At 38.4% G+C, this 115,343-nt stretch carries 102 protein-coding genes, 3 tRNA genes, 1 pseudogene and 1 riboswitch (2 of these 107 cut by a window edge); of the genes and pseudogenes, 21 read left to right on the plus strand and 85 right to left on the minus strand.

All coding sequences use genetic code 11. The features are described from left to right. The 11 genes from BQ7352_RS00840 to coaBC all read right to left on the minus strand — a co-directional run. On the minus strand, window positions 1-1,005 hold the start of the coding sequence (locus tag BQ7352_RS00840; RefSeq protein ID WP_072446097.1) for a DHH family phosphoesterase. It extends 1,041 nt beyond the left edge of the window; the window shows 1,005 of its 2,046 coding nt (coding positions 1-1,005); it begins with the start codon at window positions 1,003-1,005; the stop codon falls past the left edge of the window. 137 nt (window positions 1,006-1,142) lie between these two features. Next, window positions 1,143-1,406 (minus strand): 30S ribosomal protein S18, encoded by a 264-nt coding sequence (rpsR, locus tag BQ7352_RS00845; RefSeq protein ID WP_004220846.1) that lies wholly within the window; start codon window positions 1,404-1,406, stop codon window positions 1,143-1,145. Window positions 1,407-1,441: 35 nt separating this feature from the next. Then, window positions 1,442-1,894 (minus strand): single-stranded DNA-binding protein, encoded by a 453-nt coding sequence (locus BQ7352_RS00850; protein WP_072446099.1) that lies wholly within the window; start codon window positions 1,892-1,894, stop codon window positions 1,442-1,444. 122 nt (window positions 1,895-2,016) lie between these two features. Continuing rightward, window positions 2,017-2,304, minus strand: a complete 288-nt coding sequence (rpsF, locus tag BQ7352_RS00855; RefSeq protein WP_072446102.1) for a 30S ribosomal protein S6 — start codon at window positions 2,302-2,304, stop codon at window positions 2,017-2,019. A gap of 101 nt (window positions 2,305-2,405) precedes the next feature. Continuing rightward, on the minus strand, window positions 2,406-2,594 hold the full coding sequence (locus tag BQ7352_RS00860; RefSeq protein ID WP_072446104.1) for a DUF951 domain-containing protein: 189 nt from the start codon (window positions 2,592-2,594) through the stop codon (window positions 2,406-2,408). A 16-nt stretch (window positions 2,595-2,610) separates the two neighbouring features. Beyond that, window positions 2,611-3,330 carry an NAD-dependent protein deacylase gene (locus BQ7352_RS00865; RefSeq protein WP_072446108.1) on the minus strand — a complete coding sequence of 240 codons (720 nt, stop codon included), beginning with the start codon at window positions 3,328-3,330 and terminating at the stop codon, window positions 2,611-2,613. Window positions 3,331-3,341: 11 nt separating this feature from the next. Then, on the minus strand, window positions 3,342-4,136 hold the full coding sequence (srtB, locus tag BQ7352_RS00870; RefSeq protein ID WP_072446111.1) for a class B sortase: 795 nt from the start codon (window positions 4,134-4,136) through the stop codon (window positions 3,342-3,344). 14 nt (window positions 4,137-4,150) lie between these two features. Beyond that, window positions 4,151-5,176, minus strand: a complete 1,026-nt coding sequence (locus BQ7352_RS00875; RefSeq protein ID WP_072446114.1) for a hypothetical protein — start codon at window positions 5,174-5,176, stop codon at window positions 4,151-4,153. A 100-nt stretch (window positions 5,177-5,276) separates the two neighbouring features. Further along, window positions 5,277-6,047: a type III pantothenate kinase gene (locus BQ7352_RS00880; protein WP_004220864.1), complete on the minus strand. Its 771-nt coding sequence runs from the start codon at window positions 6,045-6,047 to the stop codon at window positions 5,277-5,279. Next, a complete protein-coding gene (locus tag BQ7352_RS00885) occupies window positions 6,031-6,705 on the minus strand; it encodes an ECF transporter S component (RefSeq protein WP_072446117.1) in 675 nt (224 codons plus the stop codon). Before BQ7352_RS00885 ends, BQ7352_RS00880 begins: the two co-directional genes overlap by 17 nt. A gap of 41 nt (window positions 6,706-6,746) precedes the next feature. Beyond that, entirely contained in the window at window positions 6,747-7,940 is a 1,194-nt protein-coding gene (gene coaBC / locus BQ7352_RS00890; protein WP_072446120.1) for a bifunctional phosphopantothenoylcysteine decarboxylase/phosphopantothenate--cysteine ligase CoaBC, read from the minus strand. A gap of 175 nt (window positions 7,941-8,115) precedes the next feature. Here coaBC and BQ7352_RS00895 point away from each other — a divergent pair, with 175 nt between their 5' ends. The 5 genes from BQ7352_RS00895 to feoB all read left to right on the plus strand — a co-directional run bounded on the left by BQ7352_RS00895 (window position 8,116) and on the right by feoB (window position 13,547). Then, a complete protein-coding gene (locus BQ7352_RS00895) occupies window positions 8,116-8,787 on the plus strand; it encodes a YoaK family protein (protein WP_072446127.1) in 672 nt (223 codons plus the stop codon). Further along, the gene (locus BQ7352_RS00900; protein ID WP_072446130.1) at window positions 8,784-9,611 is read left to right on the plus strand and encodes a helix-turn-helix domain-containing protein; all 828 of its coding nucleotides are present in this window, start codon (window positions 8,784-8,786) and stop codon (window positions 9,609-9,611) included. The genes BQ7352_RS00895 and BQ7352_RS00900 overlap by 4 nt, the downstream gene beginning before the upstream one ends. 93 nt (window positions 9,612-9,704) lie before the next feature. Continuing rightward, window positions 9,705-11,375: an alpha-glucosidase gene (locus BQ7352_RS00905; protein WP_072446132.1), complete on the plus strand. Its 1,671-nt coding sequence runs from the start codon at window positions 9,705-9,707 to the stop codon at window positions 11,373-11,375. 55 nt (window positions 11,376-11,430) lie between these two features. Further along, window positions 11,431-11,706 (plus strand): FeoA family protein, encoded by a 276-nt coding sequence (locus BQ7352_RS00910; protein ID WP_072446135.1) that lies wholly within the window; start codon window positions 11,431-11,433, stop codon window positions 11,704-11,706. Beyond that, entirely contained in the window at window positions 11,703-13,547 is a 1,845-nt protein-coding gene (gene feoB / locus BQ7352_RS00915; protein WP_072446138.1) for a ferrous iron transporter B, read from the plus strand. Before BQ7352_RS00910 ends, feoB begins: the two co-directional genes overlap by 4 nt. Window positions 13,548-13,627: 80 nt before the next feature. Here the strand turns inward: feoB and BQ7352_RS00920 are convergent, their stop codons facing one another. Genes BQ7352_RS00920 through BQ7352_RS00930 form a run of 3 tightly spaced genes read right to left on the minus strand, consistent with a single transcriptional unit; the run spans window position 13,628 to window position 15,410 of the window. Further along, window positions 13,628-14,347 carry a FadR/GntR family transcriptional regulator gene (locus tag BQ7352_RS00920; protein ID WP_072446140.1) on the minus strand — a complete coding sequence of 240 codons (720 nt, stop codon included), beginning with the start codon at window positions 14,345-14,347 and terminating at the stop codon, window positions 13,628-13,630. An 18-nt stretch (window positions 14,348-14,365) separates the two neighbouring features. Then, window positions 14,366-15,058, minus strand: a complete 693-nt coding sequence (locus tag BQ7352_RS00925; RefSeq protein WP_072446143.1) for an LrgB family protein — start codon at window positions 15,056-15,058, stop codon at window positions 14,366-14,368. After that, the gene (locus BQ7352_RS00930) at window positions 15,039-15,410 is read right to left on the minus strand and encodes a CidA/LrgA family protein (protein WP_072446146.1); all 372 of its coding nucleotides are present in this window, start codon (window positions 15,408-15,410) and stop codon (window positions 15,039-15,041) included. Before BQ7352_RS00930 ends, BQ7352_RS00925 begins: the two co-directional genes overlap by 20 nt. Window positions 15,411-15,528: 118 nt before the next feature. Here BQ7352_RS00930 and pepT point away from each other — a divergent pair, with 118 nt between their 5' ends. From pepT to BQ7352_RS00945, 3 genes are all read left to right on the plus strand, one after another. Then, window positions 15,529-16,749 (plus strand): peptidase T, encoded by a 1,221-nt coding sequence (pepT, locus tag BQ7352_RS00935; RefSeq protein WP_072446149.1) that lies wholly within the window; start codon window positions 15,529-15,531, stop codon window positions 16,747-16,749. 123 nt (window positions 16,750-16,872) lie between these two features. Next, window positions 16,873-17,268, plus strand: coding sequence for an iron chaperone (locus BQ7352_RS00940; RefSeq protein WP_072446152.1), 396 nt, complete (start codon window positions 16,873-16,875; stop codon window positions 17,266-17,268). Window positions 17,269-17,302: 34 nt separating this feature from the next. Beyond that, a complete protein-coding gene (locus BQ7352_RS00945; RefSeq protein ID WP_072446154.1) occupies window positions 17,303-17,620 on the plus strand; it encodes a hypothetical protein in 318 nt (105 codons plus the stop codon). Between the two features lie 101 nt (window positions 17,621-17,721). Here BQ7352_RS00945 and BQ7352_RS14315 read toward each other — a convergent pair whose 3' ends face one another. The 24 genes and pseudogenes from BQ7352_RS14315 to BQ7352_RS01065 all read right to left on the minus strand — a co-directional run bounded on the left by BQ7352_RS14315 (window position 17,722) and on the right by BQ7352_RS01065 (window position 52,042). After that, a complete protein-coding gene (locus tag BQ7352_RS14315) occupies window positions 17,722-19,215 on the minus strand; it encodes an ATP-binding protein (protein ID WP_072446156.1) in 1,494 nt (497 codons plus the stop codon). Window positions 19,216-19,356: 141 nt separating this feature from the next. Further along, window positions 19,357-20,052 carry a response regulator gene (locus BQ7352_RS00955; RefSeq protein ID WP_072446158.1) on the minus strand — a complete coding sequence of 232 codons (696 nt, stop codon included), beginning with the start codon at window positions 20,050-20,052 and terminating at the stop codon, window positions 19,357-19,359. Next, window positions 20,045-21,592, minus strand: a complete 1,548-nt coding sequence (locus tag BQ7352_RS00960) for a DUF4118 domain-containing protein (RefSeq protein ID WP_072446160.1) — start codon at window positions 21,590-21,592, stop codon at window positions 20,045-20,047. The genes BQ7352_RS00955 and BQ7352_RS00960 overlap by 8 nt, the downstream gene beginning before the upstream one ends. Before the next feature lie 13 nt (window positions 21,593-21,605). Further along, window positions 21,606-22,955 carry a TrkH family potassium uptake protein gene (locus BQ7352_RS00965; RefSeq protein WP_200791351.1) on the minus strand — a complete coding sequence of 450 codons (1,350 nt, stop codon included), beginning with the start codon at window positions 22,953-22,955 and terminating at the stop codon, window positions 21,606-21,608. A gap of 98 nt (window positions 22,956-23,053) precedes the next feature. After that, window positions 23,054-24,928: an ABC transporter ATP-binding protein gene (locus tag BQ7352_RS00970; RefSeq protein WP_072446162.1), complete on the minus strand. Its 1,875-nt coding sequence runs from the start codon at window positions 24,926-24,928 to the stop codon at window positions 23,054-23,056. Then, window positions 24,925-26,688, minus strand: a pseudogene (locus BQ7352_RS15115) (ABC transporter ATP-binding protein). The gene BQ7352_RS00970 and the pseudogene BQ7352_RS15115 overlap by 4 nt, the downstream one beginning before the upstream one ends. 211 nt (window positions 26,689-26,899) lie before the next feature. Then, entirely contained in the window at window positions 26,900-27,748 is an 849-nt protein-coding gene (locus tag BQ7352_RS00980; RefSeq protein ID WP_072446165.1) for a M15 family metallopeptidase, read from the minus strand. A 237-nt stretch (window positions 27,749-27,985) separates the two neighbouring features. Continuing rightward, window positions 27,986-29,635, minus strand: coding sequence for a response regulator transcription factor (locus BQ7352_RS00985; protein ID WP_072446169.1), 1,650 nt, complete (start codon window positions 29,633-29,635; stop codon window positions 27,986-27,988). Window positions 29,636-29,661: 26 nt separating this feature from the next. Beyond that, window positions 29,662-31,443 carry a sensor histidine kinase gene (locus BQ7352_RS00990; protein WP_072446173.1) on the minus strand — a complete coding sequence of 594 codons (1,782 nt, stop codon included), beginning with the start codon at window positions 31,441-31,443 and terminating at the stop codon, window positions 29,662-29,664. A gap of 41 nt (window positions 31,444-31,484) precedes the next feature. Continuing rightward, on the minus strand, window positions 31,485-33,119 hold the full coding sequence (locus BQ7352_RS00995) for an ABC transporter ATP-binding protein (RefSeq protein WP_072446177.1): 1,635 nt from the start codon (window positions 33,117-33,119) through the stop codon (window positions 31,485-31,487). Between the two features lie 2 nt (window positions 33,120-33,121). Then, window positions 33,122-34,837: an ABC transporter ATP-binding protein gene (locus BQ7352_RS01000; protein WP_072446180.1), complete on the minus strand. Its 1,716-nt coding sequence runs from the start codon at window positions 34,835-34,837 to the stop codon at window positions 33,122-33,124. Between the two features lie 205 nt (window positions 34,838-35,042). Next, window positions 35,043-36,560 carry a sulfatase-like hydrolase/transferase gene (locus tag BQ7352_RS01005; protein ID WP_072446183.1) on the minus strand — a complete coding sequence of 506 codons (1,518 nt, stop codon included), beginning with the start codon at window positions 36,558-36,560 and terminating at the stop codon, window positions 35,043-35,045. Between the two features lie 57 nt (window positions 36,561-36,617). Continuing rightward, window positions 36,618-37,997: a sulfatase family protein gene (locus BQ7352_RS01010; protein ID WP_072446186.1), complete on the minus strand. Its 1,380-nt coding sequence runs from the start codon at window positions 37,995-37,997 to the stop codon at window positions 36,618-36,620. Window positions 37,998-38,008: 11 nt separating this feature from the next. Next, window positions 38,009-39,187 (minus strand): glycoside hydrolase family 88 protein, encoded by a 1,179-nt coding sequence (locus tag BQ7352_RS01015; protein WP_072446189.1) that lies wholly within the window; start codon window positions 39,185-39,187, stop codon window positions 38,009-38,011. 13 nt (window positions 39,188-39,200) lie between these two features. Continuing rightward, complete coding sequence (locus tag BQ7352_RS01020; RefSeq protein WP_004220932.1) at window positions 39,201-40,025, minus strand: carbohydrate ABC transporter permease; 825 nt, start codon at window positions 40,023-40,025, stop codon at window positions 39,201-39,203. 12 nt (window positions 40,026-40,037) lie between these two features. Continuing rightward, complete coding sequence (locus tag BQ7352_RS01025; RefSeq protein ID WP_200791355.1) at window positions 40,038-40,934, minus strand: carbohydrate ABC transporter permease; 897 nt, start codon at window positions 40,932-40,934, stop codon at window positions 40,038-40,040. Window positions 40,935-41,027: 93 nt separating this feature from the next. After that, a complete protein-coding gene (locus tag BQ7352_RS01030; protein WP_072446194.1) occupies window positions 41,028-42,320 on the minus strand; it encodes an ABC transporter substrate-binding protein in 1,293 nt (430 codons plus the stop codon). 189 nt (window positions 42,321-42,509) lie between these two features. Continuing rightward, complete coding sequence (locus tag BQ7352_RS01035) at window positions 42,510-43,964, minus strand: sulfatase-like hydrolase/transferase (RefSeq protein WP_072446197.1); 1,455 nt, start codon at window positions 43,962-43,964, stop codon at window positions 42,510-42,512. Further along, window positions 43,936-44,907, minus strand: a complete 972-nt coding sequence (locus BQ7352_RS01040; RefSeq protein ID WP_072446201.1) for a family 43 glycosylhydrolase — start codon at window positions 44,905-44,907, stop codon at window positions 43,936-43,938. Before BQ7352_RS01040 ends, BQ7352_RS01035 begins: the two co-directional genes overlap by 29 nt. Continuing rightward, complete coding sequence (locus BQ7352_RS01045; RefSeq protein WP_072446207.1) at window positions 44,864-46,273, minus strand: sulfatase-like hydrolase/transferase; 1,410 nt, start codon at window positions 46,271-46,273, stop codon at window positions 44,864-44,866. The genes BQ7352_RS01040 and BQ7352_RS01045 overlap by 44 nt, the downstream gene beginning before the upstream one ends. Before the next feature lie 9 nt (window positions 46,274-46,282). Continuing rightward, entirely contained in the window at window positions 46,283-47,176 is an 894-nt protein-coding gene (locus tag BQ7352_RS01050) for a carbohydrate ABC transporter permease (RefSeq protein WP_072446209.1), read from the minus strand. 13 nt (window positions 47,177-47,189) lie between these two features. Continuing rightward, window positions 47,190-48,119 (minus strand): ABC transporter permease, encoded by a 930-nt coding sequence (locus tag BQ7352_RS01055; protein WP_242948494.1) that lies wholly within the window; start codon window positions 48,117-48,119, stop codon window positions 47,190-47,192. Between the two features lie 69 nt (window positions 48,120-48,188). Continuing rightward, complete coding sequence (locus tag BQ7352_RS01060; RefSeq protein ID WP_072446214.1) at window positions 48,189-49,826, minus strand: extracellular solute-binding protein; 1,638 nt, start codon at window positions 49,824-49,826, stop codon at window positions 48,189-48,191. Window positions 49,827-50,059: 233 nt separating this feature from the next. After that, a complete protein-coding gene (locus BQ7352_RS01065) occupies window positions 50,060-52,042 on the minus strand; it encodes a helix-turn-helix domain-containing protein (RefSeq protein ID WP_072446216.1) in 1,983 nt (660 codons plus the stop codon). Between the two features lie 254 nt (window positions 52,043-52,296). Here BQ7352_RS01065 and BQ7352_RS01070 point away from each other — a divergent pair, with 254 nt between their 5' ends. Further along, a complete protein-coding gene (locus BQ7352_RS01070; RefSeq protein WP_072446219.1) occupies window positions 52,297-54,318 on the plus strand; it encodes a DUF2264 domain-containing protein in 2,022 nt (673 codons plus the stop codon). A 95-nt stretch (window positions 54,319-54,413) separates the two neighbouring features. On the opposite strand, the gene BQ7352_RS01075 is transcribed toward BQ7352_RS01070, so the two are convergent. The 6 genes from BQ7352_RS01075 to BQ7352_RS01100 all read right to left on the minus strand — a co-directional run bounded on the left by BQ7352_RS01075 (window position 54,414) and on the right by BQ7352_RS01100 (window position 60,289). Next, window positions 54,414-56,996 carry an FAD-dependent oxidoreductase gene (locus BQ7352_RS01075; RefSeq protein ID WP_072446222.1) on the minus strand — a complete coding sequence of 861 codons (2,583 nt, stop codon included), beginning with the start codon at window positions 56,994-56,996 and terminating at the stop codon, window positions 54,414-54,416. A 65-nt stretch (window positions 56,997-57,061) separates the two neighbouring features. Then, window positions 57,062-57,397 (minus strand): DUF134 domain-containing protein, encoded by a 336-nt coding sequence (locus BQ7352_RS01080; RefSeq protein ID WP_072446224.1) that lies wholly within the window; start codon window positions 57,395-57,397, stop codon window positions 57,062-57,064. Window positions 57,398-57,694: 297 nt separating this feature from the next. Next, complete coding sequence (locus BQ7352_RS01085) at window positions 57,695-58,198, minus strand: flavodoxin family protein (RefSeq protein WP_072446225.1); 504 nt, start codon at window positions 58,196-58,198, stop codon at window positions 57,695-57,697. 150 nt (window positions 58,199-58,348) lie between these two features. Beyond that, a complete protein-coding gene (gene rpsI / locus BQ7352_RS01090) occupies window positions 58,349-58,741 on the minus strand; it encodes a 30S ribosomal protein S9 (RefSeq protein ID WP_003023000.1) in 393 nt (130 codons plus the stop codon). 16 nt (window positions 58,742-58,757) lie between these two features. Then, window positions 58,758-59,186, minus strand: a complete 429-nt coding sequence (gene rplM, locus BQ7352_RS01095) for a 50S ribosomal protein L13 (RefSeq protein ID WP_072446227.1) — start codon at window positions 59,184-59,186, stop codon at window positions 58,758-58,760. A gap of 128 nt (window positions 59,187-59,314) precedes the next feature. Beyond that, on the minus strand, window positions 59,315-60,289 hold the full coding sequence (locus BQ7352_RS01100; protein WP_072446229.1) for a GTP pyrophosphokinase: 975 nt from the start codon (window positions 60,287-60,289) through the stop codon (window positions 59,315-59,317). 207 nt (window positions 60,290-60,496) lie between these two features. Here BQ7352_RS01100 and trxA point away from each other — a divergent pair, with 207 nt between their 5' ends. Together trxA and trxB are read left to right on the plus strand one after the other, a co-directional pair. Next, window positions 60,497-60,811 (plus strand): thioredoxin, encoded by a 315-nt coding sequence (trxA, locus tag BQ7352_RS01105; protein ID WP_072446231.1) that lies wholly within the window; start codon window positions 60,497-60,499, stop codon window positions 60,809-60,811. A gap of 22 nt (window positions 60,812-60,833) precedes the next feature. Continuing rightward, the gene (gene trxB / locus BQ7352_RS01110) at window positions 60,834-61,754 is read left to right on the plus strand and encodes a thioredoxin-disulfide reductase (RefSeq protein WP_072446399.1); all 921 of its coding nucleotides are present in this window, start codon (window positions 60,834-60,836) and stop codon (window positions 61,752-61,754) included. Between the two features lie 76 nt (window positions 61,755-61,830). Here the strand turns inward: trxB and BQ7352_RS01115 are convergent, their stop codons facing one another. Together BQ7352_RS01115 and BQ7352_RS01120 are read right to left on the minus strand one after the other, a co-directional pair. After that, window positions 61,831-67,872 carry an InlB B-repeat-containing protein gene (locus BQ7352_RS01115; protein WP_242948495.1) on the minus strand — a complete coding sequence of 2,014 codons (6,042 nt, stop codon included), beginning with the start codon at window positions 67,870-67,872 and terminating at the stop codon, window positions 61,831-61,833. Between the two features lie 279 nt (window positions 67,873-68,151). Continuing rightward, window positions 68,152-68,224 (minus strand) — tRNA-Phe (locus BQ7352_RS01120). Window positions 68,225-68,395: 171 nt separating this feature from the next. On the opposite strand from BQ7352_RS01120, the gene BQ7352_RS01125 reads away from it, so the two are divergent. Continuing rightward, complete coding sequence (locus BQ7352_RS01125; protein ID WP_072446233.1) at window positions 68,396-69,733, plus strand: MurT ligase domain-containing protein; 1,338 nt, start codon at window positions 68,396-68,398, stop codon at window positions 69,731-69,733. Continuing rightward, window positions 69,733-70,455 carry a type 1 glutamine amidotransferase gene (locus BQ7352_RS01130; RefSeq protein WP_200791356.1) on the plus strand — a complete coding sequence of 241 codons (723 nt, stop codon included), beginning with the start codon at window positions 69,733-69,735 and terminating at the stop codon, window positions 70,453-70,455. Before BQ7352_RS01125 ends, BQ7352_RS01130 begins: the two co-directional genes overlap by 1 nt. Window positions 70,456-70,616: 161 nt before the next feature. Here BQ7352_RS01130 and BQ7352_RS01135 read toward each other — a convergent pair whose 3' ends face one another. Beyond that, window positions 70,617-71,741 (minus strand): glycerate kinase family protein, encoded by a 1,125-nt coding sequence (locus tag BQ7352_RS01135; RefSeq protein ID WP_072446238.1) that lies wholly within the window; start codon window positions 71,739-71,741, stop codon window positions 70,617-70,619. A gap of 250 nt (window positions 71,742-71,991) precedes the next feature. On the opposite strand from BQ7352_RS01135, the gene BQ7352_RS01140 reads away from it, so the two are divergent. Both BQ7352_RS01140 and BQ7352_RS01145 read left to right on the plus strand, forming a co-directional pair. Further along, a tRNA-Gly gene (locus BQ7352_RS01140) sits at window positions 71,992-72,062 on the plus strand. Window positions 72,063-72,065: 3 nt separating this feature from the next. Beyond that, window positions 72,066-72,138: transfer RNA gene (locus BQ7352_RS01145), tRNA-Gly, on the plus strand. Window positions 72,139-72,183: 45 nt separating this feature from the next. On the opposite strand, the gene BQ7352_RS01150 is transcribed toward BQ7352_RS01145, so the two are convergent. The 10 genes from BQ7352_RS01150 to BQ7352_RS01195 form a co-directional block, all read right to left on the minus strand. After that, window positions 72,184-73,479, minus strand: coding sequence for a redoxin domain-containing protein (locus BQ7352_RS01150; RefSeq protein ID WP_072446240.1), 1,296 nt, complete (start codon window positions 73,477-73,479; stop codon window positions 72,184-72,186). A gap of 67 nt (window positions 73,480-73,546) precedes the next feature. After that, the gene (locus BQ7352_RS01155) at window positions 73,547-74,134 is read right to left on the minus strand and encodes a thiamine phosphate synthase (RefSeq protein ID WP_072446242.1); all 588 of its coding nucleotides are present in this window, start codon (window positions 74,132-74,134) and stop codon (window positions 73,547-73,549) included. After that, complete coding sequence (gene thiH / locus BQ7352_RS01160; protein WP_072446244.1) at window positions 74,127-75,344, minus strand: 2-iminoacetate synthase ThiH; 1,218 nt, start codon at window positions 75,342-75,344, stop codon at window positions 74,127-74,129. The genes BQ7352_RS01155 and thiH overlap by 8 nt, the downstream gene beginning before the upstream one ends. A gap of 10 nt (window positions 75,345-75,354) precedes the next feature. Continuing rightward, a complete protein-coding gene (locus tag BQ7352_RS01165) occupies window positions 75,355-76,131 on the minus strand; it encodes a thiazole synthase (RefSeq protein ID WP_072446246.1) in 777 nt (258 codons plus the stop codon). A 1-nt stretch (window position 76,132) separates the two neighbouring features. Continuing rightward, window positions 76,133-76,762: a sulfur carrier protein ThiS adenylyltransferase ThiF gene (gene thiF / locus BQ7352_RS01170; RefSeq protein WP_072446248.1), complete on the minus strand. Its 630-nt coding sequence runs from the start codon at window positions 76,760-76,762 to the stop codon at window positions 76,133-76,135. A 4-nt stretch (window positions 76,763-76,766) separates the two neighbouring features. Continuing rightward, complete coding sequence (gene thiS, locus BQ7352_RS01175) at window positions 76,767-76,964, minus strand: sulfur carrier protein ThiS (RefSeq protein WP_072446250.1); 198 nt, start codon at window positions 76,962-76,964, stop codon at window positions 76,767-76,769. 226 nt (window positions 76,965-77,190) lie between these two features. After that, window positions 77,191-77,292: riboswitch (TPP riboswitch) on the minus strand. Window positions 77,293-77,488: 196 nt separating this feature from the next. Next, on the minus strand, window positions 77,489-78,343 hold the full coding sequence (locus BQ7352_RS01180) for an Rpn family recombination-promoting nuclease/putative transposase (RefSeq protein WP_072446252.1): 855 nt from the start codon (window positions 78,341-78,343) through the stop codon (window positions 77,489-77,491). Window positions 78,344-78,510: 167 nt separating this feature from the next. Further along, window positions 78,511-79,377 (minus strand): Rpn family recombination-promoting nuclease/putative transposase, encoded by an 867-nt coding sequence (locus BQ7352_RS01185; RefSeq protein WP_072446254.1) that lies wholly within the window; start codon window positions 79,375-79,377, stop codon window positions 78,511-78,513. A gap of 174 nt (window positions 79,378-79,551) precedes the next feature. Further along, window positions 79,552-79,953: a GNAT family N-acetyltransferase gene (locus BQ7352_RS01190; protein WP_072446256.1), complete on the minus strand. Its 402-nt coding sequence runs from the start codon at window positions 79,951-79,953 to the stop codon at window positions 79,552-79,554. A gap of 36 nt (window positions 79,954-79,989) precedes the next feature. Next, window positions 79,990-80,814, minus strand: coding sequence for a MerR family transcriptional regulator (locus tag BQ7352_RS01195; RefSeq protein WP_072446258.1), 825 nt, complete (start codon window positions 80,812-80,814; stop codon window positions 79,990-79,992). Window positions 80,815-80,893: 79 nt separating this feature from the next. On the opposite strand from BQ7352_RS01195, the gene BQ7352_RS01200 reads away from it, so the two are divergent. Further along, the gene (locus BQ7352_RS01200; protein ID WP_072446260.1) at window positions 80,894-82,222 is read left to right on the plus strand and encodes an MATE family efflux transporter; all 1,329 of its coding nucleotides are present in this window, start codon (window positions 80,894-80,896) and stop codon (window positions 82,220-82,222) included. A 63-nt stretch (window positions 82,223-82,285) separates the two neighbouring features. On the opposite strand, the gene BQ7352_RS01205 is transcribed toward BQ7352_RS01200, so the two are convergent. The 16 genes from BQ7352_RS01205 to BQ7352_RS01275 all read right to left on the minus strand — a co-directional run bounded on the left by BQ7352_RS01205 (window position 82,286) and on the right by BQ7352_RS01275 (window position 98,086). Beyond that, complete coding sequence (locus BQ7352_RS01205; protein ID WP_072446262.1) at window positions 82,286-83,155, minus strand: ABC transporter ATP-binding protein; 870 nt, start codon at window positions 83,153-83,155, stop codon at window positions 82,286-82,288. A 4-nt stretch (window positions 83,156-83,159) separates the two neighbouring features. Continuing rightward, window positions 83,160-83,819: a hypothetical protein gene (locus BQ7352_RS01210; protein WP_083429815.1), complete on the minus strand. Its 660-nt coding sequence runs from the start codon at window positions 83,817-83,819 to the stop codon at window positions 83,160-83,162. Continuing rightward, entirely contained in the window at window positions 83,816-84,871 is a 1,056-nt protein-coding gene (locus tag BQ7352_RS01215) for an ABC transporter permease subunit (RefSeq protein WP_072446264.1), read from the minus strand. The genes BQ7352_RS01210 and BQ7352_RS01215 overlap by 4 nt, the downstream gene beginning before the upstream one ends. Window positions 84,872-84,937: 66 nt before the next feature. Next, window positions 84,938-86,110, minus strand: coding sequence for a HAMP domain-containing sensor histidine kinase (locus BQ7352_RS01220; RefSeq protein WP_072446266.1), 1,173 nt, complete (start codon window positions 86,108-86,110; stop codon window positions 84,938-84,940). Further along, on the minus strand, window positions 86,098-86,772 hold the full coding sequence (locus BQ7352_RS01225) for a response regulator transcription factor (protein ID WP_072446268.1): 675 nt from the start codon (window positions 86,770-86,772) through the stop codon (window positions 86,098-86,100). Before BQ7352_RS01225 ends, BQ7352_RS01220 begins: the two co-directional genes overlap by 13 nt. A gap of 100 nt (window positions 86,773-86,872) precedes the next feature. After that, complete coding sequence (locus tag BQ7352_RS01230; RefSeq protein ID WP_072446270.1) at window positions 86,873-87,214, minus strand: hypothetical protein; 342 nt, start codon at window positions 87,212-87,214, stop codon at window positions 86,873-86,875. 131 nt (window positions 87,215-87,345) lie between these two features. After that, the gene (locus BQ7352_RS01235) at window positions 87,346-88,065 is read right to left on the minus strand and encodes a response regulator (protein ID WP_003023060.1); all 720 of its coding nucleotides are present in this window, start codon (window positions 88,063-88,065) and stop codon (window positions 87,346-87,348) included. Further along, window positions 88,062-89,531 carry a DUF4118 domain-containing protein gene (locus tag BQ7352_RS01240; protein ID WP_072446272.1) on the minus strand — a complete coding sequence of 490 codons (1,470 nt, stop codon included), beginning with the start codon at window positions 89,529-89,531 and terminating at the stop codon, window positions 88,062-88,064. Before BQ7352_RS01240 ends, BQ7352_RS01235 begins: the two co-directional genes overlap by 4 nt. Next, a complete protein-coding gene (locus BQ7352_RS01245) occupies window positions 89,528-91,555 on the minus strand; it encodes a sensor histidine kinase (protein ID WP_072446275.1) in 2,028 nt (675 codons plus the stop codon). Before BQ7352_RS01245 ends, BQ7352_RS01240 begins: the two co-directional genes overlap by 4 nt. A gap of 67 nt (window positions 91,556-91,622) precedes the next feature. After that, window positions 91,623-92,258 (minus strand): potassium-transporting ATPase subunit KdpC, encoded by a 636-nt coding sequence (gene kdpC / locus BQ7352_RS01250; protein ID WP_072446277.1) that lies wholly within the window; start codon window positions 92,256-92,258, stop codon window positions 91,623-91,625. Window positions 92,259-92,273: 15 nt separating this feature from the next. Beyond that, the gene (gene kdpB / locus BQ7352_RS01255; protein WP_072446279.1) at window positions 92,274-94,331 is read right to left on the minus strand and encodes a potassium-transporting ATPase subunit KdpB; all 2,058 of its coding nucleotides are present in this window, start codon (window positions 94,329-94,331) and stop codon (window positions 92,274-92,276) included. A 22-nt stretch (window positions 94,332-94,353) separates the two neighbouring features. Next, window positions 94,354-96,063 carry a potassium-transporting ATPase subunit KdpA gene (gene kdpA, locus BQ7352_RS01260; RefSeq protein WP_072446281.1) on the minus strand — a complete coding sequence of 570 codons (1,710 nt, stop codon included), beginning with the start codon at window positions 96,061-96,063 and terminating at the stop codon, window positions 94,354-94,356. A gap of 30 nt (window positions 96,064-96,093) precedes the next feature. Next, complete coding sequence (gene kdpF, locus BQ7352_RS15205) at window positions 96,094-96,171, minus strand: K(+)-transporting ATPase subunit F (RefSeq protein WP_072446403.1); 78 nt, start codon at window positions 96,169-96,171, stop codon at window positions 96,094-96,096. Further along, window positions 96,168-96,290 (minus strand): hypothetical protein, encoded by a 123-nt coding sequence (locus tag BQ7352_RS14945; RefSeq protein ID WP_003023068.1) that lies wholly within the window; start codon window positions 96,288-96,290, stop codon window positions 96,168-96,170. The genes kdpF and BQ7352_RS14945 overlap by 4 nt, the downstream gene beginning before the upstream one ends. 128 nt (window positions 96,291-96,418) lie before the next feature. After that, the gene (locus BQ7352_RS01270; protein WP_072446283.1) at window positions 96,419-97,705 is read right to left on the minus strand and encodes a glycoside hydrolase family 125 protein; all 1,287 of its coding nucleotides are present in this window, start codon (window positions 97,703-97,705) and stop codon (window positions 96,419-96,421) included. Window positions 97,706-97,726: 21 nt separating this feature from the next. Next, complete coding sequence (locus BQ7352_RS01275) at window positions 97,727-98,086, minus strand: YccF domain-containing protein (RefSeq protein WP_072446286.1); 360 nt, start codon at window positions 98,084-98,086, stop codon at window positions 97,727-97,729. Between the two features lie 146 nt (window positions 98,087-98,232). On the opposite strand from BQ7352_RS01275, the gene BQ7352_RS01280 reads away from it, so the two are divergent. Next, the gene (locus tag BQ7352_RS01280) at window positions 98,233-98,979 is read left to right on the plus strand and encodes an SDR family NAD(P)-dependent oxidoreductase (protein WP_072446288.1); all 747 of its coding nucleotides are present in this window, start codon (window positions 98,233-98,235) and stop codon (window positions 98,977-98,979) included. 24 nt (window positions 98,980-99,003) lie between these two features. Here the strand turns inward: BQ7352_RS01280 and BQ7352_RS01285 are convergent, their stop codons facing one another. Next, window positions 99,004-99,888, minus strand: coding sequence for a LysR family transcriptional regulator (locus tag BQ7352_RS01285; protein WP_072446291.1), 885 nt, complete (start codon window positions 99,886-99,888; stop codon window positions 99,004-99,006). A gap of 130 nt (window positions 99,889-100,018) precedes the next feature. Here BQ7352_RS01285 and BQ7352_RS01290 point away from each other — a divergent pair, with 130 nt between their 5' ends. The 4 genes from BQ7352_RS01290 (at window position 100,019) to BQ7352_RS14585 (ending at window position 102,417) form a co-directional block, all read left to right on the plus strand. Then, window positions 100,019-101,449, plus strand: a complete 1,431-nt coding sequence (locus BQ7352_RS01290) for a pyridoxal phosphate-dependent decarboxylase family protein (protein ID WP_072446293.1) — start codon at window positions 100,019-100,021, stop codon at window positions 101,447-101,449. A 175-nt stretch (window positions 101,450-101,624) separates the two neighbouring features. Then, a complete protein-coding gene (locus BQ7352_RS01295) occupies window positions 101,625-101,837 on the plus strand; it encodes a hypothetical protein (protein ID WP_044930516.1) in 213 nt (70 codons plus the stop codon). A gap of 118 nt (window positions 101,838-101,955) precedes the next feature. After that, window positions 101,956-102,147: an IS66 family insertion sequence element accessory protein TnpA gene (gene tnpA / locus BQ7352_RS01300; protein ID WP_072446295.1), complete on the plus strand. Its 192-nt coding sequence runs from the start codon at window positions 101,956-101,958 to the stop codon at window positions 102,145-102,147. Between the two features lie 93 nt (window positions 102,148-102,240). Further along, the gene (locus BQ7352_RS14585; protein WP_200791354.1) at window positions 102,241-102,417 is read left to right on the plus strand and encodes a hypothetical protein; all 177 of its coding nucleotides are present in this window, start codon (window positions 102,241-102,243) and stop codon (window positions 102,415-102,417) included. 222 nt (window positions 102,418-102,639) lie between these two features. On the opposite strand, the gene BQ7352_RS01305 is transcribed toward BQ7352_RS14585, so the two are convergent. From BQ7352_RS01305 to BQ7352_RS01360, 11 genes are all read right to left on the minus strand, one after another. Then, window positions 102,640-103,140, minus strand: a complete 501-nt coding sequence (locus tag BQ7352_RS01305) for a tRNA (cytidine(34)-2'-O)-methyltransferase (protein ID WP_004221221.1) — start codon at window positions 103,138-103,140, stop codon at window positions 102,640-102,642. 28 nt (window positions 103,141-103,168) lie between these two features. After that, window positions 103,169-104,155, minus strand: coding sequence for an AIR synthase family protein (locus BQ7352_RS01310; RefSeq protein ID WP_072446297.1), 987 nt, complete (start codon window positions 104,153-104,155; stop codon window positions 103,169-103,171). Window positions 104,156-104,290: 135 nt separating this feature from the next. Further along, the gene (locus BQ7352_RS01315) at window positions 104,291-105,001 is read right to left on the minus strand and encodes a 3'-5' exonuclease (protein ID WP_072446299.1); all 711 of its coding nucleotides are present in this window, start codon (window positions 104,999-105,001) and stop codon (window positions 104,291-104,293) included. Continuing rightward, entirely contained in the window at window positions 104,998-105,651 is a 654-nt protein-coding gene (gene nth / locus BQ7352_RS01320) for an endonuclease III (RefSeq protein ID WP_072446300.1), read from the minus strand. Before nth ends, BQ7352_RS01315 begins: the two co-directional genes overlap by 4 nt. A gap of 13 nt (window positions 105,652-105,664) precedes the next feature. Beyond that, entirely contained in the window at window positions 105,665-107,398 is a 1,734-nt protein-coding gene (locus tag BQ7352_RS01325; protein WP_072446301.1) for a B12-binding domain-containing radical SAM protein, read from the minus strand. Window positions 107,399-107,444: 46 nt separating this feature from the next. Next, window positions 107,445-108,743, minus strand: a complete 1,299-nt coding sequence (locus BQ7352_RS01330) for a cation:proton antiporter (RefSeq protein ID WP_072446302.1) — start codon at window positions 108,741-108,743, stop codon at window positions 107,445-107,447. A 204-nt stretch (window positions 108,744-108,947) separates the two neighbouring features. Further along, window positions 108,948-111,083, minus strand: coding sequence for an anaerobic ribonucleoside-triphosphate reductase (gene nrdD / locus BQ7352_RS01335; RefSeq protein ID WP_072446304.1), 2,136 nt, complete (start codon window positions 111,081-111,083; stop codon window positions 108,948-108,950). 322 nt (window positions 111,084-111,405) lie between these two features. Continuing rightward, a complete protein-coding gene (locus BQ7352_RS01340) occupies window positions 111,406-112,770 on the minus strand; it encodes an MATE family efflux transporter (RefSeq protein WP_072446307.1) in 1,365 nt (454 codons plus the stop codon). Window positions 112,771-112,789: 19 nt separating this feature from the next. Continuing rightward, window positions 112,790-113,623 carry a diaminopimelate epimerase gene (gene dapF, locus BQ7352_RS01345; RefSeq protein WP_072446309.1) on the minus strand — a complete coding sequence of 278 codons (834 nt, stop codon included), beginning with the start codon at window positions 113,621-113,623 and terminating at the stop codon, window positions 112,790-112,792. 136 nt (window positions 113,624-113,759) lie between these two features. Next, a complete protein-coding gene (gene rd, locus BQ7352_RS01350) occupies window positions 113,760-113,924 on the minus strand; it encodes a rubredoxin (protein WP_072446311.1) in 165 nt (54 codons plus the stop codon). A 312-nt stretch (window positions 113,925-114,236) separates the two neighbouring features. After that, window positions 114,237-115,343 carry the 3' portion of a Na+/H+ antiporter family protein gene (locus BQ7352_RS01360; RefSeq protein ID WP_072446315.1) on the minus strand. The gene runs 213 nt beyond the window's last position, so the window shows 1,107 of its 1,320 coding nt (coding positions 214-1,320); its start codon lies beyond the right edge, outside the window — the gene reads right to left on this strand; it ends in the stop codon at window positions 114,237-114,239.

Raw genomic sequence — 115,343 nt, forward strand, 5'->3', positions numbered from 1 at the left:
TTTACCGCCAAAATAAATCATCTGGTCTTTATCTTTAATTACTACCTGATCGCCGCCACGTCCCAATGCCAAGTCAATGGCAATACGGGAATATTCATAATTCTGAGCATAAGTCGGTGCGTTGATACCAATACCAATGCTGATCGTAACTGCCATATCGTTTCCGATGTTTACCGTCTTTACATCCTCTAAAATATTAAAGCGTTTCTTTTTCAATTCTTCTAAAGAGCTCTGGCGCATAACAAGGATAAATTTATCCTTTTCCAGCTTTTTAATCAGTCCGTCTACATCATTAAAATATTTATTCAGCTTTCTCTCAATTAAGGCTACCAAAAGAGAACGGCGAACTTCTTCTACACTGTTTAACGCTTCTTCGTAATTATCCAGATATAAAAGACCTGTAACCAGCTTTTCATCTTCCTTCTGTCTGATATACTGATTTAATTCTGTTTCGTCAAACAAATACAGGGCAATTAAATCATTTTCCTGTGCCAGCTCCACAAGACCGGACTCCTCTAAAAGCTTATCCATAGAAATCACACGCATCACTGCCTTGTAATCTCTTTCGCCATATTGAACAGCGACCTTGGCATCTGCCTCTTTTGGAAGCTTATCCTTTGTAATCTCCGGAAAAAGAGTGCTAATGGATTTGCGATATTTTTTGTTCTTTCCTGTAAGCTTTACAAATTCCTCATTCAGCCACAAAATCTTTCCATTAGAGTCCAACAAGGTGTAGGGTACAATAAATTCATTTAATAAATTTTTCTGCACCTGTCCGTATTGGGTTGCAAAGGAAATCAACTCATTCATAATGCCGGCACGACTGTGAAAATATAAAAATACTACAATCAAAATATACGCAGCCACAAAAACACTAACCAGCGCTCCTGCCTTTACGCTTACCGCAAATACAGATATATTCATGATTATAAGCAAAATTCCCAAAATAATCGGGAACTGCATATATACTTTCAACTGTCCCTTCATCTTAATTTTTCCATTCATCTCTCCACCTGCCAATACAAAAATTACAGCAAGCCAATTTCATTGGCTTGGTTTGCACGTTGTGCAAACATTATACCATTGTTTTTCCTTTTGTACAAGCAAAAAGCACACTGCCGAAGCAGTGTGCCAAATATCAATTAGTCCTGAACGTAAGGCATGATTGCCAAATGTCTAGCTTTTTTGATTTCTACTGTTAACGCTCTCTGATGTTTTGCACAGTTTCCTGTAATTCTTCTAGGAAGAATTTTACCTCTTTCAGATACGTATCTTTTCAGTTTGTTAGCGTCTTTGTAGCTGATTTCGTTATTTTCCTGTCCACAGAATACACAAACTTTTTTTCTTCTGCGTCCGCCTCTTCTCTTCATTGGAGAATCCGGTCTATTACCTTTTTCGTAAGCCATGATTGTTTACCTCCTATCAATATTGCCGCCGCTGTTTAGCTAAATGGCAGCTCTTCGTCAATTCCATCCGGGATATTCATAAATCCATCTGCGGATGCCATACTTGGAGTAGGCGCCGGTGCAGGTGCTTCCATAGAAGCTGCCTGTCCTACATGACTGTCACTTACAGATTTGCTCTCTGCAAATTCCTGTTCTTCTACTACAACGTCAGTTGTATAAACCTTAACGCCGTCTCTGTTTGTATAGCTTCCTGTCTGAATTCTGCCGCTTACTACAATGCGGATACCCTGACGGAAGTATCTCTCTGCAAATTCTGCTGCTCTGCCGAAAGCAACACAACTGATAAAATCAGCAGTTGCCTCTCCGTCTCTTTTAAAACGTCGGTCTACAGCCAGTGTATATCTGGCAATTGCCATTGAATTCTCTCCTGCGGAATATCTCACCTCAGGATCTCTTGTTAAACGTCCCATTAAAATTACTTTATTCATCTAATCACCTCATTATACTTAATAAATAACTGCCTGTTCTCTCGAAGCCCAAAGCCCGTAAAACGGCTTTCGGTGCACTTGATAAATCTGAATTTTAATGTTTGTTTGTGCTGTCGAAAGAATTAAGCTTCTTTTTTAACAACTAAATATCTTAATACATTGTCCATAATGCGAATACGTCCTTCAACTTCTGCTGGGCATGCAGCATCAGATTCGAACTGGATGAAGTAGTAATAACCTTCGCGCATTTTCTGGATTTCGTAAGCTAATCTTTTTTTGCCCCATTCTTCAACTTCTGTAACTGTTCCGTTGTAACGAGCAATGTAATTTTTTGCTTTTTCCACTACTGCTGCACGAGCTTCATCATCAATTTTTGCATTTACAACTAATGCTAATTCGTATTTGTTCATGCTTGTTGTACCTCCTTTTGGTCTTTTGGTCCCCTGATGAGCAGGGAACAAGGATAATAATATATCACGATTTTCAATTCTACCATAAGGATTTCCATTTTTCAAGCTTTTTTTCGTAATTCTCTGGTATTTTTTTCTACCAACTTTCTGGAAAGCATTACCTGATGTCCGCATCCCATGCATTTTAAGCGAAAATCAGCTCCTACTCTTAAAATTTCCCATTCATTACTTCCGCAGGGATGCTGTTTTTTTAATTTTACAAAATCTCCCACTTCATAATTCAAACCCATTTTCCTGTCACCTCATCTACTTTATTTGCTCAAACACCTCGCCAATTGGCTGGTTAATGACAAGCTCTGCCATGCCATCCTGAGGTGTCTTATCACGATTAATTACGACCAGATGCTTTCCGCTAAAATAATCTACCAAAGAAGCTGCCGGATAAACAGAAAGAGACGTTCCTCCTATAATTAAAGTATCTGCATGCGCGATTGCATGGATAGCCTCTTTTAAAATATCCTGATCTAAAGCTTCCTCATATAACACTACATCCGGTTTAATAATACCACCGCATTTGCTGCATCTGGGTATTCCCTTATTTTCTTTCATATAGGCAAAATCATAAAAGCTGTGACATTTGACACAGTGATTGCGATAAACGCTCCCGTGAAGCTCTAAAACTTTCTTACTTCCTGCCATCTGATGGAGATTATCAATATTCTGCGTTACAATCGCTTTTAATTTCCCCTGCGCTTCCAATTTTGCCAGCTTTTTGTGAGCTGCATTTGGCTTTGCTGTATCGCACAACATTTTTGCCTGATAAAACCGATAAAATTCTGCCGGTTTTCTCTGAAAGAATGTATGACTTAAAATTGTTTCCGGCGGAAAGTCCCACTCCTGATGATACAACCCGTCTACACTTCGAAAATCAGGAATTCCACTTTCTGTAGAAACTCCTGCCCCTCCAAAAAATACCAGATTATTACTTTCATCAATAATCTGCTGCAGTTTTGCTATTTCTCCCATAAAAACTCCTCCTAATATTCTCCTTCTCTCTTTGCCTGTACAACAAAGCGAGTAGCATCATTTCCTGTACAAGTGGACAGTGTAATTACTTTATCATCTTTCGTAACCTCTGTCCCGAAATCTACCAATGACTGTTGTTTCATACTGTCAACATAACTTGCAAACTGCTCATCCGCCTCCGGAAACAGTGTGTAAGTTTCTCCCGTGGCATCTACCACATGACTGGAAAAAATTTCATAACGATAATTCTTTTCCGGTGTGCAGATCCAGATATATCTTCCCGGAACAGAGTCTTTATCTTTAAAATATTTTCTTAACAGTCCAAACATAGAGCCATTTTTCATATTATGTCCGTAAATAAGTGTATTACAATCCTGAAAATCACTGCTGTTGGTATAATCAATAAAAATCGCCCCTGCTGCGTTGGAATTTTTCTCAAAAGTATGCTTTAAATAGTAGGAATTGTCTGTCCCTTTCACAATGGGATAACTGATTTCCGTTCCTTCTATCTGTATCCAGCCAATAATGTCTTCATTAATTCCCTTCAAACTGGTCCAGTCCACCTGTGGCGGTACCGGTTTGGGTGCTTCCTCCGCCTCCACTTCTGGTTCCTGTGTTTCTTCCTCCGGCTCCGTTGTGGTGACATACTCTCTTACTCTGTCATACTCATCTGTTCCCTTTTTGTATTCTATAAATATTTTAGCCAGCTGTATCGCAGAAAAGAGAAATACTGCCAGTGCTGCAAGCATAATAATCGTGCGGATAACATCTCCTGCTGTTTTTTTCTTCTTGTTTTTTTTACTCATAAACCCTCCTGCTGCTAAATTGTATTTCCATAAAAGGAATTATAATCTTCACTCACAATCCCTTTACTTGGAGTAAGCGTTACTGTCATTTCTCCTGTATCTATCTGCGTTCCTTCGGGCAAAACCACATTTTTATAATATGCAGAAGTATAAATATTCCCTTCCATATGTGTGGGTTTTAGCCAAACGTAAAGATGAAATTTATCCTCATAACTATAAGTAAAGGTTCCTTCTTTTTCACCAACTGCTTCTATATCATAAGTCCCTTCCGCAAAATCTGTCCCTGCAACTGCTTTTCCTGTTATCTGCACTGGTTTAGTAATAGGATTTTCTGTTCTTTCTGCAAGATTTTCTACTTGTGCATTCCAACTAAAAAATCGCACGTCTGAACCATTTATCCTCACTAACATCTCTTCGCAAAGTGAAACATTTTTCACCTCTTCTATTCCTGAGGGTGCTTTTCCAAAGCTCACGTATTCATCTTTATTCCGGGGACTATAATAAGTTTGAAATACACTGCCCGGTGGTGCGGTAATAGTATATTCTCCCGCCGGAATGTCCACCCCTACTACATACAAACCTGACTCCAGATTATTTTCCCATTCTTCTACAGCTGGAAACATTTCATCTGTTTCAGGCTCTGTATTTTCTATAAGCATATCAGGTGTGTCAAGTATTTCGGGTATATCGAGCATTTCTTCCTGAACCTCCGTATGTAATTCCCAATCTGTTTCAGAATTAAATTCAGGAGCAATCAATGCAACAAATATCACAAGCGCTGCTGCCCCATAAAAGATTACTTTTATATTCTTAGTTTCAGAATTCTGCGTCTGCTTCTTAAATACAAATTGTTTTTGGACAGAATTTCTTTTTGTTTTCTTTTCAGCCGTTATATTCTCTACTGGCTGAACGTTCTCTGGCGAAACATTTTTATCTGCATGATACAGATATCTTTCATCTGATTTTCTGTTGTCCATACCACATTCCGTACATATACCCTTTCGCAGTTTTCCACCACATAAGCTACATCGTTTTCCCATTTTATCTGCCCCCTTTCCCCTTTTTTCTATTGTATCAGAACACCTTCTTGAAGTCTATAAAAAAAGAATTGCTACACTCGTAACAACTCTTTTTTTCTCTCTACTTTTTATTGTTTTTTTCGTATAAAATATAAAGTCCTTTTAACAATAAATCATCATCTAAGACAATCTCTCTTTTACAATATGGAATAACTTTCTTTGCCAGACCTCCAGTTGCAATCACTGTGGTTTTTTCGCCCAGACGCTCCTCCAGTCTGTCAATAATACCGTCAATCGCTGCCGCACTGCTGTAAATCATGCCGCTCTTCATACACTCTATGGTATTTTTGCCAATCATATCATTGGGAGCTTCCAGCCCAATTCCACGAAGCTGGGCAGCTCTTTCTGTTAAAGAGTCCAAGGACACGCCGATACCCGGATAAATCATTCCTCCGATATAGTTTTTCTTGCTGTCAATGACACTGACCGTATTGGCTGTTCCCAAATCAAAAATCAGCATTGGCGCTTTGTATTCTGCAATTCCTGCCACAGCATCTACCACTAAGTCGCTTCCAAGCTGCTCCGGACTTTCAATTCTGATATTTAAACCTGTTTTAATTCCCGCTCCTACTACCAGCACTTCTTTATCTAGTATTTTTTCTACGGCAAGCTTTGCTGTTTTGGTAATTTTCGGCACAACAGAGGAAATAATTCCTCCGTCCAGCTGCTCTCTGTGAATATGATAAATATCTAAAACATTTTTAATGTCAATGGCATATTCCAGCTCTGTTTTTGTGTGTACCGTTGATAATCTTTCAATAAAAATTCTTTTCCCTTTATCGATACAGCCAATTACAATATTGGTGTTTCCTATGTCAATCGCTAAAATCATTGATAAACCCTAATCTTTCTCTGATGTTTCTTTTCATTAAAATCCTTCCGATAAAGAAAACCAGAACGCCTGCCACAATGGCTTCCGGCACGCCGTTTATTCCGATAATGGATAAAATAAATCCGTAAACCGCTTTTACCGTAACTCCATTGGCTGCTGCATAAGCTTTCCTGAAAAACAGAAAAATCAAGTTCATAACCAAAAGTGTATTTACCAATGAGCCTGTAACTCCGGCAATAATCAGTCCCCATGGGGATACCGATTTTTTGTCTATTTTCTTTATCAGCTTGTAAATATAATATGGAAGAACGCCTACTAAAATTCTGGGAAGAAAGCATATTACAATACTTCCGAAACCGCCTTCAAATTCGCCCAGATTATAAAACGGGGTAAATACAAAGGATGTAATGGTAGGGTTCGTGGTATTATTTATAAAACTTGTAAGTCCGAATAAAAAGCCTAACGCCGCTCCCTTTTTCGGGCCTAAAAGCAGAGATGCCAGAATAACCGGTATGTGGATAATCGTTGCTCTGGTAAAGCCCAGCGGAATATATCCCAAAAAGGGCGTAAATGCCATAATGATAATAATTGCGCCAAAAATTGCTGTCTGAACCATACTTCTTGTATTCTGTCTGTTATCTGCTGTTAAATTTTTCATAATTTCTCCTTGTTATCGTTCTTTTAAGATACAATACATTGTTATTTTGTCATTTTTAAAATCTGGTTTAAAATTTCAAAGGCTGTTTCCTCTTTTGACATTTTTCCGAGTGAAATCTCCTCATTTTCTGTAATCATCGTGACAACATTGGTATTTCCCGCAAAGCCTGCGCCTTCTACCTTTAAATTATTTGCCACAATCATATCCAGATTTTTCTTTTCCAATTTTTTTCTGGAATTTTCCAGCATATTTTCCGTCTCCATGGAAAAACCGCATAGGAATTGTCCCTGCTTTTTATGTTCTCCCAGATAGGCCAAAATATCCTGACTGCGCTTCATTTCCAAAGACAGCTCCCCATCTTTTTTCTTTACCTTTTCTGCGCTTACATACTTTGGACAATAATCTGCCACGGCTGCTGCTTTGATAATAATATCCTGCTTTGGTGCACGTTTTGTTACTTCCCGAAACATGTCTTCTGCCGAAATCACCGGTACTACGGTCACAAAGGGCGGTGCAGGAATATTTACAGGTCCGCTTACAAGAGTCACCTCTGCGCCTCGCTGCATACATACTTTTGCAATGGCATATCCCATTTTTCCTGTGGAATGATTGGTGATATAACGTACAGGATCAATAGACTCCTGCGTAGGTCCTGCTGTTACCAGAATTTTCTTTCCTTTTAAGTCTTTTTCGTAAGCACATTCCCGTAAAATATGCTGCAAAAGGAGTTCCGGTTCAGGCATCTTTCCCTGTCCTATATCTCCGCATGCCAGATATCCGTAAGCGCTCTCTACAATTTCATAGCCATAGTGCTCCAGAACCTTTAAATTGTCCTGCACAATGGGATTTTCGAACATATTGGTGTTCATTGCCGGCGCAAGGATTTTCTTACATTTGCACGCCATAATGGTAGTGGTAAGCATATCGTCTGCGATGCCGTGAGCCAGCTTTCCAATACAGTTTGCACTGGCAGGGGCAATCAGTACCACATCTGCTTTCTTTGCCAGAGCCACATGCTCTACATTATACTGAAAATTCCTGTCAAAGGTGTCCACCAGACATTTGTTTCCTGTTAAGGTTTCAAAGGTAATGGGATTGATAAAATTCTCCGCATTCTTTGTCATTAACACCTGAACGTCTGCGTGAAGCTTTTTCAGCATACTGGCAAGGGAAGCAATTTTGTATGCTGCAATACTTCCTGTAACTGCAAGCACTACACACTTTCCTTTTAACATTGTGTATACCTCTCTTCTTTTTGTGAACATCTGATTTCAGATTGCTCCATTTCAGCTTCTTATTATATGCAATAACCTGTAAAAAATCAATATGCCATTTTCACTTCCTCTTGTCCCTTCTCCTGTTCTGTGCTATGCTTTTTTCAGAATTTACATTTTTAAAGGAGTATTTTTCATGTCACGTAACAAACAAGTATCAGAGACTCACCTTCTGGGGCTCCTTCTGGCTGTTGTGGGAGGATTTCTGGATGCCTATACCTATCTTTGCAGAGGTCGTGTCTTTGCTAATGCACAGACCGGAAATATTGTGCTTCTGGGTGTAAACCTTACAGAACAAAATTGGAACAGAACTTTTTATTATCTGATGCCTATTTTCGCCTTTGTGCTGGGTATTCTAGTATGTGAAATCATACAAACATATTTTAAATGGAAAAAGAAACTTCATTGGAGACAGCTTATTGTCCTTATGGAAATTTTCTGTCTGATTATCGCAGGCTTTCTGCCTACTCCTGCCTTGGACACTCCGGTAAATATTATGATTTCCTTTGTGTGTGCCCTTCAAGTAGAGGCTTTCCGAAAAATGAACGGAAATACTTATGCCACTACCATGTGTACGGGAAATTTAAGAAGCGCTTCTCAGCAGTTATACTTATATGCAACCACAAAACAGAAGGTTTATCTGCACAATTGCCTTCAATACTATAATGTTATTCTGTTCTTTATTATCGGAGCAGGGGCAGGCAGCTTTTTTACCGGTATTTTTCATACAAAAGCCGTATGGCTTTGTGCACTGGGGCTTTTAGCCGCATTTATTGCCATGTTTTTAAACAGGGAGGAGAGTCTATGAGCCACGCAGATACACAATTAAAAGAGCAAAAAGACCACGGAACCTCTCTTTTTCCCTGTGCCTTATACGAGGTCTGTGAGGAAAAAAACTGGTCCGGCGTGCCCCATCACTGGCATGATGAAATGGAAATCCTCTACTTTTCTAAGGGCAGCTATACTCTTTTTGTCAATATGGAACAGTTTCAGATTGAGGAAAAATGCTTTTATTTCATTTATCCAGGCGAGCTCCATGCCATTGTTCCCCATTCGGACAGTACGGAGTCTGCCCTTGTGTTTCATCCAAGCCTTTTGGGCTTTGAATATAAGCTGTTTCCTCAATGTCTGAAGCCCTCCAATCCTGCTTTTTCCCCTTTTGAAAAAGAATATCGGAAGGTTTTCCACATTTTCCATCAGTTTCCTGAGGAAAATCTATCTGCCCGCCTTTTTATACAAGGGGGGATTTTCAAAATGGCCGGTATTCTATCCACTTTTCCCTCTTTACTTCAAGCAGAACGTAAAACGGACATGCGGATAGAAACCATTAAAACGGCACTGGATTTTCTCCATAGTCATTATCAGGAAAAGCTCTATATTCGGGATTTAGCTCTGCAAGTCAACATGAATGAACAATATTTCTGCCGTTTTTTCAAAAAGGTGCTGGGAAAATCCCCCATTACCTATCTAAACGAATACCGCATTAAACAGGCTTGCATCCTGCTGCAAACCACGGACCTTCCCATTATGGAGGTTGGCATGGACTGCGGTTTCTTTCATCTTGGAAATTTCATGAAAGAATTTAAAAAATATACAGAGACTACGCCTTTACAGTACCGCAAAAAGTCATAATAACGCAGTTTTTAATCAAATATTCGCAAGATATTTTTAAATTTGTTCATTATAATAGAATCTACATTTAAAATACACTTAGGAGGTTTGATTATGGAAAGAAAATGGTGGCATGACAAGGTTGCCTATCAAATTTACCCAAAAAGCTTTTATGACTCAAACGGAGACGGTATCGGCGACTTACAGGGAATTATTCAAAAGTTAGATTATTTAAAAGCTTTAGGCATTGATATTCTGTGGATTTCTCCTGTCTATCCCTCTCCTTTTGCAGACCAAGGGTACGACATTTCAGATTATTATAATATCGACCCTGCTTTTGGCACATTAGAAGATATGGAACAACTGATTAGCGAAGCAAAAAAACGGGAAATGTATATTCTCATGGATTTGGTGGTAAATCACTGCTCGGATGAGCATGAATGGTTTGAAAAAGCCTGTGAAGACCCAGACGGAGAGTACGGAAATTTCTTTTATATCGAAGATAGAAAAGAGGGAGAAACACCCTGCAACTGGCGAAGTTATTTCGGCGGTTCTGTATGGGAACCTCTGCCGAAAAATCCTGATAAGCAATATATGCACGTATTTCACAAAAAGCAGCCGGACTTGAATTGGGAAAATCCCAAAGTAAGAGAAGAAATTTTTAAGAATATAAACTGGTGGCTGGACAAGGGGCTGGGCGGTTTCCGTATTGACGCCATTATCAACATTAAGAAAAAACTGCCTTATAAAAATTATCCCTCTGACCGTGAGGACGGCTTATGTGACCTTGCCCTTATGCTGGCTGACGCAGAGGGCGTGGGGGACTTCTTAAAAGAAATGCACGAAAAGACCTTTAAGCTTCATGACTCCTTTGCAGTGGGAGAGGTATTTAATGCAAAAGAAGACGAACTGCCTGCTTTTATCGGAGATGACGGCTATTTTTCTTCTATTTTTGATTTCTCCACTACTTCCTGTGGAAAAAGTGACAAGGGCTGGTACGACTGCCGCCGTATCACTCCCGATGAATATAAGGAATGTTATTTTCAATCACAGGAAAAAATCGGCGATATGGGATTTTATTCCAATATTATTGAAAATCATGACGAGCCCAGAGGGGTGAGCTATTATCTGCCTGAAGACGGTCTTTGCTTAGAGGGAAAGAAAATGCTGGCTGTGCTTTATTTCTTTATGCGTGGTCTGCCCTTTATCTATCAGGGACAGGAAATCGGTATGGAAAATCTGGGTGTTCTTCCTCTGGAACAGATTGACGATATCAGCGCCCTTGACCAGTATCAGGTGTGTGTGGATGCAGGCTGCACCTCAGAGGAAGCTTTGAAAATCGTTTCTATTTATAACCGTGACAACGCCAGAACTCCGGTTCAATGGGACAGCTCTCCCAATGCCGGATTTACAACAGGCACTCCATGGCTTATGGTAAATCCTAATTACAGAGAAATCAACGTAGCAACTCAGGAGCAGGATGAAAACTCTCTCCTTTCCTTTTATAAGCAAATGATTAACCTTCGTAAAAATCAGGACTACAAAGAAACGCTTGTGTATGGGGACGTTATTCCTTTTGAAAGGGAGCGTCACAACCTTATGTCATACCACAGAAAAGGAGAAAAGGATTTGCTGATTATCGGCAATTTCCAAAAAGAGCCACAGACAGTTACTCTCTCTTCTTCTGTAAAAAGGGTTCTGTTAAATAACTATCCTTCCCTTTCAAAGAAAGGGGATACCTTGCAGTTGTCTTCTTATCAGGCAGTTGTGCTGGAGCTTGACTAAACCTTCACCCTTCTGTCTTCGGCGCATATACTGATTACAAAAAGGAGTTTTCAGCATGACTTACATTCCTCTGTGGCAGCTAAAAGAGGGACAGTATGGCATTATTCGAGGCATCACCTGTCCCAAAGAGCAGACGCCTGAAAAGCAGGCGATTTTACAGAGGTTTCTGGATTTGGGGTTTTGTGAAGAAACGCCGGTACAATGTATCAACACCGGCATTTTTCACAATCCCCATGCCTATAAAATCAGGGGCAGCGTTATGGCTATTCGAAATGAAGACGCTGCTTTCATCCTTGTAGAACCTCTTGCTGAAAGTTGTAAGATTTCATGACATCTACCTTTACCATTGCACTTGCGGGAAATCCAAATGTAGGAAAAAGTACCATTTTTAATGCACTGACAGGTATGCACCAGCATACGGGAAACTGGGCGGGAAAAACAGTGGATTTGGCAAAAGGAAACTGCGCTTTGGGAAATCAAGTCTGTACCTTTGTGGATTTGCCCGGCTGCTATTCTCTTGCCGCCTGTTCCAAGGAAGAAGAAATTGCCAGAGATTTCATTGAAAACGCTCACCCTGATTTAGTTGTTCTGGTATGTGACGCAGTGTGTCTGGAGCGTCACCTTCAGCTCCTTGTGCAAATTCTTTCGATTACGCCAAAAGTTCTGCTCTGTGTCAATCTAATGGACCAAGCCAAGAAAAAGGGAATTGATATCTCCTGTTCTGCCTTAGAAAAGGAATTACATATTCCTGTCATTGGCATTACCGCACACAGACGCTCCGATATAAAGCAATTTAAAGCTTGCATTTTCGCCTCCTTAAATAACCACCTTCTTTCTCCTGAAAATACAAATTCCAAAAAGATATCTGCCTGCTCTTTGCCTAACCCACGAGCCTGTGCACAGGAAGCCACACGACTTTACCACATTGCCCTGCAAGCTGCTCCTAAATCCCGTGTCAATAAAGACCAGTTTCTTGATAAGCTTTTCACGGGAAAATTTACGGGAATTGCTTGTATGCTTTGCTTTCTTTTGCTGATTTTCTGGATTACGCTTACAGGAGCAAACTATGTTTCTCAGATACTCCATGATATACTTTTTTCCTTTGAGCCTGTTTTTTTCCGCTTTTTACAGGGTTTTCTTCCTGCAAAGCTCTGTCATCTGCTGACCTTTGGCTTTTATCGGGTAACTGCGTGGGTGGTAAGCGTAATGCTGCCTCCTATGGCAATCTTTTTCCCGCTTTTTACTCTATTGGAGGATTTCGGTTATCTGCCCCGTGTCGCCTTTAATCTGGACTGCTGTTTTGCCAAATGCAAAGCATGCGGAAAGCAGGCGCTTACTATGATTATGGGCTTTGGCTGCAACGCTGCCGGAGTAACAGGATGTCGTATTATCGACTCTCCCAGAGAACGCTTGATTGCCATTTTAACCAATTCCTTTGTTCCCTGTAACGGACGCTTTCCCGCTATTCTGGCTATCCTCACTATTTTCTTTGCAGGAAGCGCAAAAAACCTTGAACTGGCAGTTTTGCTCACACTTGTTATTCTGTTTGGTGTGTTTATGACCTTTGTTTCCTCATGGCTGTTATCCAAAACAGTCCTAAAGGGCGTTCCTTCCTCCTTTACGCTGGAACTGCCTCCTTATCGGAAACCGCAGATTGCCTCCGTTCTGGTACATTCTGTGATAAACCGCACCTGTCGTGTTTTACTGCGTGCCGTTATGGCGGCAGCTCCTGCGGGTATCCTGATTTGGCTTATGGCAAATGTCAGCATTGGTACGGACAGCATTTTAAATCTGGTATCAGATTTTTTAAATCCCTTTGCCCAGCTTTTAGGCTTAGACGGAAGTATCCTTCTTGCCTTTCTTCTAGGGCTTCCTGCTAATGAAATTGTTATTCCTGTGCTGATTATGGCTTATACTGCTCAGTCCTCCCTTACAGATTTTGAAAGTCTGTCAAGCCTTCATGCACTGCTTGTGAGGCAGGACTGGACAATTTCCACTGCCGTTTCCATGCTGATTTTGTGTGTTCTTCACTGGCCTTGTGCCACTACCCTTTTAACCATAAAAAAAGAAACCCACAGTTTAAAATGGACAGCGCTTGCCTTTCTCTTGCCTACCTGTATAGGGTTTCTCTTATGTTTTCTTGTAACCTGCGTTTTTCGCATATTTTTGTAACTTGTTGAGGCTGTCGCTTTAAGCATTATCCCCGGATATATCTTAATTCAACAGCCCCATACCTTTTATAAACAGCTTTTCTATTGAACTTTCACACCTTTATATTTCTCTGCCAACATCTGCAAATTTCTGTCAATGATATTATAATGCTCTCGAATGCGTTCAATGCCTTCCGATACGTCCTTTTTCCTCAAGTTTTCATAAACATTTCTGTGAAGACATACCAGACGTTCTTTATCTTCATCCGTCACATACTTTGACATTTCGCTGATAAAGATTTCAAATACTCCTGACAGAGCTTCATTTAAAAGCTCCAACAGATGATTATCGGACATCAGCACAATCTGGTCATGGAATTTTTTATCCAGCTTGGCTCTTTCTTCTCCTCTTACCAGCTCCATTTCGTCTAAAATTTCGGAAAGACAATCTAAGTCTTCTTCTTTTGCGCTTTTTACAGCCAGAAGGTATGCTCCGATTTCAATAAATCTGCGTAATTGGCTGATTTCAATATAATTGGTCTGTTCCATAGACAACAGCATAGAAAACACGCCGCTTAAGCTTTCTCCTATATGATTAACCAAAAAATTGCCCTGTCCCTGACGACTTTCGATAATCCCCATGTTTTCCATAGTTCTTAGCGCCTCACGTATGGAATTTCTACTAAATCCCAGCGTTGCCATCAATTCTCTTTCTGACGGAATTTTACTTCCGAAAGAGATTTCTTTTGTTGTTGCAAGATTGGTAATGTGCTCGATTACCTGATGATAAACCTTTTCATTTTCACTTGTTTTTCTTTCCATTTCCTTCCTCACTCCGGCTTACATAAATCCGGCAAACACAGATGCTCCGATTACGGTTAAAAGCCCTGCAACCGCAATGGCAAGGCTGCTCATAGCTCCTTCTATCTGTCCCATTTCCATTGCTTTTGCTGTTCCGATGGCATGAGACGCAGTTCCCAAAGCCAGTCCCTTTGCAATAGGCTCATGAATTTTAAACACTTTACAGATAAATTCTGCAATCACGTTTCCTAAAATACCGGTAATAACAATCACTGCCACCGTAATGGTAACAAGACCTCCCAGTTCCTCTGAAACCCCCATTCCAATGGCTGTTGTAATGGATTTTGGAAGCAAGGTCACATACTGCTGATGGTTTAAATCGAACAGCTTTGCCAACGCCAAAACGCTGACCAGACTTGCCAGAACACCGGACAGAATACCCACTGCCACTGCCATAAAGTTCTTCTTTAAAAGAGATAACTGCTCATAAAGAGGAACTGCCAGACAGACCGTTGCCGGTGTAAGCAGATAACTGATGTATTTTGCACCCTCGTTGTATTCCTTATAATCAATGCGGAAAATCAGCAAAAATCCAATGACACAGATTGTTCCGATAAGAAGCGGATTTAAAATTGCCAGCTTAAATTTCTTTTTCATCAGCAAGCCGATTTCGTAGGCTGCAAGGCTTAATACCGCCCCAAAAATAATAGACTCACTCAGAAACTCTTTCATCTTTTCTTCTCCCTTTTTTAATCATAATCTGTGTAACCAGCCCTGTAACAACCATCACGACTACTGTGGTTATGGCAGTAATCATCAGCACCGGCACAACAACAGGACGCAGAGCATCCCATGACTCCAATAATCCCACTGCCGCCGGAATAAACATCACCGGCATAATCTCAATGAGAAAAACTGCCGCATCTTTTACCTGATGTATTTTTAAAATTCCTGTACAAAGTGCCAGCAACATTAAAATTAATCCATATACACTTGCAGGTATGGGAAGCGGCAAAAGCATTTTTAAACCTTCTCCTAAAAAAGAGATAAATAAAATAATACTGAATTGTCGCAAAATCTTCATTTTTATATCCTCTTTCTATTGGTACTACCAGTAGTATAGGCATTTTACGCAGTAAAGTCAATATAGACAACCTGTTTTTCCTGTGATAGCATGAATATAATATGAAATGTAAAGGAGAATGAATATGACTGTATTAGAACGTTTTTTGAATTATGTTGTAGTAGAAACTACTTCTGACCCTTATGCGGAAAGCTTTCCAAGCACCAAAAGTCAGCTGGATTTCGGCCATACCTTAATGGAAGAAATGAAAAAATTGGGACTTACGGATGTCACTCAGGATGAATACGGATATGTTTTCGGTACTATTCCTTCTACTGTTCCCGATTACAAGGGAAAAATTTTAGGTCTGATTGCTCACATGGACACAGCGCCTGCTGCTTCCGGAAAGAATATCAAACCAAGAGTTATTAAAAATTATGACGGAGCAGAAATTGTATTAAACGCTGAGAAAAAAATCGTAATGAAACCGGAGGATTTCCCTTCCCTGAAACAATATGTGGGACAGGATTTAGTTGTAACAGACGGTCTTACCTTGCTGGGCGGAGATGACAAAGCCGGCGTGGCAGAAATTATGACTGCCGCAGAATATCTCATCAACCATCCGGAAATCCCTCACGGACCTATTCGTGTGGGCTTTACTCCTGATGAAGAAGTGGGAAAAGGCGCTGATTTCTTTGATGTTAAAAAATTCGGCGCAGATTTTGCCTATACCGTAGACGGCGGCGAATGCGGAGAACTGGAATATGAAAACTTCAATGCTGCCAGCGCTTTTGTAGATTTCACAGGTCTTAGTATTCATCCCGGTTCTGCTAAAAACAAAATGGTAAATGCCCTGCTTTTGGCAATGGAATTTCAAGGTATGATGCCGGAAGCACAGAAACCGGAGCACACAGAAGGCAGAGAAGGCTTTATTCATTTAGATGTTATGGAAGGCTCTGTGGAACACGCAAGCTGTGAGTACATTGTTCGAGACCATGATTTTGATTTATTCAAAGAGAAAAAAGAATATATGCAGAGAGTTGCCGATTACATGAATGGAAAATATGGAGAAGGTACGGTAAGCCTGAGAATGGAAGACTCCTATTATAATATGAAACAGCAAATTGAACCCCATTACTTCTTAATCGAAAATGTGTTAAAAGTATATGAAAAACTGGATATTGAGCCAAAAATCCAGCCAATCCGAGGAGGTACAGACGGCTCACGCTTATCCTTTATGGGACTGCCATGCCCGAACCTTGGAACAGGAGGACATAATTTCCATGGACACTTTGAATACGTGTGCGTACAGTCTATGGAAAAATGCGCGGAAGTGTTGATTGAGCTTGTGAAAATGTAACCCTATGGTACTTTTTACAGGGAATATAAAACTGACAATATTGAATGGGCAATAGAATGACTATGGCAGATTAAGTGAATTTTAAAAATTATATCTATCGGAAAGCAAAGGAGAATTTAAAATATGTGGATATGCCCCAAATGCGGCAGAGAATTTAAAAGAACAAATCAGGGACATTATTGTGGAAAAGCGCCTGAAACAGTATTGGAATACATAGCTTCTCAGCCATTAGAAACACATTCTCATTTAACAGAAATGATGACTGCATTGCAAAATAACGTTCCATATATAAATGAACGTATATTATGGAGCATGCCGTATTACGAAAAAGAAGGAAAATCTATCTCCTTTTCTGCTTGTAAAAAACATATTAGTTTTTATGTAGGCGTTGAAGCTATTGAAAATTTTTCATCTGAGTTAAATGAATTTTCCGCAAAAAAGAATGCCATCTATTTTCCATATAATAAAGCATTGCCGTCTAAACTGATTACAAAAATTGCCAAATGGTGTTTAGATTGACTTGAATTTACAAAATCTGTGGAGGTAACTGCCTATGAAAAAATTAACAGGAATGATGATTTTCCTTATCCTTGCTCTCTCATTGACTGCTTGCAAAAATCCTAAAAAGGGCGATTATCCCGCAACCATAATGATAAACGGAACTAATTATTACTCAACTGACAATCCCGTTTCCATTGAGGTGGATAAAGATTTGATGAAATATACTACTTCCTATGCAAAAGACGGCGTTCCGCAAAAAGACGGGGAAGAGAATTTCACTCAAAATGCCGGAACTCCTTATGCCGTTCTTGAGGATGGCATGGTAGTTGTTTTCATTGACAATCAATGGATAGAATTCAAAGCAAAATAAGCTAATAGCTTTTGGGTAAGGAAATTAGAGGAAAATAGAAACCTCCTCTAATTTCCTTGCTTCCTGATAGATTAAAAAATATTTTGCCTCTCCGCTTTTATCTAATCGGCTTTTTTATATCGTTTTCCTTTTGTAGCTCCGTCATCTATAAGTTTTCCATCCCTAATCAATGCTCGCAACAATTCTTTTGTTCGTGTCTCTTTCACACCTAACACATTCATTAAATCACTTGCTTTGTACCATACATTTGGCTTCATAAAAGTAAGAATTTTTTCATACTGCCCTTGTCTTTTTTTCGTCACTTTTTTTCTGTCGCTTTTTTTCGTCGCTTTTTTTTCGTCGCTTTTTTTCGTCGCTTTTTTTATAAAAGAAAGCGTAAGAACTGTCCTGTCCGGATCAAATCTTTCTTCAATCTCCGGTTCAACAAACCCCTCATCATTCCATACATTAAAAATATTCGGGACACCACTCCCAGCCCGTTCACCTATATTAATTAAATTAAACATCTTCATAAGCGATTTATTTCGTGGATCAGACTCTCCACCTAAGCGCATCTGCTTTTTTCCTGTTCGGACATAACCGGGATTTGCAAAAATAATTTTTTCCTCTTCTTTCCTAATTACTACACCTCTCACACCATGATAATCTGCATTAATCAAACAATTTGCCAAAGCCTCGCGGATTGCTTTATGAACCGGTGTGTCATCCACACGTTCTCCTCCAATCATTTTAAACGGCACTTTGATATCCTTTATTATCTTATTATAGACTCTGAAATAAAAGTCACAAACATTACCTGACCACTCACCTGAACTGGATTGTAACCTGTCAGTCCAACGAACTGCCGAACCCATTTCTTCTCTATAATCCAGAAAATACTCGGGGAAATGCCGTACAATATCATATTCATTTCCAAACATAAGCATACCTGCTGCTGTTGGATGCAGTTTTCCATCTTCTTCTGAAATAGCTGCTGCCCCAATATTTCTTAAATACTCATGGTCGCTCAATCGCTCAAAAGGATGCCCTTCCTTCAAGGTTCTATGGCTGTTACGATATCCATGAATGGTATCATAATTCAAATCTTCCATAGAAACCCTGTCTAAAATCTCCATGTCCATTGTTCTCTCTGTCTGATCACGAAGCATTGTTTTTACTTGTAATCTGGTACAATGGTAATCCCCTTCATAGTTTCTACGGAATGTCCCGTTAAAAATATCATTATTAATGTAAATCGGCTTTTGCTCCCTTTTTGCCATAGGAACATATATTACCATAATGACATCTTTTCTTTCACCTATTTCATAAGTCTTTATATCATCATCTGTTAATAAATTAAAGTTTACTTTCTTGGGATTATTGATTGTATCCCAAAAATCTTTACGCAATTTTGCTTCATTTTGCAATCCTGTTGTTCGCCAGCTTCCATCCTTTTCCTCTTTTATACCTAAAATAATCACACCGCCATAACAGTTTGCAAAAGAAGAATATGTGTCCCATAGCGAAACCGGTAATCCCCCACTAGCTTTTTTTACTTCTCTTCTGTTATCTTCTCTATATTTATCGAACTGTGAAATATCAAATTCTTCTCTCATAATAAATCACCATCCTCTTAAAATATAACTTCCCACACAATTATATGTTTTTAATTTTACCTTGTTTTCTTCAACAACACAAGTGCTTGCACTACAAAAAAGCCCGGTCATTACCGAGCTTTTCCCACATACTTTATTCTCCTACACCCTCAGCATCCGATACCCCACACCCACATGCGTCTGGATATATTTCGGCTCTGACGGATTTTCCTCTATCTTTTTTCTCAGCGTTGCCATGAACACCCGAAGGGACGCCACGTCATTATCCCATGCGCTTCCCCATATTTCTTTTGTAATATAAGTATGTGTCAGTACCTTTCCTACATTTTTAGAAAGCAGGCACAAAAGTTTATATTCAATAGGTGTAAGGTGTAATTCTGTGTCTTTCATAAAAGCGCATCCTGCCGCATAATCAATTTTCAAATCTCCATTTTGAAAGACAGAACTTTGTACCATATCTCCCTTCATGTCATTGAGCCTGCGAAAAGTCACACGAAGCCTTGCTAAAAGTTCTTCCACAGAAAACGGCTTTGTCAGATAATCATCTGCCCCCGCATCTAAAGCTTCTATTTTATCTGTATCTTCGCTTCTTGCACTAATTACAATAATAGGTGTCTTGGACCATGTACGAACTTTCCGTATAACTTCAATTCCGTCCATATCCGGCAACCCCAAGTCCAACAAAATTACATCAGGATTATGTGTTACTACCTCTAAAATAGCAGTTTCTCCCGTGGCTGCTTCCTGAAAACGATATTCATGAGTTTCCAATGTAGTTGTAATTAAATTGCGTACCGCTGCATCATCTTCTACTACCATAATTAACGGTTTATTCATGTAATTGAACCTCCTTTGCAGGCAATGTAAATGTAAAACGGGTGCCATGAGGCTGGCAGTCCTCTACAAAGATGTCGCCGCCGTGAGCGTGTAAAATAGATTTACATAGCGCCAAGCCAAGTCCCAAACTTCTTCTACTGTCCGCCGCATGACTGTTGCCCGTATAAAACATCTCAAAAATATGCTCTTTTACCTCGTCTGAAATTCCGTTCCCGTTATCCGATACACTGACTACGGCATTTGTTCCCTCCTGCCTTGTCTCAATGAGAATTTCAGAACCCTTTGGTGTATATTTTACCGCATTATCCACCAAATTAACAAGTACCTGCACAATCAATCGTGCATCTGCCTTTACTAAAATCAAATTTTCAGATAGTTGTACACGAAGCTTATGTTTTTTGCATCGCTTTTCTACATGGTGAACGGCCTCCTGCACAATTTCCTCCAAAAGCTCTGCATTTAGCTGAAGCTTCATCGTGCCGTCTTCAATTCTTGTAACAGACAGAAGATTTTCCACTAAGTTAATCAGCCATAAAGAGTCCTCGTAAATGTCCTCATATAACTGCTGCTGTTTTTCTTTTCCCATACTGTCTGCGTTGGAAATCAAAATTCCTGCGTTTCCCGAAATGGAAGTAAGGGGAGTCCGCAAATCATGAGAAATCGAACGAAGCAAATTTGCCCTTAGCTGTTCGTTTTTCGCCATTAAAGCAGCGGCAGCTCTTTCTCTTGTCACTTTTTCATTCTGCATGGCAAGGGCACATTCGCCTAAAATCGACAGCACAATACTCTTTTCAAAGCTGTCTAAAGGCCATTCTCCCATAACAATTCCCAAAACGCCGAACACGCTTTGTCCCACACGCACAGATAAATACTGACATTTGGCATCCGGATATGTCTTTGTGCCTGCCCCCGCATGTTTATTGTTATCAAACGCCCACTTGGCAACGCTTCTTTCTTCCTCTGTCCTATATTCCGCCTCTGCTTTTCCTTCCTGAAAAGGGAAAAACACCGGCTCGCCCAGCGTATTTTCTGTTGCTTTATAAAAGATGATATCTCTTTTTAATAATTTCTTCAACTGTCCGCAGGTGACGGAAATAATTCCTTCTATGTCCTGTTCATTGGAAAGCTGCTGATTTGTATCAAAAAGTATCTGTGTACGATACGCTGTCTTAGCGGACTGCGCCGCCTGCTTCTTAATCCGTTCTGCCAAAGAGCTTGTAATAAACGCAGCAGCCAACATAATCGGAAATGTGGTTAAGTAACTCGGGTCATAAGCCTTAAAGGTAAAGCGTGGCTCTGTAAACCAGAAATTAAATAACAAAACACTGATGAAAGAGCTTACAAGACTGAATATTCTCTGGGAGGTGGATACTGCCGTAATCAACACTCCCAAAATATAAACCGTAATAATATTTGCCTCGTTGAGCCCTCTCCATCGAAAAAATACTCCGATTGCTGTGGCTGCTGATAAAATACCAAGCGTTTTTAAAATATCTTTGACGGATTTTTGAAGCTTTGACTTTTCTTTTAATTTTCTCAAGTCATCACTCCTTTTATCCTACTGTAATTTTTTCCTCCGGAAATCTTCCTACTTCTATATGTTTCCCAGAAACAGCTGCAAAGACCAGTGTCAAACCACCCACACGGCCCCAAAACATTAAAAGCATTAAGATTAAATGAGATACAACACCTACTTCTGTAGTAATTCCCAATGTCAGCCCTACCGTTCCAATTGCGGAAGCTGTTTCAAAAAGACAGGTCAAAATGGGAATATCCTCTATACAGCTTATCACAATTCCCCCTGAAAGGAAAAGTACCACATACATAAGTAAAATTGTTGCAGCATCATTAACAGTACTTTCCGAAATACGCCGATGGAAAACCTGTGCATTTTCTCTTCTTCGGAATACAGAAGCAGCAGATGCAAAAAGTACTGCAACAGTAGTTGTCTTCATCCCCCCTGCCGTTGAACCCGGAGACCCTCCTGTAAGCATCAAAACAATCATAATCATAATGCCTGCTTCCGTAAACAATGTTAAATCTACAGAATTAAAGCCTGCCGTTCTCGGTGTCACAGACTGAAAAAAAGATGCCAGAATTTTTTCATACAGGCTTAAATCGCTCCACTGTTCCTGTGTAAACTCTGCAAAGAAGAAATAAACTGCAGGAATTACGATTAAAAGACTGGTAACTGTAAGAATAACCTTGCTCTGCATCCGATATTTTTTAATATGCAGTTTATTCGTCTTAATATCTTCCCATGTGAGAAAACCAATTCCACCTGTGATAATCAATGCCATAATCGTAATATTGATAATGGGCTGAGAAGCATAAGTGGTAATAGAAGAAAATTCTTCCCGCACACCTAACAAATCAAATCCCGCATTACAAAATGCTGATACAGAATGAAAGACTGCATACCACAGTCCTTTGAAAAATCCAAAATCTTTACAAAAAACAGGCGCCATCCATGCTGCTCCCACAAGCTCTATTCCTAAAGTTGTTTTTAGAATAAAGCCTGTCATTCTCACCATTCCACCTACGTGATGGGCTGAAATTGCCTCCCGCATAGTATTTCTCTGCATCAGTCCAATCTTACGCCCTGCAAACATGGCAATGGAAACAGCCACAGTTACTACGCCCATACCTCCTATTTGTATCAGCAGCATAATTACAAACTGTCCGAAATATGACCAGTAAGTTGCTGTATCATGCAATATCAGTCCTGTAACACAAACTGCTGATGTAGAAGTAAACATTGCGTCCAAAAAAGGTGCTCCTCCCGGACCCTTGGTGGAAATCGGCAGCATTAAAAGAAATCCGCCTGTTAAAATAACAGTAAAAAAACCTATACTGATAATTTGAAAGGAAGAAAAATTTTTCTTCTTATGTATAAACTTCATTTCGCCCTCCATGCTCTTTACAGTATCTTCTACTATATCTCCTGTGATATAAAGAATGTGTAAATAAATTGCATGAAGTATTAAGACCGTATAAAGATTTATACTCCGTTTCCTGTATAAAGCTGATAATACTTGCCTTTTTGTTTTATCAGTTCATCGTGTGAACCACGCTCTATAATTCTTCCCTTTTCCAAAACCATAATACAATCACTGTTTTTCACAGTAGAAAGTCTGTGTGCAATAACAAAAGTCGTTCTTCCCTCCATCAGCCTGTCCATACCTTCTTGAACCAGTTTTTCTGTTCTGGTATCAATAGAACTTGTAGCTTCATCTAAAATAAGTACCGGAGGATCTGCAACTGCTGCTCTTGCAATAGCCAGAAGCTGTCTTTGTCCCTGACTTAAATTTGCTCCATTGCCGGTCAGCATGGTCTGATATCCTTCCGGCAGTCTGCGGATAAATCCATCTGCATTTGCCAGCTTCGCTGCCTGAATAATTTCTTCCTCTGTGGCATCCAGCTTTCCATAACGGATATTGTCCATAACCGTAGCAGTAAAGAGATTTGTATCCTGCAGTACAATTCCCAGAGAACGTCTTAAATCGCCTTTCTTAATTTTATTAATATTAATTCCGTCATAACGGATTTTACCATCCTGAATATCATAAAAACGATTTAAAAGATTTGTAATGGTTGTTTTTCCTGCACCGGTAGAACCTACAAAAGCAATCTTTTCACCTGGTTTTGCATACAGCTTAATATTGTGAAGCACAATTTTTTCATCTGTATAACCAAAATCCACATCATCCAGCACCACATCTCCCTGCTGTTCCACATAAGTGGTAGTTCCGTCAGCTTGATGATAGTGTTTCCAGGCCCAATGTCCGGTACGCTCGCTACTTTCCGTAATCTGTCCGTTTTCCTTTTTGGCATAAACCAGCTCTACATATCCTTCATCTTCTTCCGGCTTTTCATCCATGAGTTCAAAAATCCTCTTAGCTCCTGCCAGAGCCATAACAATACTGTTCAACTGCTGGCTAATCTGATTTACCGGTCCTGCAATACTTCTGTTAAAGGTAAGGAAGCTGGCAAGTCCTCCCAATGTAAATCCGCCGATACCATTAATCGCCAGAATTCCTCCTACAACCGCACACACGACATAATTAATATTTCCCAGCTGTGCATTTACCGGTCCTAAATAATTAGCAAATTTATTGGCATTATCTGCGCTTTTAAAAAGCTCATTATTAATTTTGTCAAAAGCTTCTATGGCTTCTTCTTCGTGACAAAAAACTTTTACTACTTGCTGTCCCTCCATCATTTCTTCAATGTAGCCATTTACTTTACCAATATTCACCTGCTGCGCCATAAAATGTTTTCCGGAAAGTCCTGCAATCTTCTTTGTCACCAGCATCATTAGTCCCAGCATAATTACCGTTACCACTGTAAGGGGAATATTTAAAATCAACATACTGATGAACACACTGACAATCGTAAGAAAGCTGGAAATCATCTGTGGAATACTCTGACTTATCATCTGCCTTAACGTATCAATATCGTTGGTGTATACAGACATAATGTCCCCGTGGGGATGGGTATCAAAGTATTTTACAGGAAGGCTTTCCATCTTTGCAAACATATCGTTTCGCAGATTTTTCAATGTTCCCTGCGTTACATAAATCATGATTTTATTGTACATATAAGCACATAAAACACCAATGAGATAAAAGCCTGCCACTCTGGCAATCGCCCATGCAAAAGGAGCGAAGTCGGGCACTTTTGCCTGTGTCAGAGGAATAATATAATCGTCAATCATGGTCTTCATGAACATGGTTCCCTGTACATTGGCAAGAACGCTGACAAAAATCCCAATAAGAACAAAAATCAAATGGTATTTGTAATTCTTTCCTACATACTGAAAAACTCGTTTTAACAGCTTTCCTGAGTCGCCTTTCTTTTTTCCGTCCTTTTTCACTCCTTTTCACCTCCCTGTTTTACATTTTCATCAAAGTCGCCGCCGCCCTGATTTTGTGACTGGTAAACGTCACGATAAATAGCATTGGTTTCCATCAGTTCTTCATGAGTTCCCATACCGTTGATTTTGCCTTCTTCCATAACAATAATCCGGTCTGCATTTTTAATGCTGGAAATTCTCTGGGCAATAATCAGCTTTGTAGTATCCGGAATTTCCTGTGCAAAAGCTTGTCTGATTTTCGCATCTGTTGCTGTGTCTACTGCACTGGTAGAGTCATCTAAAATCAAAATTCTCGGTTTTTTCAACAGCGCTCTCGCAATACAAAGTCTCTGTTTCTGTCCACCGGAAACGTTGCTTCCTCCCTGTTCTATGTAAGTATGATATTTTTCAGGCATTGTTTCAATAAACTCATCTGCACATGCAAGCTCACACATTCTTTTGCATTCCTCTTCTGTGGCATCCTTATTTCCCCATCTGAGGTTTTCTAAAATCGTACCACTGAAAAGCACATTTTTTTGCAATACAACAGCCACCTGATTTCGAAGTTCTTCCAAATCGTAGTTTCTTACATCTATACCGCCTACCAAAACTTCACCATCTGTTACATCATACAAACGACTGATTAAATTTACCAGACTGGATTTCGCACTTCCTGTACCACCAATAATTCCTATCGTTTCACCGGAAGCGATTTCAAGATTAATATGAGAAAGCACAGACTCTTTACTTTCCTTCTTGTAGGAAAAACTTACGTCTTTAAATACAATACTTCCGTCTTTTACTTCTTTTACCGGGTTCTCTGGATTGCAGATATCAGCTTTCTCATTCAGGACCTCTGTAATACGCTCTGCAGAAGCAAAACTCATAGTAACCATAACAAAAATCATGGAAAGCATCATAAGGCTCATCATAATATTCATGCAGTAAGTCAAAAGGCTCATCAGCTCTCCTGTTGTAAGATTTCCCACTACAATCATGTTCGCTCCCAGCCAGCTTAATCCCAAAATACAGGCATAAACAGCAAACATCATAAGCGGCATATTGGCAACAATAATATTTTCTGCCTTGATAAACATCTTATATACATTTTCTGCCGCTTTAAAAAACTTATTATTCTCATAGTCTTCGCGCACATAAGCTTTTACCACGCGAATACCCGTAATATTTTCCTGTACACTGGCATTTAATTCATCATACTTCTTGAAAACCTGCTGAAAATATTTTGTGGCCCTGCTCATAATCAAGACAAGGCAAATTCCCAATCCGATTACTGCCACCAAATAAATACTTGCAAGTTCTGCATTAATCGTAAATGCCATAGCCATGGCACAAATTAAACTTGCCGGAGCTCTTGTAAACATACGCAAAAGCATCTGATATGCCATTTATAAATTCGTAACATCTGTTGTCAGACGTGTAATCAGACCTGCTGTGCTGAATTTATCAATATTGGAAAATGAAAAGGTCTGAATGTTATCATACATTGCTTTTCTTAAATTTCTGGCAAAACCGGCAGATGCTCTTGACGCATATTTTCCTCCCATCACACCTGCCCAAAGTCCGCAAAGTGCCAGCACTGCCATCACAGCTCCCACTTTACAGATATGCCAAATATCTCCCGTTTCCACGCCTTTGTCAATGATAGACGCCATTAAAAACGGTATCATGGTTTCAAATAAAACCTCTAAAATCATAAAAATCGGTGTCAACACAGAGTCTTTTTTAAACTCTTTTACCTGTGCTGCCAAGGTTTTAATCATATATTTCTCTCCCTTCTTTTTTAATTGTTAGCTCCCTAACTATTTCGGTAGAACTATTATAAGAAAATGAAATTTTAATGTCAAGATACCAAGTAAAAATATGTTCCTAGTGTACTGTCTCGTTCACTTTCAGCAGAATGATGCAGTACATGCGCATCATGTCAAAAAGGTTGTGAAAGAAACCTCTTTTCCTTCACAACCCTTTCTGTTCTTAAAATACAGGCGTCTGTACCGGTCCTGCACCTACATATTCTTCTAAAGTGATATTTTGCTCTGTAATTTCCTTTGCTGCCTTTTTCCCTACATAACGATAATGCCATGGTTCAAAAATTATACCGGTAATATCACTTTTATCCATAGGATAACGCAAAATAAAACCGTATTTCCACGAATTTTCCATTAGCCATTTCTGGTCTTCTGTTTCCATCTGTGCCTCATCAAGTTCCTGATAGTCAGAAGACACTATATCAAGAGCCAACCCGACCTGATGCTCGCTGGTGCCCGGCTTCGCCACTACTGTAGATGCCTTAATTGCCGCTTCTTCCTGAGTTAAACCTTCCTCCTGCATAACTCTTTCAATTTTATTCTCATAAAGAGAAACCTGCATATCCCACTCTCGGAAAGCAGAGCAAATCATAGGATTTCTTCCGGCTGCTCTTGCGTCAGCAAACATAGCCTCTAAATCCTGCATAATCCGCACGTCTACTTGATATCCATTGGCATCCACAGTCTCTATGGCAACCTCCGGCACATCTGCCTCTGTCATAGGATGGTCTTTATTTACCAGTCTTAAATACCACTGCTGTTTCTCCGTTTCATCTGCCAGAACAGGACCTGTGGGCTCAACATTTACCTGCGGCTCCTGCTCATCCTCCTGTTCCTCCTTGGATATCTGCTCTTTATATGCCTGTTTTGCTTTTTCTTCTGATTTTTCCTCATCTATGGAAATCCAAACTGCTGCCGCACCAAAAACAACAAGACAAATAACTAAGAAAATTCTGCCGTTTCTCTGCCGTATCCTGCGTATATCTCCCTTATATCGTCTTCTTCTCATTCTCATACTACATCCTTATTCATTAAAGTAACAGCTCTATTATACCACGTGCGCAGAAAAGGAAGCACCCGATAGGGTATTTACTTTTCAAGCCGTGGCTTGCCTGGTATAATCTGCCATACGGCAGTAAGCCGATGAAATCGGCTTAAATTGCACATCGTGCAATTATTATACCACATACGCAGGCGAGGAAGCACTCTTTTCTTACATTTTTCTCTTTTTTTAGATTTTCATTATATACTTTTAATTTTGTGCTGCTTTGTGTATTTCATATTCACTAGGTGTAATTCCCGTTAACTTTTTAAATACCTTACTGAAATAATAAGGATTTTCAAATCCCAGCATATCGGAAATCTCATACATCATATACTCGTGTTTTTCCAAGAGCTCTTTTGCCTTTTCTATTTTTATCTGATTGATATAATCATTCAAATTTCCACCTGTCTGCTTTTTGAATACGCTGGATAAATAGCCCTGGCTAATTCCGATTTTTGATGCAATAGCAGCCAAAGTCAGTTTCTCTCCATAATTTTCTCGTACATACTCCTTAGCCGCCTCTACAATTTTATCTGTTTTACTTCCACCATGGAAATTTTCCATAGTATTTACTACCCAATTTCCAAATTTCAGCAGCCAGCGGGTATGTTCCCTTAATGTAAAGCATTCCTGTAAAACTCCCATAACTACAGATGGATAGGGCATTTCTTGCTTTATAACAGCATCCTCTTCCACGTAGGAAAGAAAGAAATAATATAAATTAGCACAGGCATTGACAATCTGCTCCTTTGCCGGATGAAACTCTGTAAACAGCTCCGCCAGTTCTTCAAAAACACTGTTTACTTTTTCTTTATCCTGCTGTACCAGAGCTTGTCTCAAATCCTTTTTCAAAAAACTGATATCAAAAGTATCATGACGCACATGATGTTCTTTTCTAAAATCCATGCCCACATCTGCAGATAAAAGCACCGGTTCTTCACTGTGGTAATAATAAAATTCCTGCATTTTCTTTATCTGGGATAAAGCATTTTTACTTCCCTCCCAAATATCCTCCATAGGAGCGCTGACTGCCACCAAAGTCTGACATCCAAAATAATCCTCTAAAATATTACTGATTTTTTTCCCGGCTTCCCGATAGTATTTTTCTGTTCTATTCTGTCCTGGAAGAATAGCTAAAATCCCAATTCGCTTCCAGACTAACGTACAGCAGCCGGAATGAATACGATTCATAAATTGCTCCATCAAACTTTGCGCATAATCTAACATCTCTTTGCGGTCTTCATCAGAAACATTCTCAAATAATTCTCTGTCCTTATAAGGACGTATCCACAGCATTATCCCATTTTGGTAAAGATGTTCCAACTCCATTTTTTCTACAGGTTCTTCCCATTTTCTCTTAAATTCATCTGAAATCTCCCCTGCCTTTTCCAGCACATCTCTAAAAAATCCTGCTGCAGTCTGCTTTACATCTTTAGGGTGAAATTCCCTGTGAGATATCTTATCTGACAAGATACGTTTTTGATTACAAAGTTCTATTGCTCGCTTTAAACTTTCTCCCATCATTTCAGGTGTCATTTCCATTTTTACCAGATAGTCTGATGCACCCAGAGAAAGAGCACTTTTTGCCAGCGAAAATTCCTCTAAATTTGTCAAAAGTATAAATACCGTATCATATCCCTTGTCACGGCACGCTTGCATAAATTCAATTCCTGTCATAACCGGCATTTTAATATCTGTAATTACAATATCCGGCATATTTTGCTCCATTTTTTCCAAAGCCTGCTTTCCATTGCTTGCTCTGTCCGCAATAACACAATCATAATCTTCCCAATTTATCATAGATTGAATGCCTGTTAAAATTAACGGCTCATCATCTACAAGTAAAACCTGATACATTTCTTTTCCCTCACCTTATGTCTAAATTAGTATTCTATCGGTATGCGAACTTGGATTTCTGTATATTCGCCTACCTTGCTTTCTATGGAAAGTCCGTATTCTTCTCCGTATACCAGCTTAATCCTCTGGTCTACATTCGGAAGTCCGATACCGCTCATAGTGTCGTTTTTGCGCTTTTCTTTCCCTTTTAATATCTTCTCTATCTTTTCTTCCGGAATTCCCACGCCATTGTCCCTTACAAAAATGCAAAGGGTGTTTTCCTGACTTTTCACATGAATGGCAATGACTCCGTTTTCTCCCATTGGTTCTATGCCTGAAAAAATCGCATTTTCTACCAAAGGCTGAAGCGTCAGTTTAATAATCCTTGCATTGTATAGCTTTTCATCCTCCACAGAAATTTCCACGTCAAACATTTCCATGTAACGCATCTTTTCTATAATAATATAGTCTTGTAAAAAGTTCAGTTCTTCCTTTAACGTAACCTTCTCATTAAATCCCTTTGCCATATTTTTCAGTAGGCTTGAAAGAGCTGTGACCATTTTCACAATACTTGTATTCTTCTGAATAACTGCAATCCAGCGAATGGAGTCTAAGGTATTATACAGAAAATGAGGATTTATCTGTGCCTGCAACATTTTAATTTCCAGATTTTTCTTCTCCCTTTCATCCTCCACATTCTTTTTCAGAAGCTGCTCAATCTTCGTGCTCATGTGGTTAATGCCTTTTCCGATTTCTCCGATTTCATCCTCTGTCTCAATCTGCGGATTTCTGCTAAAATCCCCGCCTCCAATTTTCTTGACCTGAGCCGTAAGCAAATCAATGGGCTTTCTTATTCGCTTTGAGGAAAGCACCGATAACAGCATCCCCAGTAAAAGACAGACAAAGAACAGCACCCCTGCCATACGGACAATAATCACTCTTTCATTTAATGCTTCCTTTACAGGCATCATTTCATAGGTTAAAATTCCTGTTTCCGGACTTTTTGCATAAGAAATAAACCACTGTCCACTGCTCGTTTTTTCTTCGATTACACCTGTATTTTCCGTTTTCTTTAAAAGCATCTCTGTAATTTGAGAAAGCTCCTTCTCCTTTAATTCCTCTGTTTTTACTTCGGCAATTAAATCTCCTGTGCCGGTAACTGCTATCATAGTGTTTCCGCTGTCAGACCGTGCCAGCTCGTCTTCAAATAATTTTGCGGATATTCCTAAGAAAACCCAGCCTTCTTTCCGCATAAGTCCTGTATTATCCAAAGGACGGATAATGGGTATCATTTTCTCCCCTTTTCCTCCGAAAAAAGGATTTTTTACCACGCTGACTTTATAATCTCCTGTTTCCTTCGCCAATTCCTGCTCAAACCAGCCGGTTTCCATAAGCTTTTCAAAATCATCTGTACTTCCCACGTCACTGCCTGTTTGAATGAAATGACCTTCCTTGTCTGCCATCATCAGCTTGGAAATATAACTGCCATATCCCGAAATCGCACAGTAATCACTCATCAGTTCATTATTCATCAACGCCTGTTTTCTCTGGGAAGGCTGCTGGGTAAAATCCAGACTTCCTAAATTCATGGATTTTCTGCCTGTGCAGTTTAGCACAATGTTCATCATTTCCTCGTAAGCTACCTGAAACTTATCGGAAACGCCTTCTATCCGCTGGCTCATAGACTGTTTGATAACTTTTTGAGAACGATCCAATGCTGTTTTATACGTTACAATACTTCCCAACAAAGCTACCACAATTACCATAATTAAATTATAAATAATAATCTTTCCTCTAAGAGAATACATCCATTTCTTGATTTTCTTCATATCAATCCCCCATTTATTAAAATTTTACCATATTCCCCTTTTTAATTCAAAGACATAATCTCTAAATTGCTATTTTCTACTTTCCATACTTCATCTGCATTTTCCATCTCCCCCAGCCTATGAGTAACAGATAGTATCGTCATCTGCGGATAAGCTTCTCTTATATTCTTGAAAAGCTGCTTTTCTGTTTTTTCATCTAAAGCAGACGTTGACTCATCCAGCAATAACACTTGAGGTTTTTTAAGCAATGCCCTTGCAATAGCAAGCCTCTGTCTTTGTCCACCTGAAAGATTACTTCCCCTCTCTCTTATCATCGTTTCATATCCCTGAGGTTGCTTCTGAATAAAATCATGAATGCAGCATCTTTTACAGCATAACTCTATTTCTTCCATGTCTATCTTTTTCCAATATGTAAGAATATTTAAAAAGGAGTCCTCAAACAATTCAACATTTTGGGGAATATAAATAATTTCACTGCCGAATACTTCCCTCTGAGATTTTCTATTATCAAAATCACATGATAACTTTCCTGTTGACATTGCCAGTCCTTTAATCCCTTTTAATAAAGTACTTTTACCATTTCCCGATTTTCCTACTATAACAATGTATTTCCCTTTTTCCACCTGAAAATTGATCTCGTCTATAACTTTTATCTCCCCATAACCTACCGACCATTTTTCTGCTCTTAACACATAATTTGTCCCTTTTTTCTCTATGAGACTGCTCCTATCTTCTTCTATTTCTATTACATGTTTAATACGATTATAAGAAACCTTGTATTTACTGATTTCTTCTATAGAAGAAGCAATACTTCCCAAAAACCAACCTACATTTCCACAAAGCTGAACACTATACATAATTTCTGAAATCTCATACTCCCCTTTGGAAACAAGCAACATGCCATAAACAATCGGTGTCAGCATTGTTAAGCTTCCTAAAATTCCGCTAATAAAATAATGTAGCGTTCTTTGTTCTAGATATTTATCTTCTTTTTCATTTACTTTACAAAATAATTTTTCTACCTTGTCTAATACAAAGCTTTTTAATTGATATACACGAATTGTTTCCTCTCCTGCAATACAATCCGTTTCGCATTCCTGTATTTTTTCTTCCTCTTCTGCAATTGTCTGTTGATAATACCGATGTTTTTTTCCATAATACTTATTTACTATCTGAGAAGACACCGACAATATTAAAACTACCATACCAATTTGCCATGTTTTCAAAAAAATAGAAATAATACAAACTCCACCTATGACAATGGGCAAAACAGACTGTATCATTGTCGTTCCCAAAAATGTTTCTACTTTTTGAATATCTTTTTCTAAAATTGACAGCCAATGTCCACTATGCTGTCCCTGCAATTCTTTTAATGACATATTTTGCAAATGAGTCACATAATTTTTTTTCAATCCTATAATTGCTTTATTCAAAAAAATTTGAATAATACACTTGGAAATAACCATCAAAAAAATGCAGCCTGCCACCAAAAGAAGATTTATCGCTACTAAACTAAGAAACTGTCTTTGGTTTTTGGAATTTGTAATAAGGGCAAACACTTGGCTAAATAAAGATGCCAAAAGTAAGGTAGAGCCACATTTTGCTAATGGATAGAGAACATATCCACACCCCAACGCCAGCTTGTGTTTTTTTTCAAATAACTGTATTTTCCCCATTTCTATTCATTTCTCTCCTTTTCATAGAGTTTTGCATAAACACCTTCTTTTTTCAACAATTCAAAGTGGGTTCCTGTTTGCACCAATTTTCCATCTTCCATAACTAAAATAAAATCATACTCTGACATATTGCTCATATCATGAGTAACTGTAACCGTCGTATATGTACGGGTAATATCCCTAAGATTATTTAAAATATCCTGAGCAGTCTGATAATCTAAAGAGCTGGTAGGTTCATCTATAAGCCATACATCTGCTTTACGCAAAATTGCCCTTGCAATACCAATTCGCTGCTTTTGTCCTCCTGAAATATTACTGGAGAACTCCGAAAGAGTTGTATCAAGTCCTTTCGGAAGCTTGCAAATCCATTCCCATATCTTAGCTTTTTTACATGCATTTTCTAATTGCTCCAAAGAAATATTCCTGTTTCCGGCAATCAGATTTTCTCTGATTGTTCCCGGAAACAAATACGTGTCCTGCAACACTAATGCTAAATGACAATACAGTTGTTCCGGCCGGCATTGAAATAAATCATAGCCCAATACAAATGCTTCTCCTTTTTGCGGTCTATTTAAACCGGCAATGGTTTTCAACAATGTTGTTTTACCACATCCACTTTCTCCTACAATGGCAACATGCATTCCTTTTTCGATTTCTACTGAAATATCGCTTATCCCGAATTTTCTATTAGCATACATAAACTCCATACTGTTTAAAATAATATCCGGCTTTTCTTCCTTTTCCACGTCTTTCCCCGAAAAAAATGGAATTTGCAGAATTTCAAAAATTCTTTTTCTGTGTCCTGAAAATTGTCGATACTGTGCCAACCATTGTGGAATTCCCATCATTCCATTTGTAATATAGCCTAAAAAAATAGTAAACAGTAATAAATCTCCTACTGTAACTTTATGCTGTATAAGCAAACAACCGCCCACTGCTATAATTACAATTTGAGGAAGTATCTGAATAATATTTAAAAACGGCTCATAAACCAACTGAGAAAACACTTTTTTATTTTTTGCCCGATATAATTCACAAAATGTTTGGTTTAAATAACCAGTCCATTCTTGTTGGGCAGAATATGCTTTTGTTGTCGGTATCTGCCAAACACATTCTTGAAATATTTTATTTGCTTTTCCCTCTTTATTTTGTAATTCTTCCGAAGCAGCACCAATCTTGACACTGAATTTTTTTGCACAAACAAAAATAAGCGGAACCATAAGGATGCTTAAAAGAGTTAATTGCCAGCTTATAAAAAAGCAGATAATAATTGGCCAAATGAAAAGAATCCCCCCATACACCACCGTCTGTAAAAAGTATCGAATACTTTCCACACATTGGCGGCTATCTGTTTGCAAACGTGTCAAAATTTCTCCTGTTCCCATATCTGAAAGAGTGCTATGAGGCCAATCCAGCAATTTATTCATTAAATGCATCTGAATATTTTTTCTTCCTTTTATTACAGTCCTGCCAATCCACATTCCGGATATAATTCCCATGATGCCTTCCGCTAAAATCAAACAAAACAAAAATATACACATGCCTATGATTGCTTGATTTTCTTTTGCAGCATCTATAAGCATACGCAGCATCCACGTTTCCATTACATCAAACCCGCCTCGAAATATAAGTACCAACATAATTCCACCAAGAAAAACCCCGGATACTTCTGCTATTTTAAAAATTGGTTTCCAATTTTTAATAACTCGTTTCACCATTTTCGCCTCTCATCCTTCTAAAGTTTTTAAATATTTTACAAAAAATATTCGTGTATATCTATATACAATTCTTGAATATTCTATTATTTCCTTCTTTTATTCAACATAATATGATAATTTCTGTTACAACGTAAAAAAATGTGGCTACAAATCTCTAAAATTTGTAGCCACATTCCTTTATGTTGTTTTGCGTACATTCCCGTAATTATTTATTTTTCCCCGCAAATTTGGCATCTGACTCGCCTTTTTTTCTCACAGCAGAAGTCATCGGAAGCCCTGTTCCGTAGTCTAACTGTCTTGGCTCGTATTCCTCATTTTCTCTTTGACGTGTCATCAGTCTGCTGTCCCACGTTTTATATTCTGTGATGTGATGCCATGGACGGTCTTCCCAGTAATATCCTCTGAAAGGATCTCTTGTATTATACATATTATCCAGAATTGCCTCATGCAGTCTCTTTCTGATTTCATCATAGCCCGGCTCGTTAATCAGGTTTTTCATCTCCTGCGGATCTTCCTGCAAATCATACAGCTCATCACTGGTCATAAGGTTAATTACCATCTTATAACGTCCGTCAAAAGCGCCTCGAAGAGGCTGATAACCGCCAAATCCGTCATGGTCTACCTCATAACGACCAAATTCCATAAATACATAGTCATTACAGCGTACTTCCGGATTTTTCACTTCCTCAAAGATACTTCTGCCTTCAAACATCTTTGGAATTGGCACGCCAAACATATCAAAAATCGTAGGCGCTAAGTTGATGTGAGAAACAGGATTTTTATCCACACCTTTTCCAAAGCCTTTAATCATCAGCGGAATATGTGTAATTTCTTCATATAAAGCAGGTCCTTTTCCTGTAAGGGAATGTCCGTACATCATATCTCCGTGGTCAGAAGTATAAATAATAATCGGCTCATCTTCATATTGCGCCGCCGCATCCAAAACCCTGCCGATTTCATAATCTGCAAAGGTGTTACAGCCTAAAAATTCTTTTGGACTGAGCTTAAAGTCTTCACGGCATGCCTTTAGATATTCGTCTCCCGCCCAAATTCTATGATGCTCCGGCTTATCCTCCAGCGTATCCTTCATATTTTCTTTTACCGGTATCTCATAGTCTTTATACAAATCCACATATTTTTTCGGACAGATATGAGGACCGTGAGGCTCGTCTAAGGACATAACCAGAAAATAATCTTCGTCTTTATGCTTTTCAATAAAATCTACTGCTCTGTCTGCACAGCGGTGTCCGTAGGTCATATCTTCTGTAATGTTGTATTTTTCAATGCTTTCTATCTGGCGGATGCGGTATCTTTCCTCCGGTGTCAGTTCATCTAAGAAGCATTTCATATCATACCAGTAATCCTCATCCCAGCCCTTGGGACATCTTCCCAGTCCAAAATAATCTCCGCCATCCAGATGCCATTTTCCTACATAAGCAGTGTGAATACCTGCATCACTTAATCGCTGTCCGATGCTCTGCACATTATCGGAAAGCCCCATACAATTTGACCATCCTGCACAGGAATGAGGGTAACTGCCTGTAAAAATCGCAGATCTCGCAGGCTGACATACAGGCTGTGTGGTATAAGCTTTATCGTAACGTATTCCCTCTGCCGCAAGTCTGTCTAAATTTGGTGTAACCATTGCAGAATTTCCATAGCATCCCAGCATATCTGTGCGCTGAGTGTCTGTCATAATAAAAATAATCTGTTTTTTCTTCATAGTCTTCCTCCTGATAATACAAACAGAGGCCATTGCCTAAGCAACAGCCCCTAGATTTTACATAAGAAACGGATCCTGCTGCATATCTAAATATTCCCGCAGACGTTTTTCATAATCTGCTGCAAGCTCCTCATTCAGTTCGGTAATCATCAACGGATTTTGCTGATAAGGGTCTTTTTCATTATTATACAACATTTTCACCTGTTTTTCTCCTGGTTTATATCCATTATTTATTACAAAAGTATGTGTATGTGTCCGAATACCTCGCCAGCCATAGCACTTACTGTTCAGCCCCTGTTTTTCAAAGGCTGCTACCATTTCCGGCATTCCCGGATAAGAACATAAAAACGCATCCTTTGGCGCATTGCTTTCCTGTCCCAGTATTCCCGGCGCATGATTAAATCCCTGACAGGTATCCGGCACAGGAATATCCAGAAGTCCCAAAAGTGTAGGCATGTGGTCGGGACTTGCTACCAGTTCACTGTATTTTGCAGGAGCAAGACGCCCCTTTTGACGAATATACAGCGGAATGTGGATAGACTCTTCATACCACACATTTTTACTCATTCGTCCATGTGAGCCTAACATTTCTCCGTGGTCGGCTGAGAGCACCACAATGGTATCTTCTTCCATTTGATTTTCCTTTAAGAAATCCAAAAGTCTTCCAAACTGCTCATCCACACCGGAAACTGCTGCAAAATACTGTCTGGTAATGGTCTCCATCTCCGGAGTCCTCTTTTCCTTGGGCACATTTTCTCTGAAATGCACCGGCATGTCTTTGTACTTTTCATAGTATTTATCCGGCACCAGTTCATAGGGAAGGTGGGGAGGATTGTAAGAGACAAACAGGGCGAAGGGTTCATCCTGTTGTTTCTTTCCTTCCATATATTCCAGCGCCTTATCTGTTTCAAATTCCGGAGACCAACAGTTCGGTCTGATTTGCTTTGGTGTGTCTGCCCAGTAATGAGGAGTTAAATGCTCATCACAGGCGCCGTAGGAAAGCCAGTAATCAAATCCCTGTCTTCTCTCTCCCGGCGGAGTGTAAGCATCCCAGTCCTTTGCTCCTGAAACAGGATTTTTCTCAAAATTCTGCTCAGAAGCATCTAAATGCCATTTTCCGATATAGCCTGTGTGGTATCCTGTATCCTTTAACACGTTTCCGATACAGGTTTCCTGCGGCTTTAACATTAAAATTTCGCTTAATCCGATTTTGCAGTTTGTCCACATTCCTACGCTGAAAGGATATTTTCCGGTAAGCAGAGACGCACGGTGCGGGGAACAAAGGGGGAAGGTGCTCACTGCCTCTGTGCAGTCTAAGCTTTCCCTTGCAAAGCTGTCCATGTGGGGAGTACACACTTCATCTTCCTTTGCATATCCCATTGCCTGATATCTCCACTGGTCCAGAAAAACGTATAATAAATTTGGTCTTTTCTTCATGCTTTTCCTCCTTACCAGTAAGGGTTCCATGTTCCGCATCTTCTTCGGAGCGCTTCTAAATAGAAGTAATCGCCCCATGTGTTACACTCGTCCACACCTCTGTCCTTGCAGGTGTTTTCTTCGGAACTTCTTGCATAAGTGCCGTGTAACAGAAGTCCGTTAGACTGTTCTATGGATTTTACCGCACATTTCTCAATTAAAGCACACAGCATTTTATCTGCCGCCATGCGATATTTCTCAGCTTCCTCTTTTTCCAGATACGGAAGCATTTCATAAATGCCGCAGATAACAATAGCGGAAGAAGAAGAGTCTCTGGGCTCTGTACTTCCTGTATCAAAGTCAAAATCCCAATATGGAATTAAGTCTTCCGGTAAATGTTCAATAAAGTAATCGGTTACATCACGAAACATCTGAATGTACTCTGGATTTTGCTGATAGCGATAGCTTAACGCAACACCATATACACCCCATGCCTGTCCTCTTGCCCATGCAGAACCATTTCGATTTCCCTGATGGGTTACGCCATAGGAAGGTTTTCCTGTTTCCGGGTCAATATAGTAGGTATGATAAGTAGAATGGTCTTCTCTTAACACGCACTGCATTGCCGTATGAATATGCTTGCATGCTTTTTCAGCATATTCGGGATTTCCTGTAACCTCTGTTGCCCAGTATAATAAAGGAAGATTTAACAGACAGTCAATAATAAGACGATAATCCTTAGGGTCACCTACATTTCCCCATGCCTGAATAAATTCTCCGTTTTCTCTGTATCTGGTGAGCAGGTGGTCGGCTGCCAGAATAGCAGCCTCTTTTCCTTTCTCACTTCCACAAAGCTTATATGCCGCAACACAGGAAAGACTGTAAAGAAATCCCATATCGTGGTAATTCACATCAATTTTTTTCTGAATACGATTTAAGAAACTGTCTACGTGAACTTCTCCTGTTTTCTTAAATTCTTCATCCTTTGTAAGCTCATAAGCCAGCCATACCACGCCTGTCCAAAAGCCTGTGGTCCATTCTACATTTTCTGTCTGCCAGTAAAATCCATTTTCTGTATTAGGAGACTGAAAAAAGTCTGTAAAATCTTTTAAATTTCCTTTTACAATGTCAGTTGCCTGATGAACTGCCTGCTCAATCATTTCCTGACTGCATCCCTGATATTTCTCAAGGTTTTCAAATGTCTGTGCCATATTTCTCTCCTTTTTAGCCCTTGATACCACTTGCTGCAACACCTTCTACGAAGAATTTCTGACAGGCAATAAAGATAATTACTACCGGAATCAGAGCACATACAGATGCTGCCATAATCAGAGCATAATCAGCTGCATACTGAGAAATAAACATACGAATACCAAGCTGAATTGTCTTTAACTCTGTACTGTTTAAGTAAATCAATGGGCCCATGAAATCGTTCCATACGTTTACAAAAGTAAAAATAGTTAAGGTTGCAATACCAGGTTTCGCTAAAGGTAATACCACGCGGGCAAAAATGCCGTATTCACCAAGTCCGTCAATTCGAGCCGCTTCTGACAATTCCTTTGGAATACTCAGGAAGAACTGCCTCATAAGGAATACACCAAAGGCACTGAAAGCATGAAGCATAATCAATCCGATATGTGTATTGTTTAAACCAAATTTGGACATCATAGTAAACTGAGGAACCATGTATACCTGCCATGGAACAGCGATTGTTGTTACATAAGCAAGGAACAGGAAATCTCTTCCTTTAAACTCCAGTTTTGCAAATCCATAAGCTGCAAAGCAGCTTGTTGCCAACTGAATAATGGTTGTGATAACTGTCAGTTTTGTACTGTTTTTAAAGAATGTTAAAAGTGGGATTTTTTCCCAGATTTCCTGATAGTTTTCAAAGTGAAAACTTCTTGGTATCCATTCCATTGGAATACTGAATACGTCTTTATTCAACTTTACAGAAGAAATTAACATCCAGTAAAAAGGAATAATCATCAATACTGCCAGAAATGTCAAACCTATATAAATCAATATTTTTTTTCTTTTTTCTGCTTTCATATTGTCACTCCTTTACATCCACTCTGTGAATTTCTTCTCGCCTCTGAACTGGATTAATGTAATAACAAGTACGATAGCAAACAATACAATAGCACTTGCACTTGCGTATCCGAATTCAAAGTTTGTAAACGCTGCGTCATAAATGTGGTTTACCATAACCTGTGTTGCACGTCCAGGTCCACCGCCTGTCATAATGTAAATCAAGTCAAATACCTTGAAGCACTGAATTGTCAACATAATTACAACAAAGAATGTTGTTGGTTTTAACATTGGAATTGTAATATATTTCAATTTTTTCCAGCCTGTTGCTCCATCGAGGCTGGCTGCTTCATAAAGTTCTTTTGAAATTCCCTGCAAAGCTGCAAGGTATACAATCATATAATATCCCATATATTTCCAAACACTTACGATAATGATTGCCGGCATTGCCCATTTTACAGATGCCACCCAACCCGGAGGATTGGAAATACCAATTGCTCTTAAAAATTCATTGATCGGACCTACGTCCTTCATGAAAAGCATGTTCCACACTGCACCTACTGCTACAAGAGAAGCAATGTAAGGGAAGAAAAATGCAGTACGATAAACAACAATTCCTCTAATCTTGCTGTTCAGTAAAACTGCGATCAAAAGTGCTGCTGCAACCGTAAGAGGTACTGTAAAGATTGCATAATAGAAGGTGTGTCCCACAGCCATTTTAAAAGTGGAGTCACTCATTAAACGTACAAAGTTATCAAATCCTACAAACTCCATTGGTGTATTGGAAGAACCGTTCCATTTCATAACGCTGAGTACGAAAGAAAATACCACAGGAACAAAGATAAACAGGAAATATCCAATAAAGTTCGGTAAAATAAATGAATATCCAATCAGATTTCTTTTTATGACTTTTTTTTGTTTTGCTGTCATTGCCATATCCTTTTCTCCTTTTCCAGAACACAGGGCTTTCCGTCTGTGTTCGTTTTACATTCAGAAAGCCCTGTCCCTTGTTATTTTAATTTATCACGGATTGGCTTCACGTATTTCTTTTACACGCTCTGTCATATTTTTCAGTCCGTCATCAATACTTTCTTCGCCAATCATAATCAAGTCATGTTCTTCTTCCACTGCTTTACGGATTTTTTCAATGTTTTTATCCAGTGGTCTGTCGAATACCATACCTTTTAATTCCAGTGCCTCTGCACAGCCTTCTGGGAAGCCTTCTACGGAAGTTACTTTTTCCATAATTGTATCGTTCTGAACAACAGTTAAAATACCCTGTTCAGCAAGTTTTTCAGCTGTTTCTACACTTGTTGCACATTTTACAAATTCCCAGGCTAAATCCTTCTGGTCGGAGTTTGCATTGATTGCAACCGGTGTTACAGCGCCAACGCTGTTTCCTGCTTCTACGCCTTCCGGATGAGGAATTGTTGCAAATCCCCAGTTAAAGTCGATTTCGCCTGCATTCTGTGCCTGAATTAAGTTTGCGATGAACCATGTTCCCATTGGCATCATTGCACATTGCTGCTGCTGGAATACACTTGAGTAATGTAAGTTTCCTGTTTTAATTGTTGCATAGTCCTGAACAATTCCGTCTTTCTGCATACGCAGCGCCTGCTCGTAAGCCGGTTTTAAGAAGCTGTAATCGTCAGATACTAATGTGTGTTTGCCATCCTGAATTGCCCAGTTACATACTAAAGCCATCCAGTTGTGATTGTGTGTTCCGTAAATCTTTTCATTTCCTTCGCCGCTGGTCATTTTACGTGCCAGTTCTTCGTATTCATCCCATGTCATGTCGTTGCTTGGATAAGGAACGTTTGCTTTGTCAAACAAATCTTTGTTGTAATACAGCACGTACCAGTCAGAACGATATGGAAGTGTATACTGTTTTCCCTCAATCTGGAGTTCTTCAGCAGTTCCGTTATAAATAGATAAATCTAATTTATCTTTTTCTATGTATTTGTCCAGACATTCAATCTGACCTTTTTCCTGCATACTGATCTGTGTTCCCATATCTTTTACGAAAATAACATCTGGGTCCGGGTCTCCTCCGGCAAGCATAACTGTCAGTTTATTGTTATATTCATTGGCTGCTGTATCAATGTACTCGATTTCTACATCCGGATGTTTTTCTTTAAATACTTCAACGGCTGTTTTAAACTGTGGTGATGTATCGTTATCCCATGTAGAAATTGTCAGTTTCTGTTTTCCGCCTTCTTCTTTTTTGTCATCCTTTTTTTCTCCGCCGCAGCCTGCCAGCATACCTACTGACATTGCAGCAACCATTCCCATTGCAATTACTTTTCTCGCTTTCATAATGCTCCTCCTTTACGAAAAATGTTCCGTTGTTTTTGTAAATATAGAGTAACAAAAATATGAATTTTCATAAATGAATTATTTATCTATTTCTATTACTTTCTATAGATGCTCATATTTTTTCTTGTACTTTTTTCATATTTTATTACTTTTTTACATTCTTCATAAAGTTTTTGGGAGTTTTGTATATTATTTTTCGCAGTAATAAGTATTTTTTTCTTCTGAATAGACACCGGCCCGACACATTTGTCCCAGCCCGGTGACGCCTTCTTTTACTCCATCCACCTTTTCATCCACATACTTATTAAACCATTCATTTAATCCTTTTCTCATTTCGACTGTGATCTTTTTGTATGCTTCTTGTCCATATAAGTTTTCTTTTTCGTCTGGATCTTCCGCTAAATGATATAATTCATGAGGTCCATAAGGATATCGGTGAATATATTTCCACTCCTTATTACGAATCATTCTCACCGGGCCATATTCATCAAATACTACAACTTCTGTATCTCCCGGTTTTTTTTCTTCTCTGTTCATAAGTAAATCCGCAAAACTTGTTCCCGGCAACTTTTCACATTCTTGACTATGGATTTGACTAAGTTCCAAGATAGTAGGGAAAATATCATATGCACTGAGAATTGCATCTTCTTTAATCCCCTGCGGAATTATGCCCGGCAACGATATGAGCATCGGTACTTTTACAGAAGTTTCATACATATTGAAAGGAAAAGTTCCATTTCCTTTTCCCCACACACCATGATGCCCCATACTCATACCATTATCTGCTGTATAAACAACAAGAGTATTTTCTCTCAGCCCATTTTTTTCAAGTGTATCTAAAATTCTTCCAATTTGCTCATCCATTGCACTGATTGCCGCAAAATAACCTCTGAGATTTTCTTTTCTCTTTTCTGTTCCGAATACTGGTTCTGCAGTTAAATCAGGGTGATCTTGAATGTCCGGAATACTTGGGAAATCACAGTTTTCATAATAATCAATCCACTTCTTTGGATGCTGCTCCTTCCCCCATGGAGCATGAGGCGCTGTAAAGTGTACAGAAAGATAAAAAGGCTCTTCCTGATCTTGAAATTCATTTAAATATTCAATTGCCTTATCTGCAATTACCTCTGTAACATACTGATTATGCAGAACTTTTATATCTCCGTTTTCTACAATATCCGGATGAAAATAATCACAACCGCCTAATCCTATGGTATACCATTTTGTAAATCCATGCTGTGGACAAACGCTGTCACCTAAATGCCATTTACCTGCCAAAGCGCATACATATCCATTCTCTTTTAACACATCTGTATATGTGGTTTTTCCTTCCAAGTAAGAAATCGGCTTATTTTCACAGGAATACCCATTCCAGTACGGATTTTCTCTGCCTGCCTCTTCAAACTTATCTTTATCAATATTTCCACCTCGTATCCAGTCATGTACACCATGAGAAGAAGGAATATCACCAGTGAGCAGAGAAGCTCTTGCCGGTGAACATACAGGTGATACACAATAAAAATTATGAAATTGCATTCCACTTTCAGCGATACGATTTAAATTCGGCGTATATAATTCCTTTGTTCCCCCACAGTTCATTGCCCATGAGCCTTGATCATCTGCCATGATAAATAAAATGTTCATACTCTATTTCCGCCTTCCATTCCAGACTTAAACTAGTATCTGATAAAAATAACAATGGTAAAATTACATATTCTGACTGAAAATATGCCTCACCGCTTCCACCCCAACGGTCTCCCAAATACCAATATTCGGCTTCACCTGACAAACTATTATCTGTCTTAATAATACCTGTGGGCTGTGATTGATAGGTAGTTTCATTTCCAAGTTCAAAACGCCTGGACCACCCATGGTCTATATAACGAGAATATGCATAAGAGGACTGATTTGCCTGCCAGCCTGTACATCCACTTGTTAAAAGATAATAGTACCCATTTCTTTTAAACATTACCGGCGCTTCTCTTAATTCTCCCGGCCATAAAGTACACACCTTACTCTCTATTGACAAATAATCCTCGGTCAAACGATAAATATGTAGATCCTGATTGTCCCTTGCTGCTGATATAAAATATGCACATTTATCATCATCTACAAAAAGAGTACAATCTCTTGACATGTATCCCAGTGGATTAAAGCTTCCAAGATATGTGTAATCTCCGTCAATTGTATCACACACAGCTACCGCACATCTGGCAAGTTTATAATCTCCCGGCATTTCCCAGTGCATCCACATAACGTATTGTTGACTTTTTTCATTATAGACTACTTTTGGCCGTTCAATATTACAGCCAATTCCAATAGCTGCCTTTTGTTCCGGTATATCCAGACGCAAATCTCTGTCCGGAAATCTCTTCTCTGTCTGTGAGTCTAAAGTCAAAATATGATTGCAAAATTCCCAATTTAAAAAATCTTTGGATTTATAACAGGAAACCTTATTTCTCTCTGTTCTGTCTTCTCCAATCCAGTAATAAGTCTCTCCCTCTCTTAAAATCTGCCCTCCATGGGCGTGTAAGATTTTTCCTCTATTCTCTCTCGGAAGAAACACACTTTTCATCTTTCTGTCCATTCTTTTCTCCGACTCCCCATATTTCCTCAGGCAAAAATTCCTTTGGTGTCCCAATTTCTTCAAAATGCTGCCTCATCTTTTTTGTCAACATCTTCTGTATCTCAGCATACTCCGGCTTTCCAAATACATTTTCCATCTGAAGCGGATCTTTTTTCATATCAAATAAAATATGATCGTGAAATTCCTCCTGACACCATCCTCTTCCAACATAAGCAAGTTCAAATTCCGGTGTTAAAATTCCGGCTCTTGGTACATCACTTGGATGAATATATAAAACTTTTTCAGTTTCTTTATTTCCCAGAAGATGCTCTGATAAATCTCTGCCATGAACCTTAAAAGGATAAGAAAATCCCATAAATCCTGCCAGTGTAGGAGCAAAGTCTACTACATTTATCCACGTCTTACATCGTCTTTCCTGAATTTTCTTCCACGGCATAGACATAACACAAGGTATATGATATACACTTTCATACAGATTATTTTTCTCCATAAGCCCATGCTCGCCCATATATTCTCCATGGTCTGTAGTAAAAATAACCATAGTGTTTTCCCACAATCCGGTGTCTTTTAAGCACTGAATAATTCTTCCCACATTGTCATCAATGCATTTCACAGCACCTAAATACTGAGCTTTTAATCTGCGTAAATGACCTTCTCTCTCAAAAAGGCCATACGGATAATAATGCAATCTTCCCCAAGTGTCTCTTTCTGCCCAATCTGGTATCTCCTTTTCCCAAAAGCTTTCTGGTATTTCTACTTTTAGCGGATCAAACATTGTATTATAAGGAGTTCTTACTTCAAAAGGCTGATGAGGATCCGGTATACTCACAGTAAATAAAAAAGGACGTGTACTTTTTAACTGATTATTTAAAAACTTAATTGTTTCGTCTGTAAGCCAATCTGTAGTATAACTTTTTTCATTTCCTACTTCTCTTTTCGGTCTTACTTGTCCGTTTTCGTAGACAACCGATTTACAATGTCCAAATTCTACTTTATAATCCCATTCCTCAAATCCCAATGGATTATATTCACCTAACGCATCTCCTCTTTCTTTATGATCTGCTAAATGCCATTTTCCCAAATAAGCTGTATGATATCCAGCTTTGGCAAAGGCCTCTGCAAATCCATGGGCATCTTTTTTTACAGGAATTCCGTTTCTATATGCTCCATTTTCATGGGGATAATTACCTGTAAAAAAGCACCCCCTTGAGGGGGTGCAAACAGCGCTTGGAGTGTAACAATTTTCTAACAAAATACCATTCTCCGCCAGAAAATCAATATTCGGTGTCTGCACTTCTTTTCCCCCGTAGCAGCTTAATACATCTCGTCTAAGCTGATCCACATGTATAATCAATATATTTTCCATAAAATACCATCAACCTTTCACTGAACCAATCATAACACCTTTTACAAAGTGTTTCTGAACAAAAGGATATAATACCAATACCGGTAAAGAAGATACAATAATTACACCATACTGAATTGTTCTTGCAATCTGTTTCATCAATTCTAATGACTCAGGGTCTACCGTTGATGGATCTACAGACTGTCCTGTAATCAGAATGTCTCTTAAAATTAACTGCAATGGATATAAGTCACTATCCGTTACATAAACCAATCCATTAAAGAAGGAATTCCAATGACCTACTGCATAATAAAGCACCATAATTGCAATAATGGATTTTGACAAAGGAATTACTATCTTCATAAAATACTGAAAAATACCGCAGCCATCAATTTCTGCTGCCTCCTGCAGTTCAACAGGCATTGTATTTAGGAAATATGTTCTGCACAAAATCAGATTAAATACAGAAAATGAACCTAAAATCATTAAGACATAAGGAGTATTTACAAGTCCGAGAGCGTCTACTACTAAATAAGTAGGGATTAAACCACCTGAAAAATATTTTGTAACAATCAGGAGCTTCATAATAATTCCCCGACCTTTCATATCCGTTCTGGATAAGGCATAGCCTGCCGGAATCGTAATAAATAATGCCAACATAGTTCCTACAACTGTATAACGAATGGTATTGTAATATCCTGACCAAATTCTAGGATCTCTAAAAATATACTTGAAGCCTTCAAAAGTTATTCCCTTGGGCAAAAGAAGAACTTCTCCTGTGGCAACTAAATTCGGATCACTGATTGATGCAATAATTACAAACCACAATGGGTATAAAATCATAACTGAAATCAGAGCAACTGTAGTATAAACAATAAAAAGAAACAGTCTGTCTGATTTACTCATCTTTTTCAATTTTTTCATTGCCTGCTCCTTCCTACCAAAGACTTACATCTGAAACACGTTTGGCAATCTTATTTACTACTACCAGAAGCAACAGGTTGATAACATTGTTAAACAATCCAATTGCTGCTGAATAACTGAATTGTCCACCTTGAATACCAATCTTATATACATAGGTAGAAATAATTTCAGAATATTCAAGGTTGATACTATTTTGCAGTAAGAATGCTTTTTCAAATCCTAAGTCCATAATTTCTCCGGCTCTCATAATCAACATAATTACCATAGTCGGCATAATAGAAGGAATATCAATATAAATTAATCTCTGAAAACGGCTTGCACCATCTACAGTAGCAGCTTCATGAAGCTCCGGTCCTACAGAAGTCAACACCGATATATACATAATAGAACCCCAGCCAATCCCTTGGAGTACACCGGACCATACATAAATATGCCTGAAGTTTTCAGGATTAGACAAAAATCCTACCGGATCAATTCCTAAAATCATCAATAACTGATTGATAATACCATCACTGGATAAAAAGATTAAAATCATACCACAATATACAACTGTTGAAATAAAATGTGGTGCATAGGTAATCATCTGTGCTGTTTTTTTAAATCGTTTTTTTGTTATGTAATTTAAAAACAATGCAAAAATGATTGGCATCGGAAACCCCGCAATTAAAGAATAAAAACTTAATGACAAGGTATTCCATAATAAATCTTTAAATTGATAGGACTCAAAAAATGTTTTAAAATGCTCCAAACCTACCCATGCGCTGCCCCAAATTCCATCTGTAGGACGATAATCCTTGAAAGCGAGCTGAATTCCATACATTGGCAGATAATTAAATAATACTATATAAATTATCATGGGCAAAATAAACAGATACAGTACCCATGTTCTTTTTAAATGACGAAGAAGCTTGCCATTCCCTTTTTCTTTTTTTATGTTTGCCATAGTTTCCTCCATAAAATAAAATCCGGCGCAGTACTTGCAATTACAGGCACTGTACCGGATTTTAAATCCTTATTCTTTATCTAAAGAGTCTACATATTCCTGACAGAGTTTTGTATATTCATCTACTTTAAGAGATTTTAAAGTTTTCTGATGTTCTTCCCATTTTGCTTCATCAATACCATTGATTACGGAATCTGCAATAAATTTCTTTAAATAATTATCAATGTCTGCTGATAAAATAGCTCTTCTTTCTGAGTTTTCTAAAGTAGCATTTCCAGATGGAAGCTCAGTAACTCCATATTGCATTTGTTCACGTACTGACTCTAATTTATAATCATGAGGCCATTTATCATCATAAATCAGTTTTTCATCGTATTCATACTTCCAAAGAGCAGGTGTATCTCCGGAAAAGCTTACCGCATTTCTATATTCTGCTTTAGACTGATATCCACCATTTTCCTGAAGAACTGTTTCATCCATAGTAAGGAACTGTGGCACTTCCTGTCCATCCTGTTCCTGAATAGTCCACCATACGTTTTCTTCACCACGTCCCCATTCAAGCGCTAATTCCAAACTTGAATTGATATAATCATACCAGCGAACTAATGCTTCCGGATTTTTACAGTCTTTACTAATAACAAATCCGCCTGTTCTTGTTACGTTATTTATACCAACCATCTGTGTACCATCTTTTCCTTTTAATACCGGAACAGCACGATAATCATCTTCGTTGACAACACCAGCTTCATTTGAACGGTAACCTGCAACAACACCTAATACATCACCTGTAGCACCTCTTGATGCGTACTGATCCTGACTTAATGTGAATACTTCTTTATCCATTAAGCCTTCTTTGTATAGACTGTTCATCCATTCAAGAGCATCATAATATCCCTGCTCTGCAGCACTAAATGTAACTTTTCCGTCTTGTGTAAACACATGGCTTGCTGTTTCTAATACTCCGAAAGGTCCGAAAAGGTTTTCGATTGTTCCACCCCATCCCCAAGAGTCACGGAATGTAAATGGAATTTCATCTGCTTTACCATTTCCATTTGGGTCTTTATCACGAAATGCAATTAATACTTCTTTAAATTCATCAACAGTTGTTGGCATCTGTAATCCTAAATTATCAAGCCATTTCTGATTAATCCAAAGCTGAGAGTCAATAATATTGTGAGTTGACTCATCACCGGTAGGTAAAGCATGAATTTTTCCATCCGGTGAATACAATGCAGTAGGATAATCCTCTCTTGAGTCAAAAAATGCAGTTGTATTTGGTGCGTATTCTTTCAACAGATCATCCAGCTCTACTAACTGTTCATAATTTTTAGACATATCCACAGCACCGATAATTGCATCTGGCAAACTATCTGTATTAAACATAATGTTAATTTTTTCCTTCCAACCGGAAGCTGGAATTTCTACCCACTCAATATGAACATTTGTTGCTTCTTCTGCTTCTTTAACACATGGTTTTTCTGCTGCTGCCTTTAATGTACTCTTTTGTGGTACTGCAATAGTAAAAGTTTCCTTTTCTTTCAAAATCGGAAGTCCCTCTTTATTCAGGTTATCTGAAACTTCTTTTTTCTCCTCTTTTGAATTTTCTTTCTTATCACTTGCAGCTCCTCCACATCCGGTTAATAACATAGTACCTACTAGAGCCATACTAACTGCTTGCAATCTGATACGAGCCCATTTGCTTTTCATCTTAATCCTCCTTAACATTTACATACTACTTCTTTTTTATCATTTCTGCCGGCCGGCAATTTCTTGATGTTTTGTATTATAAAAGACTATTTCTTCTCTGTATATCTCTTATTCTTGAATATCATATTGATTTTCTGCATATTTCTTGATTTATATCGGTTTCTTGCAGATTTCAAGTCTTTATTCAACAAAAAAAGACTGAGTTTCCAAAAGAAAACTCAGCTTTTTTAAATTTAACTATGAAAATTTTCTCTATACCAGCCCGGTGTAACGCCTTCATACTTTTTAAACATTTCAATAAATGCTGTACTATTCGCATAGCGCAAGGTCTCTGCAATCTCAGATATTTTCTTATCACTACTCTGCAGCATTTCTTTCGCTCTTTCCAGTTTAATCTGCTCTACATACTGTGAAATTGTAACTTCCATATTCTTCTTAAAGAAATGGCTGAGATTGGATACGGATGTTTCAAAATACGCAGACATACTTTTCACACTAAAATTATCATCTAAATAATGTTCGTGTACATAACTTAGCACATCTACAATATCTCGCTTTTTATATCCTGATGTTTTCTCCTGAACAGGTTTCGGAAACAACTCTGCTCTTTTTTTCATGTCTTCCAAAAATTGTTCGCTAAAATCCTCTATAGATTTCTTATCATTCTCTTTTTCTTCCAAAACTTTATTTATATTAATGCCAAAAATTCTGGATACATCCCATAAAATACCGGTTGTCATCATGGTATCCATTTTTTTCATGTAATCTGAAATTTCATCAATCAGCAAAATCGCCCTTGCACCATCATTATCCTTTACTGCTTCTTTTAGAGATATAATTTCTCTTTCCGGATATACATTCTTCTCTTTGTTTCCGGGCAATTTATTCATTCTCTCTTTTGCCTGCTGATAGGACTGTCTCAACCTCCTAATATCCGTAGCTAAATCTCCAATCCCGATTTGTACATTTCCCGTAGCAAGTGTAGCAATCTTCTTTTCCAATTCTCTTGCCGGTTCATCTGTACAAATTAAATAAATTAACATTCCTTCTACAATTTCAATCCGATATGCTGTAGAAATACTGTATTTATTCATTTGCTGACCAAACCATTCATAATACCCTTTATTTTCAGGAATATTATCAGGCAGTACCACAAAAAATTTATATTTTCGGTTTAGATAAATCTTACTTTCCAAACATTTATTCCATAATTCGTCTTGAGGCTCTACCTCTTTCTGCAAAAGCTCGTATAAACAGCTTTCTGTTCTAAGTTCATTTCTTTCCTCTTCCAGTTCCTCACTATGCAAAATTAACTTTCTATAATTTTCATATCGTATTTTAGAAAAGAAACATGCCAGTATAACACCAATTGCAAGACTGCATAGCACCCACATTGCATAGCCTCGCAAATAAATGTTCAGGCTATTTGTAATACTTTCCTTTGAAATCATCCGAGTATATTCAAATCCACACTCCATATTGCTTTTCCATGTATAATATTCGTCATCAGAAAGTACTTTTTCAAATTTTTTCTCCCAATTCTCCTCTTTTCCCCAATCCTCTGTTGTATAGAGGACCTTATCTTGATAAGAAAGAAAAACTTTATCTTCCTTTGTCTGTTCCAGCTGAGAATTAATTTTTCGATTTCTTACAGGAAACAGTAAGTATTTTATTTCCTCTCCTTGTGTGGTCCATGTTCTAATAGACGTAACAAATAATATACCTTCCTTTTTCTCCCCCTGTAAAAGGGCCCGAGCGGCTGTTACCCCCCCCCCTGATTTTTCGACATTTTCAAATAATTCTTTCTCTATTTTACAAACTTTATCAAAAAACAATTCTTCTGAAAATGAACCTACAGAAGACAACACAATTTTATTTTGTTTATCATATAGATAAATTCCATCCACAAAAGGTATTTTATCTTCCTGTTCCTTCAAATCTTCCTCTATATCCAGATAAACATTCGGTGTGTCCCAATAAAGTTCATTATAAATCTTATTAAACCTACATTCGTCTGAAAAATTTCTGATTACAGACATCTGTTGTTTTAAAAAATCATCCTGCCGCTCAAAAGTCATTTGTACTTCGTCTATCACTTTTTCATACTGATGTTTTTTAAATAAATCCAGTGCACAAATATTAATAATAAGAAATGGTATTAATAAAATTAAATTATATGTTATAACAAACTTTAAATATTGCGCCTTTCTTTTCACAATTCTCCCTCTCAAATCATTTTTATCTAAAAAGTATAGCATTTTAGCACAGCTTTTTCAACAAACGATACTTTATTTCGTTAAATAGTTAAAAATCCTTCTCTGGGTTTCAGTAAATATTTTTTTATCCATTCTTATTTTTTCGTCATAGTTCCTATTTTATCTCAGATTATTGGTACAACTGCCTATACTCTCTTTCTTATTCTTTCTATATAATAGGAAGCAACATTACATTTTAAAGGAGATTTCTTGTCATGAAATACCAAGTAACACAACCGGACTTTCATTTAAGTCCTTATACCGGTCTTACCAAAAAACACTGGCTTGATATTTGTCAGTTTCTGTTAGATGGAATTTTTACTCACGTAGACTCTTTTAACAGTCCCATTATTCTTCAAAGAAGTGAATACGATATCAGTTATCCTCGTCCCAACGGTCCTTTATGGAGAACAGCCGCAGAACGTTTTGAAGGACTTGCCAGAAGTTTTCTTATTGCTGCACCATTCCTCCATAACTGCCCTGATACAAAAGTAAATGGCTGGTCTTTAAGAGATTATTATAAAAATTTAATTCTCACATCTGTCACTCCGGGACATCCTAACTATCTGATGTCACTGGAAGAAATACGAAAATCTGATGATTACCATGATCCGGCCTATCAGCATACCTGTGAATGTGCTTCTCTGGTAATCGGTTTAAATATGTGCAAAGAAGTAATATGGGATACTTTTACACCAAATCAAAAACAGCTGGTTGTAGATTATATCAGCCAATTTGGACATTCTCGCACCAGCCATCACAACTGGCGTTTATTTAATATGTTAATTCTGGCATTTTTACACCAACACGGCTATCCCGCCAATAAAGATATTATGCGCGATCATGCTTCCTGTATTTTATCCTATTACGCAGGAGACGGCTGGTATCGTGATGGACACTTATTTGATTATTATTGTCCCTGGGCATTTCATGTTTATGGGCCTTTGTGGAATGAATGGTATGGATATGAGGAAGAACCTTACATTGCAAAGAAAATAGAAGAATACTCTAATAAATTGATTGAGACTTATCCTGCCTTTTTTGATAAAAACAGCCACGTCACAATGTGGGGCCGGAGCAGCATTTATCGAAGTGCAGCCTCTGCTCCTCTGGCGGCAAACTTTCTTCTTAAAAATCCTACCGCTGATCCAGGACTTTCCAGAAGAATTTTATCCGGAAGTCTGCTGCAATTTATTACAAAAGAGGAATGTTTTGTCAATCAGGTCCCTTCCCTTGGTTTTTATGGAACTTTTCCGGCGCTTATTCAGTCCTACAGCTGCGCTGCCAGTCCTTTCTGGATTGCCAACTCTTTCTTGTGTCTTACATTAGAGGATAATCATCCTTTCTGGTCAGAACAGGAAAACAATGGAATTTGGGAAACTTCAGACAACCAAACTGTTTCTGCAACCGTTTTAAACGGACCGGGAATTGTTCTCTATAACCACCTGGAAACCGGTTCTACAGAATTTTCTGCCGGAAAAGTACTGATGCAGCAGGATAACCCCAATCTGCAAGGATATGCCAGACTTTCCTTCCACAGTATGTTTCCGTGGGAGGCATGGTCTAAAAAGCATCCTGCACAGGCTATGCAATATTCTCTCTGTTTCCCTGAAACAGGCAAAACATACTTCCCCAATATTCTTTTATATGGAGGAGTACGAAACGGAGTTCTTTATCGAAAAGAGTATTTCCGTTTCACCTCAACATTTCAGGATCAGTGCTGCATTGACCTTGCTGAAATTCCTCTGTCAAATGGAATTCTACGTGTAGACCGCCTGCGCATTCACGATAGACCTTACAACCTCTATCTGGGGCACTATGGTATCTCTCACAAAGAAAATGATTGCCTTATTGAACAGCATTCCTTTGAAAATTCTAGTGTAATTACTGCTGTTTCTTCTGAAAAGGCATTGGCAATGGTTTCCTATACGGGAGCTGACTGCCTGGAGTTCACCACTCATGAAAATCTAAATCCAGAGTCCAGGCACAGTACTTTACTTTATCTGAAACAGCAGCGTTCTGAATATTACACTTATCAGGAATACTATGTTATTACTGCTCTTTTGCATAAAAATGAAGGAATTTCCTTTTCAAATGATGAATTATCACCTATAAAAGAAATTTCCTTCTCTGATTTTGAAAATATGGGAGGCTATGGTCCTGTTACCATTGTATTAAAAGATGACAGTAAATTTGTGGTAGATTTTGAAGGATTAGAAGGACAACTGATGGTCTAATCTTTCTCATTTCATAGGACGCAATTTCCTATGAAACTAAAAAGCTGTCGCTTTCCGTGTATATCGAAAGCGACAGCCTCAATTTTAACATAGGCTTAACAGGTTGCTCCGCCTTTTAAATGTTTCTGAGCCTTGATGTTTTCTTCTTTTCTGCTTAACAAATCATCTCCCAGAAGCTGTTCCTGCACATTTTCAAATCCAATTCTTGCAACAGTATCTGCAAAACGTTCTCCTGTAATTCCCTGTTCTCTAAATAAGAGAATTGCTTTTTCTACAACAGACAGAACTTCTTCCTTATCTGTAAATACTTTTTCCAGATAACGTCCCTGCGCCACTTTCTTGCCCCAGCGTCCGCCAATATAAATACGGTAACCATTTGTATAATCTTCAAAAGCGTTAAATGGGCATTTTCCAATACAACGACCACAGTGATTACATGAATTTTCATCAATTACAATTTTTCCGTCTACTACTTTGGCCACGTTAATTGGGCAGCTCTTTTCTATACGACAGATTTTACATCCACGACATTTATCCATATCTACCTGTGGAATTCTCTGACCAATAATACCTAAGTCATTTAAGTCTGGTTTTACACAGTTATTTGGACATCCGCCAACAGCAATTTTAAATTTGTGAGGAAGTTTTACATTTCCATATCCATGGTAAAATCTCTCATGGATTTCTTCTGACAATCCAAAGGTATCAATTAATCCGTACTGGCAGGTTGTACCTTTACAGGAAACTACCGGACGGACTTTAGAACCTGTTCCGCCTGTTTCCAATCCTGCCTGCATCAAGTATTCACGAAGTGGTTCAATATTGTCGAAAGGAACTCCCTGAATTTCCATTGTCATACGTGATGTCATAGTAACTTCTCCGCTTCCGAAAAGCTCTGCTGCCTCTGCAATGGTTCTGGCTTCATCTGCTGTAATTTTTCCGTTTCTTGTAATAACACGTCCGTTAAATCTGTCTAAAGTTGTCTTATCTCTTAAAAATCCAAGAGCCTTTACCCTTGTTTCTTCCTCTGGAGATACTGCATTTTCTGCATTCTGCACCTTTACATCATTAAAGAACTGTGCGCCTTCCAGTACCACAGTATTCTTATATCCATAGAAACGCATACGGTTCTGTAAGAAATATGCACGTTTTCCTTTTGCACATACGAGCAGAAGCTTCTCTTCTTTGTCCAAACCTTCGATTTCTCCGTTTACCTGAGAAAGATTTACATAGACTGCTCCTCGAATAGACGGTGCAAGACCTACATCAATTACTTTATAATCTTTTGCCTTTCCTGCTGCATATTCTGCCGGTGTCATGCTCACAAGATTTCCATTTATCTTATTCAATAAAATATACACTGCCTGTACAAATGGATGAATTGCTGTAGAGAATGGTGGTGCATAAGCAAAATCTGCATTCTCAAAGTCTTCCAGAACAGCTCCCATATTAATTCCCATGACTGCAATATCTATCATTTTATCTACAGCACCTGTTCCAAGCACCTGCACACCTAAAAGCTTGTGTGTTTCTTTTTCTGCGATTAATTTTGTAATAAAAAATCCTGCATCTGGATAATAATGTGCTTTATCATCTGTAGGTGCTACAACTGTAACTACATCATATCCTGCATTCTTTGCCTGTTCTTCTGTAAGACCTGTACGTCCGATGTTTAATCCCGGTAATTTTACCACACCGGTTCCTAATACACCCGGATATTCTTTCTTAGTACCTGTAAGAATTTGTGCCAGTGTTCTTCCTTCCAGATTTGCGGAAGAACCCATTGGAGACCACTGCGGTTTTCCTGTAATGCGGTTGGTAACCATCACGCAATCGCCTGCAGCATAAACGTCTTCTAAATTTGTTTTCATTGTTTTATCTACGATAATTGTTCCCTTGAACATCTCTAAACCAGAGTCCTGAAGGAAATCCGTATTTGGTCGAATACCTGCTGCCATAATCAAAAGGTCACATCTTAATAATCCTGCTGATGTCTTTACTCCTGTTACATGGTCTTCTCCCATAATTTCTTCTGCTTTTGTACCTGTAATAACACGAATGCCTTCTTTTAATAAATGTTTTTTGGCATATACAGCCACTTCTGTATCCACAATATTTGGTAAAATCTGAGATGCAAAATCAATGACAGTCACCTGAACGCCTTTTGCTTTTAAATTCTCAGCCACTTCCAAGCCAATAAATCCTGCACCGATTACAACCGCTTTCTTTACCTGATTTTCCTCTACATAAGTACGAATATTTGTCGCATCATCCGGTGTGCGCATCTTGAACACACCTGAAAGTTCTGTGCCTTCTATCGGCAACTTTGCCGGAGAAGCTCCCACTGCTAATACTAACTTATCATAGTTGTAAGTTTCTTCTTTCCCTGTTTCAACATCTTTTGCAATTACCTCTTTTTTATCCGCATGAAGGGCAATCGCTTCTTTTCCGGTCTTTACTTCTACACCAGTAAGTCCTGCATATTTTGCCGGAGTATTAACAATTAATTCCTCACGGTTTTCAATCAATCCGCCAACATAATATGGAAGTCCACAACCTGCATAAGAAATATCTCTGTCTTTTGTAATTACAGTAACTTCTGCACTTCTGTCTTCTCTTTTTAATTTTGCTGCTGTTTTTGTTCCTGCTGCAACACCGCCAATAATTAATGTCTTCATAGTTTTCTCTCCCATTCTTCTGTGAATTGGTCTCTAAATTTCAGTATTTGTAAGTTCCTTTTCGCCTATCTGTGACAGCAATATTTCTTTCCTGCACATTCCGGGCGCATTTCTTCACATACGGTAACGTCACCGCCGCTGATTGTCATTCGTTGTCCATTTACCAGCACATCTGCTATTTTCTGTCTCGCTTCGTTGTAAATGCGTGTTACAGTTGGACGGGAAATGTTCATTTTTTCTGCACATTGCTCCTGCGTCAGTTTTATATAGTCCAAAAGACGAATAACCTCATATTCATCATACGTAAGGTTAATATTTCCACTTCCCGGACAACCCTCTGGTATTAATCCTGTCACTTTGGGCTTTGAACAAATACATCTGATTTTCTGCGGTCTGGCCATGGCTCCTCCTCTCTTGTATGGCATTAAAATAAATATTTATTTCTTCTTTGCACTTTTAAAATACTCCTGTTTTGAACTTATGTCAATATCTTTTTTGAAAACTTTTTATGAATTTTATTAACAAATGTTCAAAACCTCTGCTTTTCTGTTACATCTACCCTTAACAAACTCCTATCATTTCTTGTATTCTATTGATAAGATCTCCTATCATAAAAAAATCGTTTCATAATGCATATACTCCAATATATTCTCATCTCATTGCGCATAATTTCATAATTCGATAAAGACATTTTCTTATCACCCACGCCTTCCTATCAATGAGATTACTCTTTCTGCAATATTTTCTCCAAATATTTGAAGCTGCTCTGCATCCTTATCCATGGTTTCAGCAATTCCAACAGCCCCTAACTGGAACTTATTTGTTGTCCTTTTATCTGCTCCAGAAAAAACCAACATTTTCTTTAACATCATGTTTCTGACAACATCCATAATGGCCATATCTACCCCTCCTATCGGTGACTGTGCTGTTACAAATGCTGCCCCTAATTTTCCACTTAAATCTAATTTTACATTGAAATCAAACCATTTTTTCAATTCCCAACTCATTCCAGCACAGTATACCGGTGTTCCAAATATCACTGCTTCACTTTGCTGGAGAAATTCGTAGTCTACTTCATCATCTCGAATAGACATTAATTTTACCTGTGCAAATGGAAATCTTGTCAAAATTCCTTCTTCAATATATTCCGCTGCAATTTCTGTGTTCCCACCCTGACTTACATAAACAATTGAAATCTTCATAATTTTTCCTCCTAGAAATCTAGCTTTATAATAAATTTTTGTTTTACAGTAGTATTTAGAATTTTCATAAAATCACAAAAAACCCTCCCAAAGAAATCTTTGGAAGGGTTGTAAAATACTGTTTGAAATTGTACGTTCTGAAACGTATGATTAACGTTTGGAGAACTGTGGAGCACGACGAGCTGCTTTGAGACCGTATTTTTTTCTTTCTTTCATACGTGGATCACGTGTTAAGAATCCAGCTGCTTTTAATGCAGGTCTGTATTCGCTGTCAGCTTCTAATAATGCTCTGGAGATACCATGACGGATAGCACCAGCCTGTCCTGTAAATCCGCCACCATGAACGTTTACTAAAACGTCAAATTTATCAAGTGTTTCTGTCAGTGTTAATGGCTGACGAACAACAACTTTTAATGTTTCTAATCCAAAATATTCATCAATATCTCTTTTATTGATTGTGATTTTACCTGTACCTGGTACTAAGTATACACGAGCTACAGATGATTTTCTTCTTCCTGTTCCATAGAATTTTGTACTAGCCACTGTTCATTACCTCCTATTAAAATGTTAATACTTCTGGTTTCTGAGCTGCATGATTGTGCTCTGGTCCAGCGTATACATGTAATTTTTTAATCATGGATCTTCCTAAAGGTCCTTTTGGAAGCATACCTTTAACAGCAAGCTCAATAACTCTTTCAGGTTTTTTGTCCATCATTTCTTTTAATGTTGTTTCTTTCATACCACCAACATAATCAGAGTGATTGTAGTAAATCTTCTGCTCCATCTTTTTACCTGTAACTTTGATTTTTTCAGCGTTTACCACGATTACATAATCACCTGTATCAATGTGTGGTGTGAAAACAGGTTTATTTTTTCCTCTTAAAACCTTAGCAATTTCAGATGAAAGACGTCCTAATGTCTGTCCTTCAGCGTCTACAACATACCATTTTCTTTCAATCTTATCTGGATTAGCCATATAAGTATTCATGGTTTTACCTCCTATTATCAACAATATAGAATATTTTATCAAAATTTTTAATCACAACGACATTTGAACCTGCTATACCGGGGCTTTTGGTTAAGCATATTCAAACTACGTCATACTGTCATATTATATTATAAGTAAAACTCTGTGTCAACAGATTTCTCCATATTAATGGAAATTTTTTGTCTTTCCTGCCACTGTTTTGTTCTTTCACGAATAATCATTGGTGTACGGTCTTCAAGCTCTTTACGTCCAAGACATAATTCATTACACACAAAGACCAAATTATCCACTGTCAGAGCAATCCCATCTGATAATTCACTGGCAAAAAACCGGATCGGCTCTTCTCTTTCGCTTCGATAAATCTTCTTTACCAATTCCGTATCTTTTTGCAGAAACTCCTTAAGAGGTACCGATATATTTGGGTTTTCAAAGCGCAGTCGAAACTTATGACGAATCATAGCCTCAATTTCCATATTTTTATAATTCCTGTAAGCCAGCCTTTCTAAAAGATTTACCATACTTCTGTCACAAACTTCCAAAGTTGCATAAATCCCATTTAGTTCCCTGGAAAATTCATAGTGCTGTTCCCAAGCTTCCTTATGCTTATAGCGCACTTCATGATCTACTTCATGCCAGCCTTCTGAAAAAGTAGTTCGAATTTGTACCTCAAAAGTTTTATCAATTCTATAATCCTCCCACAATTTTTCCGGAAATCTTCCAACAAATTCTTCCGGAATATGACAAACATAGTTCATCCGAAGTGGGTTAAATTCATTCACTTTTGGCTTATCCTCATGGGAGTCCTTCTCGATAATAGAATACGTGTTTTTTAACATTTCTTTACAGATTGCAATATCATCCATATAATATAGTACAATTCGAATACCCACGATATCCTGCATTTTTTTATTCTTCTGAAGATACTCTTCTTTTTTCCATTCCAGCTTATGCCAGATTGAACCTGCCTCTTTCACTCTGGCAAAGATATGAAAGTAGATGCCGCTTTTCTTTAATTTATCCTGTATTCTTTTTCCAAGGTCTTTGCCTAAACTGTTAATTTCATCACTTTTTAAAAGCTCTGACAGTTCTTCAATTCCTCTCATATACTCTCCTTCTTTTGCCAACTAAATCCCTTAATATTACGTCTTATTATAACAATTTAAAGAGTATTCGTAAACGTTTTTACCCCACTTTTTAAGATTTTTTCCATTTTCCGTATAAATATGTGACCTCGTCACAGACTATAATCAAAGCGGTGGTTATAATACAGATATCAAATAAAAAATAACACAAGCAAAGGAGAAAGAATTATGGCAATCTTACACATAAATGAAAACAACTTTAACAGTGAGGTATTAGAATCTTCCAAACCGGTTTTATTGGATTTTTTTGCAACATGGTGCGGTCCTTGTAAAATGCTGGGACAAGTATTAGAACAATTAGATGCAGAACAGCAGGATTTTAAAATTGTAAAAGTAGACATTGATGAAAATCCAGAATTAACAAGACAGTGGAAAGTTACAACAGTACCATCTATCTTCTTCATTAAAGATGGACAGGTAAAAGACTCTGCCATCGGTTTTCTTCCAAAACCGGTGATCGAACAGAAAATGAAAGCGCTTTAATCAGCAGAAAGGTGGCATGGATATGAAAAAAGAATATGATTTTATTATTATCGGAGCAGGTCCCGCCGGTATGACAGCTGCCATCTATGCCTCCAGAGCGGGGCTTAAGACAGCAATGATTGAGGGCGGTGCTCCCGGTGGAAAATTGTTAAAAACAAATGAAATCAGCAACTGGCCCGGCATTCAATCAGAACCCGGCTCTCAACTTGCCTTTGATATGTTTGAGCACTCTACCAGCTTTGGTGCTGTATACGAATACGGATTGGTAACAGAAATCATTGATGGTGATAAAAAGCAAGTTGTCTGCGCAGACGGTACTGTTTTTGAAGCTCCCGCCGTTCTGGTAGCTACAGGAACAAAAGAACGTCTGATGAACATTCCCGGCGAAGAAAGAAATATAGGCAAAGGCATTTCTTATTGTGCCGTTTGTGATGGTGCTTTTTATCGAGATAAAGAAATCGCTGTTATCGGAGCAGGCAACTCTGCATTAGAAGAAGCTGTCTACCTTACACAATTTGCCAGCAAAGTTTATATTATTATGCGGCGCAATGTCTTTCGTGCAGATAAAATTGCCGTAGACGCTGCAAAATCCAATCCTAAAATTGAATTTATCCAGCAGGCAATTCCGATAGAAATTTTGGATGATACCACACAGGTAACCGGTCTTAAAATATTGGATGTAGTTACAAAAGAAGAACGCACCCTTAGCCTTTCCGGTATTTTCCCTTATATTGGGGCGGATCCTGTGACAGATTTTCTAAAGCCGCTCAATATATTGGATGAGCATGGATACATGATTGTAAGCCACACCATGGAAACAAAAATCCCTCTTTTGTATGGTGCAGGTGATGTAAGGCAGAAACATTTACGGCAAGTAGTAACTGCAGTAAATGATGGGGCAATCGCTGCTCAGGATGCTTTCCATAAAATTAAAAATTTATAACCCTCTTTAAAAAGAAGGAGGCTGTCGCATTAAGTACATATCCTGAGTATTTAAAGCGACAGCCCCTTTTTACATCTTATTTTTGTTTTTTCGTTCTTTTTATAAGAACTACAACTGCTGCTGCAGATATTCCAAAAATTCCTATCCACATTGCTACAGGTGCTTCATCACCTGTTTTTGCAGGAGCTGAAGTGGTAGTTCCAGGTTTCTTAGCTGGTTTATTCGTTCCTCCCTGGTTTCCATTATCCGGTTTAGGATCAGGAGCAGGGCTTGGTTCCGGATCTGGGCTTGGTTCCGGATCTGGGGTTGGTTCTGGTTCCGGAGTCGGTTCTGGTTCTGGGGTTGGTTCCGGATCAGGCGTTGGTGCAGGCTCATTTTTACCTTCTACCTGTACCTTAAACTGTCCGCTGCGACTTGTTCCATCCTGTGCAGTTACCTTTAATGTTACAATCACTTCAGTATCTTTTTCCGGTGTAATAACACTTCCATCTAATCCAATAATTCCCTCTGGATTTACCTTTTCAATTTCTAATTTAAATCCTTCTGGTACTTCTGGAAGAATAAACTCTGTTTCGTCCTTTTTGATTTCAGAAGGTACTTCCCCTCCCTCAATTAAATCATTTAATACCTCTTCAGCTGTCGGAGGAATTTCTGCCTCAGTTTTCTCAAAGTTTGCTGTAATATCCATATCAGCTTTTACTTCAAACTTATAGACATTTTCTTCACTTACCGCTTCTCCGGTTTCTGTTTCTGTCCAATTTACAAATTCAAAACCTTCTTTTGCTGTAGCTGTAGCAGTTGCTTCTGTTCCTTCTTCGTAAATTCCGTTTGCATGATCAAGAACTGCTTCCCCCATTGTTTCATCATTTATTCTTATAACTACACGATGCTGTCCTTCTTCTAAAGCTGTTCTAAATTCTGCTCTCAACGTTCTGCTCTGTTCCGCAATAAAAGTATAAACCTCTTTCGCATCTTTTACCGGCGTTGTAATTTCCTTTCCATCCTCGCCTACTGTCACATCTAACCACTGAACAAATTCACAGCCTTCTGCCGATGTAGCCGTCAGTGTTACCTCTGTTCCTGTTTCGTAAATATTTCCGGCTGTTTCCGGCTGAATAGAAACGCTTCCCAGCATTTCGTCATTGACATCTGCGTAAATCACGCAAGTATTTTCTGTTTCCCTGAAGTTAGCTGTAAGCACTGTATTTTCTGTAATTTCAAATTTATAGGTACTGTCATAACTTACAACCTCTGTTGTATCACCTTTTGTAAAACTTACAAATTCAAACGCTTCAGAAGCAGATGTAGCTGTCACAGTAATTTCTGTACCTTCTTCATACTCTTCCTGCTCTGGTTTTACAACAACACTTCCCTTCATTTTATCATTCACATTCGCCTTAAATGTAAATTTCTCTGCAACACTTACAGGTTCAAAGTTTGCTATAATTACAGTATCTGCTTTTACAGTATGAATATAAGGATTTTCTCTACTTACCTCTTCACCATTAATGGTCCAATTTACAAAGGTAAATCCCTCTTTTGCAGTTGCAGTTAATGTTGCCTTTGCTCCCTTTTCATACTCACCAGTGTCACTGTCCTGCTTTACTGTACCCATTGTTTCATCATTTACAGCTGTGGTTATTTTAAATTTCTCAGATGGTGCAGGAGCTTTTTCTGATACTCTTACACGCAGCTCTGATACTGCCATGTGTTTATCATTACCCTGATCAGAAGCTGTGTGTACACCTATGAAGCGCACATATTTTGCCTGTACCGGTTCTTCAAATCCTAAAATCATCCAGCCACTCTGCTTCTTATCTATAGTTCCTGCTGCTGCTTTCTGCCAGCTCTCACCATCCATACTATATTGAATTTCATACTCTGTTACACGTCCATTGGCTCCATTGCTTCTTGGCATATAGCGCAATGCTTCGACAACAGATGCTTCTTCCTCATCGCTTCCAAGTTTTAAGGTTATCGTTCTGTGTTCCGGTTTACCTCCCTCTCCTGTGCTCCAGTTTGTATGCCAATGCGTATTTGCTTTTCCATCAAAAGCGTATTTTACAGGGCCTTCTTCAGAAGTTCCCGGTGTATATTCGCTTCCCGCTGCCGCAGTAATTTTTTCCACCGGATAATCTTTGCTGTCATCTCCCGGAAGAACTGTTTCTTCTTCTCCCATTCTCACTTCAAAGTTCTTTGTTTTTTTATGATCCTCTGACTCTAAAATCATGCGTACTACATTTTCCTGCTTTTGCAAAATTGTAATAGATGCATTATCTTTTGTCTTTGCAGTTACTTCCACATCAGTTTCCGGTACAGAATAACTATCCAGTGCATAAGCTGCCTCTGGAAGCACACGTTCTCCTACTTTAACTTCTGCCAGCTCTGCTGTTTCATTTACTTTAAAAGAACCCTCTGCCTTTTTCAGCTCTACTTCTGTAATTGCTGTACATGGTTTTCTGTTTCCGGTATCAGCTGCATTGGCATTTACTATTTTCACTTTTACATAAGTAGCAGTAACAGGAGCCATTTCATAACGATAGGCTTTTACTCTGTCTTTTTCTTTTCCAATCTGTTCTTTTGCTTCTATTTTTTCCCATGTTCCGTCTTTTCCTGTTTCAGATACAAAAAGCTCTGTTGTTCCTGCATCTGGGAAACGAATGCTGCTGTTATCCTTTGCAAAATGAATAACAATTTCACCAATTCTCTGCTGTGTATCAAAGGTAAAGGTAAGCTCTGCTTCTTTCGTTCCCTTCTGAGAAGCATCCCAGTTGCTCCATGCAGTCTCATTTGCACCACCGTCATTATTTAATGACATCTCTGTTTTTCCGTCTTTAATAGCTTCTAAAGTATCAGAACCCTGAATATTTTGTGAAAGTTTCGCAACATTCGTTACACTGCTTCCAATTTTAATATCTTCCTTCTGTACACGGATAGATGCTGTTACCGGAATTGTTTTTCCGAAAATATCCGCTGAACCATTGACTGTCACAACTTTATCCGGCTCTTGGAAGGCTTCTGCATTTACATCTTCCCATTTTACAGGAAAAGAAGCAGATAAAACAGTTCCGTCAGGAAGCACTGCTGGTCTTACGTCCGGAAGCTGTGGTTTTACCCCTTTTTGCGTTACACCTGAATAATTCAGCAATGCTGCCACATCATCAATCATATTAACATTCACGGTAATCTTTCTCTGGCCGACTGTTCCCTCTACAGTAAAGCTGCCTGTCTTAGAAACCTGTTCATCACTGATTTTTCCCCATGTAACAGCTACGTCTTCTTTTGTACCATCAGAATACTGTGCCTCAATTTTCTCAGGCAACTGTGGTTTTGTACCGGTTTTTACATAATAAGATTTCGAATACTTATAGCTTTCAATATAACGTTCAGACGGTTCTTCTTTTATCGGCGTAGTATTAATCTTTATTGTGGAAGACTCTAAACCATCTGCTTTTGCAGTAACTGTAATTTCTCCTGCTTTTTCGGTAGACTGTACAATAGCCAAAACTTTTCCACTAAAAGCTTTTCTGTTATCCACTTTATAGGAGTCATGATCCGGGGAACTTCCATTATCTACACCTACCAGTTTTCCTGCGCCCTGTACATCAAAAGTAACGCGATTTGCTGCATCCGGCACAATATTTCCATCTTTATCTGTAACATCTACAGTAATATAGGAAAGATCTTTTCCATCTGCCTGAATGGATTTTCTGTCTGCCTTTACTGACAGCTTCGCTTCCTCTCCTGTAGTTTTTACTACAGAACGGCCCTCTGTGTCCTTAAGCACATTTCCTTTTGCATCTTTGGCAACAGCTTCCAATGTACCTGCTTCATAAGGAACCCGCCATTCCATATACAAATCTTTGTGGTTTTTCTTTCCATCTTCTAATACCTGATAACTATATCCTGCTTTTGTTGTTTCTGTTTTAAAGGTCTGCTTTCCAAGAGATTTTTTCTCTCCACCGTCTGCCGGTGTAAAGAATAATTCAACTTCTTTTGCATCAGAGTAAACCACAACAGGTACTGTTCCATCTGCATTTTTCTTTACAACATCTTCATTCCATGCCGGCAGTACGTGAAGGGTATTTACCTCATCATTCCACTGACTCTGATAGAAATAGTAGCTGTCCTTTGGAAAACCTGCTGTATCAACAATTCCAAAATAGGAATTCTTTGGTGAAGGCCATGTTCCTTTTGCTCCCGGATCTGTACCATTCCAAGGAGTCGGCTCACCTATGTAGTCAAAGCCTGTCCAAACATACTCTCCTGCTACAAAATCTCTCTGAATAACATCATACCACGCTTCACTTGCCAATGCGCCCCAGTTTACTTTTGAATTATCATAAGAAGTAAGCTGTTGTTCTGAAGTAGCTTCCTGATTTCCTGTAACAGAATAAATTCCGCGGCTGTTTACAGATGAAGCTGTTTCAGAACCGTATAACTTCCAATCCGGATGTTCCTTGTGAAGCTTATCATAACTTGCACCATCGGAATAGTTTGTCCCTGATGTACCACCGGCTGCCGTAAGTTTGTCTCCAATAGAAACCTGTTCTGCATCTCCTCGCTTAACTGCATTACTTCCAATAGTGAGTGTCTTCGTATCATCTGCTTCTTTCGCCCACTCAATTAATTTGTCTGCTCTTTCTGCGTATCCGGTTCCGCCTGCACCCTCCTGAATTTCATTTCCAAGAGACCATTCAATAACAGAAGGTGCATTCTGGTCGCGTTTCATAATAGCTTTCAAATCATATTCTGCCCATGTCATACCTTCTTCTTTTCCCAGAATGGTATTATTTTCTTCAATAGCTTTTTCAAACCATACGGAATAATCATTGTTGTTTCCGTTCTTTGCGCGATGCCAGCCATCAAACACTTCTTCAATGACTAAAATACCTTTTTCATTACAGATTTCAATTAAATCCTTTGATGCCGGATTATGTGTTACACGAATAGAATTGCATCCCATTTCCTGAAGAATTTCCACCTGGCGCTCTATGGCACGGCGATTAGCAACTGCTCCCAACGCTCCTTGATCATGGTGCATACAAACACCTTTTAATTTTACATTTTTTCCATTTAACTGAAATCCTGTTTCCGTATCAAAATTCAAATAGCGGAAACCATATTCTGTATCATAACTGTCTAAAAGCTTGTCTCCTGCTTTTACTTCTGTGCGAATTGTGTAAAGCGCCGGATTTTCCACTGACCAAAGCTCAGGATTTTTTACCGGTACAGCGGCTGAAATTTCGACTTTTTTACCTGCCCCAATCTCCTGTGCCTCTGTTGTAAAAGATCCAATTGCTTTATCCGGTTTTTCACCTTTTTTGAAGACTGTATGTGTTACTGTAACATTTTGTGCCTCTTTTGAGTCATTGATAACTGTCGTTTTTATATCTGTATTTACAGTTTTTCCTGCCTCTTTCGCCAAATTATTACTTTCCACCTTAATTCCATTTAAGTCCACATGAATATCATTGGTAGTTGTCAAACTTACACTTCTGTAAATACCGCTGCCTGAATACCAGCGGCTGGAAGGTGTCTGATGATCTACTTTTACCGCAATTGTATTTTCTTTGTCATAACTGATATAATCTGTAATGTCAAAAGAAAATGGTGTATATCCATACGGATGCATACCTACTTCTTTTCCATTTACATAAACAGTGGCATTCATATACACACCATCAAAGTCAATACGAATTCGTTTTCCCTTGGCCTCTTCCCCCAAAGTAAAATTCTTTCTGTACCAGCCTACTCCTCCCGGCAGATAGCCGCTTTCCGCTTCCAGTGACTGAGAATATTCTTGCTCAATACTATAATCGTGAGGTAAAGACAAAGTTCTCCATTTTGAATCATCAAATGTCGGACTTTGTGCATTTGACACATCCCCTAGATTAAATTTCCAGTCACTGTCAAAGTTTTGTGTTCTGACAGAATTACTCCCATAGTCCTTTACTGCTACACGTTCCGGCTCTGAACTCATCTGACTCTGAGAATCCGCTTTTACCCTAACTATTTCTTCTTTTGCATACACTGTAGGAGAAAATCCCATTCCCTGTACGGTAAGTACAGCTGCAAGTGTCGCTGCCCCAATGCGTGCCAGTCTTTGCTTTCTCATAAATGCCTCCTTTTAAAAATATTAACGACTTATTATATCGTTTCTTCTCACAGACGTATATGCAAAATCCTACACTTCTTTGTATAAATTTCAACTTTTTTCTCTTTATTTTCTATTTTTCTTATATATTTAGTGCATTTTGCACAAAACATTTTATACTATTTTTATTTCACAGGACGCAAATTCCTATACAATAAAAAATACCGTTATCAAAGCATTTCTGCTTCAACAACGGTATTTTAAGCCCCATTTCTATGTCAAAGATATGTTTTCTTAAAATGCCCAGAGCCGGAATCGAACCAGCGACACGAGGATTTTCAGTCCTCTGCTCTACCAACTGAGCTATCTGGGCATTGCATGTAAGACTTTGTCTTGCAACAACGAATTTATATTATCACATACTCTTCCAAATAGCAATAGGTTTTTTAAAAAGATTTCCGGTTGTACTCTTTCTTTTCTTTATGTATAATGAATAGTTGAAGAAAACAATACACACACTACAAAATAAAGGAATGAATTTATCATGAATATACGAAGACTTTTCGCTGTATGGAGCGCTCACTTCATAAAAACAGCCTGCCGCCTCACCGGAAAACAAGGTGCCACGCTGGCAGGAAAAGCCGCCCTTTCCATATATCCGCCTATCCTTTCTGAACTGGCAAAGGAAGTAAAAAAGGATATTTTTGTGGTATGCGGTACAAACGGAAAAACAACCACCAACAATTTATTAGCTTCTGTTTTGGAAGCAAACGGGCAGAAAGTCATCTGCAACCGCACCGGTTCCAATATGCTAAACGGTGTTGTTTCTGCTTTTGTACTCAATGCCGGTCTTTCAGGACATTTAAAAGCAGACTATGCCTGCATTGAAATTGATGAAGCCTCTACTGTTCGCGTTTTTCCTCATTTTCAGCCGGATTTTATGGTTCTTACCAATCTGTTTCGTGACCAGTTGGATCGTTACGGTGAAATCGACACTACTATGAACCTTTTATCAAAAGCCATGAAAATGGCTCCGAAAATGAAGCTTCTGGTAAACGGCGATGACTCTCTGTCTACCTTCCTGGCTCTTGATAACGAAAATGAATACGCAGCCTACGGAATTAGCCAAAAAGTATTATCTGACGAAAACAGCAGGGAAATACGAGAGGGCAGATTTTGTAAAAGATGTGGTGAGAAAATGCAGTATCATTTCTACCATTACAGCCAGTTAGGAGATTATTATTGTCCTCACTGCGGATTTAAACGTCCTCATCTAGATTTTGACGGAACAAACGTAAAGCTTGACGAGGGGATTACTTTTGACGTAAATGACTTCCATGTAAAAGCAAATTACAGAGGATTTTATAACGTTTATAACATTTTAGCCGTTTATGGCGCTGCCTCTATGGCAAATATTTCTCTTGAACATTTTAATGATGTTTTAGGAAATTTTACACCTCAATTTGGAAGAAATGAATTATTTGAAATTCAGGGTACGAAGGTCATGCTTAACCTGGCAAAAAATCCGGCAGGTTTTAATCAGAATATTTCTGCTGTTATGACAGATACCAGCTTAAAAGATATTATTATTTTAATTAATGATAACAGTCAGGATGGTACAGATATCTCCTGGCTCTGGGACGTTGATTTTGACCGTTTAAAAGATGCCAATGCAGCTTCTATTACTGTCTGCGGTATTCGTTGTCTGGATATGGCGCTTCGCCTGAAATATGTAGATATCCCCTCTGATATTGAACAGGACATTGAAAAAGCCATTGAAAGCAAAATTCAAAACGGAACGAAAAACTTGTACGTCCTCGTAAATTATACAGGACTCTACACCACACACAATCTTTTAAAGAAAATGGAGGGCAGGAAATGATGAAATTAACGATTGGACATTTATATCCGGACCTCTTAAATCTATACGGAGACAGAGGCAATATTCAGTGCATGACAAAGCGTAGTTTATGGAGAGGCATTGAAGCCGAAACTATTGAATTTTCCTTAGAAGACCATATTGATTTTTCCAATCTGGACATTGTTCTCCTGGGCGGCGGCTCTGACAGGGAGCAAATGCTGGTGTGCAACAAACTTCGCAGTATTCAACAGGATTTTAAAAATTATATTGAAGACGGCGGCAGCGTGATTGCTGTATGTGGCGGCTACCAGCTTTTAGGACATTACTATAAAACTTCCGAAGGAACTATGGAGGGACTTTCTCTTGTAGATTTACATACGGAGCAAGGAGAACCCCGCCTCATTGACAATATTGTACTGAAAAATGAAGCTTTTCCTCTCCCTATTGTAGGCTTTGAAAACCATGGTGGCAGAACCTATATCGGAGAGAACAAACCATTCGGAAAAGTTTTATACGGACATGGAAATAACGGAGAAGACCACACAGAAGGCGTTCTGTATAAAAATATAATCGGCACTTATCTGCACGGACCACTTCTCCCTAAAAATCCACATATATGTGACTATCTTCTCTCCAATGCTTTGGAAAGAAAATATGGCAAAGGAGATTTAACTCCATTAGATGATGATTTAGAAGTGAAAGCAAATCAATATATCTACAACCGTTTTGTAAAACAAGCTTAAATCAAACTGCTCTTACACATGTGGAGATGTCGCACCAAGCAGTAATCAGGAATATTTATACAATTTTGGCAAATTTACTGAGCACGCCTTGAGATTACAAGCTCAAAGTGAGCGCAAACTAAGCGTAAAATGTATAAATATTCTCGATATACACTTGTTTCCTATTTCAGCAATCGCAAAATATTATCCATGGTATACCCTAAATTATCAGCACTATACTGTCTGCTGACTGAAAAATCCTGTGGAAGTCTGTTAATGGGAAATACAGCTGTCACCCCCATCCGGTATACTTCTTTTATATTTTTATCATCTGCTCCCCCTACAACAGCAATCACTTTTTTCTCCTGTTGCTGCGCTCTTTGGGCAATTCCCATGACAACCTTTCCTCTCAGGCTTTGAGCATCCAATTTGCCCTCTCCTGTAAAAATATAGTCCGCATCGGCAATTTTCTCATCAAATCTAACTGTATCCAGCACTGTCTGTATTCCCATCTGAAGCTTTGCATTGAAAAATGCCACCATACCTGCACCCATAGCCCCTGCTGCACCTGTTCCCGGTATTTGACTAATATCCTTTCCGGTAGTTTCTGCAATAACCCGGCTCAAATTCTCAATCCCCTTATCCAACTCCTCCACACATTTTTCATCTGCCCCTTTTTGCGGAGCAAAAACATAAGAAGCACCGAAAGTTCCATACATAGGATTGTCAATGTCACACATAGTTATAATCTCAATATCTTTAAAAACTTTGTTTATTCCCTCTAAATCTATACTTTCAATATCAATAACCGTTCCGCCGGTAGGAATAAACTCTCTCCCTTCTTTATTATAAAATTTTGCGCCTGCTGCAGCGGCTGCTCCACATCCACCATCATTAGTAGCAGAACCTCCCAATCCTACAACAATTTTCTTCACTCCTCTTTCTGCTGCCGCAAGCATAAGCTGCCCCACCCCATAAGTGGTGGTAAGTCTGGGATCTTTTCTATTTTCTACCAATGGAAGTCCTGCACAGGATGCCATTTCTACTACTGCTGTTTTTCCCCCATCAATCAGTCCAAAATAGCTGTCCATATCTTCAAAATATGGATTTTTCACTTTTACCTTTATCTTTTCTCCGCCCACAGCTAAGAGAAAAGCATCTACAGAACCTTCTCCTCCATCTGCTACAGGAATTTCCAATATTTTACTGTCAGGAAAATGCTCTCTGATTTTTGCTGCAGTAATTTTGCAAATTTGAACAGAGCTTAATGTTCCTTTAAAAGAATCCGGAATTAATACAAACTTCATGATTTCTCTTCCTCCACTTTCGCCCTATGTTTCTTTTGAAACATCTTTTCTCTTATTTTATCGGATTTCCCATTTTATTTTCAAGCATTCTCTTTTATAATATGTTTATATTTGAAACAATGAGAGAAGAAAAATGTCTCTATTGTATCAAAAATTTATTTTTTTAATTTTTTTCAAAAAAGTGTTGACATATCTAATTATCTATTGTATTATAGGTATTGTCCTTGAGGGACACAGATAAACAACACTTGCGGGTGTAGTTCAGTGGTAGAACACCAGCCTTCCAAGCTGGATATGTGGGTTCGATTCCCATCACCCGCTTCTGCGCGAGTGGCTCAGTTGGTGGAGCGCGACCTTGCCAAGGTCGAGGCCGCGGGTTCGAGTCCCGTCTCGCGCTTTTATTTTTTAGAAGCTTGAATATTTAAATTCAAGCTTCTTTTATTTATTCTCTCTTTCCTGACATGGTCTGCTCTACAATACTTTTCATAGTTGCTTCGTTTAATTGACCGCTGGCATATCCGAACACTTCTCCTTCTCTTGTAATCATAAAAGTAGTCGGAAAGGCATTCACACCATAAGACATGAACACTTCGCCTGTGGTATCCATAAGTACAGGATACGTGTATCCATTTTCCTCAAGAAACGCTTTAATTTCTTCTTCAGACTTCTCGTTCCCCAGATTTGGCGCTGCCACACCTAATACAACTAAAGCATCCTCGCCTTCCGTTTCCGCAGACTCGTACAGCTTTTGAATATCCGGCATCTCTGCCCTGCAGGGTGAACACCAAGTCGCCCAAAAATTCAAAAAGACCGTTTTTCCTTTATAATCAGACAGCTTATGTGTATTTCCATATTGGTCTGTTAAAGTAAAATCAATCGCCGGCGTCAATCCGCTTTCCGTTTCCTGCTTTTCTTCTGCGTCAGCTGTTTCTTCATTTTCTTTTTGTTTCGCTTCCGCTGCTTCTGTCTTTTTCTCTTCTTCTTTTTGTTCTTCAACTGTTACAGGTGCACCGCTGGATAAATAGCCGGTCACTGCATTCATCTTTCCTGTAAACATCAAAATCCCCATAAAAATCATTAAAGCTCCGCCGATTTTCGCCGTATATCTTACAACCTTTACATGAGCTTTAAAGAATTCAAGCAGCTTTGTGGTAAAGAGTCCCACAGCTAAAAAAGGCAGCACAAATCCAATCGTATATACACCGATAAGCAAAAATCCCCATAGCTTTGTGCTGGCTGACGCTGCCATAAGCAGTACACTGGTAAGAGCAGGTCCTACACAAGGCGTCCATGCAAAGCTAAAGGTAAATCCCATAATTAACGCTGTAATCGGTGACATGGCAAGAACATCTAATTTAAAAGGCAAACGTCTTTCCTGTCCCAAAATACGGCTGGTTCCCAAAACTCCCAACTGATACAGCCCAAAAAGGACTACCAGTATACCGCCAATTCTGGCAAATAAAAGCTGATTGCTTTTAAAGAAGGTTCCAATCGCCGATACGCCCAATCCTAGCAGGAAAAAAGCAAAACTAATTCCGATTACAAAGCAAAGCGTATTCAACATTACTTTACGTCTTTTAAAATATATTTTTCCATCTTTGCCTACTGTCTGCGTTCCTCCTGACAAATAGCTGATATACAAAGGTATCAGCGGCAGTACACAAGGTGAGAAAAAACTCAATAATCCCTGTAAAAACACAGTCAACACCGGAACACTTACGTCCAATGAAAATCCCATATTTTCTACTCCTTTATTTTGTTTTTCCTCATTGTATACGAAAATAGTCCTGTATGTAAAGAAGAATTTAAGAAATCTTCATAAGCTCCGACATAATACAGGCCCCTCTTGCTCCTGCCTTCTGAATTTCAGCAATCTGCCGTTTCTCCAGCCGTATTCCTCCAATGGCATAAACAGGTATGTCCACAGCCTGACACACCTCTTTTAAAAAGTTCAGGCCTCTGGGCGGTAAATCCGGCTTACAGCCTGTCTCATAAATATGCCCTGCCGTAAGATAGGTTGCGCCCAGCTTTTCTGCTTTTTTTGCCTCTTCCACCGAATGTATGGATGCTCCGATAAGGTCAAAGTCTCTTTGTCCATCCTCTTTATTCAGCTCTTCTAATTTCCACAAGGGCAAATGAATATTTCTGACTCCTGCCTTTTTCGCTTCCTCATAAAAGGTATGATAAATACAAGTTACCTGATATTTTTCGCAGATTTCTTTTACCTCTTGTCCTAATTTTCCATATTCACTTTCGCTTAAATCTTTTTCTCGTAAAATCAATGATTGCGGTCTATGTCTGCATACAATTTCTATCTGCTCCGGAAAAGGGCGGGTACACAGCTTTCGATTTGACACTGCAATTACATTCTGAAATATTTCTTCTCTACACATACACATAATCCGCCATAACCGGCTGCAAATTCAATTTTTCCAAATCCTCATATACCTGCTCCACAGAACGAGTATCGGAAATCTCAAACTGCTCGTCACCCTTATCTTCCATTTCTTCTACATGCTCTCCAATTCCTGTGCTGACGCCGGCAGAAATCTTATTGGCTGCAATCTTCATCAAGTTATCTCTTACACGCTCACATTCCCTTGTAGACACGGTAATACTTGCAAAAGGCATAAACAAACGATACGCACATACCACCTGTAAAAGCTGTTTTTCATGAACGTCCATAGGATTAATTTTATCATTGTTGATAATCGGACGCAGTCTGGGACAGGAAAAAGCGATTTCTCCATGAGGATATTTTTTCTGCAAAAGCCATCCGTGTATTCCTGTGGCAAAGGCGTCTTTTCTAAAGTCGTCCAGCCCTAAAAGCGCACCAAACCCCACACCTCTCATACCGCCCTTCAAAGCTCTTTCCTGAGCGTAAAATCGATAAGGGAATATCCTTTTATGCCCTGCAAGATGAAGTGTTTCATACTTATCGGAGTTATAGGTCTCCTGAAAAACAGTCACATAATCAGCTCCGCACTTATGCAGATAAGCATACTCATCTGCATTTACCGGATAGATTTCAAGACCAATAACGCGGAAATATTTTCTGGCAATTTTACATGCTTCTCCTATATATTCTACTGTAGATTTACTCCTGCTTTCTCCTGTCAGAATTAAAATTTCCTGTAATCCGCTTTTAGCAATTGCAGCCATTTCCTGCTCAATTTCCTGTGCATTTAACTGTGCTCTTTTTATCTTATTATGGCAGTTAAAGCCACAGTATATGCAATAATTTTCACAGTAATTTGCAATATAAAGAGGGGTAAACATAGCCACAGAATTGCCAAAATATCTTTCCTTTTCTACCTTTGCACACTGGGCAATTTCTTCCAGCAAAGGCAAGGCTGCCGGTGACAATAACGCCGCAAAGTCCTCCGGTGTTTTTCTTTCGTGAGACAATGCTCTCTTTACATCTGCTTCTGTGTAAGTTTCATAATTGTAATTCTCTACATAATTTAAAACCTTATCTAAAATATCAGACTCCAACACCTCCATATCCGGCATATATTTCATGTGGTCAATCCTGTTTTTCTTCTGATGCTCCTTGATTTCATCACTTAAAATGCTTTCATTTATATGATTTTCTGCACTCATTTTCCTTCTCCTAATCTTCTAAATATCCAGTAAGCGGTGAAGATGCACTGCCGCCTTTTTCTTTTACTCTGCCAAGGCCTGACAAGTACGCACTTCGTCCTGCTTCCACTGCATTTTTAAATGCCTCTGCCATAAGAGGAACATCTCCGGCTGTTGCAATGGCTGTATTTGCCATAATTGCTGTTGCTCCCATTTCCATTGCTTCACATGCCTGAGAAGGTCTTCCGATGCCTGCATCCACAATAATCGGCAGCTCAATTTCATCGATTAAAATCTGAATAAATTCTTTGGTACACAGCCCTTTATTCGAACCGATAGGTGCTCCAAGAGGCATAATACAGGCAGCTCCTGCACTTACCATATCTCTGGCTGCGTTTAAATCAGGATACATATAAGGCATTACAACGAACCCTTCCTTAGCCAGAATTTCTGTTGCTTTTGCTGTTTCATAATTGTCGGGAAGCAGATATTTACTGTCTCTCATAATCTCGATTTTCACAAATTCGCTTTGACAGATTTCTCTGGAAAGACGGGCAATACGAACAGCTTCTTCTGCATTTCGTGCCCCTGATGTATTAGGCAAAAGCGTTACATTCTTTGGAATATAATCTAAAATATTGGCAAGTCCTCCCTCATTTGCACGGCGAAGCGCCATGGTAACAATCTCTGCTTTTGCCAGCTCCACCGCTGCCTGAATTAATTCCAGAGAATACTTCCCTGAGCCCAAAATAAATCGTGATTGAAATTCGTGATTTCCTAATTTCCATGTATCTTTTTTTGTTTCCATTTTATATATCCTCACTTTCAATAATTAACTTTGTAATCAAATTTGCCTGATGTGCTGCACAAAGAGCAACACGAGGCGCCATAAGCCCCCTGCCCGGCACAGACTGGGAAACTCCGTCTCCACAAATATAAAAGTTTTTTCCCACCTTGCGTGTCTGTATCTCATTACTTTTTCCATATCCTGCCATGCCGTTGCCTGCCACCAGCACTTTATCGGGAAAATATTCCCGAATTCCGTTTACCAGCATTGCTTTCTGCTCTGCACGGTCGAAGGCTTCACAAATATATTCATCTTTCTGAAATAGCTGAGGAATATCCTCCCCCTTTACTTTCCTGCAATCTGTCTGAATATCCAAATACGGATTAATGTCCAGCAAAATTTCTTTCAAAGCCTCTGTTTTTTTCATACCAATATGTCTGAGAAAATAATACTGTCGGTTTAAATTCGTCAAATCCACCTCATCAAAATCCAGCAGATGCAGATGTCCAACACCAATTCTGGCAAGAGATACGGCTATATTAGAGCCTAATCCCCCAAGTCCTGCCACCGCAACCTGTGCTCTCCATAATTTTTCCTGCACAGCGGTTGAATGACGGCTGCAAAGAGCTTCCCAGATTTCTCTTTCTTCCACTTTATCAACCCCCTCCCACAAAGCTCACAATTTCAAGCTTATCTCCACTTCGAAGAATAGTATCCTTATATTGCTGTTTTGGCACAATTTCTCCATTTAATTCCGCCGCAATATAATCCAAACAATATTGACGTTCCCTTACAAGTTCTGCAAGAGAAATTCCCTCCGAAATCTCCTCCTGTTTTCCATTCAAATAAATCATCCTTTTCCTCCTTTTTATAAGAAAGATTGCGCAACTGCGTATCCTTGCGGAGCATTTTTTATTACATAGGACGCAATTTCCTATGTAATAAAAAAGAGTTCACGAAAGAATACACCCGCGGTGGTGCACCCCTTCATGAACTCTCATTCACTCTCAACTTCTTCGGTAAATAAATTTTCCTATGTAATAAAAAATAGAAAAGGAAATCGAAGAACCCGATTTCCTAAATTTACCACTTCTGTATCCCTACGTTGGCATTATCCACATCAGGTTTATGGGTCGAAGTTCACAACTTCCTCTCAGCCTGTATACAAGCTCCCCTGTTTTCTTATTGATGTAACTATAAAACTTTTCTTTAAAATTGTCAACCGATTTTTCTGTATTACAAAAATTAAAAATAGAATTCCTCTGCTTTTTTGAAATTTTGCCGAAATGGCGTTGAAATGTTTTTATTTGCCTGCAAATCTTAATTTATAAGACTTGCAGGTTTATTTGATTTGATTTTGAATTAGTATTTTTAAATATTACATTTTAGAAATGAAATCATCCAGTGATTGAGATTTTAAAGCTATCTTCATCCAGCCTCTAATCACTTCTATATCCTGCTGTTGCTGTAAAGTTTTCAGAAGGCTATCCGGTAATTCTCCAAATTTATTGAGTGCTATTTGGAGCATTTCCCGTGCTTCTTCTAAACGCCCAACTTTTTGGCCTTCCTTATGTTCATCTTTTAGCAATAATTCCAAAAGCATAAACCTCTCCTCCATTTCCCTACTTTCCCTGATATGGGTGACCGATTTCTGCACTTGCCTTACATAATCATCCTGAAAGTCCTCCTGACTTTCTTTTAAGTCTGCATGCACGAATTTCAGAAAAGAAACCAATTCTTTCGGCACTTCTTCTGCATTTTCTCCACGAGTATTCAAAAACATAATACAGCGCCCATCTTTTAGAGAAGCTTTCTCTGTCTCCTCACAAGCTGTCCAAAAAGTATAGCGATATTTCCCTTCCCCGAAAGGGTCGAAGTCACATAAGAAAATCACATAGCTATCGGGCAATTCTGCGTATTCACATCCCTTTGCCAAAAGCTCCATATCCATCTGGCTTTGATAATAACGGCTTCTCCGCCCCAAAGCGGGTTGCTTTAACACCTGCATTTCTATGTTATAACGAGTATTGTTTTCATCTTTCGCATAGACGTCTAATCGCACACCTTTATACTCCGGATGATAAACAATGTTTTTTTCTGTGCTGATTTCTACATGGTCGATTTTCATGGAAAGAGCACGTTCTAAAAAGCCTTTGCAGTTTTCCTCATCTGACATCACAGCTGCAAACATAAAGTTATTTTTGATTGTAAGATTTTTTAATAATGTATTCATATTTTTCCTCCATTTTGCAGAGGAATTCTATAAAATATAGTATAACAGACCAAAAACAGCTTTGCCAGCTTTCTTGAAAGTTTTTCCCATTTTTCTACGGCTATTTGCTCACACATCTTTCTTTATGAAATGTAATTGGATTTAAGCTTTGAATTGATTTTTAGATATTACATTTTAGAAATGAAATCATCCAGTGATTGAGCCTTTAAAGCTATCTGCATCCAATTTCTAATCACTTCTATATCCTGTTGTTGATGCAAAGTTTTCAGAAGATTATCCGGCAACTCTCCAAATCTGTTTAATGCCATCTGAAGCATTCCTTGCGCTTCCTCTAATTGTCCGGTTTTCCTGCCTTCTTCTCTACCTTCTCTGCGTTCATCTTTTAACAATAATTCCAAAAGCATAAATCTCTCCTCCATTTCCCTACTTTCCCTGATATGGGTGACCGATTTCTGCACTTGTCTTACATAATCATCCTGAAAGTCCTTTTGACTTTCTTTTAAGTCTGCATGCACGAATTTCAGAAAAGAAACCAATTCTTTCGGCACTTCTTCTGCATTTTCTCCACGAGTATTCAAAAACATAATACAGCGCCCATCTTTTAAAGAAGCTTTTTCTGTTTCCTCACAAGCTGTCCAAAAAGTATAGCGATATTTCCCTTCCCCGAAAGGGTCGAAGTCACATAAGAAAATCACATAGCTATCGGGCAATTCTGCGTATTCACATCCCTTTGCCAAAAGCTCCATATCCATCTGGCTTTGATAATAACGGCTTCTCCGCCCCAAAGCGGGTTGCTTTAACACCTGCATTTCTATGTTATAACGAGTATTGTTTTCATCTTTCGCATAGACGTCTAATCGCACCCCTTTATATTCCGGATGATAAACAATGTTTTTTTCTGTGCTGATTTCTACATGGTCGATTTTCATGGAAAGAGCACGTTCTAAAAAGCCTTTGCAGTTTTCCTCATCTGACATCACGGCTGCAAACATAAAGTTATTTTTGATTGTAAGATTTTTTAATAATGTATTCATATTTTTTCCTCCACTTTACAGAGGAATTCTATGAAATATAGTATAGCAGATAAAAAACAACTTTACCAGCTTTTGAGTTCTTCATCTTCCACTTTTTTAGGCAATAACTGTTGCTCCATTCTCAAAAATTGTATTTTCATACCCATTTTTTTATAAAATTGTATCGCACTACTGTTAAATCCCCAAACACAAAGTTCTAATGTCTCTTGTCTCTGCCCGTTCAGCCATTGCTTTTTCATGTGCTGCTTTCACTAAACTAGAGGCAATCCCACACCCACGATATTTGGGCAAAACAAATAAATCATCAATCACAGCTATTTTTCTTTCTTTACAGTAAATATCCCCTCTACTTTTTTCAATTTTTCCAAAGCAAATACCCACGATTTCTTCTTTCAAAGTTGCTACAAATGCCATCGAAGCAGGCAATTTTAATAACTCTTCAAATTCCTTCCTAGTATAATCTACGTGTTCACGAAAGTAATCTGGTCTATGTTTTCTATGAAATTCAAATATAGCATTTTCCAACCGCTTTATCTGTTCATAATCTTTTTCCTGCACGTTTCGTATTTCAATCATATTATTTTCTCCATTTACTTATCTATCTTTTCTCAACTATATATCCTTCTCTACCCGACAACTTATCCTGCACACATAATCTTTTTCTTCCTGCACAGTCAAGCTGTCCAATACACCGTCCTCGTAAAAATATCCACCTAATATCAATTCATGTTCTTTCGCATATTGCAACATTCTGGAGTATGTCTCCCCAACATTTTTCCAACTTCCTTTATGATAAGCACACAAATAATTCCCTGCTTCTCGAATGCTACACTCTATCTTCTTCGGTTTTGTATCCAGCATTTGATAAAAAACATGGTAATTATCAAAAACGCCCTGCTCAATATCTTCTTTTTCCTGACGATAACCTATGGGATAAGCACTTTTTATCCCATGCTCCATGCAGTAATCCCATAGCTTACCAATGGCTTTTGCCCATGCTCTGTCGTCATTTTCTTTGACACTTCTCTCTACTAAATAGCGCTGAGGTTCTTGGCGGATGGTAATTTTATCTAAATCTTCCTGTAAATTTTGGTGTATCAGTTTACTCTTTTCTGTAATCCAGTTTTTTACTGATTTTAAATGTTTGATGCGGTCACTGATTATCTGCTCTTCATGCCGGAAAAGCTGTAAAAATTGTTCCGGTGTGCGGTTCTGCATATATTCCTGAATTTCTTCCAGTGTCATATCCAGCTCACGTAATACATAAATCACATCCAAAACCTCTAACTGCGCTGCTGAATAATAACGATAACCATTTTCTCTATTCTTAATTTCAGGAGAAAACAATCCAATTTCATCGTAATAAAACAGTGTGTGCTTAGATACTCCTGCCAGCTTGGCAAATTCTCCTGTACTGAAATACATTTTCTTATTCATAACAAAACACCTCTTGACTATCGGGTTACTCTATACTTTATTATATCTTTTAGATAAAATTTTACAAGGAGTTATTTGTATGTCAAATTCAATTGCAAAAGATTTTAAATTCTTTTCTCTGCTGCGCTTTGCCTTACCTACTATGGTGATGATGATTTTTATGTCTTTATATTCCATTGTAGACGGCATTTTTATTTCAAGATTGTTAGGAACTAACGCCCTGTCTGCCGCCAATATTGTATATCCCGTTATCAGTATTGTCTTCGCAGTAGGCATCATGCTCTCTACGGGAGGCAGCGCCTTAATTGCCAAAAAATTAGGGGAAGGAAAAGAAAAGGAAGCACGGGAAGATTTTTCCTTTTTAACCCTTATAAGCTTCCTTTTTGGTATTGCCATCCTGCTTATTGGTAACATTTTTATCGAGCCCATTGTTCGAGCTTTAGGTTCAACAGATGCTCTACTTCCTTATTGTGTGGATTATTTAAGCGTTTCCCTGCTTCTTGCACCGGCTGCCATGCTCCAGATGATGTTTCAGACCTTTTTTGTCACTGCCGGAAAGCCACTTATCGGGCTGATACTTACCATAAGCGGCGGTGTGGCAAATATGATTTTGGATTATCTCTTTATGGGACCTTTCAATATGGGAATTTCCGGAGCAGCTCTTGCTACTGGAATTGGAGAACTGATACCTGCTGTAATCGGACTTTTTTACTTCCTTTTTACCCGCCATTCGCTCTATCTTACTAAGCCGGTATTTCGTTTTCAGGTACTAAAAGAAAGCTGTTTTAATGGTTCTTCTGAGATGGTTACAAACTTGTCTACGGCTGTGGTCACTTATCTTTTTAATATCACTATGCTGAAATTTCTGGGCGAGCCGGGGGTTGCGGCAATTACCATTGTGCTGTACGGACAGTTCCTGTTTAACGCTCTCTACATGGGATTTTCCATGGGAGTTGCACCTGTAATCAGCTATAATCATGGAAGCCAAAATCTGACTCTTTTAAAACGGATATTTAAAATCTGTATTGGTTTTATCAGTATCTCTTCTATTCTTATTACAGTTATGGCGCTTGTGTCCTCACCTGTAATTGTAGAAATTTTTACACCGATTGGTAGTGCCACTTATGATATTGCCAAAACAGGATTTTTCCTTTTCTCTATCAACTACATATTTGCAGGAATAAATATTTACTCATCCTCTATGTTTACTGCATTTTCAGACGGAAAAGTATCTGCGCTGATTTCTTTTGTTCGAACTTTTGTTTTAATTGTACTCGATATTCTGCTTCTTCCTTATCTGATTGGGGTAAACGGAGTATGGCTTGCAGTACCGGCAGCAGAATTTATGACTCTGTTTCTTTCTGTTTATTTCTTTTACAAAAAGAGAAAAGTTTATCATTATATTTAAAAAGGTTGTGCAAAATACCCGCAGGTTTCATTTGCTAAAACTTGCGGGTAATCAAAAAATCTTCTATTTATTCATCAAATATATATACGCATCTTCCAATGTAACTTCCCCCTGTGTACATTGCACCTCCGGTTTTTCCTCACTGATAACCCTTATCATATATCCGCCGTTTACATATTGTTTGGTAGATACGCGATAATTTTTTTCGATTTCCCGTGCCTGTATATCGCTTTTTGCAAAACAATTCCACACGCATCCATCTGCCATAGAAAGCATCTCTTTCATGTCTCCACTGTAAAGAATATTTCCCTTTTTCATAACTGCAAGCTTACTGCATGTTGCTGCCAAATCTTCTACTACATGCGTAGAAAATAAAATTGTGCGGTTCTCTGAAAAATCCACCAACAGATTTCGAATACGGATACGTTCTTCCGGGTCAAGCCCTGTGGTAGGCTCATCTACAATCAAAAAATCAGGTTCATTTAAAAGCGCCTGTACCAGTCCTACTCTCCTTTTCATACCTCCGGATAATTGTCTCATTTTCTTTTTTCTGTGTTCTGTAAGGCTTGTTTTCTCCAGATAATATTTTATTCTTTTCCTACATTCCTGCTGTGGTATACCGGATAATTCCCCCATATATTCCAGACATTCCTGTACGCTTAAATTGGGATACAAATCGATTTCCTGCGGCAGATAACCGATTTTCTGCTGTATTTTTTCATAATTCCCTTCACTGTATAAAATACCATCTAAGGATACCGTTCCACCGGTGGGTTTTAATACTGTGGTAAGCACGCGCATCAACGTAGTTTTTCCTGCTCCGTTCTCCCCTAAAAGTCCGTAAATCCCATTGGATATTTCCAAATTTATATGGTTTACTGCCGTTACTTGGTTTTTAAAAGTAACGGTCAAATCAGCAATTTTAATACTCATATTCCTATCCCCTTTTCTCTAAAATTTTCTTTTGCAAAAGTAATAAAAGCATTGCACATACAGCTGTTATTATTTTTCCTGCTGCCCATTTCCACTCTGTCAGCTCTGAAAATTCACAAAATTCATAAGAAAACGGGTTCCATACTCCCAGCAATTTTTCTCCTGCTTTTGACACCAAAAACAGCCATCCAAGAAACAAAATTCCCATTCCGCTCCACACACTTTGCAAAAGATTACACACGGTTACAGATAACACACTCCAGAAAAATATGGTAATAAAAACAACTCCGCAGTATAGCAAAAACAGAAAAATTCCTGACCTTTTTTCATCCAAAACCGCCGGTTTTTGCCAATAAAACATGCCATAAGCCAAAATTGAAATCCCTGTCAGATACCCTATCTGCACTGTAATTCTCCTGAGAACCGCACAATACTGGTTCTTTATAGGATAAAGACGAAACACCTCTCTGCGCCTGCTCTGCCTCTCTATGAGATAGGTATCTGCACAAAATACAAGTGCTAAAACTGCCATCTTCCCATCTATTGCCGGCCCAATTTCATTGACGTAAACAGCAGAATGAACACAGCTTAAAATCACAATAAATGCCAAAGAATATCCTATTTTATACACGGGAAGACTGATTTTTAAATCTTGTTTCATCATATTCGCCTCCTCTTCCATAAATATACCGTAATACAAAATAAGAATACGGACGCTATCAGCAAAAATGTCTGATTTAGCAATACCAGCGGAGGCGGTGTAGTATCAAAAAAGTTTCCCGGAAAACGTACCATAATTGCCAATGGTCTACCTATATAACTGCCATTTTCTCCTATTCTTAACATATTAGAATAAAGCATATAAAGTATCAGCATAGGAACTGCCGGTAATGGATTTCGGAACAGCAAGGACACAAGCCCGTAAACACTGCAAATCATAACCATATTGGGTAAAATATAAAACACTGTGGCTTTTAAAAAGTCTAAAAGATTAACGGAAAATCCTGCTTTATAAACAGCAATTTTACACAAAACAAAAAATCCTACGTTCAGCAAAATCAACACAAAAAGCATCAATAAAAAACCACCGGCTGTCTTTTCTAAAATGTATTTCCAGCCCTTTATCGGCTTGGTATGCAGAAGCTCATAAGTGTTTTTTCTCATATCCTGCATGAATAAAAATGCCAGAAAAATCGTTGCAAAAAATCCCATATAAAGTCCTGTGTAATCTGCAAATTTTCTGGAAAAATAGTAAGAAAAATCATGTTCTTTCAAGCTTTCTCCAATGTATTTATTGATTTCTTTTCTGCTGCCTGCATGGTATTGAAAATCCTCATAAACGTATTCCGCTCCGTAATACTTGTAGTTATCCTCCAAGTATTGGCATGCCTCATCAATTTCCATGCTTTTCATTTCCTGTATCACCAAAGCCGCCTCATCTTCTGACATTTCAAAATCTGTCATAAGAGAATTAAAAATAGACTTTTCCCAGAGTTCCCGCTGTTTTTCGGGTGTTGACGGGACGTACCCATCCATGATATCTCCATTCCACGGCTTTCCTTCTTCTGTGGGAAGTTTCTCATTTTTTTCCACATAATGAATGGTTAAATAGGGAGCTAACAACTGATAAACTCCTATAAAAACCACAAGAATTCCCACCCAAAACAATGGATTTTTCAAATAACTTTTTATTTGTCTTTTGATAATTGCTTTCATGGTTTCACCTCATTTCTTTTTCTTTAAAGAAATCATAAACCAGAAAACACAACAAAATAACAATGACTATCCTTCTTTAAAAACTGCCTTCACCTTTGCCCCTTCTCCTCTATTCTGCACTATATACAATCCCCCTCCATGGCGCTCACAAAAAACTCTGCTGATATACATTCCCATGCCAAAATGCTTCAAATCGTCTTTCGGATTAGAGTGATAGAATGCCTGTGTCACTTTATCAGCATCTTCCTGAAATCCGGTTCCGTCATCCTCCACAGTAATCACAAGCTTTGAAACCTCTGCTGAAATAATCACTTCTACTTTTGTTTTCGCATACCGAAAGGCATTGGATAATAAGTTTTGAATAACTTCTCTTACCATTTCCTCATCTACAAAAGCTGTTTTTATTTCTCCTTTTATCATAATTTTGCACTGCTTTTCTGTTTCTTTTTCAAGAATTTTTATTTCCTTTTCCAGATTTTTCCCTAAGCTTTCAAGCTCTACTTTCTGATATATCGGCTCTCGTTCCTCCAATCTTGTCATTTTTCGCATAGTCTCAATAAATCGGTTCAATCGCTCTATCTGCTTCATTCCTTCGAGAAGGATTTCCTCTGTTTCTTCTTTTTCCATTTCTCCCGTGGGCAAAAATTCCAGCAGCATTTCCTGATACCCCTTTAAGACAGCCAAAGGAGAACGTATGTCATGAGCAATGGCAGCTCTTAACGCCTTTTCGTCTTCAATCATCCGCCAAAGAACTTTATTGTTCTCCTCCAACTGACTTCGCATTTTCTCGAACTCCTGACACAGCATCCCCATTTCGTCCTGATTTTCGTATGTAATATGAAATTCCAATTCATCTTTTGCAATCAGCTTGGAGGCTTCCTTTAATTCTTCGATAGGCTTTTTCAACTTGTTTTTATAAAATATTCCTACTGCCACAATGCTTCCTGCAATACTCCAAAGCAAAATACCGTATGTTTGTAAAAAATCGCAAGTTTCTGATATGTGCCAGTCCATTTCACTCATTTCTTCTCTGCTTGGTCTTGCTATCAAGGTTTCATAACTTTCATTTCGCAAACCTTTAAAATATTCTTCTTGGTCTGTATATTTCCACCAGATGTTATTTTGTATCTCTGCCGTTATATTCACTGTAAATACAGATAAAAAAAATGTCACGATAAAGCTCACTGTCACATAAAAAACAATCGCTTTTTTCAGAGAAAGATTTCTTATTTTTTCCATTTATATCCCATTCCCCACACTGTTTCTATATACTCTGTATCACTGTAATTTCCTATCTTTTTTCGTATTCTCCGTATCAGCTCCGTAATCACTCTGCTGTCCCCTTCCGCATCATATCCACAGGTTATTTCGTAAATACGCTCTTTATCAAAAACCTGTCCCGGATGTGTAGACAACAGTTCTATAATCTCATATTCCAACTTCGTAAATTCTATTATTTCTTCATTTATCTGTACATTTTTCTGACCGTAATCAATACATAATTCCCCATGAAAACGGAACTCTGTGTTTTGTGAATGCCGTTGTTCTCTTTTTAAATGTGCTGTAATTCTGGCATCCAATTCTTTCAGGCTAAAAGGCTTTAAAATATAATCGTCTCCTCCTGACAGCAATCCGTTTACCCTGTCTTCTTCCTCTACTCTGGCAGTCAAAAATAAAATCGGACAGGAAATTTTATCCCGAATTTTTCTGCAAACCTCCAGACCATCCATCCGGGGCATATTAATATCCAGTAAAATAATATCTGGAGCTGTCTGTAATTTTTCTATGGCTTCCTTCCCGTTTTGTGCTGTAATTACTCTATATTTTTTTCTTTCAAAATATTTTGAAAGCATCTTTATAAGCTCTGTATCGTCATCTACAAGAAGTATTTTATATCCCATTGTTCATCACCTCATAACTATAATATATCGCAAAGAACAACAAAAGGACAATAAAAACTCCGAACACTTTCCAATAATGTACTCATGTCCGGAGTATCTTTCAATACACTGCCCATTCATCTCCGTATTGGCATCTTCTTCCTGCTGCCCGAAACTGTCCATACTGTTCCAGATTATAATTGGCAGGCCGATAGGAAGGATTTAAAGCCAATGCTGCCCGAAAGTGCCGCATCGCTGCTGTGTGCTGCCCTGTTTTTTCCAACAAAACACCATATAAATTGTGTGGCTGGGCTGCATCGGGATATTGTCCCATAGCGTTCATAACTATTTTTTCACCTGTTATATAGTCATGTTTTTTGCAGCACCTTTTCACTTTTATACACAGTTCCCTTAAATTTTTTTCTGTCTCGTCTTCCTCTATTCTATTAATTTCTTCTCTCATTTTCTATCCCTTCTTTAATAAAACATCCTGTTTTGTAACTATATTCTTCTTATTTACAGGTCTTATTCTAGCAATAATTTTATTAAATAGGGTTTAAACTACTGCTTATAGAAATTAACATCACATTAAAATTAAGAAATATCTTCTGCACTGACCATACGATAACCTACGCCGATATGTGTTTGGATATATGCGGAATGTTCTTTGTCTTTTTCCAGTTTTTTGCGCAAAGAAGCCATATACACACGCAGAGAAGAAATATCGCTGGTAATGCCGTTTTGCCATACTTTTTCCAGAATAAAACGGTAAGTCAGCACCTTTCCGATATTCTGTGCCAACAGACAAAGCAGACTGTATTCCAAAGGCATTAAATGTACTTCCTCTCCTGAAACCTTTACAACTCCTGCGCTGTAATCAATTTCCAGATTGCCGTTTTTAAACACGCTTTCATTGGTATTATCTGCGTGCATAATATACTGTATACGGCGAGTAGTCGCTCTTAATCTGGCAGAAAGCTCTGTAACGCTAAAAGGTTTGGTAAGATAATCATCTGCCCCTACATCTAAAGCAGCTACCTTGTCTTTTTCATCACTTCTGGCGCTGATTACAATAATAGGCGCTACCGACCATGTTCTGATTTTCCTGATTACTTCTATTCCGTCAATATCCGGCAGCCCCAAATCCATAAGAATAATATCGGGATTGTTTGCTGCTGCCAGCATAATCGCCTGATTTCCGTTTTCCGCAGTATCAAATTTATACTTTTCCATCTCCAAAGTCGTAGTAATCAGATTTCGAATTGGCACATCGTCCTCCACCACTAAAACAGATGGTTTATTTCCTTTCATCATAGTAAAATCTCCTCCTTTGGAAGGGCAAATTTAAAAACAGTGCCCTTCGGTGTATTATCACAAACTTCTAATCTGCTTCCATGGGCTTTTACAATAGCCTGACACAGGGGAAGTCCAAGTCCCATTCCCCTTCTTGCATCTCCAATTCCTCTGTTCACCGTATAGTACATATCAAATACTTTTTCTTTTTGTTCCGAGGTAAGCCCTGTTCCGTTATCACGGACTGACAGGATAACTTTGTCCCCTAAAGCCTCTGCTTTTATCACAATTTCCGCATTCTTGGGCGTATATTTTACTGCATTATCCACCAGATTGATAAGCACCTGAAGCATCAATTTTAAATCCATTTTCGCCATGAGAATTTCGTCACATTCTACTCTCACGCTCTGGTCTTTCCCCCTGAAATTCACATGCTTTAACGCTTCCTCGATGACCTCCTCCACAATTTCCCCCTGCATATCCAATTTCATATCTCCGTTTTCAATTCTGGTTATGGAAAGAAGGTTTTCCACCAGATTAATCAGCCATTTGGAGTCATCATAAATGTCCCGATAAATTTCTCTGCGTCTTCCTGCCGGAAGCTTTTCCTCATTCGCCAAAAGGTTTTCTGCATTGCCTGAAATGCTGGTAAGAGGACTTCTTAAATCATGGGAAATGGACCTTAAAAGGTTGGCTCGAAGCTGTTCCTTTTCCAGACGCATTTCCGCTTCTCTCTGTTTATTCAGCAATTCTTCTTTTTCTAAGGCAAAGACACATTCATGAATAATCGTTCCTACAATTCCTCTTTCAAACGTTCCGATAGCTTCTTTTTTCGTATCTACTACAATCACGGCAAAGGTCTTCTGTTTTCCCTTCACTGCCAGAAACATGTACGGAGACTCTCTTAAAACATCCGTAGAAAATCCGGCATCTTCTCCATGCTGATAACACCAAAGAGCCGTTGCCCTATCCTCTTTTAACAGTTCTTTCGGCATTTTCCAGTTTTCCGGTTTTCCCATAAGACAGTATATCTTTTTTTCCAGAAGCTTTCCCAGCTGTTTTACTGTTTTTTGTAAGATTTCCTGGGAAGTGGACGCCTCCTGTAAACTGCGGCTTGCCTGAAGCAGAAGCTCCGAACGATAAGATTTTCTCGCATTTTCCGCCGCATAATTCTTCACTCGTTTCGTTAAGACAGAGCAGGTAATCGAGGTTGCAAACATAACCACAAAGGTAATTAAATAATCCGGATTATATACTGAAAAAGTAAAAATAGGCTCTGCAAAAAAGAAATTGAAGATCAATACACCTAAAATACTGGAGATTATTCCCCACACATATCCCCCTGTTAAAAGGGCTACCATCAGCACACCCAGTATATAAATCATAATCAGATTGGCATCGCTAAAGCCAAGCGCCGAAAACACAAATGCCACTGCCGTAGACAGAGCAAGACTGACGATGCACCATAATATATCCCTCTTTTTCATGGTTTTTCCTTCCTTCCGTAAATCAATCTTGCGAAAACCAAAGCTGCTTCATTTAACATTGCCGTTAAAAGTCCATACTCAAAAGGCGGAATTTCTCTTTTTTCTTCCAGTACAATTCCCATCACTCCATAGATTTCGTCACTGGTTTTAATAGGAAGATACATAGCGTTTGCCTCAGGAAGAGTATGCGTACAGCAGCCGGCACGTTTTCTATTTGTCATTACCCAGTCTACAACTGCTTTTTCTTTGGTGTCAACTGTTTTTCCCAATTCTGCCTTAGAAATTCCCGGTTTTGGAAACAGCCATGGTCCTGTAAGCTTCTCTTCCTTTTGCACGTAAAAAACAACAGATAAATTCATCAGCTTTAATACTTTATCGCTCAATTCTGTCAAAAGCTCCTTCACTGACTCTACACGCCTCATTCTCCGACTGTTATCCAACAAAAGCTCTGTGCGGTACATCATTTTTGCGCTTTCCTTTGCCTGATGCTTTTCTGTGGAAATAATCGCAGAAATAATAATAGAAAATAAAAGCATAATGCCAAAAGTCGCACTGTATTTTCCACTGTAAAAATTAAAACTATAAAAAGGCTCTACAAAAAACCAGTCAAACAAAAGGACACTGAAAACTGCCGAAGATACTGCAATATACCGTCTTGCCGTATACAACGACAACAATAAAATTCCCAATAAGTACACCATAATAATATCTACATTTAAAAATCCCAGTTTTTGAAACAAAAGCCCAATGGCAGTGGCAAGCCCAAGCATAAAAGCTTCTTTTAGAATATCTGCTCCCAATTTTTCTGTCTTTTTCCTTTTTTCGGAATTTGTTGGAGAAAATAAAAAATACTTTTTCTTACCTGTATGTCCCATATCGGGAATAATAAAAATATCCAGATTGGGGCTGTACTCACTGATTTCATCTGTAATATTTCCCTTCTTCTGTCCAAATAAAATTTTGTGATTGGTTCTTCCCAGTACCAGCTTTGTCACACCGCTGACTCTGGCATATTCCGCAATCTGAAAAGCCACATCATCCCCAAATACGGTTACAATCTTCGCACCCAGCATTTCTGCCAGATGCAGGTTGTCATCTCTGATTTTCTTCACAGACGCATCTGCATTTTGAAGCCTTGTAGTCTCCACATACAAAGCCGTAAACTTTGCGTGAAAGGCATAAGCCATTCTGGAAGCGCTTCGTATGACTCTTTCACAGGATGGAGCTGTGGAAATACAGGTAAGTATATGTTCTCCCTGATACCCTTCCCCTTCCTCCTGCTTCTCGCTCAAAAGCCGCTCCTGTTGCGCTATCTGATTGACCTTATCTGCCATTTTGCGAAGGGCAATTTCTCTTAACGCAATCAGCTTTTCTTTTGCAAAAAAGTTTTGCAGCGCCCGTTCTGCCTGAACTGTTTTATAAATTTTTCCTTCTTTTAAACGTGTAATTAACAAATCCGGTTCAATATCAATAAGTTTTACCTGCTCTGCCTCATCGAAAACCCTATCCGGTATTCTTTCTTTTACATGAATTTTTGTAATATTTTCCACAATGTCATTTAGGCTTTCCAAGTGCTGAATATTCACTGTTGTATAAACATCAATTCCTGCATCTAATAACTCCTCAATATCCTCATAACGTTTTTTATGTCGCAGACCATTGGCATTCGTATGCGCCAGCTCATCTACAAGGAGTATCTGTGGTTTTCTTTTTAATGCTGCATCCAGATTAAATTCCCTAAGCTCAATCCCTTTATAAGGAACCATAAAGGGAGGAATTATTTCCAAGCCTTCTTCTCTTTTTTGGGTTTCCCAACGTGCATGCGGCTCTATATAGCCTGCAACGACATCAATACCTTTACTTTGCAATTCATGAGCCGCATCTAACATGGCACAGGTTTTCCCTACTCCTGCTGCATAGCCTAGAAAAATATATAATTTTCCTCTTTTCTCATTTTCTTTTTGTTTTTCTTCTGCCTGAATACGTTTTAAAATTTCCTCCGGAGTGCTTCTATCGCCGCTCATTCTTTATTCTCCTATAATTATATATAGGGTTGCTGTTACACAGCAACCCTTTTCATATTTCACTTTTTTAAATCTCATTCATTGCTTCTGCAATATCAATATTACATTCTAATACATTTACTTTTTCTTCACCGAAGATGCCGAATACTTTTTTTTCTGTATTATTATCTACGATATTCTGAACTTCTTCTTCAGAGAGTCCACTTGCTGCCGCTACAATGGGAAGCTGTACTTTAGCAGCCTCCGGACTAATATGTGGATCCAAGCCAGAACCTGAAGCCGTTAACATATCTGCCGGTATCTCTCCTTTAAATTCTTCGCCTGTCACTTCTTTATAACGTTCTTTGAAAGCTTTTACATCTTCCTCTACACGTTTCTCAAGGTCTTTGCTGCTTGGGGCATAGTTAAAGCTTCCTGATGAAACTCCTGCATATTCTCCACTTTCTTTTTCTTCTTTTGTATAGGTATTATAATTTACAGAGGAAATTCTTCCATGAAAATATTGATTCCCTTCAAATTCCTGACCTACAACCTCTGAACCTGCTGCTTTATCATTTACTTTTACAATACTTCCATTCGCCTGTTTAGGGAAAATCACCTGTCCCGCAGCAGTTAAAAGAAGGGGATAGACAACTCCGCACAAAACCAGCAGCACGAGAGTAACTGCTAATGCTTTTTTTAAATATTTTCCGAAATTCTTCATATCTTCACCTCAAAATTATAATCCAAGCAAAGCCAGTAAAGGCGTTACCAGAATATCAATTAATTTAATTCCGATAAATGGAACAATGACACCACCAAGTCCATAAATGCTCATATTTTTTAACAGCATTTTTTCAGAACGCATTGGTTTATATTTTACACCACGCATAGCAATGGGAATTAAGCATGGAATAATAATTGCATTAAAAATCAATGCTGATAAAATAGCACTAAATGGTGTAGACAAGCTCATAATATTTAAAATGTTCATCTGCGGAATAACCAGAGTAAACATAGCAGGAATAATTGCAAAATATTTGGCTACATCGTTTGCAATACTGAAGGTTGTTAAAGAGCCTCGTGTAATCAAAAGCTGTTTTCCGATTTCTACAACCTCCAGAACCTTTGTAGGGTCAGAGTCCAAATCTACCATATTTGCAGCTTCTTTGGCTGCTGTTGTACCACTGTTCATTGCCAGTCCAACATCTGCCTGAGCAAGTGCCGGTGCGTCATTTGTACCATCACCTGTCATTGCTACGATTTTTCCCTCTGCCTGCTCTTTTTTAATGGCTTCGATTTTATCTTCCGGTTTACATTCTGCAATAAATCCGTCTACACCTGCTTCCTTAGCAATCGTTGCTGCTGTAAGCGGGTTATCACCGGTACACATAATTGTTTTAATCCCGATTTCACGCAGACGTTCAAATCGTTCTACCAATCCCGGTTTTACCGTATCCTTCAGATAAATAACACCATAAATCACATATCCGGCGCATACAACCAAGGGTGTTCCTCCTAAGCTTGATATTTCTGTTACAATACTGTCTAAATCTTCCGGAATAACACCGTTGTTTTCCTGCACATAAGCTTTAATGGCCTCACTGGCGCCTTTTCTTATCTGTGTACCGTCTTTTAGATTTACTCCGCTCATTTTTGTCTGTGCAGTAAATTCTACAAATTCCATCTGGTCTTTGGCATCTTCTTTAATATTTGTACCCAAAGTTCTTGCCAGCTCCACAACAGATTTTCCTTCCGGTGTGGCATCACACAGAGAAGTCATAACACTGTAATCAATTAAATCCTCTTTCTTTTTACCTTTTACAGGACGAAAATCTGCTGCCAGACGATTACCGAAAGTGATTGTACCTGTTTTGTCTAAAATCATAGTATCTACATCGCCGCATGCTTCTACTGCTTTTCCTGACATTGCAATTACGTTAAATCTTGTTACTCTGTCCATACCGGCAATACCGATTGCAGATAACAAACCACCGATTGTCGTTGGAATGAGACACACCAGCAAAGCAATCATGGTTGCCATTGGAATTTTTGCCCCTGCATAATCAGAAAAGCAATATAATGTAACAACTACAATAAGGAAAATGATTGTCAAACTTACCAACAAAGTATTCAGCGCTATTTCATTTGGTGTTTTCTGTCTGGAAGCACCCTCTACCAAAGAAATCATTTTATCCAGAAATGATTTTCCCGGTTCTGAAGTAATTCTGATTTTCAACCAGTCGCTCACTACTGTTGTACCACCTGTAACAGAGGAGAAGTCGCCGCCTGCCTCTCTTGTAACAGGAGCACTTTCTCCTGTAATGGCAGACTCATCTACGGATGCAACACCTTCGATTACTTCACCGTCATTAGGAATAACTTCGTTCATTCTTACCATAACGATGTCTCCCTTTTTCAGTTCAGAAGCATTTACAACCTTTTCTGTTCCATCTTTCAGTACCAAATTTGCAACAGTATCTTTTTTTGTTTTCTTTAAGGAGTCTGCCTGAGCTTTTCCTCTTCCTTCTGCCACAGACTCTGCAAAGTTTGCAAATAAAATTGTCACAAAAAGAATTACTGATACAATACCATTGTAAACTCTCAGACCACTGTCATCTCCGAAAATGGTTGGGAAGAAGGTCATTACAAGCGTAATGAAAAATCCAACTTCTACTACAAACATAACGGGATTTTTTATCATATATCTGGGATTCAGTTTCTTGAAAGCTCCTATAACAGAGCTTTTCAATATATCCTTTGTAATAAATTTTGTCTTCTTATCTTGTTTTCCCATTTTAATTACAATCCTTTCTGTTTTACGGCATCCATAAAGTCAAATGCTCTGCAATAGGGCCAAGCGCCAATGCAGGGAAGAATGTCAATGCGGCAAAGATATAAACTACTGCTACTAAAATCGCTATAAAAATCACATTGTCCGTTCTTAATGTACCAACTGTTTCATTAACTTTGCGTTTTGCAAGCATACTTCCTGCAATGGCAAGCTGTGCAACGATTGCTATGTAACGTCCAAAGAACATTGCAAGTCCTGTTGTAATATTCCAGAAGTAGCTGTTATCTGCAAGTCCTTCAAATCCGGAACCATTATTTGCAGCAGAAGAAGCGTATTCATAAAGAACCTGTGATAATCCATGAAATCCTTCATTGGTAATACCTGCCTGCCCTGCCCCTGTCATAACTGCCAGAGCAGAAAATCCTAAGATTAAAAGAGGATGAACAATCAATACCAGCGCTACCAGCTTCATTTCTTTTCCTTCGATCTTTTTGCCCAGATATTCAGGCGTACGTCCTATCATCAAGCCGCACAGGAATACGGCAAGTATAACGTACATAATCATATTCATCAAACCAACGCCTTTACCGCCAAACACGCAGTTTAACATCATGTGCAGCATAGGCACCATACCACCAAGAGGGGTTAATGTATCGTGCATATTATTGACAGTACCTGTGGTAAAGGAAGTTGTTGTGGTAGTGAAAAGAGCCGATTGTGCAATTCCAAAACGGACTTCTTTTCCTTCCATACTTCCCATATCCTGATTTAATCCTGCCTGTTCCAGTGCAGGATTTCCTGCCATTTCAGATGTAAAACAAACGATAAGACCTACGATAAACAGAATAGACATTGCAGCAAAAATCGTTCTTCCTTGATTTCCAAAGAGAACTTTTTTATTCTCCTGTTTTTTCCGTTTCATTGTCATTTTTCCAAAAGTAATCACGCATGCTCCCGGCAGAACCATCATGGAGAACAACTCAATCAGGTTGGAAATAATCGTTGGGTTTTCAAATGGTGTTGTAGAGTTTGCACCGAAAAATCCACCGCCGTTTGTTCCCAGATGCTTAATACTTTCCAAGGAAGCTACCGGTCCCATTGCCAAATCCTGAAACTGTCCTTCAATGGTCTGTACTGTCTGATTTGCTTCCAGTGTCTGCGGAACGCCCTGCCATATAAGTAACAAGCCTGCGATAAAAGATACAGGGATTAAAATACGTGTGGTAATTCTTACCATGTCTTCATAGAAGTTACCCACATCTTTTTGTTTTCCTGCCAGTCCTCTGCAAAACGCCATACATGCTGCATATCCGCTTGCTGCTGATACAAACATCATAAAGATAATAACCAGCATCTGGCTTAAATAGGAAAGTCCTGACTCACCGGAATAATGCTGCAGGTTTGTATTTGTCATAAAACTGATAATGGTATTAAAGGAAAGCGTTGGCTCCATTGCTTCAATCCCATTAGGGTTTGCAAATAAAATTCCTTGCAGTCTTAATACCAGATATCCGATAAATACCATAACCGCATTTGTTGTTAATAAATGCAGCGCATACTGTTTCCAGTTCATTCCCTCTCTGCCGATATGACAAATTTTGTAAATGGTATTGTCTAGCGGATTAAAAATCTTATCGGCGAAGGTCTTTTGTTTTGTAGCAATATGATACATATAAGTTCCCATTGGAATTACCAGTATCATGAATATTGCAAGTGTAAGTACAATCTGTAACATTCCTTTTCTCCTCCAAGCTTCCTTTATGTCTTACAGTTTCTCCGGATAAATCAAAGCATAAAACAAATATCCGGCAAGCAATAAAATAATCATACCTAATAAAATCATTTGCGCTCCTCCTTAGAAACGGTAATTCCTACCTGTTTTTCACACCAGTCAGCCAAAAGCTTCATACTGCCAAAACATATTGCCAAAATTAAAATCATCAATAAATCCATATTCTTCATCTCTCTTTCTTCCTTTATAGCAGAACCTAGTGTAGCACAGGTAATTTTAAATTCGTGTTATAATACAGAAGTGAGGTATTAAAATGGTATTAAAACAGCATAAAAATCTCTATTCTAAAAATTTTTCTTTATTTTTCTAAACGATATCCCATGCAGTCTAAGAACAATTCTGCATACATGGCATTTGCCCATGAAAACCATTCTCTTGTAAAGCGAGTATCGTCTTCACAACAAAATCCTTCGTGCATAACACCTTTGCCGCCGGTTGTAGCAGCCATTGTTTTTAAAATTTCCATTTTCTTTTCCTGTTCAGTTTCTGTAAGTCCCTGAATTGCCATAGCAATATGCCAAACATAGTTGGAAGGTGTATGAGGGCTTCCAATTCCTGCTGCCTTTTCTCCCTTGAAATAGAATGGATTAGCTTCGCTAAGGAGCAGTCTTCTTGTATTTCCTGCAATTTCCCTATCAGAAGGATATCCCAAATAATCCATGGAAAGAAGACTTGGTACATTGGCATCGTCCATTAAGTTGTACATACCAAAACCATCTGTTTCATAGGCATATACCATACCGAATTCTTCTGTAAAAGTCTTACCGATTGCCTCAATCGCCTGATAAACTTCGTCTTTTAATTCTTTTGCTGCCTTGGCAAGCTCCTCGTTATGATAAATCTCTGTTTCAATTTCTTCCAGATATCCCAAAACAACTACTGCGAACATATTAGAAGGAATTAAATATCCATAAGTACAAGCATCATCGCTTGGACGGAAACCTGACCAAATAAGACCTGTTCCTGATTTTACCAGAGCGCCTTTTCCGTCTCTGGAAAGTGTATCACGGTAATATCCGTTGTTTCTGTTAAAACGATAAGAAGATTTGTCTTCATGGTACTGCTCTGTACGGAATACTTCCAGAATTTTTTCTACACCTTTCTGGAAATCTTCGTTAAACTGTGTTACACAATCTGCGTTTTTCCATAATAAGTAAGCCAACTGAATTGGGTAGCATAAAGAGTCAATCTCAAATTTTCTTTCCCATACCCATGGGCTCTGATTTGGATCATCCTTTTCCCAGCAGTCACCGCTTGCAGAATGGTTGAAAGCATTTGCATACTCATCAATATTGATATACATAAACTGTCTTCTCACAAGTCCTGCAATTAACTCACAAATTTCCTCATCTTCCTTTGCAAGGAAGATATATGGACGAAGCTGTGCAGCGGAGTCTCTCAGCCACATAGCCGGAATATCACCTGTAATTACATGTGTGGTGTTGTTTTCCATTCTCTTTACTGTGGTATCCAATGTATTTGTATAACAAGTTACAAATAAGTCCATTAATTCCGGATAATCTTTTGATTTTTCTTTTAATTCCTCTAAAAATTTGTCCATTGTTTTCTGCATTTGTTCACTCATTTCTCATAGTCCTTTCTTTTCTTATACAATTTCTGCTCCAAAGGGCATAAGCGCCAGCTTTGCAAGCTTAAACTGCTGCAAACCAAAAGGAATGCCTATCACAGTAATACATAAAACCACCCCAAAAACCAAATGCTCCAGCGCAAGCGGCAGTCCTGATACCACCAGCCAGATAATATTTAAAATCAAAGAGCCTGCTCCTCCACCGTAAGAAACCTCTTTTCCAAACGGAAAAAAACTTAAAGACGCAAACTTAAAGCATTGCAGTCCCACAGGAATTCCGATAATCGTAATACACCACAGACATCCTGCCAGACACCAGCTAAGACCGGAAATACAGCCTCCGAAAATAAACCACAATAAGTTTCCTAAACAGCCCATTTTCTACCTCCTGTTTATTTCTTCCTATCATACCATTCTCGAATATCCTGCGCAAGTACTTGTTTTTTCCCTTTTGTGATTTTGTCACAGATAATTTCCCCGTGAATATATATACTAAATTTATCAAGTATAAGAGGTGAATAATTATGAGATTAAAAGATAAAGTAGCAATTATAACAGGTGGAAGCCGAGGCATTGGATATGCCACTGCTGACGCATTTTTAAGAGAAGGTGCAAAGGTAATTTTAACTGCCAGCTCTATGGAGTCTGCCCAAAAAGCAGTCGCACAATTAAAGGAAAAATATCCTGACTCTACAGTAGTGGGAATTAGTCCTGATTTAAGCAATTTAAAAGATGTAAGAGAAGAATTTAAAAACGTCACTTCAAAATATGGATGTGTGGATATTCTTGTCAACAACGCCGGGGTTTCAGAAAGCACACTTTTTACAGATTACACAGAAGAAATGTTTGATAAGGTTATGGACTTGAATGTAAAAGGTGTATTTAATGCCACAAAAGCAGCTTCTGAATGCATGGTGGCACGCAAGAAAGGTGTTATTCTAAGTACTTCTTCCATGGTAAGTATTTATGGACAACCAAGCGGCATTGCCTATCCTACTTCCAAATTTGCAGTAAATGGTCTTACCGTATCTCTTGCGCGGGAGCTTGGTCCAAAAGGCATTCGTGTCAATGCAGTAGCTCCCGGAATTACAGAAACAGACATGATGAAAGCCGTTCCAAAAGAAATTATCGAACCGATGATTGCACAAATTCCATTAAGACGTTTAGGCCAGCCTGAAGATATTGCCAATGCTTTTGTTTTCCTGGCTTCTGACGAAGCTTCCTACATCACAGGTGTAGTATTAAGTGTAGACGGACTTGCCCGCACATAAACCGAAAAGGAGAGCGCTCAACGTTTAATGCGTCCGCTCTCCTTTTACCATATCTATAAATGCCTGCATTTGAGGTGTAACCCATTTATTTTTATAATATAATAATTGACTGTACATTTTTACACCGGGTAAATCTGTATCAATCTGCATAAGTTTTCCTCTTTTTAACTCTTTTCTCACCGTAAATTCCGGTAAAAAAGAAACACCCATTCCTCTTTTCAGCAAATTAATAATGGTTTCTGTATTCCCAATCTCCAATACAGGAGAAATCCGTAAATCACGTTCTGATAAAAGTCTTTCCAGTTCATAATGATAGGCAGCGCCCCTCTCTGTAAGGAGAAATGGTTCTTGTATCAATTCCTGTATCTGTACTTCTCTCTTTTCCGTCATTTCCTTTCCCAGTGTAACAAAAATAATTTCTTCTGTTCTTTGCATTGCACAAGTCCACTCAGGATTACAGATTTTCTGATCCAACGTAAAAATCAAATCCAAATCATTTCCTTTTGCCATTTCAAGCAAATCTGCTGTTTTGCCGGATTTAATTACAATTTCAATCTCAGGGCAAATCTTATGAAGCTTCAATATCAAATCAGGAAGCAACGCTGTACAAATTGACTCCACACCCCCTATTTTCAATTCTCCTCTGGGCACACTACTTTTCTTTGAAAAATCTAATGCCCGATTAGTAACTCTCATAATTTCGTTTGCATAAAAAACAAATTCCTGTCCCTTCTCTGTTAAGTAAACCCTTTTCCCAATTCTTTCAAAAAGCTGTGTATCCAATTCTTTTTCTAATTGTTGTATCTGAACAGTTACTGCTGATTGCGAATATCCCAGTTGTTCTGCTGCTTTTGAAAAATTCTGTGTACCCGCCACTTTTAAAAATGTAACAATATTTCTAATTTCCATATGGTCCTCTTAATTAAATATTTTCATATATATTATAAAATTTATCAATTTAACAAATAGATAGTTTTAGTGTAAACTACTATATTAAAGGCGTCAAGAAAACAATGAATTTTTAGGAGTTAATAATATTATGATAAACAGTGAAAATATTTTAAACAGCGCTCAATTAGAAGAAGAAATTAAAAATTTCGTACATGATTTTTGTCTGGAAAAGCATGATATCCATACACAGCAGGTCATCTGGAATGCACCAAGTGGACAGGCTGAAAAAATAAAACAGTTGGGAATTCCTAAAGACGGGCGTCCTGCTAATGAAGTCGTTCAGGAAATGATGAACGAAGTATACCAGTATCGAGGAGACTCCAATCACCCCCGTTTCTTTGGATTTGTACCAGGTCCTGCATCTTCCATTTCATGGCTCGGAGATATTATGACATCTGCCTATAATATCCACGCAGGCGGAAGCAAATTAGCGCCCATGGTAAACTGTATTGAGCAGGAAGTGTTGAAGTGGCTCTGCACACAGGCAGGATTTGGTGAAAAATCAGGAGGTGTCTTTGTAAGTGGCGGATCCATGGCAAATATTACAGCTCTTACCGCTGCCAGGGACAATAAACTGACTGATGAAACTCTTCATCTGGGTGTAGCATATATTTCTGACCAGACACACAGCTCTGTTGCAAAAGGTCTTAGAATTATTGGAATTCCAAATAAAAGAATTCGTAAAATCCCTACTACGCCGGACTTCAAAATCAATACAACAATCCTGGAACAAACTATTTTGGCTGATAAAGAAGCCGGACTTATTCCCTTTGTTGTTATTGGAACTGCCGGAACTACCAACACAGGAAGCGTTGATCCTATAAAGGACATTTCATCTATCTGCCAGAAACACAACCTTTGGTTTCATGTTGATGGTGCTTATGGGGCATCTGTCCTGTTAAGTCCGAAATACCGTCACCTTTTAGACGGAATAGAACTGGCTGACAGTTTAAGCTGGGATGCCCATAAATGGCTGTTTCAAACTTATGGCTGCGCTATGGTTCTGGTAAAGGATATTCAACACTTATTCCACAGTTTTCACGTAAATCCGGAATATTTAAAAGACGTACAAGGCGACAGAGAACACATTAACACATGGGATATCGGTATGGAGCTTACCAGACCTGCCAGAGGCTTAAAGCTTTGGCTCACTCTTCAGATTTTAGGAAGCGACTTAATCGGCAGCGCTATTGAACACGGCTTTCAGCTTGCACACTGGGCAGAAGACTCCTTAAAGGAACTTCCTGACTGGGAAATTGTCTCCCCTGCACAGCTTGCTATGGTAAATTTCCGCTATGCCCCTAAAGGTTTATCCAAAGAGCAAATCGATCTTTTAAACGAAAAAATTTCCGAAAAAATTCTGGAAAGCGGATACGCTGCTGTATTTACCACGGTTCTTCACGAAAAGACAGTTCTTCGTATATGCGCCCTTCATCCAGAAGCAGAAAAAGAAGATATGGAAAAAACAATTCATTTATTAGATACTTATGGGAAGGAACTTTGTAAAGATATGAAATAAATTTATTTGCCCGCAAATCTCCATTTTTGAGACTTGCGGGTGATTGGAATAATGTGTAAACGCCAAATAGCGAGTACCTTTTCAAAATCATCCTATGTGAGATAATAGACTCATCATTATAAAGTCCAAAAAGTTTAGTACTCAACTTTTTAGACTTAGCTACAGGAGGTGAGTCATGAAATCTCACACAAGTTTAGTTGCACAGCAAACCCGCTTGAGCGAATGGGCAGAACTGATCAGGGACTGTAAAAACCGTCCACAGGGAATGAAAATCGATGAATGGTGTCAGCTGCACGACATTACAAAAGCGAGTTACTACTGGAGACTCCGGAAAGTCCGTGAAGCTTACTTAGAAACTGCGGATCATACACAAGCCTTTGTAGAGTAAGCGCTTAATTTTTGGGTAACTACAAATTTATCCTTTTTTCATTCATAATGATAGAAAATAGTTTTTACTCCATCATCTTGATAGGAAGTAGATTTTTACTACAATTGGAGGTTTCATTATGAATGGTAAACGTGCTCCAGGCCGTTCTCTGGATGAATGGCTGGAACTGGTGACATCCTGCAGGCAAAGCGGTCTTACCGATGCTGCCTGGTGTCATGAAAATGGGATTTCTCCCAGCTGTTTTTACAATGCTGTCAGCAGGCTTCGCAAAAGAGCCTGTGAGATACCAGAACCATCTGGAAAAGCATGAGAAAGCAATGTCCAAATTTCTCGGAAAGCGTTCTTCTGCATGATTTCTTTTTTTACATTCTATGCTATAATCCTCTAAAAGGAGGATGGTTCCATGAAAACAGGTATCGAGGAATTACGCAAAAAATACATTGACAATCCACCAGAAGGAATGACTCCTAAGGACATTCGCAATATGAGCGAGGAGGAGCTTCTGGATATGGATTACTTTTTAAACGAAGATGATTTATTTGCCGATGAGGCTGGTGTAGAAGGTTTTTATATCTTCTAACGAGCATCATCTTGTTCCTATGCCCACCTTTGTGTGGGCTATTTTCATTCATTGTTCCAACAAAAGTCGGAATTTCCTATTATATAAAAAAATTCCGAAAAAAGTATTATCTTTTTTCGGAACTCTTCCTATATTTGTTTTTACATTTATATCTAAAAGATATATGCATAATTATTCATTGTATACACGAAATATAATATACCTACCTGTATATTATTCACTTTATTTCCATTCGTATTTTGTTAAATGCCCTTCTAACCTCATATGGTCAAAATTATTCTGACGCAATGCCTCATAAAGCACAATCGCAACGGAGTTGCTTAAATTCAGAGAACGAATATCTCCGATCATAGGAATTCGAATAGCTGTTTCCTGATTTTCTAACAAAATTTCTTCCGGAATTCCCGCGCTTTCCTTTCCAAACATAATGTAACAATCTTCTTCATATTCTACATCCACATAGGTTTTGGGAGCTTTTGTAGTTGCCATATAAACTTTTGCCCCTGGATTTCTATCTAAAAAATCCTGGTAATTAATGTAAGTTGTCACGTCTAAGTCTTTCCAGTAATCCATCCCTGCTCTTTTTAATGCCTTTTCATTTAACTGAAACCCCAATGGTTCAATTAAGTGAAGACGTGTCCCTGTTGCAACACAGGTTCTTCCTATATTTCCTGTGTTTGCCGGAATTTCAGGCTCAAACAATACAATATTTAACTTCGCCATTTTAAATTTCCTCCGTGTTTCCTCCGCATTACTGATAAATTTTATATAATTCATCTGTTTGTGGTTTATCTAAATAGCGGGTATCCTCGCCATTTCGCAAAATTCTGTCATTCCCCTCTGTTGCTTTTCCTACCACAGCAGCCTCAATTCCAGTCTGCTTTAACTTTCTCACCAGTCCATGTCCATCTTTAGCCGCAATCATCATCGAACCACTGGACATTAAAATATACGGATTTAAACCTAATGCCTCGCAGACCTCCACGGTTTCCTGACGAATAGGAATTGCTTTCAAATCAATATCCAATCCTACACCGGAACCGCTTCCCATTTCCCATAAAGCGCCAAACACACCGCCTTCTGTAATATCATGCATGGCAGATACGCCCCATTCTCTGGCAATTTTTGCTTCTGGAATAACAGACAGATACTGATCAAATTGTTTTGCAGTTTCTACAAAAGATGGTGCAAAATTTTCCAAAAGTACCTCTTCCTTTTCTTTTGCAGCGATAGAAGTCCCTTCCAATCCAATCCACTTTGTCACTACAATGTCATCACCCGGTTTTACAGAAGCTGTAGTAAGTACCTCTTCTTTTTTCATTTTCCCCACACCGGTAAGAGAAATCAACGTCTGTTTTACCACATCTGTAACTTCTGTATGCCCGCCTAAAACATCTATGTTTAATTCTTTACAGGTTTCTTCCACATCCTGCATAATTTCTTTCAGCTCTTCTTCTTTTGTATCAGGTGTTAAAAGCATAGTCAGCATAATTCCTACCGGTTCTGCCCCGGAAGCAGCCAGATCATTGGCTGTAACATGTACACTATGTCCCCCAATGTCCTTTGTCGTCCCTGTAATAGGATCAGAAGACAATACAAAAACCTCTCCCTCACCAAGCTCCATAACTGCACAGTCCTGTCCTACAGCAGGTCCTACTAAAACTTCATTTCTGCGATGTCCCACCTGTTTTAAAACGGATCGTATTAACACAGGTTCCGGTAATTTCCCTATTTTCATGTTCTGTCCTCCATTGCTGTATCATCCAAAGGCATACATTGCCATAGGAATTACCATTGCCAAAATAATAACTCCTGCAAGTACTGCAGCAAATATTCTTTTCCTTTTTGAATTTTTCAAATTCATCATATTTCTTTACCTCATTATTTTCCCGTAGGTACTCAATATCTTATCGATTTCTCGAGATGCCTCGTTTTTTGTAAGACTGTCAATTTCCACATTCAGCTCTATTCTATGATATTTTATTAAATCCTGCAAGTAGCGTTTTTGTGCTGCTGTCACAGGACCCTGCCTTTTCACTTTGTAGATAAGAGTGCCTGGTACAAAAAGTTCCGGCTCTTTTTCTTCAAACTCTGTACGCAGTCTTTCATATAGAAGATAAGTGGTTCTGGCATCTTCCAACGCTCTGTGAGCGTCCTCTTGAGGGATCTCATAAAACACACGGAGATTTTGTAAACTCCTGCTTGGAAGTTCCGGTAAAAGTACTCTGGCCAGTTTCAAAGTGTCCATTCCCTTTTTCTCAAATTCCATCCCTGCGTTCACTGCCTGATGTTTTACAAAGCTATAATCAAACATCAGATTATGTCCTAAAAGAGGCAGATCTTCACAAAATTCCAACAGTTTCCCCAACGCTTGTGCTATATAGGGCTGTCCCTGTACCATCTTGTTCGAAATCCCTGTCAGTTCTGTAATTCTCCGGGGTATTTCCATCTGCGGATTTATCAATGTACCATATTCTTCTACAACTTCTTTATTTCTCACCTTTATGGCGCCAATTTCTATAATTCTGTCTCTGGCAGGTTCCAAACCTGTAGTTTCTAAATCTAACGCAACATATTCTGTCATAATCTTTTCCTGCTTTTCTTTTGTTTTTCCTTATATTCTTTACAGTATTCTGTCAAAAAACATTCCTCACATTTTGGTGAACGTGCAAAACAGATTTGCCTTCCGAAAGTAATAATCTGAATATTATAAAGTATCCAGTGATCCTTTGGAAGCACTTGCATTAAATCCCTTTCTATCTTTTCAGGATCTTCCTCTGTTGTAAATCCCAGACGTTTAGAAATTCTCTTCACATGCGTATCCACTACCACACTTGGTTCATAAAAAATATTTCCCCTGATTACATTTGCAGTCTTCCTTCCTACTCCCGGAAGACTGGTTAAATCTTCTAAACTGCCTGGTACTTCTCCATTATACACCTGGCAAATTCTCTTGGCACATCCAATAATATTCTTTGCTTTATTATGGTAAAACCCTGTAGGCTTAATATCCTGTTCCAGTTCTTTTAAATCAGCTTCTGCAAAAGCTTTCATATCAGGGTATTTCACAAACAAATCTTTCGTAACTATGTTGACTCTGGCATCCGTACATTGAGCGCTTAACATGGTAGCAATCAAAAGCTGTCCCGGATTTTCATGGTTTAAATAACATTTATACTCTCTTGTATAAACCTCATCCAGTTTATCCAATATTTCTTTTGTTCTCTTTGTCATAACTCCTCCTTTTCTAAAAGGATACTGTATGCATAGCAGCATCATTGGTCAAAGGGCTTCTGTTCTTATAATCAAACAGCACAGGATAAATTCCCTTTTCCTCTTTTCCTTCCAGAACATTATAAGAAAACACTTCCAAGTGTGTCATCTTTTCTAACTGCTTTGGCTGATATCCTGTATAATCCTTTAAAAATTCAGGTGTTTCTGTTTCCTTCACATAAAAATCCTGTATTTTCTCTTTATAAGGCTTTCTTTCTGCTGCCCACACCGGTCTTGTTTTTAAATTTTCTCTGGCATAGAGATCTAAAATCATCAATTCCTGAAAATAAAATAAATTTCCAATTTTCTGTTCCTTTAAAAACTCTATTAAAATTTCATACCTCTTTATTCTGGAATGAGAAAAGCTTGAATACCCTTTCCGCTCATAAAAATCTGCCATAGCTTCATACATAGCAAATGCATCGGAAAAATACTCTTCCATAGCTTTCATAGTATGACTGAATTGTCCACTGTTATAGTAAACTTCGACCATATCTTCAATTCCTTTTAGCCTGCATATTTCTCCGTAAGAAAGCCATTTGGTTTTCAATACCTCGTAAGGTTCTTTCCCTTTACATACACATTCATAATCTTTGGTCTTCTCCTGCATATAAGAGCCCTTTAACAATTTCAAAAAACCAAGCTGCAACTGCTGTGGTTTTAAAGCATACACATCGCAGAAAGATTTTCGAAAACTTTCATATCCCTCATAAGGCAGTCCCGCAATCAAATCCAAATGCTGATGTACATTTTGCCCTTTCTGAACCAGCTTTACCTTTTCTGAAATTTTCTCAAAACTGGTTTTTCTTCTGATTTCCTGAATTGTCTGTGGATTGGTGGACTGAACACCGATTTCCAGCTGAATAAGACCCGGCCTCATTTCCCCAATAAGCTGAATTTCATCATCTGTAAGTAAGTCTGCTGCAATCTCAAAATGAAAATTCGTTATACCATTATCATGTTCATGAATATATCTCCAGATTTCAAGAGCATGCTCTTTTTTACAGTTAAAAGTTCTATCCACAAACTTCACTTGGGGAACTTTCTTATCAAGAAAGAACTGTAGCTCCTCCCTGACCAGTGAAAGGCTGCGAAAACGTAGTTTTTTATCAATAGAAGATAAGCAATAGCTACAGGAAAAAGGACATCCCCTGCTGCTCTCATAATAAATAATTTTATGCTCAAAAAGTGAAATATTCTTGTAGGGAAACACCAACTTATCCATATCCATAATTTCACGGAAAGAATTCTTTAAAATAGTCCCATCTTCTCTATATACAATCCCCTTAATATCTGACAAAGCTGTTTTATTTTCTTCGTCTGCATAATGCTTCACCAGCTCCAGAAATGTCTCCTCTCCTTCACCACACATTACCCCTGTAACTTCAGACATTTCCTTTAAAAAGTTTTCTGCATCATAAGAAACTTCAGGACCTCCCGCCCAGATAATTGTCTTTGGCAAAATTTTCTTCAAATCGCAAATCAGCTCTTTTACAAAAGAAATATTCCATATATAACAAGAAAAACATAAAACATCTGGTTGTTTCTTATAAATACTCTTTAAAATCTCATCTTTTTGTTGGTTAATAGTATATTCTCCTATTTCCACATAATTTTCATACTCCTGACAATAGGATTTCATACTGTACACTGCTAAATTTGAGTGTATATATTTTGCGTTTACCGCTGCTAAAAAAATTTTTGTCATTTCTTTTGCTCCTTCTAAAAAAGGAGAGCGCCACAGCTCTCTCCTTTTATTTCTTATCTTTTATTCTTATATATCGAGACTGCTCTTTTTCCATTTCCTCATCATACTCTTCTAGCTGCTTCATTAAATCACTTTCTACAAAATCATTACTTTCATCCTTTTGATTTTTTTCGCTAAAGGTCATTTTTAAAAGAATTGGTGAAATAATTGTAGTAATTACTACCACGATTACAATAGGTCCCATTAAATCAGCAGAAATAAGTCCAATCGCATTTCCCTTTGCCGCCACAATCAATGCAACTTCTCCTCTGGAAACCATACCCGCACCAATACGCACACAGTCCTTCGTACTATACCGGCAAAATTTTGCACCTGCGCCGCATCCAATTATCTTAGTAAGAACTGCAATCACAACCAATGCCACGGCAAACCAGATAATCATAGGGCTCATACTTGGAAGTTCTACCTGTAACCCAATATTTGCAAAAAATACAGGTGATAAAAAGATATAGGATAAAATTCCAAATCGTCTTGCAATGTAAGTCGTATGGGTTGTTTTTGTAATAATCAAACCTGCAAAGAAAGCCCCTGTAATATCTGCCACACCAAAGAATTCCTCTGCACAATAAGAAAATAACAGACAGATTACAAATGCTAATATAACAAAACGCTGCAGATCTCTTTCGTATCCTTTTACCCATTTCTGGAACAGAACATGGAGCAGATAACCACCCACACCTACAAAGATAAAGAAACCAATAATTTTAATAAAGACCATAACAACGTTTACAGATGAGTCTGCAAGACTGGTAATAACTGTCAATGCCACAATACCTAAAATATCATCGATGATTGCTGCACCCAGAATGGCATTTCCTGCTTTTGTATTTAATTTTCCCATTTCTTTTAAAGTTTCAACGGAAATACTTACAGATGTAGCTGTCAAAATAACACCAATAAACACATTCTGCAAGATTACATTTACATTAGCTGCCGGCTCCAGCATACCCGGTCTGTTAAAATAAGCCGCTACTGCAAAACCACCCAGCAATGGAATAATAACACCCATCAACGCAATAATAAAAGATGCTTTTCCACTTTTCTTTAATTCATCAATATCTGTTTCCAAACCTGCGCAAAACATTAACACAATAACACCGATTTCAGAAATCTGATAAATAAAGTCCGTCTGATGCAGTATACCTATACACGCCGGTCCCAAAATTAAGCCTGCTAAAAGAGCTCCAACTACCTGAGGTAACTTTACTCTTCTTGTAATAAGACCAAATACTTTTGTGCTCAGCAGAATGAGCGCTAAATCCAGCAAATATCCATACGATTCCATACTTTTTATCCCTCTGTTTTTCTAAATTTTTTGTAAAATCAAAAAATATGGTATCACAATTTTTTCTAAAATGAAATAAAATGTTTTACAAATCAGCTGAAAAGATACAAAAAAGAAGACATTCATCAAATCCGGCCTCAAAAACCACTTCATGATATCTTCTCTTTTGTAAAAAACGTTATGAACTATTTACTTTTATAGATTTTACATGGATTTACGTTCTGCAATTTCAGCCATCTTCGCTGTATTCAAACGCGTATCTCCATGGACACGGCTGTAAGACAGGTAGCCATTCATTCTGTCAATCTTTGTCAGGTTTTTAGATCCACATACCGGACACACGTCCATTTCTAATTCCTCATGTCCGCAATCATCACAATATGCAAGAGAGAGGTTTACTCCTTCATAATATCCTAAATCCATAGCACGCCTTACTAAAGCGCGAATTGCATCTACATTATAACCAATAGGATAACGTACATACTGTATTTTTCCACCATTGCAAAGTTCCCAAAATCTGCCTTCGCAGTCCTGCTTTTCAATCGGTGTAATATCTTCTGTTACATGACAATGAAAACTGTTACTTACATATGGTCTGTCAGAAACACCTTCCACAATACCATATTTCTTTCTGAACTGCTCTACCTGAAGTCCGCAAAGACTCTCTGCCGGTGTTCCGTAAATCGCATACAGATTACCATCTTCTTTTTTATACTGCTCTACTTTTTTGTTAATATATTGAAGCACTTCCAATGCGAACTTTCCGTCTTCACGAATAGATTTGCCATTATACAGCTCCTGAAGTTCATTTAAGGCAGTAATACCAAAAGATGCTGTCATAGGTTTTAATAATGGTTTAATCTTATCAGAAGGTTTTAAATTACCGCCGTAAAAACCGCCTTCACAATATGCAAGAGGATTGGTAGAAGCTTTCATTTCTCCTAAATAATCATAAGTACGAATGTGAAGATTACGGATCATTTCCAGATAGAAATCCAGAACTTCATAAAAATCTTTATCCTCTGAACGTGCCTTTGCTAAAATCATAGGAAGATGGAGACTTACAGCGCCAACATTAAATCTTCCTACAAATACAGGAACGTCATTTTCATCTGCCGGTGTCATGCCGCCTCTTTCATACCAAGGGCTCAAAAACGCTCTGCATCCCATAGGGCTGATTACTTTTTTATATCTCTTATACATACTGGATATATAACCTTTTCCGCTTAAAGACAGCCAGTCCGGGTACATGGTCTTTGCTGAACAGGAAATTCCCGCTTCAAAAACATCTTCCCCTTCTTTTCCCTCTCCGTGGATATTTTCATCATATAAAAATACAATTTTCGGGAACAGCACCGGTTTTTTATGTCCTTCTTTCCCCTGTCCCTCTTTATGTACTTCTAAGAGAGAAATACTGCACATCTTCTCAAAGCGTTCCATTCCAAGTCCCAGTGTTACTGTTACAAAAGGATAATCCCCTCTGGAAGAACCAACTGTGTTTAATTTGTACTCAATCCCCTGCCATCCCTGATCAAAATCACGGCGGACTTTGTCCATTGCATACTGATGTGCTCTCTCTTTTGCAGGAGCCCAATCAGGATCTACATATTTCAAAAATTCCTCACAATATTTGTGATAGCTTTTTTCAGCATAAGGAGCAAGAATTTTATCTACTTCCGGTACAGTAAAACCACCATACTGCTGTGCTGCTGTACTTAAGATAATATCCCCCATAACGTCAAAAGCTGTATCCAGCGTCTTAGGCTCATTGTACCATACATTTCCCATTTCAAATCCGCCTCGCAGCACATTTGCCACGTCAAACAAACAACAATTCATGGTGTCAAGACGTGCAGATTGGTCATGAATATAAATATATCCGTCTTTACATGCCTGAAGCTCATTTCTCGTCATAAAGAACTTACGATACAGCTCTTTATTTAATTCATTAAAAATAAGACTTCTCTTCGTAGCAACCAGCGCACTGTCTGTATTTGCGTTACTCTTATCTCCTATATATCGAATAGACTGGCTTTTTGTATAAACCTCATCCATCATGTGAATGAAATCATGTTTGTAATTACGATAATCCCGATAGCTTTTTGCAACAGCAGGATTTACTTTCTCCAGAGCTCCTTCTACGATATTGTGCATATCCTGAATAGAAATTTCTTCCTTCTCTAAAGAATTCGCTTTTTCCTCTGCATATTCACAAAGGAACTCTATCTCGTCCTTTTTAAAATCATACATAATCCTGGATGCAGATTTATTCACTGCACGCACAATTTTCTGGATATTAAAATCCTCTTTTGTTCCATCTTTCTTAATTACATACATCATCACTTTCACCTCATAAACTTTTACAACACTATATCTGGTATTTCATAATATTTTTTTCTTTTGTTTTTACAACATTTTGTATTCCACAGTATATCACTTTTCTCTTTGGAAAGAAAGGGGAAATATTGCACAATTCTTTTTCTACCCTCTGTTTACCGCACCTTTGCCCACTTCCACTATGTAAAAATCTTCTTATCATTACAAAAAAACACCTGTTTTTGATATTATGGAAACTAAACTGGATTTTATATTATTGAAAGTACACAATTTTCTTTTTGTCAATAGCATTCGGCAAAAAAATAAGAGGTTTCCCTCTTATTTTTCATCGTGTTACATTATTCAACCATTTATAGGTCTTATATCGGTATATAGAAAATGGTATTTTAATAATTTCATCACTGCACAATAAAATATAAACCCACGGCATGGGAATTCCGATGACAAAGGCTCCCACTGCCGCTCCTAAAATAGAGCACAGCCACATAACACCCACATCCAAAATCAATCCAAATCTTGTATCTCCGCCGGCGCGGAACACCCCTACAATCAAAGTTGTATTAATAGACTGCCCCACTACATAATAAGACATTATGAACATCATAGCTCTCAAATAGCTTTTTGCCAAAGGCGTCAGGTTCAACACACTTTGCACAAACGGAGAAATCGCTAATATGAGCAGCCCACCGCCAATACCACATACAATGGCAATCTTAACAAATTTCTTTCCATATTCTCTTGCCAGCTCCTCTTTCTTCTCTCCAATTGCTTTTCCAATCATAATTGCCGTTGCACTGGAAATACCAAAGCCAATTACCATAGATAACTGTCTGCATACCTGCGCCACAGAATGAGCCGCCACTGCTGAACTTCCCAAATGTCCTACAATAGCAGAAATAGCTGCCATTCCTGCACCCCATGCAATTTCATTTAAAAGTACCGGAAATGCATAAGTAAAGAAATCCTTTGCAAGTGCTTTATCTTTGACAAACCAGTCTTTAAACCGTATCTTTACCACATGATTAATACGCACTGCATAAAAGACCACAATAACCACTTCAACAGCACGAGAACAAAGGGTTCCAAGAGCTGCCCCTGCTGCTCCCATAGCCGGAACTCCCAAAAGTCCGAAAATAAAAATTGCATTTAAAATAATATTTGCAGCCAAAGATGTTCCATAGACAATTGTTGCAATCACAACCTGCTCAATGCTTCGTATAATATTCAGATATACATTTGTAAATGCTGATAATACATAAGAAAATGCAACAATTTTCAAATAGCTGACTCCTGCTGCTATAACAGCTTCATCTGTTGTAAAAATTCGCATTAGCTGATACGGAAAGAAGAATGCCGCTGTTGCAAACACAATACCCGCCAAAATGGAAATCCGAAAAGACATTCCCATAACTTTTTCAATGGTTCTTGTATCATTCTTTCCCCAGTATTGCGCTGTAAGAACACAAGCCCCGGAAGTAAGCCCAAAATACAAAAGGGACAAAATAAAATAAATCTGATTTGCCAGAGATACTCCTGATAAAGCTGTTTCCCCCACTTTTCCCAGCATAATAACGTCTGTGGAAGTCACCCCTACATTAATCAGGTTCTGCACTGCCATAGGCGTAACCAGACGAAATACATGGGAATAAAATCTCTTATCCTCAAGACTCATCCTTTTTGTAAAAATCATTCTCTTTTCAATCCTTTTCTTAAATTTCTATTTCACCTTCAAACACAACTGCTGCAGGTCCTGTCATATACACAAGATTTGCTGCTCTGTCCCAGGAAATTTTCAAATCTCCTCCCAGAAGTCTCACAGTTACCTCATCTTCTGTATATCCGTTTAAAACGGACGCTACTGCCACAGCACAAGCTCCGGTTCCGCATGCCAGAGTTTCACCGCTTCCTCTTTCCCAGACACGCATTTCTACCGTTTTTCTGTCAACAACACGAACAAATTCTGTATTCACACTTTCCGGAAATGCAGCATGTTTCTCAAATTTAGGTCCAATTTCCTCCAGCAGCAGATTTTTCACATCCTCTACATATACCACAGCATGAGGATTTCCCATAGAAACTGCCGTAATCTCATAAATATCCTGTCCTACATTAAATGGCTGGCTGACTACTTTTTCCCCTTCATAAATCATAGGAATTGCTTTCGCCTCCAATACAGGAGCTCCCATATTTACGCGAACCAGTTTTACCTTTTTATTTTCCACTGTTAAATCCAGATACTTAATCCCGCTCTTTGTATCTACGGAAATGCGTGTTTTATCTGTAAGACCATAATCATACACATATTTCCCAACGCAGCGCATACCATTTCCGCACATCGCCCCCTGGCTTCCATCAGCATTGTACATCTCCATTTCAAAGTCCGCTTTTTCTGAAGGCTTAATTAAAATCAGACCATCCGAGCCAATCCCAAAATGCCTGTCACTAATCTTCTTTGATATCTCTGAAGGATTTTCTATATGCTCCTGAAAACAATTCACATAAACATAATCATTTCCAATTCCCTGCATCTTTGTAAATTTCATCTTTTTGTTCCTCCTTTTCATGCAATAACACGTATGTGAGCAATTATACCACAAAAAGGCTGTTGCATTAAGAGCATATCGAAAATATTTCTGCTTAATGCAACAGCCTCCATCTTACCTTTGAACCTGTATAAAATTATGCTTCTTCCTGAACAAATTCATCTTTTCCCAATCCGCAAACCGGGCATACCCAATCTTCTGGAAGGTCTTCAAATGCTGTTCCTGGTTCTATTCCGTTATCTGGATCTCCCAATTCCGGATCATACACATAACCACATGGTTCACATACATATTTCTGCATAATTATTGCCTCCTGTTAAACTTAGTTTTCATATTTTGATTAATTTTATACATATTTTGCTGCAAAGTCTATTTCGCCTTTGCTTTTTTCATTATAACACACTCTTTTGAAATATTCCAGAGTATTTTTGTATACTTTTGTATTTTTTAAAAAAGACTGTGCTGTTGCACAATTTTCTATGAAATTAAAAGAGCCTGCTCCGCAGGCGCCGGAACAGACTCTTCTCGCATGACATCCAATAGATGATTGCAATCTATTGTTTATATAAATTATGATGGGTGCCCTGATTATCCGAACATCCATAGCTCAATTTTATAAAATCTGAGCTGCAATAATTGCTGCAATCATTAATGGGATATTAAAGTGTAAGAATGTTGGTACACAAGTATCCCAAATATGGTCGTGCTGACCATCTGCATTCAGACCGGATGTAGGTCCAAGCGTTGTATCAGAAGCTGGTGAACCAGCATCGCCCAAAGCTGCTGCTGCAGACATCAGAACGATTGTAGCTGCCGGTGAAAATCCAACCTTATGACATAATGGAACGTATAATACTGCAAGTACAGGAACTGTACCGAAGGAAGTACCAATACCCATAGTAACCAGAAGACCGATTAATGTGATTACTGTAGCAGCAACCCATGTGTTGCCTTTCATTAAGTTTACAGAGCTGTTAACTAATTCTTCTACAGCACCTGTATCTTTTAATACCTGAGCAAATCCACCTGCTACTAACATAACAAATGCGATGAAGCCCATGAGTTTAATACCTTCCTGGAACTGTGCATCAATGTCTTTTGGTTTAATAGCGCCGAAAACAAAGATTACTAACAGACCTGCCAAAGCAGCTACCGGGAGAGATCCCCAAACAAACTGAGCAACTACTACAACTACCAATGCTGCTAATACTACCCAGTGTTCGTATTTCAGAGTTAAATCTCCAGTTTCTTTTACGCCTTCTAACTGAATATCTTTGTATTCACGAGGTTTTCTGTATGTAATGAATACAGCAATTGCAAGACCAATTAACATAGCAACTGCAAGAATCCAGTTTACTGCTGTGATGTCACCAACAGTTACATTCCAACCCCAGTCTTCTTTTACGTTCTGGTTAATGTTATCACGAATAATTGTCATGAAGATTAAACCAAATCCGAAAGGAATTGCAATGTATGGTGCTTTATGACCAAAAGCGATAGTACATGCAACACCACGTCTATCCAATTTCATCTTGTTCATAAGTGCCAGTAATGGTGGAACAAGAATTGGAATATACGCAATATGAATTGGAATTAAGTTCTGTGATAAGCAGGCAATAATCAATAATGTTAAAAGTAAAACCCACTTATTACCACCTACAACTTTTGCAATTTTCTTTGATAAAATCTCTGTGATACCTGTTGTTGCCATACAAGCTGC

The sequence above is a fragment of the Blautia sp. Marseille-P3201T genome (assembly GCF_900120295.1).
In the GTDB taxonomy this organism is placed as follows: domain Bacteria; phylum Bacillota; class Clostridia; order Lachnospirales; family Lachnospiraceae; genus Blautia.

What these genes read in the sequence shown, in the direction of transcription:
- rpsR (WP_004220846.1), bottom strand. Translation starts at nt 1,406, where the DNA reads ATGGCTTACGAAAAAGGTAATAGACCGGATTCTCCAATGAAGAGAAGA.
- BQ7352_RS00850 (WP_072446099.1), bottom strand. Translation starts at nt 1,894, where the DNA reads ATGAATAAAGTAATTTTAATGGGACGTTTAACAAGAGATCCTGAGGTG.
- rpsF (WP_072446102.1), bottom strand. Translation starts at nt 2,304, where the DNA reads ATGAACAAATACGAATTAGCATTAGTTGTAAATGCAAAAATTGATGAT.
- BQ7352_RS00860 (WP_072446104.1), bottom strand. Translation starts at nt 2,594, where the DNA reads ATGGGTTTGAATTATGAAGTGGGAGATTTTGTAAAATTAAAAAAACAG.
- BQ7352_RS00865 (WP_072446108.1), bottom strand. Translation starts at nt 3,330, where the DNA reads ATGGGAGAAATAGCAAAACTGCAGCAGATTATTGATGAAAGTAATAAT.
- srtB (WP_072446111.1), bottom strand. Translation starts at nt 4,136, where the DNA reads ATGAGTAAAAAAAACAAGAAGAAAAAAACAGCAGGAGATGTTATCCGC.
- BQ7352_RS00875 (WP_072446114.1), bottom strand. Translation starts at nt 5,176, where the DNA reads ATGGGAAAACGATGTAGCTTATGTGGTGGAAAACTGCGAAAGGGTATA.
- BQ7352_RS00880 (WP_004220864.1), bottom strand. Translation starts at nt 6,047, where the DNA reads ATGATTTTAGCGATTGACATAGGAAACACCAATATTGTAATTGGCTGT.
- BQ7352_RS00885 (WP_072446117.1), bottom strand. Translation starts at nt 6,705, where the DNA reads ATGAAAAATTTAACAGCAGATAACAGACAGAATACAAGAAGTATGGTT.
- coaBC (WP_072446120.1), bottom strand. Translation starts at nt 7,940, where the DNA reads ATGTTAAAAGGAAAGTGTGTAGTGCTTGCAGTTACAGGAAGTATTGCA.
- BQ7352_RS00895 (WP_072446127.1), top strand. Translation starts at nt 8,116, where the DNA reads ATGTCACGTAACAAACAAGTATCAGAGACTCACCTTCTGGGGCTCCTT.
- BQ7352_RS00900 (WP_072446130.1), top strand. Translation starts at nt 8,784, where the DNA reads ATGAGCCACGCAGATACACAATTAAAAGAGCAAAAAGACCACGGAACC.
- BQ7352_RS00905 (WP_072446132.1), top strand. Translation starts at nt 9,705, where the DNA reads ATGGAAAGAAAATGGTGGCATGACAAGGTTGCCTATCAAATTTACCCA.
- BQ7352_RS00910 (WP_072446135.1), top strand. Translation starts at nt 11,431, where the DNA reads ATGACTTACATTCCTCTGTGGCAGCTAAAAGAGGGACAGTATGGCATT.
- feoB (WP_072446138.1), top strand. Translation starts at nt 11,703, where the DNA reads ATGACATCTACCTTTACCATTGCACTTGCGGGAAATCCAAATGTAGGA.
- BQ7352_RS00920 (WP_072446140.1), bottom strand. Translation starts at nt 14,347, where the DNA reads ATGGAAAGAAAAACAAGTGAAAATGAAAAGGTTTATCATCAGGTAATC.
- BQ7352_RS00925 (WP_072446143.1), bottom strand. Translation starts at nt 15,058, where the DNA reads ATGAAAGAGTTTCTGAGTGAGTCTATTATTTTTGGGGCGGTATTAAGC.
- BQ7352_RS00930 (WP_072446146.1), bottom strand. Translation starts at nt 15,410, where the DNA reads ATGAAGATTTTGCGACAATTCAGTATTATTTTATTTATCTCTTTTTTA.
- pepT (WP_072446149.1), top strand. Translation starts at nt 15,529, where the DNA reads ATGAATATGACTGTATTAGAACGTTTTTTGAATTATGTTGTAGTAGAA.
- BQ7352_RS00940 (WP_072446152.1), top strand. Translation starts at nt 16,873, where the DNA reads ATGTGGATATGCCCCAAATGCGGCAGAGAATTTAAAAGAACAAATCAG.
- BQ7352_RS00945 (WP_072446154.1), top strand. Translation starts at nt 17,303, where the DNA reads ATGAAAAAATTAACAGGAATGATGATTTTCCTTATCCTTGCTCTCTCA.
- BQ7352_RS14315 (WP_072446156.1), bottom strand. Translation starts at nt 19,215, where the DNA reads ATGAGAGAAGAATTTGATATTTCACAGTTCGATAAATATAGAGAAGAT.
- BQ7352_RS00955 (WP_072446158.1), bottom strand. Translation starts at nt 20,052, where the DNA reads ATGAATAAACCGTTAATTATGGTAGTAGAAGATGATGCAGCGGTACGC.
- BQ7352_RS00965 (WP_200791351.1), bottom strand. Translation starts at nt 22,955, where the DNA reads ATGAAGTTTATACATAAGAAGAAAAATTTTTCTTCCTTTCAAATTATC.
- BQ7352_RS00980 (WP_072446165.1), bottom strand. Translation starts at nt 27,748, where the DNA reads ATGAGAATGAGAAGAAGACGATATAAGGGAGATATACGCAGGATACGG.
- BQ7352_RS00985 (WP_072446169.1), bottom strand. Translation starts at nt 29,635, where the DNA reads ATGTATCAGGTTTTACTTGTAGATGATGAGCCGTTAATTTTAACAGGC.
- BQ7352_RS00990 (WP_072446173.1), bottom strand. Translation starts at nt 31,443, where the DNA reads ATGAAGAAAATCAAGAAATGGATGTATTCTCTTAGAGGAAAGATTATT.
- BQ7352_RS00995 (WP_072446177.1), bottom strand. Translation starts at nt 33,119, where the DNA reads ATGGGGAAAATACAGTTATTTGAAAAAAAACACAAGCTGGCGTTGGGG.
- BQ7352_RS01000 (WP_072446180.1), bottom strand. Translation starts at nt 34,837, where the DNA reads ATGGTGAAACGAGTTATTAAAAATTGGAAACCAATTTTTAAAATAGCA.
- BQ7352_RS01005 (WP_072446183.1), bottom strand. Translation starts at nt 36,560, where the DNA reads ATGAAGAAAAAACAGATTATTTTTATTATGACAGACACTCAGCGCACA.
- BQ7352_RS01010 (WP_072446186.1), bottom strand. Translation starts at nt 37,997, where the DNA reads ATGAAGAAAAGACCAAATTTATTATACGTTTTTCTGGACCAGTGGAGA.
- BQ7352_RS01015 (WP_072446189.1), bottom strand. Translation starts at nt 39,187, where the DNA reads ATGGCACAGACATTTGAAAACCTTGAGAAATATCAGGGATGCAGTCAG.
- BQ7352_RS01020 (WP_004220932.1), bottom strand. Translation starts at nt 40,025, where the DNA reads ATGAAAGCAGAAAAAAGAAAAAAAATATTGATTTATATAGGTTTGACA.
- BQ7352_RS01025 (WP_200791355.1), bottom strand. Translation starts at nt 40,934, where the DNA reads ATGACAGCAAAACAAAAAAAAGTCATAAAAAGAAATCTGATTGGATAT.
- BQ7352_RS01030 (WP_072446194.1), bottom strand. Translation starts at nt 42,320, where the DNA reads ATGAAAGCGAGAAAAGTAATTGCAATGGGAATGGTTGCTGCAATGTCA.
- BQ7352_RS01035 (WP_072446197.1), bottom strand. Translation starts at nt 43,964, where the DNA reads ATGAACATTTTATTTATCATGGCAGATGATCAAGGCTCATGGGCAATG.
- BQ7352_RS01040 (WP_072446201.1), bottom strand. Translation starts at nt 44,907, where the DNA reads ATGGACAGAAAGATGAAAAGTGTGTTTCTTCCGAGAGAGAATAGAGGA.
- BQ7352_RS01045 (WP_072446207.1), bottom strand. Translation starts at nt 46,273, where the DNA reads ATGGAAAATATATTGATTATACATGTGGATCAGCTTAGACGAGATGTA.
- BQ7352_RS01050 (WP_072446209.1), bottom strand. Translation starts at nt 47,176, where the DNA reads ATGAAAAAATTGAAAAAGATGAGTAAATCAGACAGACTGTTTCTTTTT.
- BQ7352_RS01055 (WP_242948494.1), bottom strand. Translation starts at nt 48,119, where the DNA reads ATGGCAAACATAAAAAAAGAAAAAGGGAATGGCAAGCTTCTTCGTCAT.
- BQ7352_RS01060 (WP_072446214.1), bottom strand. Translation starts at nt 49,826, where the DNA reads ATGAAAAGCAAATGGGCTCGTATCAGATTGCAAGCAGTTAGTATGGCT.
- BQ7352_RS01070 (WP_072446219.1), top strand. Translation starts at nt 52,297, where the DNA reads ATGAAATACCAAGTAACACAACCGGACTTTCATTTAAGTCCTTATACC.
- BQ7352_RS01075 (WP_072446222.1), bottom strand. Translation starts at nt 56,996, where the DNA reads ATGAAGACATTAATTATTGGCGGTGTTGCAGCAGGAACAAAAACAGCA.
- BQ7352_RS01080 (WP_072446224.1), bottom strand. Translation starts at nt 57,397, where the DNA reads ATGGCCAGACCGCAGAAAATCAGATGTATTTGTTCAAAGCCCAAAGTG.
- BQ7352_RS01085 (WP_072446225.1), bottom strand. Translation starts at nt 58,198, where the DNA reads ATGAAGATTTCAATTGTTTATGTAAGTCAGGGTGGGAACACAGAAATT.
- rplM (WP_072446227.1), bottom strand. Translation starts at nt 59,186, where the DNA reads ATGAATACTTATATGGCTAATCCAGATAAGATTGAAAGAAAATGGTAT.
- BQ7352_RS01100 (WP_072446229.1), bottom strand. Translation starts at nt 60,289, where the DNA reads ATGAGAGGAATTGAAGAACTGTCAGAGCTTTTAAAAAGTGATGAAATT.
- trxA (WP_072446231.1), top strand. Translation starts at nt 60,497, where the DNA reads ATGGCAATCTTACACATAAATGAAAACAACTTTAACAGTGAGGTATTA.
- trxB (WP_072446399.1), top strand. Translation starts at nt 60,834, where the DNA reads ATGAAAAAAGAATATGATTTTATTATTATCGGAGCAGGTCCCGCCGGT.
- BQ7352_RS01115 (WP_242948495.1), bottom strand. Translation starts at nt 67,872, where the DNA reads ATGAGAAAGCAAAGACTGGCACGCATTGGGGCAGCGACACTTGCAGCT.
- BQ7352_RS01125 (WP_072446233.1), top strand. Translation starts at nt 68,396, where the DNA reads ATGAATATACGAAGACTTTTCGCTGTATGGAGCGCTCACTTCATAAAA.
- BQ7352_RS01130 (WP_200791356.1), top strand. Translation starts at nt 69,733, where the DNA reads ATGAAATTAACGATTGGACATTTATATCCGGACCTCTTAAATCTATAC.
- BQ7352_RS01135 (WP_072446238.1), bottom strand. Translation starts at nt 71,741, where the DNA reads ATGAAGTTTGTATTAATTCCGGATTCTTTTAAAGGAACATTAAGCTCT.
- BQ7352_RS01150 (WP_072446240.1), bottom strand. Translation starts at nt 73,479, where the DNA reads ATGGGATTTTCATTGGACGTAAGTGTTCCGGTGTTGACTGTGTTTTTA.
- BQ7352_RS01155 (WP_072446242.1), bottom strand. Translation starts at nt 74,134, where the DNA reads ATGTGTAGAGAAGAAATATTTCAGAATGTAATTGCAGTGTCAAATCGA.
- thiH (WP_072446244.1), bottom strand. Translation starts at nt 75,344, where the DNA reads ATGAGTGCAGAAAATCATATAAATGAAAGCATTTTAAGTGATGAAATC.
- BQ7352_RS01165 (WP_072446246.1), bottom strand. Translation starts at nt 76,131, where the DNA reads ATGGAAACAAAAAAAGATACATGGAAATTAGGAAATCACGAATTTCAA.
- thiS (WP_072446250.1), bottom strand. Translation starts at nt 76,964, where the DNA reads ATGATTTATTTGAATGGAAAACAGGAGGAGATTTCGGAGGGAATTTCT.
- BQ7352_RS01180 (WP_072446252.1), bottom strand. Translation starts at nt 78,343, where the DNA reads ATGAATACATTATTAAAAAATCTTACAATCAAAAATAACTTTATGTTT.
- BQ7352_RS01185 (WP_072446254.1), bottom strand. Translation starts at nt 79,377, where the DNA reads ATGAATACATTATTAAAAAATCTTACAATCAAAAATAACTTTATGTTT.
- BQ7352_RS01190 (WP_072446256.1), bottom strand. Translation starts at nt 79,953, where the DNA reads ATGATTGAAATACGAAACGTGCAGGAAAAAGATTATGAACAGATAAAG.
- BQ7352_RS01195 (WP_072446258.1), bottom strand. Translation starts at nt 80,814, where the DNA reads ATGAATAAGAAAATGTATTTCAGTACAGGAGAATTTGCCAAGCTGGCA.
- BQ7352_RS01200 (WP_072446260.1), top strand. Translation starts at nt 80,894, where the DNA reads ATGTCAAATTCAATTGCAAAAGATTTTAAATTCTTTTCTCTGCTGCGC.
- BQ7352_RS01205 (WP_072446262.1), bottom strand. Translation starts at nt 83,155, where the DNA reads ATGAGTATTAAAATTGCTGATTTGACCGTTACTTTTAAAAACCAAGTA.
- BQ7352_RS01210 (WP_083429815.1), bottom strand. Translation starts at nt 83,819, where the DNA reads ATGATGAAACAAGATTTAAAAATCAGTCTTCCCGTGTATAAAATAGGA.
- BQ7352_RS01215 (WP_072446264.1), bottom strand. Translation starts at nt 84,871, where the DNA reads ATGAAAGCAATTATCAAAAGACAAATAAAAAGTTATTTGAAAAATCCA.
- BQ7352_RS01220 (WP_072446266.1), bottom strand. Translation starts at nt 86,110, where the DNA reads ATGGAAAAAATAAGAAATCTTTCTCTGAAAAAAGCGATTGTTTTTTAT.
- BQ7352_RS01225 (WP_072446268.1), bottom strand. Translation starts at nt 86,772, where the DNA reads ATGGGATATAAAATACTTCTTGTAGATGACGATACAGAGCTTATAAAG.
- BQ7352_RS01230 (WP_072446270.1), bottom strand. Translation starts at nt 87,214, where the DNA reads ATGAGAGAAGAAATTAATAGAATAGAGGAAGACGAGACAGAAAAAAAT.
- BQ7352_RS01235 (WP_003023060.1), bottom strand. Translation starts at nt 88,065, where the DNA reads ATGATGAAAGGAAATAAACCATCTGTTTTAGTGGTGGAGGACGATGTG.
- BQ7352_RS01240 (WP_072446272.1), bottom strand. Translation starts at nt 89,531, where the DNA reads ATGAAAAAGAGGGATATATTATGGTGCATCGTCAGTCTTGCTCTGTCT.
- BQ7352_RS01245 (WP_072446275.1), bottom strand. Translation starts at nt 91,555, where the DNA reads ATGAGCGGCGATAGAAGCACTCCGGAGGAAATTTTAAAACGTATTCAG.
- kdpC (WP_072446277.1), bottom strand. Translation starts at nt 92,258, where the DNA reads ATGAAGAATTTCGGAAAATATTTAAAAAAAGCATTAGCAGTTACTCTC.
- kdpB (WP_072446279.1), bottom strand. Translation starts at nt 94,331, where the DNA reads ATGGGAAAACAAGATAAGAAGACAAAATTTATTACAAAGGATATATTG.
- kdpA (WP_072446281.1), bottom strand. Translation starts at nt 96,063, where the DNA reads ATGTTACAGATTGTACTTACACTTGCAATATTCATGATACTGGTAATT.
- kdpF (WP_072446403.1), bottom strand. Translation starts at nt 96,171, where the DNA reads ATGATTTTATTAGGTATGATTATTTTATTGCTTGCCGGATATTTGTTT.
- BQ7352_RS14945 (WP_003023068.1), bottom strand. Translation starts at nt 96,290, where the DNA reads ATGAAGAATATGGATTTATTGATGATTTTAATTTTGGCAATATGTTTT.
- BQ7352_RS01270 (WP_072446283.1), bottom strand. Translation starts at nt 97,705, where the DNA reads ATGAGTGAACAAATGCAGAAAACAATGGACAAATTTTTAGAGGAATTA.
- BQ7352_RS01275 (WP_072446286.1), bottom strand. Translation starts at nt 98,086, where the DNA reads ATGGGCTGTTTAGGAAACTTATTGTGGTTTATTTTCGGAGGCTGTATT.
- BQ7352_RS01280 (WP_072446288.1), top strand. Translation starts at nt 98,233, where the DNA reads ATGAGATTAAAAGATAAAGTAGCAATTATAACAGGTGGAAGCCGAGGC.
- BQ7352_RS01285 (WP_072446291.1), bottom strand. Translation starts at nt 99,888, where the DNA reads ATGGAAATTAGAAATATTGTTACATTTTTAAAAGTGGCGGGTACACAG.
- BQ7352_RS01290 (WP_072446293.1), top strand. Translation starts at nt 100,019, where the DNA reads ATGATAAACAGTGAAAATATTTTAAACAGCGCTCAATTAGAAGAAGAA.
- BQ7352_RS01295 (WP_044930516.1), top strand. Translation starts at nt 101,625, where the DNA reads ATGAAATCTCACACAAGTTTAGTTGCACAGCAAACCCGCTTGAGCGAA.
- tnpA (WP_072446295.1), top strand. Translation starts at nt 101,956, where the DNA reads ATGAATGGTAAACGTGCTCCAGGCCGTTCTCTGGATGAATGGCTGGAA.
- BQ7352_RS14585 (WP_200791354.1), top strand. Translation starts at nt 102,241, where the DNA reads ATGAAAACAGGTATCGAGGAATTACGCAAAAAATACATTGACAATCCA.
- BQ7352_RS01305 (WP_004221221.1), bottom strand. Translation starts at nt 103,140, where the DNA reads ATGGCGAAGTTAAATATTGTATTGTTTGAGCCTGAAATTCCGGCAAAC.
- BQ7352_RS01310 (WP_072446297.1), bottom strand. Translation starts at nt 104,155, where the DNA reads ATGAAAATAGGGAAATTACCGGAACCTGTGTTAATACGATCCGTTTTA.
- BQ7352_RS01315 (WP_072446299.1), bottom strand. Translation starts at nt 105,001, where the DNA reads ATGACAGAATATGTTGCGTTAGATTTAGAAACTACAGGTTTGGAACCT.
- nth (WP_072446300.1), bottom strand. Translation starts at nt 105,651, where the DNA reads ATGACAAAGAGAACAAAAGAAATATTGGATAAACTGGATGAGGTTTAT.
- BQ7352_RS01325 (WP_072446301.1), bottom strand. Translation starts at nt 107,398, where the DNA reads ATGACAAAAATTTTTTTAGCAGCGGTAAACGCAAAATATATACACTCA.
- BQ7352_RS01330 (WP_072446302.1), bottom strand. Translation starts at nt 108,743, where the DNA reads ATGGAATCGTATGGATATTTGCTGGATTTAGCGCTCATTCTGCTGAGC.
- nrdD (WP_072446304.1), bottom strand. Translation starts at nt 111,083, where the DNA reads ATGATGTATGTAATTAAGAAAGATGGAACAAAAGAGGATTTTAATATC.
- BQ7352_RS01340 (WP_072446307.1), bottom strand. Translation starts at nt 112,770, where the DNA reads ATGATTTTTACAAAAAGGATGAGTCTTGAGGATAAGAGATTTTATTCC.
- dapF (WP_072446309.1), bottom strand. Translation starts at nt 113,623, where the DNA reads ATGAAATTTACAAAGATGCAGGGAATTGGAAATGATTATGTTTATGTG.
- rd (WP_072446311.1), bottom strand. Translation starts at nt 113,924, where the DNA reads ATGCAGAAATATGTATGTGAACCATGTGGTTATGTGTATGATCCGGAA.